The following is a 113,397-nucleotide window of genomic DNA, read 5'->3' as shown; positions in this document are numbered from 1 at the left end:
GCACTGGCTTGTTTCCAGCCCGCCCGAGGATGGTCGGTTTCCCGGGGCTGATTGCCACACCGTGCGCAAGTATTTCAGAATTCTGCATGGATTCAATCGCTTGTACTGTTAGATCACGCATGCCCACAGAACTTCCACCGGAAAGAAGTACCAGATCGTTTTCGGCGATTGCTTTCTCAAGCGTATTTTCAAGTTTTTCCAGCTCATCGCGCACAATGCCGTAATTAACAGCTTTCGCTCCGGCATCATTCACCAGACAGCGCAATGTGTGCGAGTTTACATCGCGGATGGTTCCGACCTTCTGCGGGGAGTCAATTTCAACCAGCTCATCTCCGGTGGAGATGATACCCACGCGCGGTTTGCGATGGATGGCAACTTCCTTGATTCCCAGCGCCGCCAGCAATCCTACATCTTGAAAGCGGACTTTGTGCCCGGCTTGAAATATCAGATCGCCTTTGGCAACATCTTCGCCCTTGAGCATGGTGTGTTCACCCGGAGCGGAAGATTTGCGGATTTCAATGGTTCCGGCTCCCAGTTCCTGAGTATGTTCAACCATGACAACGGCATCGGCTCCGTCAGGCAGGGTGCCTCCGGTGGGGATGGCCGCACATTCTCCGGGCTGGAGTTCAAAACCGGGATTCTCGTCCACCTTAAGGGTGGCGGAGCATTCCAGATAAGCCGGATTTCCTTCGGTTGCGCCGAAAGCATCACGGGCGTTTACCGCATAACCGTCCATGCAGGAGCGGTTGGCCGGGGGCAGGTCTTCCGGTGAGATGATATCTTCGCCAAGCACCAGACCGCAGGCATCGGAAATGGAGACCGTTTCTGTGCCCACCGCTGCAAAAGAATTCAGCAGGGTTTCAAATTCAACCCTGCTGATAATTTTAAAAAATTCGTGATTCATCAATGAATGTCTCCGGCAGGTTCGCTTTAATTCTTAATTGTAATTTCAATGTCTCCGGGAACGTATCCTTTGAGCTGCTTGAGCATGGCGGTAATCCCGGCGGAAAGCATGTCGGCCACAAAGGGGTTGAAACCAAGCTCGGCACCGTTGCAGGTTACGGACATCTGGGTCTTCATGGCCTGACACCCTGAAACTCGAGCTTTTCCGGCAACGATGTCAGCCACGAAATCCATGCAGAATTCGCGTCCGCAGGCCCCGCAGTTGAGTCCCGGCAGGATAAATCCTTTATCCATGACCAAATCAGCCAATTCTTCCAGAAGTTCATCGGAAGGCGGATTTTCCGGAGAACAGGCCGGAATTTGTTTCAGGGCCAGTTCGGGATAAAATTCTTTGTCGTCGTTGTCTTCGCGGACCATGATTACCCGGGGCAGCCAGCCGACCTTGTTGCCGCCTTCCATAACGATTACGTCTGCGTCCATAAGGGGAATCAGATCCTGAACTGTGCGTTCCTGTTTCCAGGATACAAAGGACTCGCTGGGAGAGTATGCAGCCACACAGGATGCGATTTTCTTGTATTCTTCGGTGTCCGCGCCTTCGGCTCCGTCAAAGCCGTGGTGGGAATGCTTGAGAACCCCGACTTTGTAACCTTTCTCTGTGAGCTTCTTGACCAGCGCAAGGCCCATGGTTGTTTTGCCGGTCTTCTTTTTACCGACTATGGCTATCGCTTTCATTATATTATTCTCCGTACTACCCGACAATTTCAGTGCCGATACCGTTTTTGGTGAAAAGTTCGAGCAAAACGCAGTTTTCAACCCGTCCGTCTATGATGTGGGCTTTCTCAACTCCGCTGTGAACGGCTTCAAGGCAGCAGCTCAGTTTCGGGATCATGCCGCCTTTGGCAACACCGGAATCAATGGCCTCGGCAGCTTCTCGGCAAGTCAGTGACGAAATGAGATTCTTATCCGCATCGAGCAGCCCCTGTACATCAGTCAGCAGGTGCAGACGTTTGGCATTCATGGCTGCGGCAACAGCTCCGGCAACAGAGTCGGCGTTGATGTTGTAAGTGGAACCTTCGTCGTCAACGCCTACGGGGGCGATAACCGGGATGAAGCCTTCGCTTTGCAGTGATTCGATGAGAGTGGTGTTGACCTCTGTCACTTCGCCGACCTTGCCGAGGTCGATGATTTCAGGTGCTTTAGTCTCGGATTCGATGACCAGTTCCTTTTGTTCGGCCTTGATAAGCATGCCGTCTTTACCGGAAAGCCCAACAGCTTTGCCGCCGTTCAGGTTGATGAGGTTGACGATCTGTTTGTTGACCTGACCTACGAGGACCATCTCGACAACATCCATGGTTGCTTCATCTGTAACCCGGTATCCGCTCTTGAAATGGCTGTCGATGTTCAGCGCGCTGAGCATTTTTTGAATCTGCGGCCCGCCACCATGCACTACAACCGGGTTGATCCCGATGTATTTCAGCAGGATGATGTTCAGGGCGAATGCTCGCTTCAGGCTTTCGTCGATCATGGCGTTGCCGCCGTATTTGATGACTATTGTTTCACCGTAGAATTCTTTAATGTACGGCAGCGATTCAATCAGAAATTTGGCCCTTGTAATATCATGTTCCATATTCATGTTCGGTTTTCTCCTGAAGCTTATTCTGTGCTTAAGCGGACATAGGCTCCGCGTGGCGTCCGCTATCTATAATTTAAAACTCGGGTGAGGGGAAGGGCGGGATTATTAGCTGCGTGATGGCATCAAAAAAGGCCGCACAGCTTTCAAGCTGCGCGGCCTTCATACTTTCATGAGAAATGGGGTGTGCTATTCGCCGATGGGCAGGATAGTACGGCCATACTGTTCGTTGATGACTTCAGCCATGGCGAGATAGAATGCGGATGCTCCGCAGACGATGCCTTCCCAGCCGGCAATGGTGCCGATGAAGTGGCTGCCGGTGAAATCGCGCACAGCCAACAGGAAGAAAAGCACGGTCAGGGAGAAGAAGATGAACTGCAGCACTTTGTTGCCTTTCAAGGTGCCGATGAACATGAACAGGGTGAAGATACCCCAAAGGAGCAGGTACCAGCCCATGAATGCATGCGGTGTGGGTTCTGCAAGTCCCATCTTGGGCATTACTATCAATGCTACGAGGGTCAGCCAGAACAGGCCGTAGGAAGTGAAGGCAGTGGTTCCGAAGGTGTTACCCTTCTTGAATTCCATCACTCCGGCGATTACCTGCGCGATGCCGCCGTAGAAAAATCCCATGGCAAGGATCATAGAGCTGATGGGGAAAAATCCTGCGTTGTGGATGTTCAGCAGGATGGTGGTCATGCCGAATCCCATCAGGCCCAACGGGGCAGGGTTAGCGAGTTTCGATTCCATTTGTCTCTCCTAAAAATAAGTCTTTCAAAACACACTTAATCCGGCTTTCCGCTGTCGGTGGGGCAGTGGAAAATGTGAGTGGTGGGTGTTTGGTGGAGTGTGGGTGTGCTTTGTGAGTAGTGAACGCTCATTCAGCTAGATTAAAACGTGTTTAATTGCAAGCAATAAATTGCATGCAATGGTCTTAGGGTGCTTTTCCAGTAGACGTGCATGCAAAAGTGAATGTTTAATCAATTTGTTTGAAGGCGCTCCCGATTGAATTCCTTTGTTGTTTAGCGAAAATAGTTTATCGTGTTAGAGCATGGAATAAATATTATACCAGATTGGGCCTAAAAGGGAAGAGGGAATCCGGATGACTGTATCTGCTCTGACTCTTATCACTCTCGGATTGCTGTTTATGGTCGGTTTTATCGCTGACACCATAGGCAGGAATACCCCCGTCCCGCGGGTTTCGATACTCATGGTTGCCGGATTTATGATCGGCCCTTCCGGGTTCGATCTGCTCCCCGAATCCACTCAGAGCTGGATGCCAGTTGTTTCGGATATGGCGTTGGTTATGATCGGATTTTTATTAGGCAGTTCACTGCAATATGCGTCTTTACGGCGTTCGGGTATGCTCGTGCTCTGGATTACCCTTGGAGTAGTGTTTGCTACAGCAGTGATTGTCGGGGGAGGGCTTTGGCTGGCAGGTATACCACTACCGCTGGCATTGATTTACGGAGGAATAGCCCCGGCGACCGCTCCTGCCGCTACTGTGGATGTAGTTCATGAAGTTAATGCCAAGGGACGTTTTACCGAAGTTTTGCTTAAGATTATTGCCCTTGATGATGCTCTCGGTCTGATTGTTTTCAGCCTGATGCTGGCAGCGGCGCAAATGTTGTCCAGCGGTGGAGGTGGGAGCCTTGAGACTTTAGCTCACGGGGGTAAGGATATTGCCTTTGCAATTTTTATCGGGGCCGTTTTAGGGGCACCTATGAGTTACCTTACCGGATACCTGAAGTCCGGTGAGCATACATTGCTTGAAGCGTTGGGCATGGTTTGTATTTGCGGCGGGCTTGCGATGTGGCTGGATGTTTCTTTTCTGCTGGCGGCCATGACCATGGGAATGGTAGTGGTTAACCTTGCTAAGCGTATGGATTGCTCCTTTTATTCAATACGCTCCATTGAGTGGCCTATTGTCGTCCTTTTTTTCTTGTTTGCCGGAATAAATATCGAGATTGAGCATATCTACGTCAACCAGAATCTGATAATATTTTATATTCTGCTGCGGATCAGTAGTAGGTTTGTCGGGGGGATTCTGGGAGCGAAAAAGGGTGGCGAAAATCTGTTTTTCGGTAAGTGGATGAGTATGGCCTTGATGCCTCAGGCCGGTATTGCCCTTGGGATGGCTCTGACAGCTGCACATAGGTTTGAAGAATTCGAAGCCGTGGTTTCGGTTATTGCAGCAACCACAATTTTTTTCGAGATCGCCGGGCCGATTTGTACTCGTTTGGCTTTGAAGAAGGTCGGTGACATCACTCCGGGCGAAAAACGGAAGATAAACCGGGAGGGATGCTCTTTTTAATCCTTTCAGAGGGGAGGGCCTGTGTCTGTTTCAGCTCTAACTTTGATGACCTTAGGATTTTTGTTCATTCTGGGATTGATTGCCGATGTGATAGGCAGAAACACCCCGGTTCCCCGTGTCTCTGCATTGATTGTTTTCGGGATTCTTATAGGACCGGCAGGATTTGATCTTCTTCCTGTATCCATCAAGCATTGGATGCCCATTGTCTCTGATATCGCTCTGGCCTCTATTGGTTTCCTGCTTGGTAATTCTTTTAATATCAGCGAAATACGTAAATCAGGCAAAGCCGTATTATCCATTTCGCTGTTTGTCGCAATGGCCACAGCTACAGGCGTAGCCGGTGGATTATGGCTGTTCGGTTGTTCTCTTCCTGTTGCCCTCATCTATGGCGGAATAGCTCCGGCAACTGACCCGGCCTCAACTGTGGACGTGATCAAAGAATCAAAGGTTGAAGGAGAATTCCCTGATACTCTGCTTAAAATCACAGCTATTGATGATGCTTGGGGGCTTATAGTTTTTAGCCTGATGTTCGCTGCTGCTCAGATTGAGATGCTTGACGGAGGCGGACTGCATACCTTGCTGGGTGGAATTTCGGAAATATTTGTTTCTGTTTTTATCGGTGTAATACTCGGTATCCCAATGAGTTATCTTACTGGCCGGATTCAATCCGGTGAACCCAGTCTTGTCGAGGGGTTGGGTATGGTCTTTATCTGTAGCGGCTTCGCTCTGTGGCTGGATGCTTCGTATCTTCTGTCTGCTATGGTGATGGGAGCTGTTGTGGCAAATGTTGCCCGGCATCATGAACGGCCGTTTTGCGCTGTCGAGGGTGTGGAGTGGCCCCTGCTGGTCGTTTTTTTTATTTTTGCAGGCGTAAGTGTCCAGTTGGAATATTTTCGACAACATTTGTTGTTGATCGTAATTTATATCTTGTTGCGAATTGCAGGCCGTTTTACAGGTGCCTATCTTGGAGGATTGCTTGCTGGGAAGTCTCTATCGTTCAGCGGGTGGATGGGGATGTCATTGATGCCGCAGGCAGGTATTGCCCTTGGGATGGCGCTTACTGCTGCAAACAGGTTTGAGGAGTTTAGGTCTGTTGTTTCGGTGATAGCAATGGCAACAGTCTTTTTTGAAATAGCAGGACCGATTTGTACCCGTTTTGCCTTGAATAGAGTTAAGGAGGGTGCACCGGCGAAAAGCTGAAGATGGATCGCAGTAAGTTTTCTTTTTAAACTTTAAACTCTTATGTTGTTATTGAAGAAGAAAGCAATATTGAGTAAATAGAAGAAAACAGGGTTTTACAGTTTATTAAAAGAGCTTGGAGTATTCATGGATCAGAACAAGAGACGCAGGACCCGCGTAAATGCCGGATTCAGGGTCGTATTGCACAAAGAAGACATTGACGCTTTTGTGGAGTCGCATAATTTAAGCTTGAAGGGAATTCTTTGTGACCCTGTAAAGGGCTTTTCTGTTGGCGATGAATGCGAAATTTCCATTCCGCTCTCTGAAGAAGCGATAATAAGAGTATGTGCTAAAGTGGTCCGTTCAGACGAAGACGGTTTGGCCGCTGATTTTCATCACATGGATGAAGTCAGTTTTACGCACTTGCGCCGTTTGATTCAATTCAATGCAGAAGACGCAGATGCTATTGATAGCGAGCTTACTTCGCCCGCTTTTGATGTTTGATCGCGGGGATGCACAGGGTGGCAGGCTTGAATAGACACATTTCATAGGCCCGGGCCACCTTTTTAGCTTTTGCAGAAGAAAGGCCGCAGTCTACAAGTCTGCAGTATATGTGGAGCGGATTGAAGATATGCTCCATGAAGGCTATAAATCCAACTTTCATTTTTCGAACAGTCCCGGTTTAAATTAATCATTATTTGAGAAAGCCGAAAATGAACAAAAAATTTTTTCCCAGTCAACTATTGCGTTTGTCATAACGCTATTGCACTGTTTCCGCTTCGAATCCCCGTAAAAAAACAGTTGAAATAACAAGTATTGCTGCTGCCACCACTGCTCCGGCATAGAAGACTGCCTGCAAGCTGAACCCCGAATATACCAGACCCATCAGGATCGGGGCTATTGTCTGGCCCGCTCGCAGCAGCATTCCGTTTACGGACATAAATACTGCTCGTTGTTCCATGGGAGCGATTGCCGTGAGCATGGACATAGAGTTAGGCATATTCAGCCCTTGCCCCAGCCCGAACATACAGACCGGCAAAATACACCACAAAGCCGATTCCGCAGCAGGAAGCATGATCATTGCCGCTCCGTATGCAAATGCGGAAAGGGATATCATCAGCGGTTGGGACATGAAATATGCCAGCCTGCCCATTTGCGACGCAGCCAGTGCGGTTATGAATGATGCACTGGAAATTACCAGCCCGATCATGAGTGGTGAAGCATGGAAGCGTGAATTTAGCAGCAGGGGCAGATAAGTGACAATCGGTCCGTAGAGAATGATGAAAGTAAGCAGGGAAATGGCGAAAAGGCTCAAAACCTCTTTGCTGCGCATACCGGCAAATGCAGCTTTCATGTATCGTTTAAAGTTATCACTTGATGAGGGCTCCGGGTTGTCCAGCTTGAAAGCAACCACCCATGCCAAAGGCAGTGCTACGAGTGAAAGCAGGAAAGGAGCTTCCCAGCTGATTTGGGCAAGTATCCCGCCAATGGCCGGGAAGATCGCAGTGCCCATACTCAGGACTCCGGCATTGAGCCCCATAGCTTTAATCCTATCCTTACCGCTGAAAAGATCACCGATGATGGTCAGGTTGATGACTCCGATGGCAGACGCACCAATCCCTTGAATGAACCGGATCAGGAGCAGAGAATGGAAGTCTTTAGTGAAAAAGCAGGCTGTGCCCGCAAGTCCGAATAATATCAGTGAAGGGACGAGTATTTTCTTGCGGCCCAGTCGGTCGGCAAAGATTCCGGCCAAGGGTGCGAATATAATGCCGGGAAGGGTGAAGATGGTAAAGATCAGCCCGATTGTTGATGCAGAGATGCCGAATTCCCGGATCATTTCAGGCAGAGCCGGGATAATGCTGGAAACACCCATGATAGCCATGAGGGTTACAGCGAAAACTATCTGTAAGTTCTTATTTTTATATAAATCTTCCATCAGCGAATAATCCTTTGGAGTGATGTGAACAAAGAAAGCTACTCTCAATCGGGGCACTTAGCAACCGCCGGGGAATGCTCAAAGCTTTTTATTCGCTATAAAAATATGGAATTACGTGTTGTTGTGGGGTAATAATGCCGTATGCCCGTATCAAATCATGAATTCAAATACAGCCCGTTTATGTTCAGGCTTTACCATTTTTTTAAAAATAGCCCTTCTAAATTTACGGTTCTTCTTGGCTTTTTGGTAGGCCAGATATTTATCAGTCCCATTGCCGGTAATTCTTTGTTCCTGCAGCAGGTTCTTTATTTTTATACTTATCTGGTGTTGATATCTGCTGTATCGGCAATTGTTATTAATAGAACTCGACTACTTTGTTATTTTGGGCTCTACGGTGTTTCGCTGGTCAGTTCCATCCTGTTTTTTAAGACCCGTTCAACAGTATGGCTGGCGGGAAGTGAAGCTGCTGATATGCTCATGCTGATGATTGCCATCTGGGGTATCCAAAATTTCATGTGGCGGCAGAAAAGGGTAACCCGTGACTTAATTTCCGGCGCAATCTGCATTTACATGCTGGCTGGATTGGTCTGGTCAGATGCTTACAGCCTGTGTGAGATCTTCCGCAACGGTTCTTTTTCCGGAATTGATCTTGGGGAGAATGTATTCGCCATCCGCGGGGCCTTAACATATTTCAGCTACGTAACCATGCTTACCGTGGGATATGGTGATATCCTGCCAGTTTCATATATGGCCCGCTCCCTGTCTATTTTGCAGGGACTCTTCGGACAAATGTACTTGGCTGTATTTATTGCCGGAATTCTCGGGGCTTTCCTTTCCCAGCAAAACTTGGGTTCTGCCGGGAGAGAACAGCAAGGGCCTGACGAAATAGATCGGCCTTAGGTCCAGCCGCTGAAATCGCTTAACTGTCCTTTCTTTATGTTGCCGAATTGTTCCTTTTGTTCGTTGCCGTAAAGCTCGGTTACCTTTACCGGAGAGTAGAGGGCCTGTTTTGTTACACTGTCTTGGAGGCCCATAATAATTGGAATCTCGAAGAGGGCTTGCTCTATTTTGGGCGGCTTTACAGGCTTATTTTGTCTTGATTTGAGGTGTTCCTGGTAAGCCTGTTCCTCTTCAACTGTGGTGTATGATTTACCGCAAAGTTTCAATGGTCCTAGTTCTGACTTTAATGCTTCAAAATAGGCTTCACCACCTTTAAACAGATATTTGGAAAAATCGTCTCTTTTACTTTTGTTGGCGTCATTCAGTTTGTTCACAGCTTCTTGTGAGAGAGAGCTAAATTCAGAGTTTATTCTTTCGTAGGCCATACTTTTCTTAATTATATCCTCTGCTCTTGAATTTTCATCTCCTCCGAAAATATTGTTCCGGGCATACTGGGCAGTTTTGTGGGTAACACTTTCCGAACTTTCGGAATAGCGGTTACGCCCAGCGTTTTTGAGTTTGCCCTTTGCCTGCTCTGTCCCTGTGTCGATGGTAGAGCTAACCCTCTCCGCAATATCTTTGTCGCTGATGTCGAATTCTGCAGATGCGGCCTTGGCTCGCTCAATGGCTCGTTGCACGTATGGCAGGGCACTTTCAGGCTCTTCTCCTTTTTTGTAGGTGGTGCGGTGCTCGGCAACATACATGTTTTTGAATCTATCACGGACCTTATTCCAGAAGCTGTCTTTGACTGAATTAGCAAGACTTTGAACCCTTTCGATAACTTCGCTTTTGTCACCCGTGAAAAACTTGTCAATTATCTTTCTGGCCCCTGCTGAATCCTGTCCATCGATTGCCGCTGCCAGTTCCTTGATGTGTTTGTCGTACTCAAGGCCTGATTTGCCGGAAAGGAAGTTCTCGTTACCCTCCTCGAATATTTTTTCCAGCCCCTCTTGAAGTTCATTGGATTTGTGATCAACGAGCATGGCAATTTCAAATTCGATATTTTCCCATGCAACCGGGTTGATTACAGTCAGTTCTTCCTTGCCGTTAACCGACTTGGTGGTTGAGGTTTTGGCGGATTCGTTTTCCACTTTGCGTGAAGTGGCTTCTTCCTGCTGGGTGCGGAAGTTAAAAGAACCAACTGAGCTTTGAGCGGTGGAATTGATCTGCATGGTGTCCCTCGGTTAGATCTCTTTGTCGATTGAAGAAAGGAGATCCTCAGTGGTGGATGCTGCATATTTTGCTATGTTAGCGAGATCGTTATGCTGCTGGAGCTGGGAAGCTTCGGATACACTATCCTCAATTGGGCGCAGCAGCGGCTTATCCGCTATGGCTAAGAAGTGATAATTGGGATTGGTGGATGCTAGGTCAGTTTGAACCTGATTCGTTGCCTGCTTTACTGTTCTTGGAGTGCCGGAAAGTTGCAGTTCATAGAATTTTTCTTCGAAAGAGTCGGCGCGACCTCGCATATATTCTGTGAATCTGTCGCCTTTACGGGTGTTTTGATGGGTTAGTCTATCAAGTTGTTCTTCCGTAATATTTTCGTCGCTGCGAAGCTCGTTAATATCTTTGAGTTTGATTTTATCTTCGTCATAATTAGAGTCATCGGTGTTGAATATCTTATCTTTTGCGTACGTAGTTGCTGCGTGGGTGACACTGTATGCACTTTCAGAATACTGGTTCTGTCCTGCATTTTTCAGTTTGCCTTTTGCGTGGGCAACAGCGCCATTACGGGTGGCTTTAACTATATCGCCAAGTTCCTCGGACGAGAATTTTTCGACTTCGTTGCGTGCTTCCTCAACTGCCATCATGGCTAGGTCGAAAGTCCCCAAGTCATCGCGCAGTTCACCATCTACGAACATAGTCCATTTAATGCCGTCATTTTTCAGATATCCAAACGAATCTTCCATAGTCTGCCAGAAGTTGTCCTCTGCAGCCTTGGCAAGGTTCTGTACGCGGTTGAGAATAGTTTCGGTGTCTCCATTATAAAATTTGTCGATCAACTTTTCAGCGGTTTTAAAATCCTGTCCCTGAATGGCCTTGCTCAGCTCTTCAATATGTTTCTGGTATTCAGCGGTATTTCTGCCGGCCAGCAATTGTTCTCCATTATCAAAAATTTTGCCTAATTCGTTATGGAGAAATTTTGAGGATTGATTCATTGCTTTTTCAAGCTGGAATTTGACGTTATTTTGCGACATCCTCAGGCCGTTTTTTTCGAGGTCAGCGGTAATCTCCTCTGGAGTGTTTAATTGCTCACGATCTCTCTTACCGAGCTTAAAAGACCCTGCCTGCATCTGGCTGGATTGGTTGAATCCCTGAATGCGCATGATTATTTACCCTCCTGAGCTGAACCGGATAAATATTCTTCCCATTTGGTCTGCTGGGTCTTATATTTTTCTATCGCATCGGTTTTATATGCATTGTTCTTTTTTGACTGCTCATGCAGGAGCTCATTGCTGATATCATTTTGTAACTGTATTTGGTCTTGTTGCGCTTTGACCAACGGTTGCGTTGGAGCCGTAAGTGATGTTTGCGCTGACTCAGCTGTCTGCTGTCCTAAGGCGCCGTCTTCTGTTATCAGTCCAGATGTTTTATCCGGTGTTTCCTGCTCTTCTTCACCTTTTTTAACCAGCATAGCAGTTCTTTTCAGGCTCACGTATATTGACTGGAAACGTTTAACCCGTTCCTTTGCGTAATCGTGAAACGTGTCTGTCTTACGCGTATTACGGTGTTCAAGTCTGTCTAGTTGTTCCTGACTTAGGTTCTCGCCGGGTTCAAGCGCATAAATGTCGGCTAATTGTTCTTCGTCTTCTTTGATGACGATATCGTTAGTATTAAAAATTTTGTTGCGGGAAAATTCCGCAGCTGAAGCTGTGACACTTACTGCGTCTTCAGAGTATTTGTTACGTCCTGCATGCTCCAGTTTTACTTTGGCATTATCAACTGCTGCTTTGCGGATGGAATCGGTAATGCCTGAAAAATCCTGATCAGAAAAAGGGTCAACCTCTTCTCTTGACAGCCTCAAAGCCAACATGGTCATTTCTTTCATGGTAATTTTTTCATATGCCTTACCATCGTATCTGAAATTATATTGAGCACCTCCATCCGGTAAAGAGCTGATCCCATCTTCCAATGCATTCCAAAATTTTTCTTCAGTTTCTTCGGCCAGCATTTTTATTTTGCCGACAATCTTATCGGTGCTTCCACCGAAGAACTTGTCTATAAGTTTTTCCGCTTTTTTGTAGTCCTGTAGCTGAATTGCTTCGGATAGTTTTTCAATGTGTTTGTCGTATTCTTTACTCGTCCTGCCAGCCAGTGTGGACTCTCCACCTATGAATATTTTGGATAATCCTTCATGCAGAAATTTGCAGGATTCGTTTATGGCCATTTCGATTGTAAAACCAAGGTCTGTTTGCGGAATATTCTTATCGTTTTTTATGCTCTCTTCGAGTTTCTTTTTTTCGTCAGCAATTTTATCCGCATTTTTCCTTTTGAAATCGTCGGCAATTGCTTTGAGGTCGAAAGCGGAAGGTGCTTGTCCGAATGCTGATATGCGCATAATGAGTGCTCCTTTGCCTTAAATCTTACGGCTGAAGGATGAATAGTTGGAAGAATTCGCGTTATTTTGGATTGATTTGTAAACGTTCATGCTGCGCCCGACATAGCCCTCTATGGCTCCGGTAAACAATGTAGAGACATCCTCACGGAATGAACGCCAGTCTTCATTACCCACAAAGTCAGCAGGCTTGTTCATTTCATAGGCTTGTTTATCTTTGCCGGAGAGTTCTTCAACGTGAATGGATGGTCCGTCACGCCTTGTCTTGGATGTCAGTTCTTTGAGTTCATCGACGACAGTTGCACCCATCTTGCTCAGTTGCTGTGAGAATTTGCTGTTAGATGAAATGCCTAATCCGGCACTTCTGCTCAGCTGTTCATTAGAAATTGTCTGGCCGGCAGTAGACTCCTGTATATCGGCAAAAGTCATGTAACGTAGGATGCGCATTGAACCGGTGTTGTTCTTCTGCTCTTCAATGCGCGAGGTCATATTAAGTTCCTGATCAGCCAGCTTGTCGGCAGCTCCATCTACGCCGTAGAGAGTATGCTTGGTGTATAGAGAGACGGCTTGCACCGCATTTTTAGCTTGCGTTTCTGCCGAGTCTTCTGATGCTTCATTGCTGGCTTCACGGATTGTGCGGGCAGCATAATCCACTGCGTCTTCGCGGACTTCGTCAATCAGATCAGAGAAATCCATGTCCTTAAGGGAACCGGTTTTCTGTCTGGCATTTTCAATTGCCCGTTCCACCAGATCATAGCCTGAAATCCCCGTTTCTTCCTGTATTCCACCAGAAAGGGTCAGTCCTTGAGCCTGTCCCATCTGACCGAGGACCTTTCGCATGTCGCCCCAGAATTTGTCCTCAACCTGAGTCAGAGTCTCTTCTATCTTGTTGATGACCAGTTCAGAATCGCCGTTGTAGAATTCTTTAAGAATTTTTTTGGCATTATCGAAATTCTGACCTTCAACGGCGCGGGTCAGTTCATCAAGGCTTTTGTTGTATTCAACGTCAGATTTGCCGGAGAGCAGTTTGGATTTATCTTCTTCAAAAATACGACCGATCTTAAAATCTAGATATGCAGCCGTGTCTTGTACAACTTTCTGGATTGCAGCTTCAGGATCAAAAGGCGTTGACTGGTTAGGTTGGGCTTGTTCCGGGGTACGGTTGGTCGCAGAGGTGCTGAAGTTCTTCTTATCATCAATGGCTTGGTTGAAGTTGTTTAATGCGTCTCTCTTAGCTTGGCGCGCACGCATAGCGTTACTGAATCCCCCAAGATATGAATTGGGGTCGGTGTTGTAAGCATTGCTGCCAAGTGTTGAGCCGATACGCATTTCCAAGCCTCTTGAAATATTTAAAAGTGGGTCTTGTATAAAATGAATAATCGGTTGTTCTTGAGAAAACTTTATATTGGTATGATAAAAATGTAGATAAAAATAATTAATACATTCATGGCACAATTATCGAACAAAAAAATAGGACAGGCGGTTAAGCCTGTCCTAATGGATGAATATAGTAATTAAATGCACTGGCAGCGAAGCCTTAATTAAAGGGGGGAAGCCGCCGGAGGCTTTCTTAAAGAGCAGCGTCTAAGAGAAGATTATCGCGGTGAATTGCTTCAGGGTAGGGGCATTTGCCGAGAATCGATTCAATATCACAGGACTTGCAGCCCATAATTTTGATGATGTCTGTAGAATTATAGCAGGATAATCCAACAGCAAGCGATTTGCCTTCCTTGTTAACCACGCGAACAAGTTCCCCGGCCTTGAATTTACCGTCCACTTCGACAATACCTGCGGGCAGCAGGCTCTTTCCACCGGAAAGCAGTGCCTTTTGCGCTCCGTCGTCAATGACCAGATCGCCTGCAGGGTCGCAATGGTAAGCCAGCCAGTACTTGCGGCGGGAGACAGATTTTTCATCAGGAACAATCCATGTGCCGCGCTCTTCGCCACTAAAGATGCGTTCAATGATCATGCGGTCTTTGCCCGCAAGGATCAGGGTAGGCACACCGAGCTGGGCGGCACGGTTGGCAGCGCGCATCTTGGAGAACATTCCCCCGGACCCAACGGCGGTCTTGCCGTCGCACATGGCATCAAGGTCGAGATCGTGGATGTTTTCGATGCAGGCCAGCGGCTTGGCATCAGGATTTTTGTCCGGATTTTTGTCGAACACACCGTCAGCGGAAGTGAGGTTGATGAAAAGATCAGCTTCAACAACGTTTAAGATCAGGCTGGCGAGGGTGTCGTTATCCCCGAATTCCAGTTCCTGAACTGCAACAGTGTCGTTTTCGTTGATGATGGGGATCACCCGCCATTCAAGGAGCCTTGAAAGGGTGTTGCGGGCATTCAGGAAACGGTCGCGGTGCTTGAGGTCGTCACGGGTAAGCAGGACCTGTGAGGTCACCAGACCGAAACGGCGGAAAGTCTCGTCATACTCATGCATGAGACGGGACTGACCAATGGCCGAGGCAGCCTGGCGTGCAGGCAGGTCATCCAGCTTTGCGCCGGACGGAATGGAGTTTCGTCCGGCAGCAACCGCACCGGACGAGACGAGGACTATGTCGACCCCGCGTTCGTGCAGGGTCGCCAGCTGGTCGGCAAGGCGGCAGATCAGGCCGAGGTTGATTCCTTCAGCCGTGGTCAGCACCGCGCTGCCAATCTTTACAACAATGCGTTTAGCTTCCTTAAGAGTCTGAATCCTGTTGCTCATCCTGGTCATTTTCTTCCTCTTGATTCATTGCCTTGAATCTATCCCACATATCACTGAGGAGTTCTTGAACCCCGTCACTGTGAAGGGCGGATATGAAGTAAATTTTTTCCCCTGCTTCTTCGGCCTTGGCTTTGATTGCTTCAAGGTCTTCTTCGGAAAGAAGGTCGATCTTGTTGATGACTCGCAGCTGGGTTTTCTCGGCCATTTCTTCATCAAAGATGCGCAGTTCTTCATCGAGCATGTTGAACCCTTCAAAGGGATCTTCAAGGCTCAAGTCTTCTGCACTGAGGATATGGACAAGGAATCTGGTACGTTCCACGTGTTTGAGAAAGCGGTGACCGAGTCCAAGTCCTTCGCTGGCACCTTCAATCAGGCCGGGAATATCGGCGATGACCAGCTTATTGCCCATGTCATCATCCACTACACCGAGGTTGGGGACGAGGGTAGTGAATGGGTAGGCTGCGATTTTGGGCTTCGCAGCGGAAATTTTTGAAATAAAGGTGGATTTACCTGCGTTCGGCAGACCGAGCAAACCTACGTCCGCAATGATCTTGAGCTGCAGGCGGATGCGCTTTTCTTCGCCGGGGAATCCTTCTTCAGCCTGACGCGGGGCCTGGTTGGTGGAGGACTTGAAGTGGATATTTCCGCGTCCACCGTCACCGCCTTTGCAGATAATCATTTCGCTGCCTTCCTTGGTAAGGTCGGCGATCAGCTTTTCGCTGCCGTCTTCGGTGTTCACTTCATATACAAGTGTACCGAGCGGAAGATCGACGATCAGGTCATCAGCACCTTTGCCGTATTTGTCTCGACCCTGGCCTTGTTCACCATTTCTGGCTTCGTAAACTCGTTTGAGCCTGAAGTCATAAAGGGTCAGCAGCTTGGAGCTTCCGCGCAGAATTAGATCCCCGCCTTTGCCGCCGTCACCGCCACTGGGACCGCCCTTGGGTATAAATCTTTCCCTGCGGAATGCCACGCATCCGTTGCCGCCTTTGCCGGAACGAACCGTAATTGTTGCTTCATCTATAAATTTCATAGGAGTAATTGATGCGCTGTGCGCTTTTATAGGTGATTTCGCCTCCGGCGGCCAAAGGAAATCATTTCCCTTGGAATCCCTGAGGGTAGGTCATTGGGTGTGATCGCTAAATTAGCGTGGGAGGAGAAGTATATCTCCCGTTATGTGTTTAAAAAAGCCTTAACTTATTTGTTTCTTAAATAATGCAAAAGACTCAAACACGAAAAGGCAGGGGACGCATTTAGTAATGCGACCCCTGCCTGAAAAAAGCTTTCGCCTGATGTCTAGGCTTCTGCAGGTACGATGTGTACTCTGGTTTTTACGCGGTTTTTGCGAATGTACTTTTCGTACTTCACAACACCGTCAACCAGTGCAAACAAGGTCCAGTCTTTGCCGGTGCCAACGTTTTTACCAGCGTGGACTTTGCTACCAACCTGGCGAACAAGAATGTTGCCAGCCAGTACTTCCTGACCACCAAAACGTTTTACACCACGTCTTTGGGCATTACTATCGCGACCGTTCTTCGAGCTACCGCCCGCTTTCTTATGAGCCATTATTAGCCTCCTTAGTAGGTTCTGTCGTCAAGCTTAAGCCTGAATGGCTTCCACTTTGATTCTTGTGTAGTCCTGACGATGACCCTGTTTGGTCTGAGAGTCTTTCCTGCGTCTTTTCTTGAAAACAACGATCTTTTTGTCACGACCGTGTTCTACAACAGTGCAGGAAACCTTCGCACCTTCAACATAAGGAGCGCCGATTTTAACGTCTTCGCCCTGACCGATAAGAAGAATTTTATCCAGATCGACTTTTGTGCCTGCTTCAGCGTCCATTTTCTGGACATTGAGTTCCAGACCTTCTTCAACGCGGAACTGCTTGCCGCCAGTCTCAATTATTGCATACATTTTTAACTTACCTCCGTCACGTAAGAGAGGGGAAGATATTCGTATCTCGGTTGAAAAGTCAAGTAGCTTTTATACTTTTTTTTCAGAATCCGCTATCGACCCCAGAAGTTGTATCACGGGAGGATGGTTGCCCTTACTATTTCGTATTACCGGGCAATTGCGTCCCATGCACTCTTTATTATTTTTCATTTGATCACACAGTATATGCGCATCAGCCCGTAACCGCAAGCCCAGAACCTCTTCGGAGACCTGTGCGGCGGCTTTCAGGGCCAACCAGCAGTCACGCTGGCAACAACGGGCGGCTTCAATATCTGCAATTAATTTAAGGGCTGCGAGGGTCCCTTTCTGGGCAATGGAGCGTTCAGACGCTGTTAACGGGGTTGCTTCCAGTATTGCACTCATGGCCGCGCCTACGCCGATGGCTGCTCCGCAGATTCCCATGAATCCGCAGAAGCCTCCAGCAACTTTTGCGCCGCGTGATATTGCCGTATCTATGACCATGTCGTCAATACCCCCGCCGCAATTTCTGTAAGCGGTTGTAATTACACCGGGAACAAGGGCATGATGCTCAGGTCCGTGCATGGGGACGGCCGGATGACTGCGTGTTTTCTTGAGCAATTCAATCATATCCGTCTCCGTGCTGGATTTTAGCAGATGAGGCAGAACTTCCATTCCGTCTTCGCTGTGGCATTTGTCACAGACAAAGTGTCCGCTCACGCAATGTCCGTTTGCCTCATGCGTTTCCCCGCAGAAAGCGCAGATCATTTCACGGTATGATGTCAGGTATTCCAACTCCGCTCCGCAAACCATGCATCCTTCCATGCTTTTCAAAGAAAACTTTGAGTGGTTGGTGTCTTTTTGGGATTCCGCTTCTGGTTTGTCAAAGGATTCCGGGGTCGGGCAGCAGCATGATCCACCGATAAAAATATTATCTACCGCGCCTTCATTATTTATTATGAATAATTGTTCACCTAGCAGGTTGGCTTCCTGCTCAGGTATTTTCATCACGCTGCCGGGAGTCAGGATGGCTCCGCTGGCTGTGATGGCGGTTTTCAGCGGTCCACGGTAGACGGTCTTGACCATTTCGTCCTTAAGCGGCTTGCGGGCCGAGAATGTCAGGGAAAAGAATTGGTGTCCGCCCACTGTGCGGTAGGGAAAACGTTTGATCATCAGCAGTGATTCAAATCCCGCTTCTTCCAGCAGTCCGCAGAGGTTTTTCTGGGTCTGGGCCCCGGCAATGCATTCACCGTGCAAGGTGTCATCATTGCGGATTTCCGGTCCCGGTTCAGTTTCACAAACCACGTCTGATATGGTCAGCCTGCCTCCGGGTTTGAGCACCCTGAACATCTCTGAAAAAGTACGCCGTTTGTCGGTGGAAAGATTGAGCACACAGTTTGAAAGCAGCAGGTCGGCACTGTTCTCTTCGATGGGAAGAGTTTCAAGGTAGCCCTTGCGGAAATCCATATTGTCGTAGCCCAGTGATTTCGCCACTGCTGCCTGTCCTTTGCGGGCATGAGCCAGCATAGGTTCAAGCATATCGACTCCGGTGACCTTGCCGTTCGGTCCCACCTGCTTGGCAGCGATGAAGCATTCAATTCCTCGTCCGCTGCCGAGGTCTACCACATGTTCACCTTCCGAAATTCCAGCATCCATGACCGGAGAACCGCAGCCGTAACCACGGAAGCGATACTGTTCGGGGATATGAGCCATTAGATCAGGGTCGTAGCAGGCCGGATTGAGGATGTCCTCCTTGGCAGTCTCAGCCGCTTCAGTGTAGAAATCTTTCACTACCGCAAGGCTGTTGTTTCCGGCTACTGCCAGCAGACAGTTCGTATGGGTGAGGGCAACTGCGCCGTGCCCGGAGCAACGGTCCAGCTTGTCACCCATTTTGAGCAGCAGATGCGGGCTGTCATGTTGTTGCGATTCAGCCGCTTTTCGGGATATCAGTTCAAGAGCCAGCTTTTCGTAAAGGACACTATAAGGATCATCACCGATGAAACTTTCTTTGTGCATGTAGCTGTGGTCGGTATCCCCGCCCCCAAGGATCAATTTGAAGGGTGTTTCTAGATTTTTACCACTGCTTTGACGAAGTTCTTCAAGAATGCTGCTTTGTTTCCATGCTTGCTCTAAATTACCATTAATACAGGTTGATAGCTTTTCAATATCAACAGTAGCTGCTGACGGGTAAATCTTCTCGTCCGGTCCAATAGCGAGAGATTCCCACCCGGCTGTGGAACCGTCATGTATGGTTCCGCAGGGAGCAAAAATCATGCTTTTGACTGCTTCTATATTATCTATGGTTACACCGGTTCTTTCTCCTGCTTCCCACGCTTTCAGCAGGTGAGTGTAAATCACATCCGGCTCGACAAATTGTTCGGATTCACCACGGCCACGCACAAAATACCACATGAAGTGAACGTTGGAGGCTCCGGTTTTAGCGGCGAAATCTACAACATCCTTCATTTCCTGCACATTGTCTTTGGTCACGCACATGGACAGGGTAAAAGGAATTACTTCAGCTGAAAGCCATTTCAGTGATTTTTCAAGTGCGGCGAACATTCCATCGCCACGCAATGTGTCGTGGGTTTTACCAATGCCGTCTACACTGATTTGCAAGTGCAGGCGGCTGAAATCATATCTGTGTCTGGAGAAGAAATTTTTTACTGCCAATCCGTTGGTGAGTACGGCTACGTGGCTGGATTCGATTTCCAGCATGCGGGTCAGGATTTCATCAAGTCTTTTATGAACCAACGGTTCGCCTCCGGTGAGAGCGAACATTTTACAACCCAATGCCTCTGCCTGAGCAGTCAGTTTCAGTACCCGCTCTGTAGCAAGCTCTCGTTTGGCCTGCGGGGAAGAGGAGAACAGGCAGTGGGAGCAGGACATGTTGCAGTTGTCGGTGATATGGAACCAGAGTTCACGCAGGGTGTCTGTTTTCAGCAGTTCATATCTTCCGGGGTACACAGTGTCATTGTTGTCGGGCAGACGCATGAGGAAACGTTTGTCGTCAATTGAGAGGTCTTGTAAAAGTTCCGGCGGAGAAAGTTCGGGTCCTTTATTTTTCAGCATACTGCAGAGCAGCGCGTCACCTTTTGGAGTGGGAACAAACCAGTCCGGTGATTCGGGCCTGATATATATAGGAGTTTCGTTGTGAATAATACGGGTCCATTCAGCTATATTAAAGGACAATTCCTATCTCCTTGAAAATATGTATTTGGAAAACTTTGGGTAAAAAATAAATTTTACCTATATCTGAGACTTAGATCAAGGCCCGGGAAAGGGTCATTACTTCTACACGGGCGGCTCCGGCTTCAAGCAGGGTGCGGGCACATTCATCCACGGTGGAACCTGTGGTGTATACATCGTCTATGAGTAAAATTCGTTTGTCAGCTACGATGGAAGAGGAAGCAGTAAATGCTGTGTGTAGATTTGTACGTCGTTCAGCGCCGCTGAGTCTGGTTTGCGGAACTGTTTTCCGTTCCCTGAGCAGGGCTTGGTCGGGAAGGTCTGCTTTGAGGGTGGAGGCGGCATACCGGGCAAGAATCATGGATTGGTTGAAACCGCGTTCTCGCAGTCTTGAAGAGTGCAGGGGAACAGGAATTATCAGGTCCGGGTGGCTGGCTTTAGGTAAATTTGTACATAAAGAAGAAATGAACTGTCCGAAGATTTCGTTGTAGCCGTATTGATTGTTGAATTTCCAATCCAGAAGCATTTCCCGCAGCAATCCTTGGTGCATGCCGTAAAAATAAAGTCTGCTGAAATTGCGGGGGACAGTTTGGCAGCTTATGCAGGGCAGTTTGTCTGCATCAGGGGAATTGTGTTCATTGCCGCAGACCATGCAGATGTTTTCCGGTCTTGCTTCCATTGAGACGAGACATGATCTGCATAATCCTCTATCAACATGGATCAGCAGACAGGCCGGACACCGTCTTTCCGTAAATGCCTTTTTAAAGCTTTTCAGCACGCTAAAGGGTGACAGGTATCGTAGAAGCTGTGCGAACATTGCTTAGTTTGTCGGGAGGAATTCTTTAACTTTGAGGAAGACGTCTTCTTTTATGATCGGCTTGAGCAGGATGCTGTTATAGCCGCATTCTAAGCAGTGGGTGAGTAGGTTAGGATTATCTCCGGTGGTCATGGCGATGACCGGAATTGTAATCCCTTTTTTACGTATTTCGGTAACGACTTCGGGACCGTCCATCTCTGGCATATGAACGTCCATGAAGGCCAAGTCAAAGTTGTGTTCAGTCAGCAATGACAAAGCTTCAAGCCCATCGGTAGCAAAGCTGGGTCTAATGCCGAGCTTGCCAAGATATGTCTTGAGCACCAGCCGGACCGGAGCTGAATCTTCAGCTACCAGTACCCGTAAATCAGGAAAGAAATAATCAGTCATGATTCATAATCCTCTGCCATGCTTCTTTCCCATGCTGAGTGATGAGTGCGCACTTTTCAGCGTCAATGCTTAGATCCTGCGGTTCGTCTATTCCTTTGAATACAACAGCGGGTTGGAGTTCAACCTTGAAGAATCTGAGGAAGAATTTAAGCGTAAGTGCCGCACCCTCAAACAGTTTTTCGCCCTTGGGTCTTCCGGCCAGAAGACATGTATACGCTGGACGTTTATGCAGGCCGTTCATTACCGGGGAGTTCCCGGTTGCGGCTTCAAAGGCCCATTGTCCACGGTCGATGAAGGTCTTCAACCGTGAAGGCAAATGGTAAAAGTATATAGGAGAGGCAAAGAAAGTGAAAGGGGCGGAAATTATTTTCTCGTACAATTCCTGCGCCCCGTCTTTGTCTGCGAAAATACAGCGGTTTTCCGCTGCGGTGCGGCATTTCAGGCAGCCGATGCAATGTTCGAAATCCATATCGCCGAGGGTAATAATTTCCGCATCGCCGCCGGCTGAGCGGATTCCTTTAAGGAAAAGGTCTGCGGCAAGGTCGCTGTTCCCTTTTCTGTGATGGCTGCATTTGAATAATACCGGTAGTTGTTTCATCTTTAATCGTTATTTTTGGCCCGTGGTATTTTGCTGTGGAAGACCGCGCGAACGTGATCTTCTTCTTGATATGTTTCAAGGGTCCATTCGGGCAGGATTTCCAGTTGATGGTAAAGCTGCTCGACAGTTCCTTTATCCACAAGGGCGGTTATTTCATCGGTCCGCGCAAAACGGAGGTACCAACCTACCTCCAGTCCTACGCCTCAGCACTTGTTGCGGACATCAACGATCTTTTTCTCGTTCATCTTGTCCTCCGCTTAGATATGGACCCCGCTGAAATAGGGGTTGTGATTCATTTCGTCGCCAACGCTGGTAGACGGTCCGTGTCCTGCAAAGAGTTCAGTTTCAGCCGGAAGAGTAAAGATCTTCTCTTTAACTGAATTCAGCAGCTGTTCAGTGTCGCCGTATGGAAAATCAGTTCTGCCGATGGAACGGCGGAAAATGAGGTCACCTACGATTGCCGATTTCAGGGCCGGGAAATGGAAGGTCAGGCTGCCCGGAGTGTGTCCGGGAGTGGAGTAAATGTTACACTCCAGTCCGATAAGCTCGGTTTCTCCTTCGCCGATGTGTTCACTTTCAAAGTGCGGAACTTCCGGGAATCCCATCAGGCCGCCGCGTCCAACCTGTGTATCCATGAGCACGAGGTCATCATTGGAAGCGTAGATGGTCTTTCCGGTCGCATCGGCCAATGCGCGGTTGCCGAGGATATGGTCAAAGTGGAGATGGGTATTGAGGATGCGGTCCAGTTCTACTCCGGTCTTTTTCAGATAGGAAAGTACCGGGGTCGGGTCTCCGCCCGGATCAATTACCAGCGCCTTGTTTTCATTAACGATTACAAAACAGTTGGTCTCAAGGGGACCGAGGGGAAAAATCTTGATTTCCATTAAAAATCCTCCAACATATATTCTGAGAGTTCGTTTCGTTTTGAGCTGCCCTGCTGGTCCGGGTGACCGAGGGCGATAACAACCTGCAGTTCATAGCGTTCAGCAGGTAGCTTTAGCACTTCCAGCACCTGACCCTGCTGATTGATAATTTCGCCGAGCCAGACAGTTCCCAGCCCAAGTGAATGGGCGGCCAGCATCATGTTTTGAGTGCATGCTCCGGCACCCTGATGATCTTTCATTTCACTGTACATGGCCTGTTTATCGAGAAATAAGCAGAGCAGGACTTTCGCGGCTTTGACGATGTGACCGTACTTGGTGCATTCCGCAAGCGGTTCGACACGTGAGTCATCGTCATGGATGACCAGAAAACGGTACGGCTGGTTGTTCAGCCCACTGGGTGTCCAGCGGCCGGCTTCCAGAATAGCGGTCAGGTCTTCTTTTGAGACTGGCTCAGCTGTAAATTTTCTGATGGAACGGCGTTCAAAAATAGCTTCAAGTACAGGATTGGTCTTGGTCATGATTACTCCTTTCTTTAGAAGGGTGCGCCTCGGAAGATATTGATTTTGTCGATGGCCCGGTCGAATTCTTTGGGGTTGAGCTCCCGGTTGAGGTCATCATCGAAATCTTTAAAATTGGCTTTCAACTGGATGGCTTCAGCCTCCTGTCCATCGATTTTTCCATCCTTGTTGACGTCAGCTTCGTCAAATGAAGGGATAGGCTGTCTTATTTCATATTTCTCGATGATGGCGCAGCGAATGTGTCTGCCATCTGTATCGTAAGTAACATCAATAAAAGTGCCGGGATCAACATAAAGTTTAGTGCAGGTGTCGCCGGAGTAGAGATCCTTGCCGTTTTTGCCTTCAAGGGCCAGCTTGATTTTGGCTTTGCCGCCTTTCTTGTCAAAGCAGTCTTTGTTGTAGAGTGAGTTGCAAGTGCAGTCGGCAATGGTCTTGGGGTTGATACGTCCGAATTTGTAGTCATTGGACTTGCCCCAGACTCTGATAATGGAATCTGTATGGTTGATGACAGTAAAAATTGTTTCATCAGCTGCAGCGGATGTGACTGTCATTGCCAACAGGGCGGCGGGCAGGACTGCGGTTTTCAAGAAGCCTTTGATGTTCATGGTTTTCTCCCGGATTGTGATGTTGCCTTTATTTAATCGTACACGGGGCGAATTGCAAGGATAGAAAAAGCCCTCCAGGATCAATCCGGGAGGGCTTTCATACTTCTGATAAAGCACCATCTGCGGCGTTGCAGCAAACCTTGGTGTTTAGACCAGCTTGCCGAAGGACAAGATGATGTTCTTACGGTAAGTACGGTTTTTCCAAACGGATTCGGCTCCGTCTTCTTCAATCTCACGGGCAATAATCTTGCGCAGTTCTTCTTTCTGGATATTGCCCAGGTGAAGTTCGCTGATGTCGCCAAGCAGTGCGAGGGGATCGGTATAGTCAGCCGGAAAAGGCTCACTTTCATTGTCCCTGCAGAAGAAGCAGATTGTTCCGGAGTGAAAATTGCCGGTAGCTTTTTTTACGATGTCGGTCATTGGTTTGTCTCCATGTTTGCGTCCTGCTTCCATAAGAATGCCCTGAAGCATTTGACGCCTGATGTTCTGCTAGCAGTAAATATGCCGTGCAAAACTTTCCTCATCCGGGCATTTTAGCGGCATCTGTTTTTTAGGTGGGAGCGCAAGTATCCATAAATCATCCCACCGGATTTCCCGTCTGATCAAAGCTGACTTCAGGGCATCCAGAAACGAAAAAAGGCATCTCCAATCGGAAATGCCTTTAAGAAATTCAATGTCTTAATCCCTCTCATGGGTCCCGTAACGGGAAGGCGTTGGCACCTTGCTGCGAAAGCAGGTTGCCGGATGGTCGACGGGCCGATTTCCCTCGCATCCTCTACATGAGTAAATATTTTTCGATTCAAAGAACGTAGCCACAAGATATTCACGGGATGGTAGTCCGTCAATAACTTTTTTGCTGGAAGGGACAATAATGTTGTTTGCTCTCGGATTTATTTACCTTTTTTATTCAAAGCCAGAATGGCTGATTTACTGGGCATAATGAAAATAAGAGGAATCAGTAGCAGGAATAGGCCGCCGAAAATAAATGAAATATCATTGTAAGCGAGCATTTTTGCCTGTTTAACCACAATCTGGTTTAACAAACCGAGAGTATATTGTGATGCTGCTACGGAGTTTACCCCGAGTTCATGTATGAGCCGTGTAGTTTCGGTAAGGAAGTCTTGCGATACATGCCTCCCGTCACTGACGTTTTCCATTAAAAATGAGGTATGAATCTGAATTTTTCTATCCAGAAGAACTGCTACCAGAGCATAGCCGATGTTTCCTCCGATGCGCCTGCCAAGGGTGTATATGCTCGATGCATCAGTAATATGTGATTTTTCCATTGTGCACAGCGAAACAGCACTGAGCGGGATGAACATGAAAGGCATGCCTATGCCCATGATAAGCAGAGGCCAGACCATATCGCCCATTCCAGCTTGGGTGTTAAGCTGCATGAGGTCATAATATGAGTAGAGGATAATGATTATGCCCGAGAAAACGAGAGCTTTGGGGCCGACCTTTTGGTAAAGCATCCCCGCAACCGGCATAAACAGCATCAAAGTGATGGCCCGGGGGGCGAGAGCCAGTCCGGATTCAAATGCAGGGTAGCCAAGCAGTTGCTGGGTAAACTGCGGCAACACAAATGTTGTTCCGAAAAGAGATATGCCGAAGATCATCCCCATGAGTGAACCTAGTGTAAGGTTCTTGTCTTTAAGGATGCGCAGGTTGACCACAGGGTCTTTACAGCGCAATTCCCAGAATATCATGATCAGAAAAGAAAGGATCGTAGCAATACTCATGATGGTTATGAACTCGGATTCAAACCATTGCTCTTCCTGTCCCCGTTCCAGCACAATCTGCATTCCGGTTAAAAACACCGTCAGCAACCCTATGCCGAGCCAGTCGATGGATTGGATGCCTCTACGCAGATAGGGAGGGTCATGCACAAATTTAGCCGTCAGGAAGAGTGTACCGATGCATACGGGAATATTGATATAAAAAATCCATGGCCAGCCCCACTGGTCTGTAAGTATGCCCCCTAAAATCGGCCCCATTGCCGGGGCCAGAACGACCCCCATTCCATAAATGGACATTGCCATTCCCTGTTCTTCAAGGGGAAAAGTCTCACGCAATATGGCTTGCGAGATGGGAATTAATGCTCCTCCGCCGATTCCTTGGATAATGCGGTAAATGATCATTTCTTCGAAGCTAGTGGCTATGCCGCAGAAAATAGAGCCAAGGGTAAAAAGAAGCATAGAAAGCAGGTAGAAATTTCTGCGTCCCAGCAGCGAACTCCACCATCCGGCCATAGTGACCATGATGATTTCCGCGATGCTGTAACTGGTTGCGACCCAAGTTATTGATGAAACACTGGTTCCGAAACTGCCCATCATATGGGACATGGAAACATTGACCACACTGGTATCCATTACCGCAATAAAAGCGCCGAGCATTACAGTAATAGCGATAGTCCAGCGTTCGGCAGGAGAGGTCTCCTCCGGAGATTTGAAACTGGACAATTTTATTTCCGTCCTTCGGAAGAGGCAACTTGCTGCGGTTCGTCCGTCTTGGAAGATATATCAACACTGGGAATTACCGACATGCCGGGGGCGAGTGTATAGGCTAAGGCGGGATCATCGAAAACGATTTTTACCGGAACGCGTTGGACTACCTTAATGAAGTTTCCGGCAGCATTTTCAGGAGGCAGCAAGGTAAATCTTGATCCTGTTCCGCGCTGAATTGAGTCCACATGTCCGTTGAATTCAATTCCGGGGAATGAATCAATATCAATATCGACATGTTGCCCTTCACGCATATTTTTGATTTGAGTTTCTTTGAAATTTGCAACAATCCAGACTTCAGGGCTGACAATATTAAGCAGTTTTTGTCCGGCCATCACATAGTTACCGGATTCGACTGTTTTCTTAGTGATGTAACCGGAGCAGGGGGCGGTGATGCGGGTGTAGGATAAATTCAACTGAGCCTGTCTAACCTGTGCTTCAGCTTCTTCAAGTTTAGCCCTGCGGATTTCTGTTTGAGCGAAAGCCTGCTGGAGTTTCCCCGCTGCGGCTTCTATTCCGGCTTGAGCTTCCAGTATTTTGGCGTTTTGAGTATAGATGTTTGATTTAGCGGATCTTAAGTTTGCCCGGGCCATTTTTTCCTGCGCTTTCGCATGGTCAAATTCCTGAATGCTTACTGCTCCGGCTTTGGCAATACGGCTAATACGGCTCAGGTCATTTGCATCGCGGAAATGCCCCGCTTCGGCTTCACTAACTTGTGCCCTATATCTTGAAAGCACAGCTGTCTGAGATGAGAACTCAGCCTGCTTTTGTGACAGTTCCTTTTCGGCAGCCACTACCAGAGCTTCTGCTTCCTTTACAGCTGCATTTGCAGAATCTTTACGTGCTTCGGCGATCTCCAGTGCTACCTGATAATTCCTGAGATCTATTTCAGCGAGAAGTTGTCCCTCTTCGACTTTTTGGTTGTCTGAAATAAAGACTTTTGAAACATGTCCGGGAACTCTTGGGCTGATAGAGACAACGTGGGCTTCTATGAAGGCGTCATCTGTTGATTCGTGATTTATTGCGTGTTCATAAAAAGGGTATGCTACCGCAACACCAAGAATCAGTACTAATACGCTGGAGATGATGGTTATTTTAAATTTTTTGGCCGGGATTTTGTTTTTAGTCTGAGTGTCTTGTTTTGGGCTGGACTCTTTGCTCATAATTTTAACCTGATGAAATAGCCTTAACGGTCTGGTTTGAGGGCTTTAAATACGAAATTGCATGCATGTGCGCAGAATTCTTCGTGGTTTAGACCTTCAGGTGGGAATATGGAGATGGAACGAATAAAACTCGGGATGTATTGAGAAGTAAATCTGGGGCAAGAATCTTCAAATTCTCCTGTTTCAACCCCTTCTTCTATGACTTCTTGGATCATTCCCCATAATTCGGTTCTTTTATCCTGCCATTCTCCGCCTTCAGGAAAATGCATAACTCTGCTCAGCAAATGTGCATTGGTAGCTTTCATAAACATGAAAGTGGACATCTCGCGAATGATGGCTTCCATTTTTTCCGTAGGAGAGAGAGTTTCCTGATTAGTATGCTTTCTCAGCGTATCTACCAGAATTGAAAATCCCCTGAAAAGAACTGCAAAGTAGAGGTCGTCTTTATTTTTGAAGTAAAGATAAAGGGTGCCTTTTCCTACCCGTGCGGCATGAGCGACATCACTCAACAGAACCTTATGGAAAGCCTGATTAGCGAACATCTCCGCGGCAGTGTCTAAAATACGTGTTTCTTTTTCGGAATATTCTTTCATGTTTTCGAGCTCACAACTGCTTCCTGAAGATTAGTGTTCTCCTCTTCAGAACTGACCAGTCAGTTTTATGTTTTGTTGATTTAAAGCCACCTGAAAAAAGTGTCAAAGACTGACTCAGAGTTCTGGGTTACTCCTTCCCAGCCATCCTAGCCAACTCAGCCTCAACTTCAATTGTATTCAATTGACGGCAGGTGGTGAAAGTTTCCTTGTTAACTACGCCCTTGTGAATCAGGAAGTGACGTTCAGCTAATGCGGCGAGCTGAGGCCAGTGAGTGATGACTATGAGCTGCTGGCGGTCAGCAAGTTCCTGCATTTTTTCGCCTACGCGGTTCAGGGTATGCCCGCCGATGCCGGAATCTACTTCATCGAAGATCAGGGTCGGCTTTTCAGATTCGCCTTGTAATCCGGTAATTGCCAGCAGAAAACGGGAAAGCTCACCGCCGGATGCGATTTTATCCAGAGGCTGGGGCGCCTGACCGGGGTTGGGAATCCACATCAAGCGTCCGCGCATTTCATTGAGCCCCGGATAAAGTTCATGGGGCTGGAATTCAAATTTGACCTGAACATGCTCTGAAAAACCCAGTCCTTTAAGCTCTGTAACTACGCGGTCGGTAAGTTTCTTCGCGGCAATTTTGCGAGCTGCAGACAGTTTGTCCAAGGCAGTGGAAAGTTTTTCAACCAGTTCCTTTTCATGCTTTTCAATCTGGGCCAGTTCAAGGGAACAGGAATCCAAGAAGTCGAGGTTTTCCTGAATTTCATTTTTCAGGTCCACAATTTCATCAAGAGTGCGGCCTAGTTTTCGCTTGAGCTTGGAGAGCTCATAAAGCCGGGATTCAATGTCGTCGATGTTGTCTTCGGAATCAAAATCAAGGGGTTGTGCACGCAGTTTTCCTGCCAACTCATCCAAGAAATGCTTAAATTCAATGACTGTCTCGCGGTCCTGATCATAGTCCGGGAAAAGGTCGCAAATGCGCTCCATTTCAGAGCCGAGAGCGGAAACACCGCCGGAAACATCAAGCTGTCCGCGCATGATGTCCATGGCGTTGTCGATGCATTTCCCAGCATCTTCCTGCGCCCGCAAAGCGTTTTTCTTTTCTAGCAGCTCATCTTCCTCGCCGGGATAGGGAGATACCTTTTCAATTTCAGTGCGTTGGAATTCGAGAAAATCTTTTTTTTCAAGAAGGGACGCGGAACGTGCTTTCAATTCTTCCTTTTTTGTCAGCAAGGCTCGCAGAGAAGTCAGAATTTCATCCTTCTTTTCCGGGAGCGTGGTGTCAGCAAGGAAAGTATCCAGCATGCGGCATTGGTAAGCAGGCTGGAGCAGCTTCTGCTGGGCATGCTGGCTCGTATGCAGAATCATGGACGATCCCATTTCACGAATGGTGTTCTGGGAGCTGAGTTTGTCGTTTACGTAGACCCTGCTTCGTCCTGTCTCTGCGGAAAGTACCCGACGGACAATGGATTCCGATCCGTCCGGGTGTATGAACAGCGCTTCCACGAATGCTTGTTCCTTACCGGGGCGGACCATATCAGGACGCATTTTTTGTCCGGTCAGGAAGTCGATGGCCCGCAGGATGAAGGATTTACCGGCTCCGGTTTCCCCGGTGAGCACGTTCATGCCCGCAGAGAACTCAATTTCAGCATCTTCGATGAGTGCGAGGTCGCGTATTCTGAGCAGTTCCAGCATTGTTTTTACCGTCTATTGTTTAAGTCTGGGGTCAAGGATATCGCGCAGGGCTTCGCCTAGCAGGTTGTAGCCGAGTACGGTCAGCAGGATAGCCATGCCGGGAAAAATTGAAAGCCACGGAGCTATTTCCAGCACTTCCTTGCCGTCCATGAGCAGGTTACCCCATGAAGGATCAGGAGGCTGCACACCGAGACCGAGGAAGCTGAGCGATGACTCTACAAGGATTGCCCCGGCCACACCAAGGGTCGCAGATACCAGTACCGGGGTAATGGCGTTGGGCAGAATGTGGGTCAGCATGATGCGGATCGGTCCGGCTCCTGCCAAGCGTGAGGCTTGCACGAAATCGCGTTTACGCAGGGAGAGAGTCTCCGCACGCACCAATCTTGCCACCCCCATCCACGAGGTGAATCCGATTACGATCATGATATTGGTCAGTCCCGGTTCGAGGAAGGCGATGACCGCGAGAATCAGGAAAAATGACGGGAAACAGAGCATTACATCCACCCCGCGCATAATGATTTCATCAACGAGTCCACCGAAATATCCGGCAGCAAGGCCCAGTGCCAGCCCGATGGCTGTGGAAATTCCCACCGCAACAAAACCTACCCAAAGTGAAACCCGTCCGCCGTAGAGCATGCGGGCAAAAACATCGCGGCCCAGTGCGTCGGTACCGAATAGGTGTGTTGTACTCGGCCCTTGCAGCAGATGATCAACATTCAGGGCATTTGGATCATATGGGGTCAGCAGGGGAGCGAAAATTGCCGCCAGCGATACTGTTCCCACAAGGAAAAGCCCGAGATACAGCAAGCCGTATCTTTGCAGTTTTGAGGGTGGTGTAAGCGGTTTTTTGTTAGCCATCAGTCCTGCCCCCCTGCACGGATACGCGGGTCGGCAAGTCCGTAGGCCATATCTGCCAGCAGGTTCCCGGCTAAGGTCAGCATGGCGCCGAGTACCAGTGAGCCCATGATCAACGAATAGTCGCGGGCCATTACCGCTCCGTAGAAAAGCTGTCCCAGTCCGGGCAGGGCGAAGATTGATTCAATGATTACGCTGCCGCCGATCAGTCCCGGAATGGACAGGCCGAGGATGGTAATCACCGGCAGCAATCCGTTGCGCAGAGCATGCTTGAAAAGGACTTTGCGCATGGGCAACCCTTTAGCCTTGGCGGTTGTGATGTAATCCTGACGCAGCACTTCCAGCATGGAAGACCTCATGAATCTAGACATCCCGGCGAGACTGCCGAAGGTATAAATAAAAATAGGCAGAGCCAGATGGCGGGCCAGATCGACCATTTTTCCCCACGGTGAAAGCAACTCGTAATCAAGGGAAGTCAGACCGGAGATAGGAAAGATGGGATGGTAGATACCCAGCCAAAGCATAAGCAGGAGTGCCAGCCAGAAGCCCGGCACGGCAAAGCCGATAAAGACCAGTACGGTCATCCCCCTATCAAACCAGCCGTCCTGCCGCCATGCCGAATACATCCCTATGGGGACGGCAATCATAAGCGTAAGGAAGAGCGAAGCCATGTTCATGCCGAAGGTTAGCGGCAACCGTTCCTTGATGCGGTCCCATACCGGACGCCGGTCACCGGACATGGACAGACCGAAATCGAATTTTGCAAGACGGGTCACCCAGTTTATGTATTGTTCGTGGATAGGTTTATCCAGACCGTACAGCTTTTCCAGTTTCTGGCGTGTTTCAACCGTGGCTGTGGGGTTGAGGGTGGTTTCCATATCAGTGGGCGAACCGGGAGCAAGGTGGATAACCCAGAAGCTGATTACCGTAATGCCGATGAAGACAACGGAAACCCAGGCGAATTTTGAAAGAATTTTTAAGGCAATGTCCAGCATGGTACCTCATTTAAAAATAGCAGGTTAGACAGCGTCAATCTGGAGGCAAGATACTTCAAGTCGACGCTGGAGGCAATAGTCTGTGTTTATAAAAAGTAAACTTATGTTGTGTTTTGTTTACAAAGGTCGATGTGAAGGCAAGCTTACCCCAAGCGGGCGGGCAGGGAAATCCATTTATGCTAAAATAATTGAAAAAGAGAGTTGACAGCGGAGGCAGGTTTTTATAAATCCTACATCACCCAACACGAGTGGGGCTGTAGCTCAGTTGGGAGAGCGCTTGAATGGCATTCAAGAGGCCGTGGGTTCAATTCCCTCCAGCTCCACCAGATATTTCAAGGACTTACAATTACAATTGTAAGTCCTTTTTTGTTTTACACCGTTTTTACGGACTGAATATAAGGACTTATGATGAGAATCGTAAGTCCTTTTTGTGATCGATGTTGGAAAGTTGTTGCGATGGCGACTTAAGTGCCTTCAGCAAGAGTTGAACCCGGACCAGCCAATGGCCGAAAAGTTTTTTTAGAAGACCCACAATGCGGACATTTCCAGTCGTTAGGAAGATCTGCGAAAGCTGTTCCGGGAGCGGTGTTGGTTTTCGGTTCACCTTTGTCGGGGTCGTAAATGTAACCGCAGTTGCTTACCTGACATTGGTACATATCTTTGGGATCAGCCATAGTTTCCTCCTGTTGTAGTAGGTTAGATAGCTTTAGAGGGTTTGTTTTTATTAAGCTAACATAAACCACACCCTATGGGTATTCTTTTAAGAAAATATCGCCAGTCCACTTATAGCCATCTTCTTCAAAGTCCTTAAGCTGCTTTGGGTCAGTGATATTATTTTCGATAAGCCATCTGACAAATCGACCTTTAATGTGCTTTCCTTGGTGACCTGCCGGCATCTTCTTTCCTGCTTTTTTCAGGACAAATTCCACCTCAATTCCATTCTCATATTTCACAGCTTTCTTGTGTGCTTGCGGCAGTAAATCAATCACAAATTTATTTTTTAACTGTTCTGAATTGGAGTCCACCCACAACTTGGCAGATTTCAATTTATCAATCTTCAAACGATAATTGGGAATCAAATCAGTAGGTCTGACAAGGCCAAACAACCCAGAAACAATTAGAACTTTCTCATCAAAGTCAGATTTATTTTTCAAAGTTTGATAATCAATGGCATCATAAACAACACCAGTATAGCGCTCAATTGCAGGCATTGTTTTTGAGCTTAAGACTTCTCTATTGGCAGTAATTGCTTTTTCAAGTGCCTTCTCCTTAAGTCCATATAACTTTTTAGGGTCAGCTTTTTTGATCGCTTCAATTAAGTCAGCGGTAATACCTGATACAGCCTTTAAGGGGGCATTGTGTCCGCCTTCAGCTTTGCCTTCGGATGGTGGGATTAGAATGATTGTTTTCATAGATATTGGGATGTCAAGGTTGTTAGGTTATAGCGTTGGCTTCTTCAATAAATTTGCCGAAATCAAAAAAAACCATCATGTTTTCCGAGTCTAATGATTATCTCAGTTAGTTCGTCTGCAAAAGTTTCATCCATCGTTCCATGACCGATCAGCAGTCTATACCACATAGACCCGAATATCAGGTCCACAAGTATATCCAAATCTTGAGTGGAACAAATTTCATTTGCATCAACAGCCTGCCGGAGGATGGATTTAAGTATTTCCTGACGTTTTGCTACGAAATTTTCCCTAAATCTGTCTCTGAATGACTCGTCCTGCTGTGCCAAGGACATTAGGTAACGAAGGTTACTTCCGTCCCCTTCATTAATCGATTTCATGGAGTTTCGGAGAAATTGTCGCAGGGTAATATTTAAAGATTCATAGGGTGGAACATATATTTTTACGTTTGCCTGACTGAGAACCGCTTCAAGCACAATATCTGCCAGTGAAGGCCACCAGCGGTAGATTGTCGGTTTTCCTACCCCGGCTTTTTTGGCAATTGCTTCAATGGTAAGTTTTTTCCCACCATTCTCATTCAGCAACTCGTAGGTTGCGTTCAATACGGCCTGTTGGGCCTTTTCACTTCTGGGGCGTCCGGCTTTGCTCTTGGTCATGTTTTCCGCCTTGTTTTAGCTGATGCTGTCTTGTGCCATGCTTGGAGTGCATTGACAAGTTTATTTTCGTTACGTAACGTAACGAAAATAAGTGGTGCTTAAAATTTAATAAGTAGATGAATAACGGAGCAATTGAATGGATATTAAATCTCTAAAGTTAATATGCTTTTCCCCTACAGGGACAACGGAGCAAGTGGTGCGGGCTGTTGCGCGGGGGATTGGTATTAACGATGTTGAGTTGATCGATGTAACCAAACCGGAAGCAAGGCTGCGTCCGCTGGAATTTTCAGAAGATGAATTGATAGTGGTCGGAGTGCCAGTGTATATGGGCAGGGTTCCGGGGTTGTTGCAGGAATGGTTCGGCAAAATTAAGGCTGACGGCAGTCCTGCGGTCAGTGTGGTTGTGTATGGAAACCGTGTTTATGACGATGCCATGCTTGAGTTAAAGGATCTTCTGCAAGGGCAGGGGGCTGTGCCTATAGCTTGTGCGGCATATATCGGTGAGCATTCTTTCTCAAACTCTGAAATTCCTACAGCACATGGCCGCCCTGATAACAACGACTTGAGCCATGCCGAAATGTTCGGTTCTATGGTTCGGGAAAAACTGGATGCAATTACTGACTTTGCAGAATCCTGCGTGAATGATCTTCCCGGAGAATTTCCTTACCGTGGCAGCACAGAGTTGTGGAATGAGGACTTCATCGTAGTCGATGAAGCCTGCGTTCAGTGCGGATTGTGTGCTGAAATCTGTCCCACAGGTGCTATCGATGCTGAGGACAGTTCGGTCATAGATACAGTTAAATGTATCACCTGCTGTGCCTGCCTCAAAAAGTGTCCGAATCAGGCACGGGCAATGAAAGACGGTCCGGTAAAAGATGCCCGGATTAGGTTGAATAAGCTTTTTTCTGACCCTAAGAAGCCGGAGTTTTATTTGTAAATATATGAAGGTTATACACAGAAAGTGACAGGCGTGATTCTCCTTGGGGGGCACGCCTGTCTTGCGTTCAGCACTGGATTAAGCACGCCTTCTAAGATAGTATGAATTTTACTGACTACGTTTTAAAAATTTCCCTCCAATATTTTCATATTATCCCAAGGTTAAAGCTATGCCGATATATAAATCCATCTGTCCTTACGACTGTCCTACCACCTGCGGCCTTCTCGTTGAGAGCGACGGTACCCGGATTACCAAAGTGAAGGGTGATCCTGATGATCCCATCTGCGGAGGACTGATCTGCCGCAAGATGCAGCGTTATGAAAAATCCATCCATTCGCCAGACAGAATTTTAACACCTCTGAAGCGAACCGGAAAGAAAGGTGAGGGTAGATTTGAACGCATCTCCTGGGATGAGGCTGTGGAAACCATTACCGGAAAATGGAAGCAGTCCTTGGATAAGTACGGCCCGGACTCGATCCTTCCTTTTTACTATTCCGGGGTCATGAGCCTTATCCAGCGAAACTGCGGCGATGCTTTATTCAATAAGATGGGAAGCTGCCAATTGATCAAGACTCTTTGCTCTTCGGCCAAGGGGGCTGGATATCAATCAGTACTGGGCGGTACCGGGGGACTTGATCCTCGCGAGCTGGTCGACAGCGATATGTATATTGTCTGGGGTAGTAACATGAAGGCCACCCGTTTGCAGAGCATGCCTGATCTGGTCAAAGGTCGTAAGCAGGGTAAGCGTGTCGTTCTAATCGAATCTTTTGCCGGGGAAATGGCCCAGTATGCCGATCAGGTAGTGCTGGTAAAACCCGGTACTGATGGGGCTTTGGCTCTCGGTATGATGCACGTGCTGGTCAAGGAAGGTCTGGAAGATGCTGACTTTCTGCAAAATGAATCAGTTGGTTATGCTGAATTCACGAAGACTCTTGATGAGTATACTCCGGAGTGGGCTGAGTCAGTATGCGGTGTTTCGGCGCAGGTGATTGTTGAACTGGCCCGTGAATACGCCGCTGCCACAGCTCCGGCAATCATTCTTGGAAGCGGGAACTCCCGGTACGGAAATGGCGGCATGACTGTACGGTTGATAACCATTCTTTCCGTTTTTACCGGAGCATGGCAGCATTCGGGCGGAGGTCTTTGCGGCTGTAACCCCGGAATGAGGGAGTGTATTGACGCTACCCGTATCACGCGGCCTGATCTGCGTGAACGAGCAGGGCGAAAGGTCAACATCAACCAGCTTGCCATGGCCTTGAAAGGCGAAGAAGGACAGACTCCGATTCGCTGTCTGCATATTTACGGCAGTAATCCGGTCGGTTCGGTTTCCAACCAGCTCGGCATAGAACAGGGACTTACTGATCCTAAGCTTTTTACTGTGGTCCACGAACGGTTTATGACCGATACTGCCCGCTATGCGGATATTATCCTCCCTGCCACATTCTCTGTGGAACAGTCTGACTGCTACAGTGCTTACGGCTATTGTTCCTTTGGAGCGGCGTATAAAATTATCCCTGCCGCCGGGGAGAGTAAGAGCAACTGGGATATATTTTGTCTTCTCGCGAAAGGCATGGGTTATACCGACAGCCATTTTCAGCGCTCTGAAGATGATTTGCTGGCAGAACTTTTTGGTAACCCCATGGCTGGATTGCAGGATATAACTACTGAGCAGCGTGAGGTTTTGAAAACCGGGGGTATGATTTCCCTGCCTTTTGCCGACCATACAAACTGGCAGACTCCTTCTGGAAAAATCGAAATCATTAATAACGCCTTGAAAGATCCTGTTCCTCACTATCAGGAATGCCATGGTGGACCATATCCCTTGCGACTGATTGCGGTGCCCAGTTCCGAAACACTTAATTCCATATTCCTTGAGCGGGACGAGTTGGTGCAAAGTCGCGGATCTATGTTCCTTGAAATCCATCCAGATGATGCCGCGGACCGTAACATTGCGAACGGTGACAGTATTGTGGCCTATAATGATCTGGGAGAGGTTACTTTTACTGCCCGGGTTACTCCTTTGATTGCCAAGGGAGCGGTGGCTGCGGCTGGAATCTTTATGCGCAGGCAATCCGGGAACGGGAATTTGGTAAATACCCTGCATCACGAAAGACTTTCCGACATAGGTGAAGCTACAACTTTGAACGATAATACCGTCGAGGTCCGGATTTAATCCGTGTTTTGAAGTTCTTTTATATTAGGGTTTACCTGATTGAGCCAATATACTATTTTAATATAACCTCAAATCCCCTTTGGACTGGAGGTTCATATGAGGAAAAGTGTTTTGGGCGCAGTAGGGTTACTGCTTTTATTTACCATAGCAATCTATCTATTGTTGCCGTTCAGGGCAGATGAAAAATTATATAGGGTCGGCGTCCTGCAGTTTACCAGAAACAATCTATCCACATTGCAGGGCTTTAAGGACGGCTTGAGAGAACTCGGTTATATTGAAGGTGAAAATATAGAATTTGATTTCGCAGGTCCTGTCTCTTCTAAAAAGGACCTTGGCAGTTACATGCACACGCTGCTTGAAAATGAGCCTGATTTAATTTTTGCTTCTCCTACCCCGGCGGCCATAGTGGCAAAACAAATTACACAGGGAACAAGACTTCCGGTTCTTTTTGCGCCCGTTAATGATCCTGTTGCCGCTGGCATAGTGAAGAATATACGTGCACCGGAAGGCAATATTACCGGAGTTCGACTCTCTGGCAGTGATGGACGCAGGTTGCAGTATTTGAAGGATGTTGTTCCTGCTGTAACCAAAGTCTTTATACCTTATAGCCTTGGGGACAAGAGTGCGGCTGCAAGCGTGAAGATGCTTGAAGAGGCTGCTCCCAAGGTAGGTGTTACTTTGGTTAAGAAGCCTTTTTATCGGGAAACTGACCTCCTTAGTGATATAGAATATGTACCTGCGGATGTGGATGCTGTCCTTTTGCCCAGAGAAGGGCTGGTCATGTCGCGGATTAATGATTTTGTTACCGTTTGCCTTGAACGCAAATTGCCTCTTTCAACCTCGCGTTTCAAGCAGGTGGAAGACGGTGCACTTACCGGGTATGGCTTCAATGGATATGAGATAGGCAAACAGAGTGCACGAATGGCTCACATGATTTTTTCAGGTGCTCCGGTTTCTTCTCTTCCGGTAGAAACATCTGAAGATTACCTGTTTATTAACCTCAAAACCGCTAAAGCCATCGGCGTAAAAATCAGTGATTCCATTTTGCGTCAGGCTAAGAATATCGTCAGATAATCAGGGATATAATGAGATCTCTTTATTCTATTCTCTTCCGTTCATATATGGTGCTTGCGCTTGTCCCGCTTATCCTGCTGGGCATAATGCTGACTGTCTGGATTGCCAGCGGTCAGATTGATGCTTCCTTGCGGCAGGAGAAGGTTATGGCCCGATATGTTGCTAATGATTTGCGACAGTATTTTTCCATGTTGGAAGATAAACTCTTCAGTTTGAATCAGTACAGGGATTTCGGAACCCTTTCGGATCAGGGAATGCGTGATGTCGCGCAGGAGATGATCTCTCGAAGGCCCTTCATATATTCCATAATGATACTTGATGAGACAGGTGGGATTAAGGCAAGAGTTTCCTCAAATATGGTTTATGACGGATCGGAGCCGTTGGATCCTGTTGATTTTCAAATTTATAAGAAGGTAATCGGGACCGGACAGGTCCATTACGGACCTGTGCACGATGATCCTAATTTTAGAGAGTCATTGATGTTGGTGGGTGTACCGCTAAGGGACAGGATGACAGGTCGGTTGGAGATTGTTCTTTTGGCTCAATTCAGGCTGGATATCGTCTGGAAGAATGCTGTGGACCAGAATTATCGGGATGGAGAAAATGTTTTTCTCGTAGCTGAGGATGGAAATGTTTTGGCCCACCCCAACCCTTCGGTTGTTCTTGCCAAAAGAAGCCTGTCTCTAAAGGACGGGGGTAGGATAAGGAAAGATTTTGACGGGAAGTGGGTGATTGGAGCAAGTGCAGACTTAAAACTTGGAGGCCTTACATACAGGGTTGTGGCTGAGCGGGAGGTTAAAACTGCATTGGTTCCTGCAATCCGCTCTGCTGGCGTAGCTCTGCTCGCGACTTTACTTACCGCAGCTTTGGTCTTCGTTGCTACCGTTCGAAATGTTCGAAGGGTTACTCACCCGGTTAAGCTCTTGACTGAGGCCGCACTTAATATCAAGGATGATGGTTTTTATCCCGGAATTTCGGTCAGTGGTTTCAAGGAGATCAAAGAGTTGTCGTTGGCTTTTGATTCAATGACCCGCAATCTGCAACGCATGCTTGAAGAGCTGGAGCACGAAGTGCAGATCAGGAAAGAGTCAGAAGAAGCTCTTTTATGTAGTGAAGAACGTTTCCGGGCCCTGCATAATGCTTCTTTCGGTGGGATAGCCATCCATGAGCAGGGTATGATTTTGGATTGTAATCAGGGCTTGGCTGAAATCTCCGGTTTTGATGTTGATAAGCTTGTGGGGATGGATATTTTGCAATTGATATCTGAGACTTCACGCCATTTTGTTCAGGATAATATTCGCAATGAAGTCGAGGCTTCCTATGAGGCCAAAGCCATGCGTAAATGTGGGGTTGAGTATCCGGTCCGGCTTGAGTCCAGAAATATACCTTACAAGGGCCGTGTGGTTCAGGTTCTTGAATTCAGGGATATGACCAGCCAGAAAAGAGCTGAAGAATTTATTATCCAAAATGAAAAGATGATGTCTCTGGGAGGGCTCGCAGCAGGTATGGCCCATGAGATCAACAACCCGTTGGCCGCTATTGTAGGGTCGTGCCAGAATCTGCGGAACAGGTTGCTCAAGGAAAATCCAATGAATATTAAAATTGCTGAAGAGTGCGGCACTTCATTTGAGAAAATTGTCAGCTACGCACAGGCTCGTGATTGTGACAAGATGGTTGAATCTATTTACGAATCAGGGAAACGGGCTGCTGATATTGTTAAGGATATGCTCAGTTTTAGCCGTCAAAGTGAGAAGGCGCTCGTCAGCAACAAAGTTACGGATTTAATGGACAGGACAATCAAGCTGGTCAGCAATGATTATGATCTAAAAAAGAATTATGATTTCAAAAAGATCGATATAATCAGAGAGTATTCAGATTCCAACGGTAACGTGGTCTGTTACAGCAATCAGATTCAGCAGGTGTTTTTCAATCTACTCAAGAATTCTGCCCACGCTATGGCTGATAAGGAATATATTGATGATGCCCCCCGGTTGATTATTAGGAGCTACATTAGAGACAATATGAGTGTTACTGAGGTGGAAGACAATGGGCCGGGGCTGTCTGAGGAAGCTCGCAAGAGAGTATTTGAGCCGTTTTTCTCCACTAAAGGGCCCGGAAAAGGAACAGGACTTGGATTGTCAGTGTCATATTTTATTGTCGTCAAGCAGCATGGAGGTTCGATGGAAGTCTTCTCGGAGCCGGGGGAGTGGACTCGATTTGTGATCAGTATTCCCGTTAAAGGTCCTGAAAGTGTAAGCGGGGCTGGTATGTCCTGATATTTTTATGTTAAATTTGATAAATAGTGTTGACAGTCGGTGCCGGATTCTATAAACACTTCTTCACCCAACGCAAGTGGGGCTGTAGCTCAGTTGGGAGAGCGCTTGAATGGCATTCAAGAGGCCGTGGGTTCAATTCCCTCCAGCTCCACCAGATATTTCAAGAGGTTATCCAGTTTTGGATAATCTCTTTTTTTGTTTTTATTGACTATATAGTTAAAAAATAAAAAGCTTTACTTCTTGCTGCGAATGGCTGAGTCTAACCAACTCAGCGTGACTGGACGCACGATTACTTCTTGGCCCCCACTTGGGCAACATACGTTCCACGTATGCTTTAGATTTACTCCCCCCGTACCAGATCCTTCCAAATATCACCCGGAATATCCGGGCTCGCCCGCTGTCACGCGTTGTCGTTTGTCTTACTTTTTCCCAAGGCTTTTATAGCCCTTACATATTTTCGTTTGGCCGTCGCATCAACGCCGGTGTCAAACTCTGTGGCTATGTCACTCCCTCTCACAGTCAACGAAGCCAAGCCACGGGCGGAACGTCCGCGTTGGTAGTTTTTTCTGCATCGTAGCAGGATATATAAACTGCCCCTCGTACTGAGGGGTGGTTACCAAGTATTCATTTCTCTCACAACAAAACAGGAGATCGCCATGGCAAAGCCGAATTATTCATTTGCAAAACGCCAGAAAGAGTTGGCTAAGAAGAAAAAAAAGGAAGAAAAGAGGCAGCGCAAGTTGGCGAAAAAGCAAGATGATCAGGAACGAATTGAAGAAGATGTTGTGCTGGAAAATGATTATGAGCAGCAGTCTCTTCGTGATGTACGGTAATAAATTTAGCGTGCTAACTGCGCTATACTGATTAGATCCCCCTACATGTATTCAAGAGGTCTAGGGTTCAATTTTCTCCAGCTACATTATATATTTCAAAGGTTTAGAAGGTTATGCTTCTAAGCCTTTTTTCGTGGAATATGCAAATGAAATTGAAGGAAGGTCATTCTAGGATGGACTTGATGAAGGCGTCCCTCAGAGGGAGGCATGTTCGAAAAGCGGATTGCATCGTGAAGAGTGAGCCTTCTTCTGAACACTTGGAATACGCCTTGTGTCATCGTGTAGGCCATGTGCCTAGTCTGTAGTCCGGCTTTTGTCTTTACTCCGCCAAGGAAGTCGGTAAACGTCATGGCCGCTATTTAGAATTCTTGCGGATAAGACATGTCGCAGTTGATAGCCTTAGTTCTCGGAATAGTAACTTTAAGGCCTGTCAGAAATTGTTGTCTGATCGGTTTATTCTGTGTCCAGATCCTGACTTGCTAATGGTGACGTGCTGTCCTGACCTTGGTTCTTTGCCATAACATCCAATGCAATGTCTTCGTCATGGCAACAAACAAAGCCCCGAGCTTTTTGCGCTGAGGCTTTCCTCGTATATGGAAGGTTCAGTCGTGAAGGTACTAGCTCTAGACATTGGAGGCTGCACTTCGGTCCAGAGCTTCTTGCCAGAAAAAGTCCGGGAAGAAGGGCTGGTTTTGTTTTTCCATTTGCCGGAAAATTTATCCTGTGTTTGGACCCAGATTACGGGAGAACGTCATGTCGTGAAGAATGGTGCCTTCAAGAACAGCATTCAAAAGGATCGTGGGTTCAATCGTCCAGCTTCACTAAAAAATTTTAAAGGATTATAAGATTTTACTTCTGATTTTTTTGGAGATATACATTATAATATACAAATGATATTGGGTTGTTGGAGGGTGGTTTTCTTGAGAGATCGTTCCCAACATGACGGTGCGCTGGCTGGTCGTTCATTGCGCTCATGAAAGGCGATTTAGTTGTTCACTTATTATGAGAAGGGCCAATGACTCTGGAAAGAAGGATAGCAAAAGTATTTCGATTGACGGATGCAAATTGGATGAAACATTCCAATCCATGGAGTGTATGGACAAGATATTCAGTTCTTCCATTGATTGTGATGGCGTTTTGGAGTCGAGTATGGATTGGATGGTGGTGTTTGCTCCCTGGAATAGTGTCCTTGCTATGGATGTTTTTTAATCCAGTTTTTTTTAGTAAACCAAGATCAACCAAAAATTGGGCATCCAAAGCAGTACTTGGGGAAAGAGTTTATCTTAACCGAGATAATGTTGAGATCCCTGATAGCCATAAAACACCATTGTATAGTATTCTGAAATTGATTTCTTTTACTGGTATTGTGTTATCAATATGGGCAATTATCTGTTATTCAATTTGGGGTGTAGTTCTTGGAGGCGCACTGACATATCTTGGTAAGAGTTGGTATTTGGATCGCATGGTCTGGTTGTATGAAGTAATGAAAACAGAGAACAAGGAATATCAAGAATGGGAGTATTGACCTATAGATAGGCCCGCAATCCTCTGGCACCAAATTTGATTTCATGACCAACCTGCTGCCGTTCAAATGGCATTCAAGAGACCTAGGGTTCAATACCTCCAGCTCCACCAGAAATTTCTAGGGCTTACGATCTTCATCGTAAGCCCTTTTTTAGATGGTACTGTTTAAATTACTATTTCTAAAGTGGGTGGTGGCCCATTGCAGATATTGTTGCATATATAACAATAAGGGCAGCAAGGATTGTCAGGATGATTTTAACCATTAATGGCAGTTTTGGTTTTTGAAAGCTGACCGATTCTTGTTTCCTGCCGTGAAGGGCTAAAATTGCTGCTGCGGTCAGAGTTCCACCTAATACGAGACCAATCCATTCCAGCTTGGCAAGTGTAGGTGGCATCGGATTGAGAGAAACCGGAAAGATATGCCCAAGGTCAAGCAAGTATACAGCCATATACGCGGCGCCAAGTATTGCCGAAATGACATACCATTTATCCTGTTTGTACACAAAATAGCATACTGCAAGGCTTCCGAAACCTAGGGAAGTCAGAAAGATGTTGAAGCAGGCGAGCACGATGGGAGAGTATTCCGTAAACTCACGTGTTTCAATGTTCCCTCCGGGAATCATGAGTGATAAGTTGGCTACTGAAGCTGCCAGCAGAATTGTTACAACAAGTCGTATTGATTTCATCATGTTTACTCTTTTTTCAGCAAAGGCATTGTAATGATAAGGTTGTACAGTTTTTGATGGAGATCACGTCGTAGAGTCTTCTCCCCGTCCATACATACAAATGCAACATCTTCTTCTTTCAGTATATCTATTCCGCCTGCTTTACACACCTGCATAAAACTGAAGTGAGTTGCGTCTGCGATCTCTTTATAGTGAGTCGTTTTTGAGAAATTTACTTGCTGTGGCAGCAAGTGGGTTTTGGGAGGAACGTTTTTATCTAAGCTGGCACCAATGATCAATGTTGGTATTGCGATTGCTTTCAATGATTTTTGGGTGAAGGATTCCATGAAACCTGGGGCTATTGCAACGGCGGCAGTAAAGCGTGTATCCTGTAAATCCATTGCAGAGTTTTTGTAAAAGGCCTGGTCCAGTTTGGAAAAAGTCGGCTTGAAGTAGCGACATGCTTTATCGTCATGTGAAGCGCAAAATTCAAGATAACGATGCATATCCAGTCGTGCTCCAGCCAAAGCAAGTGCGCTGTATCCGCCAAGAGAATAACCAACAGCAACTATTCTGGATTGGTCAATATGGCTCTTGAATCGTGACTTAAGTATTTCCCCTAGCATAAAGGTAGCATCTTTGGGTTGATCCCAGACCCTTATTACTGAGGCAGCAGTTGCATTGCCCGAGGTGTAGCCTGGATGATTAGCAGCTACAGCAATGGCACCGTCCTCCGCAAGGCGTGCCGCAAGCCACGAAAGGTTACGCCAGTTACCCGTTGTACCATGTAAAATGATATAAAGCGGATAGTTTCCCTCTTTGATCGTGCCGTTTCTTACGGCGTTGAAACCTTCAAATACAGGATTGTCCGCGAATTTTTCGGTCTTTCCTCTTTCACAGGGGTACCAGATATAGGTGTTAATTGAGCGGTCTCTATTGGAATCAGTGAAAGATTCTTTCACTATACCAACTTCCGCCCAAGCAAACGCTGTATGAATAATGAATATTGCTAACAGTAAGATTGTTTTTTTCATGATTCTTTGTTGTAAATAGTAATTGTTTTTGGGGGGTGGATTTTTTGGGTGTACAGCTGATATTCTTAAATGTAATAGTAATTATTGTCTTTTGGTAAATGAAAAGCAACTAAAAATGGCAAAAGCTTAATAGTGAGAGTGCTCGATGGAACATAAGGGAACATGTCTTTGCGGCAAAGTGTCTTTTGAAGTTGAAGGCGACTTTGAGAATTTTTATCTTTGCCATTGCGAGCGGTGCAGGAAGGATTCAGGGTCGGCTCATGCTGCCAATTTATTTTCTTCTACGGCCGAGTTGAGGTGGCTGTCAGGAGAAGAATATGTCCGGGTGTTTGATCTGGAAGGACACATCAAAAGTTTTTGCACTAATTGCGGTTCAGCTCTGCCAAATATTCAGATGGCTGGAACTCTGCTCGTCGTTCCAGCGGGAAGCCTTGATAGTGATGTTCCGATTAGACCCGATGGACACATCTTTTACGCAAACAAGGCCAATTGGGATGCAGGATTAGAGACTATCACCGTTTTTGACAAGCTTCCTGCAGAGGATAATGAGTGATTAAAGAACAAAGTGTATTTTATTTATAGGTTTAATTAATTTTTCTAGGGTACAATACTTGTCACTTGGACGAAGTCCAAGGGGGAGGGAAGTCACTTCTCCGCAGTTCCTCTCGATATTTTTTTAAGGACTCACGCTGAAAATCGTGAGTCCTTTTTTCGTTTGGGGAAATCGTGAGTAAAACACTTTTTGAAGGCCACTCTGAATCAAAGGGTCACAGGCCCGATTAATCAAATTTCCAGCAGTTGCTTTAAGTCTCAATTACAACGAAATTTTATTGTCATCACACGAAATTACGTTTTATAAACGAAAAATAGTTGCTGAAGTATAGGTTGCAAAAATAAATAAGATATAATTTCAGTGAGTTATGTCCCTTTGCCTCGTAGGCACAGCTCTTGCCTAATGGCTGAATAAAATAATTCTATTCAACGCCTTCGGGGAATCTTCTAGTAATAGCAATAATTGGTTTGTGTTACTCAAAGTGCCTCCTAGAGGTGAAATAGCCATTGAGGAATGCAAAATGGGAAAAGAAGACCACGCACATAAGCATGATCATAGTCACGGGCACCATCATCATAACCATAACGATTTTACGGACTACAAAAATGCAGTCAAAGAATACCGTCAGTCCTTTGCCAGCAAACAGGATGTAATGGAGCAGGCTCCTGATCCGGCTGTACGGGACATGGTTAAATATATGGATGAACAGGGGGTCGAAAATTGTTTTGATCGTTTTGATAAACAGAAGCCTCACTGTACCTTCGGGCTGGCAGGTGTGTGTTGCAAAATATGCTCTCTGGGGCCCTGTAAAATTACCGAACGATCTCCGCGAGGAACCTGCGGGGCTGATGCTGATCTTATTGTTGCCCGTAATCTGGTCAGGTCTGCTGCGGGTGGCGTTGCCGCACATGGTGCTCGTGCTCGGGAAATTATTCTTACTCTGAAAAAAGCCGCAGAGGGTGATGTGAACCTTCCTATTGAAGGTGTGAATAAAGTTAAAGCTGTTGCTGATATGTTCGATCTTGATGTTAAGAACAGTTCGATCGAAGAACTGGCCGGACAAATCGCAGATATTCTTCTGGAAGATTTAAGTCGAGCAGTCCCCGGAACCCATAAGACACTTGATGCTGTAGCCACGTACGAACGAAAACGAGTCTGGGAAGATCTCGATTTACTTCCTATAGGTTCATACCATGAAGTCTTTGAAGCATTGCACCAGACCACAGTGGGTACTCAGGGAGACTGGCGTAAAGCCATGGACCAATTCATGCGTCTCGGCGTAGCATTCTCAATGAACAGTGTTGTCGGTGGTTCTATTGCAAGTGATTGTCTATACGGCGTTCCGCAACGTACAACAGTTAAAGCTAATCTTGGAGCATTGCAGACCCATTCTGTAAATATTGCTGTTCATGGCCATGCTCCTCAGATGGCAATGGAAGTGATAAAGACCGCCCGTAGTGAAAAGTTTATTCAAATGGCAAAAGAAGCGGGAGCAACCGGTATACAATTTTACGGTATCTGTTGTTCAGGGTTGTCGTCCCTGTACAGGCTTGGAGGAGTAATCCCCCTTTCCAATGCTAACGGATCGGAGCTTGTTCTCGCAACAGGAGCTCTTGATCTTTGGCTGGCTGATATTCAGGAAGTCTTTCCGGGTATTATGGATGTGGCTAACTGCTACAAGACTGTAGTTGTAACCACTAACGAATCGAACCGTTTGCCCGGAGCAGAGCATATTGGTTATAAGCGGGACCTTTCAGATCTGGATAAACTTCCTGAACTGGCTGAGCGCATTGTTACCCGTGCAATTGAAAGCTTCAAGAATCGTCGCGATGTAAAGAGGCATATTCCCGGACACGCTATTGAGGCAGAAGTAGGATTTAACCTTGAAACACTCAAGGCCCGTTATGGTTCACTTTCAACAATTGCCTCAGCCCTGATTGAAGGAAAGATTAAGGGAATCATCAACCTCGCCGGATGCACAAACACCAGAATCGTATTTGAGAAGGCCATTGTGGATATCGTCGATATCCTGTTGAAAAACAACGTACTGGTTTTCACCAACGGATGTGCTTCTTTCCCCATGGCTAAACTGGGATATTGCTCCAGTAAAGGACAGGAGAAGTGTGGCGACAAGTTGCTTAAATTCCTTGGCCCCAAGATGCCTCCGGTATGGCATTTTGGCGAATGTATAGACAACGCCCATTCGGTGGCAGTGTTCAGGGAAATCGCAAAATATACCGGACGCCATTTGAAAGATCTGCCCTTTGCTGAAGTGACCCCGGAATGGTCCAATGAAAAAGGTGTTGGGGCAGCCCTCGCCTATCGCATGCTCGGTTTCGACTCCTACCACTGCGTTCATGCCCCTGTGCACGGCTCTCGAAAAGTTGAAGAATTCCTTTATAGCGGCACAAAGGAATTGCTCGGCTCCTGCATGAACGTTGATCCCGATCCTGCAAAAGTAGCCGCAATGATCCTCAGGGATTTTGATGAAGCCAGATCTAATGTCTGCTGGCGGTCATAGTCCAATTTGCAATAACGTTTGCCTGTAGCCTCGATGGCCTACACAGCCGCCCCCGGTCTTTCCGACTATTTATAGCCGGGGGCGGCTGTGCAACCATCCGGCTTCCTGTCATGACTAATTCGTAATGATATCCCTGGGGTAACAGATGCATTTCAGATCAACTTCGGTTCAGTTCAGATTATCCAAACCATGCCGTGAAGAATTTTCAAAAGAATTATACCGTCCGGGAGTTGTCTCGCTGACCCGTATTGTCTGGGGATCTCTTGGTGGGGGATTACTGTTGTGGCTTATAGCTGTTCTCACCCGTAAAACAGGAATCAATGTCCTTTATCCTCCTCTTGCCGCAACATGTTTTATAAATACTACCTGTGTCTTTTTGCGTGTTGCACGTCCAAAGTCCGTAATTGTAGGACATACGGTAGCCTCAATCTGCGGATTGGCCGGGGTCTGGATAGGAAATTATATTGCCCCGGGTTCTGAATTCATAATTCCCTTGAAACTTGGACTTTCCGTCATGCTGGCGGCTGTATTCATGCAGATATTTGATGCCGACCACCCACCTGCAGCCGCTACTGCAGCCATACCGGCAATACTCCCGCTCCCCATGCCGTGGTACTCGTTCCCTCTGCACATGGCATGGGGGGCCACAATAACCGTTATTTTCGCGTTTATCTGGAATAGAATCTGGTTTGAATTTCCTGCCCGGGATAGTGATAACTGCGTCAAAAACGCAGGGCTATACATGGAAAAGATTCAAATTGCAGGGTTAGCAATATGTATAGTCAGTTGTATGATCATGTGTTTTCAATCCATATCTCCCGCCGTCAGGATGTTAGGTCTCAGCGGTATGGCTGCAGGAAATATAATTCTCGGGACACATCATTTCCAAATATTACCCCAAGCCAATTAACAGGAGGGATTTTCATTAGAAATTAATAAAGGGCAGGGCATGGATTACCGGATGTTGATAACCTGAGATATACCTACCAACCTCAAAATAATATCCCCATGTCCTGCCCCATAAGACTATGTGCGCAGCCATTTCTATTGTCAGCCGGAATAATTATGTTTAGAACTTCAGGTATGGCAGACGAAAAAACTTTTCACTTCAGGAATGAGAAAGTGCAATCTCTTTTACTGGAGATGGGGCAACAAAGGTCTACCGGATCTCTTTTCACTCTTATCGTAAATCGGCTGGCCCAATTCCCGAATATTTCCCTCGCGCGAATCTGGCTGATCAAAAATGGTGATATCTGTCCCTCATGCCCTTTACATGATGAGTGTCTGAATCAAAAAGAATGTCTGCACTTAGTTGCCAGCGCAGGACAGTCCGTTTTTGATTCTGCTGTAGATTGGGCTCGTATTGACGGTGATCATCGACGTTTTCCTTTAGGAGCCAGAAAGGTAGGACACATCGCTGCCACAGGTACTCCCGTCATAGTGAAATCAATATCCAAAGACTCAAAGTGGATACTCCATCAGGACTGGGCAAAGCGAGAAGGAATAAATGGATTTGCCGGTCAACCGATGGTTTACCATGGTGAAACCATGGGCGTTCTGGCTGTTTTTACCAAGAGTGAAATCGCTCAACCCGCTCTTGATATATTGAATATTATCTCAAACCATGCTGCGGCAGCACTTGTTAATGCGCGCGCTTTTGAGAAAATAGAAGAACTGAGCCGTCGTCTTGAGTCCGAAAACAGCTATTTACGTGAAGAGCTGTTGAGTTCGACATCTTTCGGCGGGTTTATTGGTCAAAGTGCTCCATTACAGAGAATTATCCAGCAGATAGACCTCGTAGCATCCACAGATGCCAGCGTGTTGATACTGGGAGAATCAGGAACAGGAAAAGAACTGGTTGCCCGCGAACTTCATCAGCGAAGCGCACGCCGAAGCAGGCCCATGATTAAAGTTAATTGCGCTTCCATTCCCAAGGATTTGTTTTCCAGTGAATTTTTTGGTCATGTTAAAGGGGCATTTTCCGGTGCTGTTGAGAACAGGGTCGGTAAATTCGGTGCTGCGCACAAGGGAACGCTGTTTCTTGATGAAATAGGGGAGATCCCCCTTGAACAGCAGGCTCACCTGCTTAGGATTCTGCAGGAAGGAGAGTATGAACGTGTCGGGGAGGAAAAGACTCGTAAGGTTGACGTAAGGATTATTGCCGCAACCAACAAGGATCTTAAAACCGAGGTTGAAAATGGAAGGTTCAGGGAAGATCTCTATTTTCGGCTTAATGTCTTTCCCATTGATGTCCCTCCGCTACGAGAGCGAAAAGAAGATATTGTGCTCTTGGCAAATCATTTCTTAAAGCAATTTCTTTTAGAAATTAAACGCCCTGTATTTCAATTTACGGCTGCACAGCTACAAAAGCTGGCTCAATATTCATGGCCCGGTAATGTTAGAGAGCTTCAAAATATAGTTGAACGTTTTGCGATCACTTCCAGCTCTGACCCAAGGAATCTAGATTTCTTTAACAGTTTAAAGTCAGAGTTACCGTCAGCTGAACAACCCCTAGCCAGCGATTTCAATAAGCAGATACTAACTGAGCAGGAAATGGGTCAGCTACAGAAAGAAAACATAGAAAGAGCCCTCAAACTGTGTCGGGGTAAAATATATGGAACTGATGGTGCCGCAAAATTGTTGGGTTTAAAGCCTACAACTCTTGCCAGCCGTATCAAAAAGCTGAATATTGATTAGTCGTTTCCACCAGAATTTTTTTAAGGACTCACGATTTTCATCGTGAGTCCTTTTTTCGTTTGGATTGTTCTTCGCAACACGGAAGATGAATTTAGTGTAAGAAAGTGAATAAAATTATATAAATTCATTTTCTGCTTCCACTTTGCTAGTATGTCTTTTAAGACATATAGTGATCTCTGAACAAATGCAGAACAATCAAAAACAATGAGGACAGGAAATGAACGCAGAATATAAGAAAGTCAAAAGCATTTATATCGGCTACCACCCTCGTACCCATGACGGCAGTTCTCCTAAATCACGCAATCGAAGCGAGTCTGTCGAGATCATGGATGCCTTCAATAAAAAGCAGGCGGATGACCATCTGAAGGCCGAGGTCGTGGGAATTGCTTTTACAGATCTTTGCGCCGTTGCCGTTATGGAAAAAAACATTGGCAAAGTTTGGCAGTATCTTTAATTTAAGGTATTGAAAAAACAACATAATTACTAATGGTGTCAGATTGAATATGATTGATTGCCTTGTTTGAGAATTTGGTGTCGCGGAGACTTTAGTCCTCCATAGCTATATAGATATTTCAAGGACTTACAATTGATATTGTAAGTCCTTTTTTTGTTGAGTATATAATGGATTCAAAATGATATCGGAGTGATAGAAGGGTAATTTTTACTCGTATTCTATTGTTTATAAATAATAAATGAGGCAAAAAATGTTAGTAAAACCACTTAGTGAAAAGTATCTTGAGGATTTAGTAGATGTCGTTGATGAGTACCGCGAATTCTGTGGTTTTGGAAAAAGAGATGAAGCAACGAAGGCGTTTTTTAAAAGAATTTTGGAAAACAACGATGCAGCAACATTTATAGCTATTAATGATAATGATGAAGTTATGGGTTTTGTAAATTTATATCCTTCTTATTCAACTCTGGCACTGGAAAGGATATGGATTCTGAATGATTTGGGCGTATCCAGTAAATTCAGAAGATTAGGAGTGGCTAATGTCCTTATTGATGAAGCGATCAAGTTTGCCCGCTCAACAAATGCTATAAGAATCGAACTTAAAACTGGCACAAAGAATCTCAATGCACAGAAGTTGTATTCCAAGCTTGGTTTTAAAATAGATAACGGTAATGTTTATTACAGAGTCCCGATTCACTAGTCGAGAGTGTTTTATTTCTCGGATGTTTTGTCTGGGCGAAAACTCAATCTCATATTTCTTGACATGATAGTACGTTGTTTAATATTGCAGCATAACAACGAATACTAAGGGAATATATAGTGCGCCGATCTCATTTTGCTGTAGTTATACAATTGTTTTTGTTTTGTACTGTTTTTGTCTTGGTGTCGTCTAAATCTGCATCGTCAGAAGATGGTGCGTTATCAACGCCTAAACTGTTTTTCCAGAATCAACAGGTTGATCCTTTGGAAAGTTCTCCGGGCGCCTCCCTTTTTCTACCGGATACGACTTCATCCTCCTCTGTAAAATCTAGTGATACCAGCACTGTATCAAAAGAAACTTTCTCAAGACGTTTATTCTTTTCCGCCCCCCCGATAGTTGAACAATATGATTATTATGTCGTGCAGTTCTCAGGGCCTGTGCAATCTGCGTGGAAAGAATCGCTAGCCGATCTGGGGGCGGTGTTTTACGACTATATTCCTCAGTACGCATTTATCATTAAGCTTGTGACTGCAAAGGCTGCTGCCGTAGAGGGGCTTAGTTTTGTTCGTTGGCTCGGCGAATATGAGGCTGATTTGAAGCTGTCGAGCGATATCTACGATATTACTCCCGGTAAGCTTAAAGAGCAGGGCAGTCTGCTGGATGTTAGGGTGGTTGCTTTCCCCGGCGAAGATGTGCGTTCACTGGAACAGGAAATCCGTTCGGCAGGCGGCTCTGTCCTTTCAAGCTCGTCATCTGAGTGGAAAGTTCAGCTCGAAGTCAGGATTTCAATTCAGGAAGTGGGCGGTCTTAAAGACATCAAGGGAGTTAAATGGATTGAGAAAGCACCGGAACATCGCACCGATAATAATATTGCAGTGGGTATAATCGAAGCCCGTTCAGTGCAGGATAAAGTCTGGCCTGTTTCAGGCAGCAAGTTTTTTGGTGATGGGCAGATTGTCGCTGTTTGTGACAGCGGAATTGATACCGGAGATGTTGATACTCTTCATGAGGATTTCAGTGACGGTCAGGGTGGAAGCAGAGTTGTCAGCAATAACGTGTTTTCAGGGGCAAGTATCAAGGACTATAGCGGACACGGAACTCATGTTGCCGGGATTATTGCTGGAAACGGAGTGGAGTCAGGATCTTCTCCTGCTGAGAATAAATTCCCTTCCAGCTGTTATGCTGGTATAGCGCCCAAGGCCCGGCTTTATGTTCAAAGCGTTGGGGCTGATGATGGCAGCTCCCGTTTACCGGGCATACCATCGGATCTCACAAATCTTTTCCAGCCGGCTTTTGATGCAGGAGCCCGTATCCATAGCAACAGCTGGGGTACTTCCGGTGTCGGGGATTATAGCAGTGAGTCTGTCAGTGTCGATGAGTTCATGTGGACTAATAAAGATTTTTTGATTCTTTTTGCCGCGGGTAATGCTGGCTATGACAAAGACCAGGACGGTATCGTTGATCTGTATTGTATCGATACTCCGGCGACAGCAAAGAACTGCCTGTCAGTAGGGGCTTCAGAGTCGTACCGCACTGGAAGCACGGAGGGATTTGCAGCCAGAAGCTGGGGGGAATTCAGGACTTACGCCGATCCTATCGGTTCTGATCCTACTTCTGACAAGCCGTATGGTGTGGCTGCTTTTTCCAGTCGAGGTCCAACCATTGACGGCCGCTACAAGCCGGAGGTTATTGCGCCGGGCACTAATCTCCTTTCCACCCGTTCTTCAGCACAGTACGGTAACGGGTGGGGTGCTTTTAACGATGACTATTATTGGTCAGGCGGGACCAGCATGGCTACCCCTCTGGTCTCTGGTACAGCGGCCGTCTTCCGCGAGTATCTGATTAAGGAAGAAAGTATAGCCGAACCAAGTGCCGCTCTGGTCAAGACCGGCCTTATTCACGGGGCGGTTTCTCTTGTCCCCGGTCAGTATGGGACAGGGACTACGCAGGAAGTTCATGCGGCTCCCGATGATGTTCAGGGCTGGGGACGGGTTAATCTTGAGGCTTCTGTCAACTCTGATGCCCGATACAAGGTTGAGTATCATGACGTAAAAGATTCCGCTCCTGCAGATAATACCTACCTGCGCAATTTTACCTTTGAAGTTGAGAATGACGTAAAACCGTTTAAGGCGACACTTGGGTGGACTGACTATCCCGGATCGTCTGCGGTTGGCGGTGGGCTGGTTAATGATCTGGACTTAAGGGTCAGGCAGCCTGATGGTACATGGGTTTACCCTGATAACGCGGTAGGTCTCAGTCCTTTGACTAAGTACCTGTATGTTACCAGTGTTAGCGGTATGTATAAAGGCAGCGCAATTGGTGTACGGGTTACTCCTCCTTCTTATCCATCTACTCTTGAGTCGGTTATTCTTGCATATTCTAATAGTGGCAGCATAGCTGAAGAGGTTTCCATCGTTGTTTACCGGTATGACGGTGGAGTGGGAGATGAAATTTTCAGAAAGACCTTCGCATACATTCCGTCAGGAGAATATGCCTTACCGGTTGGACTTACCATTGCTGACGGTAGCGTGGTGGTAGCTGTAGAAAAGAGCGGAAGTTCATCAGGCGTTTATTGTCAGATTGGAAATCCTACTACACGCGGTTTGGTTAAGGTCGGCGGTCTTTGGCAGCAGGCATCTATCACGCCCGGTATGGGGGTTACCTTCAGGACAAAGGTTGCTGCAACCAGCTTTGACCGTTTGAATAATACCGTTTCGGTGACAATCAATAAGCCGCAGAAAGGCACATATACGGCGGAAATCTCGGCTTATAATATTCCTGTCGGGCCTCAGCCCTATGCCTTGGCGATGAGCGCAATGGTCGGTGATACTCCGACATCAGGAGAGATTGAACTTAATACAGATCAGCCCGATGCGCCCACTTCTACATTTTTAAGTAAGACCCGTGAGACACGTACAGCTCAAAATGTAAATACCGTATATGGAACAGCATTTGATAATGTTTACAGTGATCAGTCTGCGTTTTGTGTCCAGACTCAAGCAGGCGGGGTTCTCAGCGTTCGATATGCTGCAACCGGGCTGCCTGAAGTTAAGGCAAACGAATTAACTCTCGCAAAGCTTTTTAGTAACGGCACTAATACATATTTCAACTATGCCAATTTTGAGGATTATACAGATGGGAATTGGTGGCTGACAGACGTGTCCGGTAAATATGTTGATCCCGTCCGGGCATTAAACGCCACGGCTCCATATTATATTGTCTCAGTGGTAAAGGATGGCGGGCCTTATGATGAAAACCCGGACCCCGGGGTGATAGATGATCCCCAGATTCTTGGTATAAACAGCGCTGGTGGCAGCGGAACCGGATGTACCGTTGGGGTTAACGATGAATATAGTTTGCTTTTCTTAGTGTTGATTGCCTTTATTTCCGTGTCCTTACGCCTACGCCGCAACAGTGAATAAAATCTAAAGACCCTCGTTTGTTGAGGGTCTTTTTTGTTAGGACTAAGCGATTCTAGAAAAATCTTTTGCTTATATGGTTTGTCATATTTATGTTTTAATATCCTTTGCAGTTGGGTAAAGATGGTTTGAAAGGCAGGTTGAAAAAGGAGAATTATTGTGCCGAAAAGGAACCGCCCGACAATATTTATTGTAGATAGAAATAAACCTGAAATGGATGTCTTCGCGGAAATTCTGCGTAATGATTATGCCTTGCTCATGGCAATGAATGGGGCGCATCTGTTTGAAATAGCGGCAAAAGAACAGCCGGATCTAATCCTTTTGGACGCAGATTTACCTGAAGTCGATTGTCGGGAACTGGGCAGAAGGCTCAAGCTGAGCGAACCGACTCGCAATATTCCTCTTCTTTTGATCACAGGAGAAACTCGTCCTGAGGAAGAATACAGCTATTTTGAGGCCGGTGTTTTTGATTTTATATACCGCCCTTTAAGTCCGCCGATGGTTTTACGGCGTGTTGCTTCCGCATTGATCCAGAAAGAGCAGGGAGACAGGCTGGCAGAGTTGTCAGATAAACTGGGAAGGTATCTTTCCCCTCAGGTTTACGAATCCATCTTTGAAGGCACTCAGGATACTCTCATCGGTGCCAAGCGCAAAAAACTGACTATCTTTTTCTCCGATATCGTAGGTTTCACTTCCACCACTGAGCGTATGGAACCTGAGGATATGACCGCTCTGCTGAATAATTATCTTGACCGGATGGCATCCATCGCACTGAAACATGGGGGGACTATCGATAAATATATAGGTGACGCGGTGCTTATCTTTTTCGGCGATCCTGTGTCCCAAGGCTACAAAGAGGATGCGGTAGCATGTTTGAATATGGCTATTGAGATGCGCGATGCCATCAAGGAAATGCAGCAGGAGTGGTTTGAGCTTGGTATTTCCAGTCCGTTTAAAATCCGAATGGGAATCAACACGGGTTTTTGTACTGTGGGAAACTTCGGCTCCAAGCAGCTTATGGATTACACCATTATAGGCGGTCAGGTTAATGTCGCTGCCCGCTTAGAGCAGAATGCTCCGCCGGATCAGATTTTGATTTCCCATGAAACATGGGCATTAGTGAAAGAAGATTTCCGTTGTTTGGGACGAGAGGCTATTTCTGTCAAAGGTATTCAGCATTCCATCCGTACCTATCAGGTTATAGGTAAAGCCGATGCTATGGATCAGGATTTGGAAGGCTCGCTGGGAGAAATGGTTTGGCCTGCAGATACTATTGCAATTGACAGCAAAGTTTCCGATGCCCTTTTAAAGCTGCGTGACAGCGGTGAATGGTCCTGTTTGATTGTTCTTGATGGGCTCTCTCCGGTGGGCATGATCACTAAAGGGCGTATGGATGAAATAGTGCGCAAGGAAACAGATAAGGCCCTTTTTCTGGACCGTCCGGTATCCGTGGTTATGGATAAGGAACTATTGGTGCTTCCTTCTGAGTCAGGGCTGGAAGAAGTTGCCCGCAGCGCCCTTTCCCGTGAAGGCAGTTATACATTTGATCCAATTGCCGTGACTAACAGGGGGGAATTTGCCGGATTGGTTTCTGTCAGATGTTTGATGCAGCGAATGCTTAGCCCTACCCCGTAATTTTTTTCTTTTCTCTGATGAAATAAACTTTCAGCTAAAAGTATGATGTCTAACCCTGCCATATGAGTATGAATAGGCAATCTTGTTTTTAAAGCTTTATGTTACATGAAGATGGGGCCGTACTTTGGACGGTTTATTTACGAAGAACATATACAGGGAGAGAGTTATGTACGTACTTGCAATTAATGGTAGTCCCCGTAAGGGCGGTAATACTGAAAGCATGCTGCAAAAAGTTTTGGAACCACTTGAAAGTGCAGGGTGGGAAACTGAGTTGTATCAACTTGGTGGCAAAAAGATACGTGGTTGCATGGCCTGTATGAAATGCTGGGAAAATAAGGACAGCAAGTGTGTTGTTGATAACGACAAGCTTAATGAAGTCTATGAGAAAATGGTCCGCGCTGATGCTGTTGTCATTGGTTCTCCCACATATTTTGCTGACGTGTCAGCCGAAATTAAGGCACTGATTGACCGTGCCGGCATGGTTGCCCTTGCAAACGACCGACAGTTCGAAGGAAAAATCGGCGGGGCTGCAGTTGCTGTACGACGTGGCGGTGCGACCCATGTCTTTGACAGTATCAACCATCTCTACCAGATTAACGGTATGGTCATGCCGGGTTCCACCTACTGGAACATGGGGTACGGATTGAATAAGGGTGAAGTACTAAACGATGATGAAGGTATTGCAAATATGGTTCATCTCGGACGTACAATTGATTGGCTGGGCAAAGCTATTGTACCGCATCTAGGATCTTTCCCTAAAGCTGGAGATGAGTACGGAGAGGGTTAATTTTCCAAATTTATAATAGGATAACGTCTTTAAGGTCGGCTGCATTTTTCATCAGCCGGCCTTTTTTCATTGTTTATTGAGAGTAAGTACTTGTTGTATAAAGATTTGTTGTTTGCCATCAGAGTTAGTTAAAAAAAAATTCATTTCCCTTTTAAATAAACTAAAATTTGAGTTATTATGATTTTTCATAGTTATTGTTTTATGCCTTGTTTAGCAGATTCACTCAGTAGCCTTTTTGGGGGATAAAATGAAATTGTCGGCAAAACTAATGCTAGGTTTTGGTTCTGTTCTTGGCTTGCTCCTTATTTTGGCTGTCATCTCATTCTGGGCACTTGAAAATTCCAGTGAAGGTTTTACCCAATATCGGGGATTGGCAACGGACACCAATCTAAGTGGGCGCTTGCAAGCCAATATGCTTATGGTCCGTATGAATGTTAAGGATTTTATCCTTACAGGTAGTGAAGAGGACCTCAAGGAATATGACGATTACTATGCAAAGATGCGCGGGTTCATGGATGAGGCCGTCAGTGAAATCCAGAAGCCGGAAAGAGCTTCTCTTATTACTAAGGCTGATGCGGAAGTACGGGAGTATGGAGAATACTTTGAAAAAATCAAAGAATTCAGGGTGGAGAGCAATCATTATGTAAATGACGTACTGAACGTGAATGGTCCTCTGATGGAGCAGAAGTTAACTCGTATTTTACAAACAGCAGAGCGGGATAATGATATGAGCGCAGCAGTCTTAAGCGGTCATGCCATGCGTAACCTGCTGCTTGCCAGATTATCTGTGCTTAAATTTTTGGACGACAACTCTAAGGCTTCAGTTGATAGGGTAAAAAGTGAGGCGAAAGATCTTAGTAAGTTGTTGGATGATCTGGATCGTAGCCTGCAAAATCCTGAACGTCGCCGTCTCCTGAGTGAAGTCATTAATTTGAAAGAAAAATATATGGGTGCTTTTGCCAGTTTGACTAAGGTTATTTTCACTCGCAATGATATAGTAGAAGGCCATCTTGATAAACTTGGACCTTCTATTGCCAATAATATTGAAGACGTGAAACTTTCTGTCATGGCTGATCAGGAAGTGCTGGGCCCCAAACTCCAAGCTGCGAATAATCAGGCTATTATGATGGCGGTCGGCATCAGCCTTATTGCCCTTGCCATTGGTATTGTCACTGCTGGTTTTATCATTAGAACTGTTAATCGCCAGCTTGGCAGTGATCCGGCTGAGATTGCAAATATTGCCCAGAGCATTGCCGGGGGGGATCTGGATCTCAAATTTGTAGAGCCTGCAATCGGTGTTTATGGAAATATGCGCAACATGGCAGCACAACTCACGCAGGTTGTTTCTGATGTCAGGGCCGGTGCAAGTAATGTAGCTTCCGGCAGTACAGAACTCTCAGCCTCCGCTGAAGGACTTTCACAGGGGGCCACGGAACAGGCTGCATCAATTGAGGAAGTCTCCGCCTCTATTGAGGAAATGGCCAGCAATATCAAACAGAACACCCTGAACGCTCAGACAACCGAAGAGATTGCCCTCAAGTCTGCTTCGGATGCTCAGGAAAGCGGTGGGGCTGTTTCCGAGGCTGTTTCAGCAATGAAGAATATTGCTGAGAAGATTTCCATTATTGAAGAAATTGCCCGACAGACCAACCTGCTTGCACTTAATGCCGCCATTGAAGCTGCGCGTGCCGGGGAGCATGGTAAAGGGTTTGCCGTTGTTGCTGCTGAAGTGCGTAAGCTGGCTGAGAGAAGCGGTAACGCCGCCGGAGAAATCAGCGAACTTTCGACTACTACAGTGACCGTGGCTGAAAAAGCCGGAGATATGCTCGATAATCTTGTCCCAAATATTCAGAAAACAGCAGAATTGGTACAGGAAATAGCATCCGCCAGTACTGAACAGAATTCCGGTGCAGAGCAGATCAGCAAAGCTATTACCCAGCTTGATTCCGTTATCCAGCAGAATGCTTCGGCCTCTGAAGAAATGGCATCCACCAGTGAGGAACTCTCATCTCAGAGTGCTTTGCTGGAAAACACCATGTCTTTCTTCAAGGTCAGCGGTTATGGCAGTTCTAGATATTCACAGCCTAGAGCATTGCCGGTTAGCCACAACCCTGTTGATAAACCGGTAAAAGAGGCTTCGGTCGTCCCCTCCCGTCCGGCTCCTAAGCCTGTAGCAGCGGCCTCGTCTTCTGATATGGGAGGACTAAGTCTGGATATGGAAGCTGATGATAGTGATTTTGAGAAGTTCTAAGGCAGGGTCCAATCAATCATGAATAAAGGTCTCCGGAGTTTTATCCGGAGACCTTTTTAATTTTTCACTATCTTTTCTTTTCGCAGAACATCTGCAAGGGTCGCTTTGAAGTCTGCTTCGCTTATGTCGCGGGTTTCTACTGATGAATATTTCATATCCAGGCGGGATTGGTTACCTATCTGGATGGCAGCAGCTTTTTTGCTGGTTGCTCCGGCAACCCCGGTTCTTTTCAAATGTCTGACCCGTAGGTGACCTTGGTATACCGGGACCTTATTTTTCAGGCAGAGTCGTAAGTCCCGGTCGAGATCGTCAAATTGTGAAGGCGAAAAACGGATGTCGAATCCGCCTGTCGTACCAAGGTCATCCATGCGTATGATGTGGCAGCATCCGGTGACTGAACCGCAGGGCCGCATATAATCAAACTGCCCATAATCCATTGTTTGGAGTTGGATGTCGGTAGTTCGCAGTTGCGGACCGTCTGCTCCTCTTTCATTCTTGATGTGGAGGTCTACGCTTTGAAGCTTACGCGGATTTGGAGCATCCACAACTTTGCAGCCCCAGACACCGGCATCAGGATAATTCTTTATTGCAGCCCCAAGCTTGAGCAACCAGTCCTGTGGTGGCAGGGCGTCATCATCAAGAAAAGCAGCAAAGTCAGCCTCTGCAATTTGAGGATGAAAGAGCAGCCAGTTACGGGCAGCAGGGGCACCGATGTTCACATGCAAGTCAAAACGGATTAAGGGCAGATCATCCCTTGTCTTGGATTCAGCTTCCCATTTGTCTATGACTGCTGGGGTACCGTCAATGCTGCCGTTATCCAGCACGGCTAGAAAAGTGTTTTCATATTTTGCAGCGAATACGGCTTCAAGGGTGGCGTCCAGTTCTTCGGCCTTGTTGTAGCTGTAAATCAGAATCGCTACTTTACCCGGAGGGGGAGAGCTTAAGAGATCGGTTTCGCTTATCAGGTCCGCAGTGCGCAGCAGGGTATTGATCCGCCAAGGGCGTGCTTCTGTATCCTGCTTATAAAGTCTGATTGCATCAGCTCGGTTGCCCATGCGCAGCAGACATTCTCCCAGACGGGGCAGTGCTTCCGGGAATGAGCCTGTGTTGTAGGCATTTTCATAATTAATGGCAGCCTGCGAGTATTCACACTGTGCGAAAGCCAGATTAGCGGAAAGAAAATCGTGCAGCGGTTCCATTGAGCTGAAATCGATATTTTCTAACAATTGTAAGGATGCATTGAGGAACGGCTCCTCATCTGTGGCTTCGTAGAGTTCCTTTGAAATTTTCAACAGGGCAAGTGAAGCGGGAAATTCATCGAGCAATTGGGTCAGCACTTCTGCTGCCTGCTCATATCTTTCCCTGCTGATCAGGTTGCGCAAACGTTTTTCCTGCGCACTGAAGTCGTCTTTGTGGGACTCTTCCACAATGCGGGTCAGCATTTTGCCCATTGGTGAGTTCGGTCCTTCCTGCCCCATAAGGTTTTGCTGCAGCTGTGCGCTTTGCAGATTCAGGGGATCATGGCACCATGCAGAAATCAGGGTTTCAAAGGCCAGCTTGATGAATAATTCACTGTTGGCGGGATCGTTTTTACTGAGTTCTATGCATTTGTAGCCGATGGATGTTAAATGAGTGCGCCCGACGCCCCCGGCCAGAAATTTTTCTGCAAGTTCTCGTGGGAGCCTGTTCCAGAATGTGTCCATGATACTGCCCTTGATGGAATTGTTAATAACTTCTAGAGTATTTCTTTACTAGTTAATCCTTATTCATTGCAAGGAGTTTGCTGTGGCAGACAGACGGTTGGCGCTTGTTATCCTGCATTATGGTGATCCGGCCCTTACTTCAAGGGTCAAAGAGCAGCTCGAGGAGTCCGATCCCAAGTGGGCGGAACATATTTACGTGCTTGATAACCATGCGCCGGAACCTTTTATCGGGGCATGGCGCAGGTTGGACGAAAATTTATATTGGGCGGGAGCACTGGACTACTGCCTTAAAGAATTTCAAAGCAGGGGCTACACCCATCTCTGGTTTTTGAATAATGATATCTGGTTCGGATCAAAGCCTCCGCACATCCTTAAGGCATGGAAACGTCTGGAACAGCTGGATGCCAAGATAGGACCTGTGGGAGTGTATTCTCCGGCCACCCACCGCAGCCCGTATCATCCTCAGATGATAGAAAAACCGGGGATGCAATATTCTACTGTGCCTTATATTGATGGAATTTCTCCGCTATTCAACATTAAATGTCTGAACAAAATCGGCGGGCTTGATTACGAAGGCAATATCTTCGGCTACGGGGTGGATGTCTGGAATTCTCTGGATCTCCACCGAGCTGGTTTTCCGGTAGTGGTCGATCATCAGGTTACAATTCGCCATATTTACCATAGCACTGCCAAGAAAGTGGAAGGCTTTTTAGCCGCAGCAGCCGAGGCCCAGCATAGGTATATGGCTGTTCGGCTTGGGGATAATTATGAAGAGGTGCTCAAGCAGGAACTGGCTTCCTGCCGTGACTTTTGGTCTTTTTAAGTTTTCTCTATAATTGTAGCCGTTATTCATCTGTGTTATTAATGGGACTGGTAATAAGAATTGCCTGCAACCATCAGACGGAGATGATATATTATGATTTTAGTACATTACCCAAGTTGAACCACTTCCCGCAAAGCCAAGGCTTGGCTTGAGGAAAAAGGTATTGATTTCACCATCCGCCATATAGTTAAAGAGACCCCGACCAAAGATGAATTTCTTGCATGGCAGAAGATTGCCGGGGTGGATAAGAAAAAGTTCGTAAATACCAACGGCAAGAAATATAAGGAAATGGGGTTGAAAGAGACCATTGATGCCATGAGCGATGCTGAGCTTTTTGAGCTGATTGCCGCTGACGGCATGTTGGTCAAACGTCCCATTCTTGTGGATGATGATTTTGTTCTCATCGGTTTCAAGATTAAGGAATGGGAAGAACGGTTTTAATAAGTTCCATAAATATGCTGAATTGGCTGCTGAAATTTCAGCAGCCTTTTTTATGACACCTTTCTTTTCCCATTCTTAATATTGTCCCAGTGACTTTTCTTGTTTGCCATGTCATAGTGGCAGTAAATAAATACCTTTAAATTTAATAGGATGACTTCCATGAGTAAGGTAAAGAATATAGCTGTGGTTGCCCATGACAACTGCAAGAAAGAGTTGCTTGATTTTGTTGACTGTAATCACAATATCCTTTCCCGGCACAATCTTGTTGCTACCGGTACCACCGGGGGGCTGGTCGAGAAAATGATCAGGGAAAGGGGAGAGCAGAAGGCAGAAGAAGGGTACGATTTCAAGCCTGTTCACAGGATGAAATCCGGTCCTCTGGGCGGCGACCAACAGCTTGGAGCCATGATTTCCGAAGGTAAGATTGATGTGCTGATCTTTTTCTGGGACCCCATGCAGCCGCAACCACACGATGTTGATGTTAAGGCGCTGCTGCGTTTGGCTGTTCTTTATAATATCCCCACCGCAAGCAACCGTTCATCTGCTGAGTTTTTGATATCATCTCCTTTTTTCGAAGGGGAGTTTCAGCGTAAGGAAACGGATTTTAGTGCTTACACCCAACGAAAATTGTAAACAGTTGTGCGCTGTTCTCATTTGATTTATGACCACCTGAATTTAATGAGATCAAGCGTGAGGTGTTTATGAATAAGACTGAAGTGAAGAAGGTTACCTTCAAAGAATATGATATCCGCTACTATGTGGTCGGCAATGTTGCTTATGTCTGTCCTGACGATCTGGTTCCCATCATGGCTCTTGATTCCAAGAAGATTGATGTGAGCGGTGAAAAAGCCTTGGATAAGGTTGAGGCCGGTCGTAAGATTTTTCCTTACTTCGAATTTTTTGATTGGTTTTCAGAGCAGTTCGATCAGTATGATTACTCAGATGATGTGATCCTGCCTGATCCCATGCCGTGGTAGAAAGGTAATAAGTATACTTTATATCAAGGGATGTCCTGAATAGGACATCCCTTTTTTTGTGCTTGAAACAAGTATCGACTTTTTTGATAAAAGTAGTTTCTACTAATAAGTATTGCTGATATAAAGGCCTTAAAACCAAATTGGAGGAATCAGAATATGAGTAAAGTTCAAGTGGGTTGTTCAAAGCCTGTCGGCAGTAACGCCGAGGAAGCACAGCCTGAAGTTGAAAATGTTGCCTCCGAAACATCTAAAGGAGCAGGAAAAATGATTAAAGCTGGACAGAAAGCCCCTGATTTTAGCGCAATGGCTTATCAGGATGGCGGGTTCAAAGAAGTCAAACTTTCCGATTATGCCGGCAAGTGGGTTGTGCTTTGTTTCTACCCCGGTGATTTTACCTTTGTCTGAGCAACTGAAGTTTCGGCGGTCGCCGAAAAGCATGCTGAATTTGAAGCTCTCGGAGTTCAGGTCCTTTCCATGAGCACAGACAGCGTCTTCGTTCATAAGATGTGGGAATATGATGAACTTTCCAAAATGATCACAGCGGGCAAGGTTCCTTTTCCTATGCTTTCAGATGGCGGTGGTAAGGTCGGTGAAATGTATGGTGTTTATGATGAACATTCCGGTGTTGATATTCGTGGTCGTTTCCTTATCGATCCTGACGGTGTAATTGTCGGGTATGAAGTACTGACTCCGCCTGTCGGTCGTAATGTATCTGAAACCCTGCGTCAGATTCAGGCTTATCAGCATGTACGGGCAACAGGTGCAGCTGAGGTTTGCCCCTCAGGTTGGAAACCGGGTAAGACAGTTCTCAGCCCCGGCCCGGAACTCGTAGGTAAGGTTTGGGAGGCTTGGAAAGTCTCAATGGCCTTTGAAGATTAGGCAGCGAATAGCACCCATCTATACTGCTCCCGGTCGGTTATTGCTGATCGGGAGTTTTTTTTGTGTAAAAATGTAATTATGTCTGGGCTGTCAGCTTTTAAAATCGTTGTGAATTTATTACATAATACAGTAGTAGTTAAACAGCTGACATAAATAGGAGTTGCCGTGCGTATAAGTTTCAACAGGATGGAGTGGGCCGGAGCCGTTGGTGATCTCGGTGCCTTACTGCCATTAGCCTTTGCCATGATTATGGTTAACGGGCTTTCGGCTACCGGGGTGTTGTTATCGGTTGGCCTGTTCTACATCATCGGCGGAATATACTATCGGGTTCCCATTGCGGTGCAGCCGATGAAGGTGGTTTCGGCTTATGCAATTGCCCAGTCACTTAGTCCTACGGTGATTACCGGGGCAGGGTTTATAATTGCAGCTTTAATGTTGTTCCTCGGTGCCAGCGGTTTGGTCAAAAAAGCGGCAAAGATGATTCCGCTGCCTGTTATCCGCGGGGTTCAGGTTTCAACCGGGATATTGCTGCTGTTGAAAGGTGTTTCTCTCGCGGCCGGGACCAGTGCATTACAGGCTGCACAGGGTAAAGTTGAGCCGTTTCTTGCTATTCAATCTTTCGGACCTGTGCCGCTTAGCGTGGCCTTCGGAATTCTTTTCGGGATCATCACTCTGCTCTTAATCAACAGCAAGAGATTTCCCGCCGGACTTGTCGTTGTGGGCTGCGGTGCGATTCTGGGTGGATTGTTGGGGGCATGGCAGGGGTTGGCTGACCTTAGTTTAGGTTTTCATCTGCCGCAATTCATGCCTTTCGGTTTTCCCACAGCGGATGATTTTTCTTTTGCCTTGCTGGCGCTGGTCTTACCCCAGATTCCCATGACTCTGGGGAATGCGGTTATCGCCAACCGTGATTTGAGTCATGAATATTTCGGTACGGAAGGCCGGCGGGTAACTGACCGGGCCTTGTGTATAAGCATGGGTATTGCCAACGGGTTTGCCGCGCTGGTTGGCGGCATGCCGCTTTGCCACGGAGCAGGTGGTCTTGCTGCCCATTATCGCTTCGGTGCGAGGACATGCGGTTCCAACCTTATTATCGGTGCTTTATTTGTACTGCTGGCAATAGGGTTCGGATCGGGGGCAGTAAAGGTTCTGCAACTTATCCCCATGGGTGTGCTTGGGGTATTGCTGGTTTTCGCCGGGGTTCAGCTGGTGCTTGCTATGCGTGATATGACTGCAAGATCAGCTCAGGTCGTAATTGCAGTCATGCTTGGTATCACCCTTCTTTCGAATCTTGCATGGGCCTTTGGCGCCGGGATTCTGCTGAGTATTATTTTTTCAAGGTTTAAGGTGTCACAATAGCTGTGATTGGTTTACACTTAATCATCCCGCAGTCCTCAGGGATGACAATACTGCTAAAACGGAGGTTCTTATGGGTAAATTGATTAAGGAAGAAGGCGAAAAAGGCCGTCTGCATATAGAAACCAAGCTGCTGGGTGAATCTCTTGTCGGTAAGGAGTGCTTGCGTAATACCGAAGCGGATAATTATTTCCACATGCAGCCTGAGGTTAATGTTCTCAAGATTGGTGGGCAGTCCATCATGGACCGCGGAGCGAAAGCTCTGCTGCCTATCCTTGATGAATTGGTGAAGGCCAAGGAAGAGCACAAAATACTGCTCATGACTGGAGGCGGTACCCGTGCCCGTCACGTGTACAATATCGGCGTAGACCTGGGTATGCCTACCGGTGTTCTTTCCAAGCTGGGCGATAAGGTTTCATGGCAGAACGCGGAAATGCTCTCTGTACTGCTGGCTAAACGCGGCGGTGTAAAAATCGGTCATGGTGAGCACCTTGAGCAGCTGAACATGTATTGCCAACTGGGGTACCTGCCCATCACTACAGGTATTCCGCCTTACGGATTCTTCGAGCATCCGGCAGAAGTAGGCTCAATCCCGCCGCACCGTACTGACTCCGGTGCCTTCCTGCTGGCGGAAAATATAGGTGCTAAGTCTGTTATTTATCTGAAGGACGAAAAAGGCCTCTACGAGGACGATCCCAAAAAGGCCAAGGATCGTGAAACCCTCAAGTTCTACGATCGCATCCATGTTGATGAGTTGATTGAAATGGACCTTGATGATCTGATTGTCGAGCGTGCTGTCCTGACCTTCCTCAAGAACGCCAAGACACTTAAGCAGTTCCAGATTATTGATGTGCTGCGTGATCCGGAATGCGTACATGCCGCATTGCGCGGAGAGCACGTCGGAACGATTGTCTATAAAGATTAAATTCTGAACAAATTAAAAACGGGGAACAGTTTCATAGCTGTTCCCCGTTTTTTTAGTCTCTCTTGCCTTCGGTGCCCTTGCCGTCACGTTCCAGATAAACGATCTCAGCTCCGGTGTGCTTGGCAATTTCTTTAAGCTCGCACTTACGGATGCGCTTGACCTTTAAGGTCAGACCTTCACCCTGTACACCTACTACGCGGTAACGGGGTCTCTTGTCGCCATCTGTGGCCTTAACTCTTTCCCTTACGAAAATTTTCATAAAGCCCTCCTCTCGGTTTATTGTGTCTTTATGGATATTCGTCTATACTAGATATATATCCTCTAAGAACATATAGTCAAGAAGAACAGGTTAAAAATGTCGAAAAAAGCAGGTGGGGGTAAGCCCCAAAGGTATGTGCAACCATCGTTGTTGCTGGCTTTAAAGTCAGGATCTTCATATGGTTATGAACTGATTCAAACCATCAGCGGGTATGGTTTTTTGCGCGCAGAAGCGCCCCCCGGAATGATCTATCGTCATCTGCGGCAGATGGATGAAGAAGGTCTGGTGGAATCAAAGTGGGATGCTGAGGGTGACGGTCCGGCTAAGCGCGTGTATGCCATCACCCCGGAAGGCCTTGAGATTCTTGAAGCGTGGATAATACATATGGAACGCCAGCGCGACGCTCTGGACAGTTTCATTACCCGTTATCGGGAAGGTCAGTAGCCGTAAATTACATTGGAGTATTGGGGGGTACGACTGTAGTTCGGTTTTTAGAACCTGTCTGCATGCTGTGCCCTTTCTTGCGCTTGCCGTGCGCCGGTTCCCAGATGCCGTAGTCTATGCGTTTAACCTGTAATACCGGGCGTCCTCCCCAGAGAGAGGGCCTGATCCATGAACCATTGCGGACTTCATCTCCGGGCAATGGCACCAGCGGGTCGCGGTCCGTGGAGATGACATCGATTCCGGCTTCAAGCAGATCCTGAACATGCAGGTCCGTGCCCAGCTCACGCAGCCGTCCGTATTCGATGAATCGACCGCACCATCCGTAAACTGTGAGTCCTACGGCGGCGGTGGCTCCGATGATACCGTCATTAGTTCCGCCCAGTCCGTAGAGCTCAATAGAGCGGGCGGCATGCATGGCGTCCTGCTGAGTTTGTCTGCGTCCGGTAACTTGTTTGGAAAAGTCGATAATTTCGCTGTTTACTTCATCTTCGCGGGCAATGCACAGCCCCGGATCACTGCCGGGAGCACAATATTTGTTCAGGTGCTCTGTGGCCTGCTCGCGCAGGTAATCAAGATTGCTGTCAGGTGAAATTTCAATAATTGCACAGGCCGAGCTGTTGTTGGAGGTGTACGGAATGTTATCCAGCCGGGGCAGCTGGTGGCGGACTACGCCGATTACATGACAATCGTTGTCCAGCCTGTAAACAAATTCACGCACCAGGCGTCCGGTTCCGATGGTGGCATCTTTGTCATCAGTATCATCAAATCCCATATAAATGCGCATTCCGTTCTCCTTTGAATAGAAGCCACACTTCGCACCCATGTCTGCGTAAGTCAATATGGTTTACTGTGCTGTTGAAACGGCACAAAGTTGCTGTTTGGTCCAAGTACGTATTTGTATATCGGGCTAAATGTTTATCGTTGAACTGTCTGATATTTAGCCAGAAAACGGTCGATAATATCTTGGATTTCTCCCGTTTTCAGCATCTTTTTCAGGACCGCATTGAGTTCCGGAACCCTTTGCGCCAAGGGAGATCTTTTTGAGACAGCGAAGTAGACGGCAAGGGGCTTATTGTATACGTAGTCCGCTTTTTCCACCTTATCCTGATAGCCAAGTTTGTAGCGTAGGTAATCACCTACCGTTTCAGTAAGTATCAGTGTGTCTATGCGTCCAACTTCCAGCTTTTTAAAATTGTTTGTCGCATCTTTTCCCATATCTTTTTTCAGGTTATTGTCGTGGTCAAATTTGGGAAAGAATTTTGTGCCGAGGGTTACCCCGATTCTATATTTGTATAGGTCTTCGTAGGATGTAATTATAGTAGATCTGTCTTTCAAGACATAAAAAGCCTTGGAGCTGTATGTCTTATATGGGGGATCAAGAAAGACCATGTATTGTTCACGATCCTCATGTTTAAGCAGTCCGCTCATAAGGTCGGCTGTGCCTTTCATCATCATCCTTTGTGCCCGTTTCCATGGGCGAATGACATAGGTGGCCTCCAGACCCATTTTTTGCAGCAGGGCATTTGTTATATCGACATTGACCCCACTGATATCATTGCTGTTGTTTACTATTCTCCATGGAGGATAATCTGACACAGGAACAATTACTTTTTGCGCTAGGCTTGAAGCTGCAGTTGCGATTAAGAGTAATATAGTCAGTATGAGAGTAAGAAGTTGCTTCATTATTAACTGATACATAATTTGTTTTAGAAAATCCAGCAGGCCCTTCAAAAAAGAGGGAGCTGTAAAATGGTAAAATCTTCTATATTTACATCAATCGCTCGTAAAATAAGTTGGCTCCCATGGGTTAATTATTCTTAGCACCCAGCGTTTGCACTGCCGGACGCTCTGATGTAAATGGATACCCATCAAAATAAGCAAGGAGTCTTTTTATGGATAATATTGTTGCTGAAGCTCTTACAGCTATGCCTGTTGAACGCAAAGACGGAACCTACGCTCTGCGTATTCCTCTGGCTCAGGGGCAGTGTACCCCCGGAATGATGAAAACTGTCCTGGAAACCATGGCTAAGTTCGGTCTTACTTCTGTTCGTGTGACTACCGGCCAGCGCTTGAATCTTGAAGGTATTCCCAAGGATAAAGTGGACGAGGTTATCGCCAGCCTTGGAACCAAGGTTGATAAAGTTCCTCCGACTGTGGGTGTTTGCACCGGTGCGGGCGTATGTAAGTACGGTGTTCAGGATAGCCGCGGCATGGGTAAAAAACTGCTTGAAGTCATCAAGGCAAACGGTCCTTACCCCTTCAAGATTAAAAGCGGTGTGTCCGGCTGTAAAATGGTTTGTGCATTTAGCAATGTGCGTGACATCGGCCTCGTGGGAACCCCCAAAGGGTGGGATGTTCTCTTCGGCGGCGGCGCAGCACGTAATGTCCGCGCAGGCGTAAAAATCGGCACCAAGCTCGGTGACGATGAAGCTCTCGCACTTATCGAAAAGGCTCTTGATTTCTACAAAGAAAACGGCCGCAAGCGCGAACGCATCAGCGGTCTTGTTGACCGTCTCGGTGAAGAAGCTCTGCTTGAAGCCATGAAATAGTTTTATTTAGTTTGATTATTAGAAAGGCGGTCTCCCTTGGGGAGTCCGCCTTTTTTACCTCCTAAGTTGAATGTAAATATACACTGGACCTCCCCGTCTACCCCTGTTATTACCCGCTTTCCACGCACTACTTTCTTATCCTTTTCAAGATAATCAGGCCCCATCATCCAAGGGCCAAACCACACATCATTCATATGGGAAAACATATCATTGAAGAGGCAACCCGTTGCCTGCAGTGCAAGAAACCGCTTTGCAGTAAGGGCTGTCCCCTTGGAACACCTATCAATAAAATGATCGAACTCCTGCTGGACGGTAAAATGCAGGAGGCCGGGGCTATGCTTTTTGAAAACAATCCGCTTTCCGTGGTCTGTTCACTTATCTGCCCCCACGAAAATTTTTGTGAAGGGCATTGCATTCTGGGGCGTAAGAGTTCACCGGTGCAGTGCAGTGACATTGAAAACTATATTTCACGCTATTACCTCGCCCAGTTCCAGCCGCAGAAAAAGGAAAAACGTAAGTCTCGCATTGCCGTTGTCGGCTCCGGTCCGGCCGGGATTACTGTGGCTTTCATCCTTGCCCTGAAAGGCTATGAGGTGACAATTTTTGAATCCGAGGAAAAGATCGGCGGGGTTCTGCAATACGGTATCCCTGAATTCCGTCTGCCTAAGGATATTCTTGAAAAGCTGCGCGAAGTTCTGGTGCAGCTCGGTGTGAAAATCCGTCCTAACATGCTCATTGGTCCGGTCATCAGTATCGAGGACTTGCTGCGCGATGGCTACAAGGCTATTTTCATCGGAACCGGGGTCTGGAACCCGCGTCCGCTGCGGCTCAAGGGCGAAACTCTCGGACATGTGCATTACGCCATCAACTATCTTAAGAATCCTGATGTCTACGAACTGGGTAAGAAAGTTGCGGTGGTCGGTGCCGGTAACGTGGCTATGGATGTGGCCCGTACCGCCTTGCGTAAGGGTGCAGAAGAAGTGACCGTGCTTTACCGCCGTGGTCAGGAAGATATGTCCGCCACCAAGTATGAGTACGATTACGCCAAGCTGGACGGCGTGCACTTCAAGTTCTTCCACTCTCCGCTGGAACTTTCCGAGGAAGGCGTGCTTTGTGTGCGTACCGAAAAGAAAACCGATGAAGACGGTAATGCCAAGCTGGTTACCATTGAGGGTTCTGAAAAGATGGAACAGGCTGATTCCATTTTTATCGCAGTAAGTCAGGCTCCGCGTAATAACCTGACCGGAATAGAAATCGGCAAGACCGGACTGGTCATCACCGATGAAGAAGGCCGTACCACTCGTGACGGAGTCTTCGCTTCCGGGGATGTTGTCACCGGAGCCAGAACTGTAGCCGAAGCCGTACGGTGTTCCAAGAATTCCGCGCAGGCGATTATGGATTACGTGGAAGGTTTGTAGACAGTTTGGAATCCCTATTAGTTAAAATAAAAATATCCCGGAATTGTGCTTAATTCCGGGATGTTTTTTATTTACTGCATCTGGCTGCCACGCATTCCTCCGGGACCGTGCCCTTCGGGAACGCAGAATATTTGATTTCCCCGGCTCATGCATAAGCCGGAAAGCTTGCCGCGCGGAGTCTCTACTGAGCATTCATCTCCATGAGATTTACCTTCGCAGGCAGTGAAAGCTTCTTCGGGAGGACCTTGGCGGTTACCGGGACCACGTCCCTGTCCCATCCCACCTTGCATCATGCCTTGCCCCATTTCATTTTGCATCATTCCTTGTCTCATCCCACCTTGCCTCATGCCTTGACCCATGCCGGAGTTACGTCCTTGATTTCTTCCCATTCCCTGTCTGTTTCCACCCATGGAGCTCATTCCATCAGAGAATGAATTGGGGGAACCGCCTTTCCAAGTTGGAATTTTGGTGTAGGGCGGCTCGTATGGTTGGACCCCGCCGCCAGCCACACAACGTGCGAAATTATAGATGCGAATGTCGTCCCCTTGCGGACCGCGTCCGGTTGGAAATGCATTCGGGGTGCCTGATTTCGGATCACTTCGCTGTGCTCCTGCTCCGTGGACATCCATCCATTTTTTATTGTTATTGCGCGGGGGCGCGAAATAGCCCAAGGCCCGTCCAAAGGCAACGTAGGATGCGTGGGAAGGTTTAGGTCCGTCCATATGGGTGGTTGAGGACCAATAGTAGGATTCATTGTCCGTTACCTTGAAGATGGAATTGATGGCAGCTGAATTGCTGGTCTTGGGGCTGCGTGAGTAATCCACTATGGATTGCAGTTCTTTCACGTTCGGCAACCGCCAGTCGCTGCGTCCGGCATGAGTCAGGTTTTCGCAATAGCTTAGAGCTTCCTCCCAGTTCAGCTTCTTGCTGCTGTCGGTCTGCTGCCAGATCAGTCCGGTAGCTTTGTCTTCAATGGTGCTGTCTTTGCGGTCTATAAAAATATTTTTTCCGTACTCCGGATTGCCGCGGACGTAGCGGATATATTTGCTGCAGTTACCTCGAGGGTTTCTTTTGCCGTATCCTTTGATGCGCCCATCAGCGAAATTGACACCGAATGCAGTGGGGTTGCCGTCCATGGTCTTGCTCACGTAAGTAGTCGAGGACCAGTCCTGACAGTCTATGATGCGTTCCCCTTTTGAGGTGTCACCGTATTTGAAATCAAAATAGTCGGTATTGATGAAGGGAACAGATGTTTTTTCCGATCCCTGCACCCAGCCGTTGAAGTTGATGAGTGAATACAGTTCCTTAATGTTCGGGGCACGCCAGTCCGTATAGCCACCAACCCGGCAGTCATTCGCTCCGTCCATGGCCTGTTGCCATGATACAGCGGGACCGCGTTCTTTGACCCACATCAGCCCGGTTACGAGATCGGAGATTGTACCATCCCCATTATCTTTGTACCGAGGCTGGTTGCCTTTGTATTGCGCATCCTGTCCGGAGAAATGATAACCTTTACTTGGGCATCGGATTTGTTGGGAGTTGTTGAAGCAGGCTTGCTGTCCGCTATCTACTATTGGGTAGTTTTCAGCCCAAACGGATGTTGCGCAGATAAATAAGAATGAAGTTATGACTAGCAGGGAATACCTTTTCATAAGCGCTCCTGTTGTTTTTATTTTTCAGTAAAACATGAACTAATTTTTTCAGCTAGGGGAAAAGAAGGTTTCATTTACAGATCTTAAAAAAAATATATACGCAGATTAGGTTTGTGTTTCTAAAGTTATATAAAAACTTGTCTGCAAGAGTTGCGAGTGCTACAAGTTTATATGCACTAATTTAAGCAATTATTCTGTTTCAGCAGGGTAATAAACAGGGAAAAGTGTAGTTTCGGCATTAAAAAAAGTTCATCAAAACTAATTGCAGGAGAAAACATGTCTAGGAAAATTATTTTTGCTTTATTTAGTCTCATGTTGATCATCGGTTTTGCAGGCACTGCGCTGGCGGAGAGCAATGCTAAAACAGGGTTGCTCACCTGCCATCGAACAAGCCTCGCACCGATGACTATCGGTCCTGTTCAAGTTGCGAAATTTTTCCCCACATCTTTTCAGGATACAATGACGGCAGAAGAAGCAGCCAAATATCAAAGTGGAGGCCGTGAGGTGCAGGATCTGCTGGACGATGCTGGCGCTAAGCAAGGTACGGTTACTTTTAAATATGGCTATGCAAATAACCGGTGGACGGTTGACGGTGATGCAATCATGTACGGTCAGAGTGTCAGGGTAATTTATGAATGTTATTAAGATCTGAAGAGAGCCCGTTTTAGGTGGCTTTCAGGTTGAAGATGTAGTCCCTGCCGTTTGGCAGGGACTTTTTTGTTTATATTTTTAAAGTGATGGAATAAGGGCCCGTTAATAGTATTAAACGGACTCTTCGTTGCTAAGCGTAAATGATTGTCGCGGCGACCATGCACAGCAGGTAGAGGCCGCCGAAGATGGCTCCAAGTGCCCACCAGCGGGCCTGACTGATGAAACCGGATCCATACCAGATTGGTGCTGGGCCGGTGGCATAGGGGGTGATGATACCCATTACACCGAGACTCCCTGCCAGCATGAGCACTACTGTCGGCATCATTTCCGGCGGAAGCAGAGGTTGGGCAATGGCCAGAAACAGAGGCATTAAAGCTGTGGTGTGTGCAGTTGTGCTGGCAAAGAAATAGTGTAGTACGAAGAATAGGATAACCAGCATGATTGCTACTGTTTCCGGCGGCATTCCCTGAAGATTGGCAGAAACAAGGTCGCCGATCCATTTGAGCACTCCGGCCTTTTTTAATCCACTGGCCATAGCTACAAGGGTGGCGAACCAGACCAGCACATTCCATGCGCCTTTGTTGGTGATAACATCCTGCCAGTTAATGACGTCTGTTAATACCATAAGCGAAAGTACAAACATGGCCGCGACTGTGCCGTTTACACCGAGTTCCTTTCCGAAAATCCAGAAGATGAGGGCTGTTATGGCATAGCCGAGCATCATGAGTTCTTTGGTGCTGATCTTACCCATCTTGATAAGTTCTTCAGCGGCCCACGCCGGGGCTTCCGGGGAGTGCTTTTGGGTTGGCGGGTATATAACGTAGGCCAGCCAGGGAGTCAGCAGGAACAGGGGGAGCATGACCGGAATCATTGTTTTAGCCCACTGTCCCCATTGGATGGTGATCCCGGTTCCTTGGCTTATCAAGTCTACGGCCAGAAGGTTGGGTGCAAGAGCAGTCAGGAACATGGAACTGGTCACGCATGTTGCCGCAAAGGCCACCCATGTCAGATAGGAACCGATTTTACGCGGTTCATTGTCAGGGGTGGAGTTAAACATGGGGGGGATGTTGCTGGCGATAGGGTAGATGGTACCGGCACTTCGTGCTGTGTTGGACGGCATGAACGGGGATAGGACCAGATCAGAAAAAGCAATGGCGTAGCCAAGACCGAGGGTGTTTTTGCCCAGATATTTGATCAGAATAAGGCTGATTCGTTTTCCCAGCCCGGTTTTCTTGTAGCCCATGGCAAACATAAAGGCTGAAAAGATAAGCCAGATTACACCGTTGGAAAAGCCGGACAAGGCCCAGTTGCGGCTGGCTTTGGCACTGGGATCAACCAGTCCCAGCATAGCCACCACAGTTACTCCCACAAGGCCGACCAAGGCGGCGGGAACAGGTTCCACAATCAGACCTACTACAACACCGACGAAAATACTAAGAAAGTACCATGCTTCGGGTTGCAGCCCTTCCGGTGTAGGAAATAGAGCCATGACAATTGCAACAATGACAGGGGAAAACTTTTTGAGTTTATCCATGTGACCTCACAGTAATCTAGGGTTCGCAGGAATATGTTTTCAGAAGCCTGTACCGAGCAAAAAATGCAGCCCACGTTAAAAGAGTGGGTAGTTGTGCTTATTAATGGCATAATTTTAGGCATTGGGTCAATAAGACCAAAAAAAATCCCGGCAGACCGATACGGGCTGCCGGGATTATATTGCTGAATTAAGGCTGAATTAGGCGGAACGAAGTTCACTGATCAGATCGGTCAGTTCACTGGACATGACAGCCAGTTCCTGAACTGCTTTTGCCGATTGCTGGATGCCTTCAGTTGTTTCGCGGGTAATGTTGTTGATTTCGCTGATGGCACTGTTGATTTGCTCGGATGCGCTGGACTGTTCTTCGGATGCAGTTGCGATTCCTTCCACCTGACTAGCACTGTATTCAACTGTGCTCACAATGGCTTCAAGGGAAGAGCCGGATTTTGCCGCCAGTTCAGTGGTTTGCTCTACAGCGCTTACCGCATTTTCCACCGCTTGCATGTTGGTCCGCATGGCCAGCTGGATGCTTTCAACGTTGCTGCCTACTTCATGGGTTGCAGTCATGGTTTTTTCAGCAAGTTTGCGAACTTCGTCAGCAACTACCGCGAAGCCTCGTCCGGCTTCGCCTGCGCGGGCCGCTTCAATAGCTGCGTTCAATGCCAGCAGGTTGGTCTGGTCGGCAATGTCGGAAATAACATCCATGACCGTGCCGATTGACTCGGTCTGTTTGACGAGATTTTCCATGTTGGTGCGCAGGTCGCCGGCAATAGTGCTTACTTCGGTTATTGAACGAACAGACTGGGAGACAATCTCTGCTCCTTCCTCTGCCTGTTGCTTGGCTTCCATACTTTTCCCGGATGCACTGGAAGCATTGCGTGCAACTTCCATGATGGTACTGTTCATCTGCTCCATAGCGGTAGCAGTTTCGGTGATCCGTTCGTGTTGTATTTCGGAACCGTTACTAATCTGTTCTACCTGCGCTGCCAGTTCTTCACTGGCGGATGACAGCTGTTCAGAAATAGCCTGAGTGCGTTCGGCAACATCCTGCATTTTGCGCTGGGCTTCGCGGATAGCTGTCTGGTCGAGTATTACTTCAATGGCTCCGACAACTTCGCCGTCCTTTTCAATAGGTACGCCGAAGTAGTCCATATCCAGTTTGCCATCGGGGGTGGTTATTGAGGTTGAACCGTTTTCAGGTTTACGGGAAATGAATGCTTTTGCGCAGCCGCATTTGTCCGTGCCGCAGTCTGTTGTATTTAGTGCTTTGGAACATTTATCTTTTTTAAGATCTTCAAGAGATCTACCCAGCAGCTTTGTGCCGGGTTTGTTCATGAATAAAATGTTCATTTCACGGTCTATGGTCATTACCGGCATCGGTACTGAATCAATGAAAGAGCGCATGACATTCATAGCCAGATTTGTGCGGTTAATGAGCTCTGCAAAACTGCCTTTGAATTCGCTGCTGTCGGCCTGACTGTCAATTCGACCCTCTTCGATTCCGGTGATAGCCGTGTCTATTTCAGTCATTACATTATTCAGGGTGCTGCCGACCTGCGCCATGTCTTTACAGATCATGCCTACTTCATCTTTCTGATTTACAGCTATTTCGGCGTCAAGGTTTCCTTGAGCCAGTTCCTGTACATAAATACGAGCTTTTGACAGCGGTCGAGTGATGCTGCGGGCAATGAAAAATGCCAATATTGCACCAACCAGTAAAGTCAGGCCGGACATGAGTGTCATGTTATCTACTGCAAAAGCTATTGCAGTCTGCATTTTCGGACCGAGATCATCCTGTGTTTCCATTATGGACAGCTTAAGATCTTCGATGTGTTCTGCTGTGATTGGTCCAAGGGTGTCGAGTTTCTGTTTTGCAGCAATTTGTTCTATATTAGCTTCGATGATTTTTTTGGTGTGCAGGACGTATTGTTTATTGTTGTCGGTCAATTCATTAATAAGGCCCAGATCGGCAGGGGAGTAGAGTACGTTCTGAATTTCTCCGATGCTTTTTGCAAACTCGCCGAGAAGATAGATTGCTTTGTCTGCATCGTCTTTATGCTGGCTCTTAAAATTTGCAAGCCTTGCTTCGAACAGGGCCGCCCTGCTTTTCTGTACCATGGCAATCAGGAAGCTGTCCTGGCGCTCGTTGGCATTTTGAAGCAGTGTCTCAAGCCCTTTTACCAGTACTTCCCCGTTTTCATTTGCCTGATTGATAGATGCTTTTTCTTTCTTTTTTGCCGAAAGAAACTGGTTGAATGTCTTCTCATACGTAGCGACTTCATGCTCTATTTCTTTAACCAGTTTTATCCGCTCAGGGGAATTCATCTCGTTTTCAGCTTCTTGGATGAATTTTTGGAGTATGGATATTTTTTCGTAGTATTGTTTCAGTGAGTTATCGGTGCCTGAATGCATATAAGTGATTGCATTCATATCGGTCAGCAGCATGTTGGCCTGTATTCTGCCGGTCAGGTTTGTTTGACGAGCCAATGCCCGGTATTCGGAAAAGCCGTCTGAGCTTTCAGTCAGCTTAAGAACACCTTGTCCTGCAGTAATTGCCAGCAGAACAAGGATAAGCCCGAATCCTGTAGCAATTTTAGTAGTTACTTTCAGATTTTTGAGCATTAGCCCCTCTCCCCTTTGACTGTTTTGTGATTTATCTATTTGAATTGATGGTAATAACTAGGGTAAAGGTGTCTGAATGTCAATTGAGTTTAACTTTTCAGTATATCTTTTGTTGCTGTAAAAGTGTAGTATTATTATCAAGAAAGTTTAAAAAATACCCGGAGCATTGTCCGGGTATTTTTTTGCAGATTTGTTATGTGCTATTGCAGATAGCCCCATCCTACAAGTCGGTCATATGCGTGCTTGGCGTAATCCCCCTGATTATTGACCTTGAGGAAACGATAGTACTCATTCGCCGCCATATCCCGGTTTCCGAGGGCTTCGTAGGAAACGCCTTTATAAAATGTAGTCATGGGGTTTCCGGGGAGTCTCTTTTCGTATGCATCGAAGTTGGAAAGAGCCTGTTTGAATTTGCGGTTCTCAAGGCTGAGCATACCGGTCATATGCAGGGCCTGTGCTTCCTGCGGATATCTATTCTTTGCCTGCTGGGCGTAGTGCAGTCCTTCCCTGGCTTTGCCCTGTGCCAGTTGGCATTTGGACATGAGCAGTAAGCCTGCATAGTCATTTGGAGCTATGCGCAAGGCTTTTGAAAAGTGCTCTTCAGCTTCATTGTAGCTCTTTTTGCGCATGGCTCCTTCGCCTTTTTGCATTTCCTCAATAGCAGGCTTGATTTTGCGTATGGATGCGATGTTGTCCATGTAACGTTCGCGCAGAAGCTTGCCGTGACTGTTGGCATACACGGTATCCCGTTTCTTAACAGCGGTTGCATAGCGTTCAGAACTCATGGGGTGGGAAGCAAACATCTGCTGCACAAATGAAGGTTTGCTCTTGTGCAGCTTTTCCAGTTCTTCCATGAGGCCGACCATTCCTTCCGGGTTGTAACCTGCGTTGTCCATGTATTCCATGCCTAGGCTGTCGGCCTGTCTTTCATCTGAACGTGAGTAGCTCGCAAGGAGCATTCCGGCACCGATTCCGCCCAAGCCTGCTGCCAGCGGCACAAGGTGGCTGTCCTGAGTGGCGGCAACGCCCACTCCGACTGCAACGATGCCCTGTACGGCCATGGTAGAGCTCATGCGAGATGCCGTGTGTCGGGCATTCACATGTCCGATCTCATGTCCCATAAGCGCGGCAAGTTCTGCTTCGTTTTCAAGTGTGACCAGAATACCTCGGGTACAGGCTATACTGCCTCCGGGAAAGGCGTAAGCGTTAACGTAGTTGGCATTAACACACCGGAAAGAATAGGGCATGTTCGGTCTATGGCTGCTGGAGGAAAGGGAAATCCCGACTTCGGTTATGTAGTTGCTGACCCGGCTGTCCTGAACCGCGCCATAGTCCGCGGAGAATTGGTGCGGGGAGTTTTGGCGGTCCATCTGGATTTCCTGCTGCTCCGAAACCAGCATCAACTGCTGTTGTCCTGTCACAGGGTTTACGGCACATCCGCTCAGGATGCCGAGAGTTCCGCCAGCGGCCAGTTTTAAGGCTTGTCTTCTGGAAATTGCTGCTGATTTGATCTTTTTGTCCATGTTTCCTCCGAACTCTTCGTTATCTATAAAGATATATCTGCGTGAGGGCTTTGGCAATAGTTTCTGTTTTGCCTGAATAATGAAAACATTGCCGCGGAGGTATGGAATATAATATCAATGTAAGTAAATTTATGTTTCAAATATCATAGGTAGAATGTTCAGGTAAAAACATGCGGGCAAAAAACACTGATTGAAATTGTAGCTGAGACGTTGACTTGAAGATTGCCGTTAGCCCTGTAATTGGCCAAAGATCTGTACCGGATTTTGGCCGCAACTGCTAATGCATTAGGGAGCTGCAAAGTGAATATACCCCTGAAAGGGGAGTCCGCCGGTGAGACTCCTGTTCTTGAATTTAAGAATGTTTCATTCAACTGGCCGAAAGGCAAAGGTTTGCACAATGTTTCCTTTGCCGTACCTTCTGGGCAGTTTGTTCATATTTCCGGACCTTCAGGTTCTGGAAAATCAACCTTGCTGCGGTTAATTGTCCGTCTGGAAGAAGTCGGTCAGGGGGACATTCTTTTAAAAGGTGAATCCATACAATCCATCTATCCTCCGGAACTGCGGTCCAAGATCGGCTTTGTACAGCAGACTCCTGTTGTGCTGCCGGGGACAGTTCGCGATAACCTGCTGCTACCTTTTACTCTCAATGTCAGAAAGGGTTTTGATGCCCCATTAGATCATGACCTGCGCGAATGGCTGGAACGAGTCGGCCTTGGTGAAATCTCATTAGATAGCGAAGCTTCAGACCTTTCCGTGGGCCAGCGTCAGCGTCTTTGCCTGATACGTTCAGTACTGCCCAAGCCTATGGCAATCTGTTTTGATGAACCAACCAGTGCTCTTGACCGGGAAAGCCGGGAACGTGTTGAGAAGATAGCGGAAGAACTAGCAGCAGAAGGAATTTCTGTGCTCATGGTCAATCATACCAGTTATCACCCCAGCTGTCCTCACATGCATCTGACCGTTTCAGACGGGAAAGTGGAGGTTGTAGCATGAACAGTGGCTTAATCTCCATAACATGGGTGCAGTTATTGATAGCTTTGGGGCTTGTTTCCATTTCCGGGGCTCTTTCCATTTATTACAAACTTAAATTGGAGAAGGATCTGGCTGTCGGCGTATTGCGCTCTTTTGTTCAGCTTTTGACCATGGGCTATCTGCTCAAGATTCTGTTTGGCTTGAATAGTGCGCTGCTTGTTTTGGCCCTCTATCTGGTTATGACCTTCTTCTCAGTTCATATTATTCATGGTCGGGTAAAAGAGAAGAATGTTTCGTATCTCCTGCCTACCGGACTGGCTGTAATGTTCAGTTATTCGCTGGTGACTATTCTGGTCACCAAGGTTGTTATCGGTGCTGAGCCGTGGTGGAACCCGCAGTATTTTATCCCTATCGGTGGTATGATCGCGGGGAATTCCATGAACTCTCTGGCCATATCTCTGGAAAGATTTTTTTCTGAACTCAGGAATCGGCGTGATCAGGTTGAAATGCTGCTCTGCCACGGTGCGGACTACAAGGAGGCTACAGCGGATATCTTTCGTGATGCTTTGCGAGCGGGCATGATCCCGGCCATCAACTCACTTATGGGGGTGGGCTTGGTCTTTCTGCCCGGTATGATGACAGGTCAGATTCTGGCCGGTGCTGATCCTGAAGTGGCTGTCCGTTATCAGATTGTAGTCATGTTTATGCTGGTCGCATCAACAGCCCTTTCTTCAATTATCGTTTTGTTGTTAGTCCGCAAACGTTGTTTTTCATCGGCTATGAACCTGCTCACCGGGGGGGGGAGCAGGGGCTTAGTTTAAATATGGTAATAAGTGTAGCCGCGCGCGATAATTCGCCCTCGCGAGCGACATAAATTACCTTAGTTTCCAGTTTCACTATATGAAACACCTTTTCATTTCTAGAAGAAAATATCCAGCGGTCCGATTTATTCGGGCCGCTGGTCTTTTATCACATATTTCATTTTCAAAGATCAAATTTGCCGTTTAAGGCTCCTTGATTTCATCCCAAGGTTTAGGTCGAATTTTATTTTTTAAATGCTGATACAGCGTTTTCTGATTTTCCCATTCCCTTCATAATATATAGTCACCTCGCGCTTCCAGTTCCATGGCCCGTTTATACAGCCTACGCACATAGCTTGTAGTAATTCCCAATCTCTTAGCGATTGTAGCGTTTTCAAGTCCCTGTTTTTTAAACTTCACAACCATGGCCATCTTCCTATCCCGTCTGGCCTGTCTTGTTTCGTGCGGTATATCGGCCAGATTCGGATAAGCCTCATAGAGCTGGTAAACAGATTCTTCAGGGGTTTTGCGCCCATGTTTGACGGAATTAAGAGCATCCAGCAAAGCATTTTCAAAACCTACTCTCACGGCCTACCTCCAACCCCCACCCCGCTTGATATTCTCAACAGGCAGCAACATTTCCTGCCCATATTCCTTCTTGAGTCTGCGCTGGGTGCGCTTGATGGTGCCGGGGGAGATCATTTCCCGGATATGGTAGCCGACCATGTAGTCAAAGGCCGCCCTTGTGTACCAAAGGTTAAGATACGGGGTGTTGTTCAGGGCTTCCCGGATCAGGCCGTCCCGGCCTTTGGTCGGTTCGCCTGTGTAGAGCTGGTTAATGGATACGCCGATACTGCTCGCCGTGGATACTGCGGGACCTGCGATAGTGCCGAGAAACCCGCCGCCAAAGCGGTTGACCTTGCCCAGCAGGAAATCACCGTAGATTCCGGCCCCGCCGGACTGAAGCAGGGCCGCGCTTGCGGTTCCCATGTTGATCTTGCCGTCCTTATCCACCAGCTCACGGGGAGTGCGTCCCTTGGAAAGGTCCTTGGCGGTCATGGCCAGATAGCCCATTATAAATGAAGTGGCCACGTAGTGACTGATCCCCATGAGGTCCAGCCCGTCTACATCGGCACGCTTCCAGCGTTTACCGGACATGGTACGCTGAATGTAGGCAATGGGAAAACTCTTGAACTGGGTAACGAACCGCGCAGCCTCACCCCAACCTGAACCGGGTCGCGTGCCGCGCACCATGGCAGCGCGTGTCTTCTCATCAGGTTCAATAATGGCGTACATGGTTTCATCAGCGTAGTAGCCCATCAGGTCTGTTTCCAGCTCCCGGCGCATGTCGGTGCGCAGACGTTGCTGAAACGCTTCGCGCTGCTCGTCATCACCACGGAAGTTCTCAAGTCTATGTTCAATAAGCAGATCAATGTCCGCATCGTCCAGATCCCAGACCTTTTCTGGCAGAAGATGGGTGTTGCCGTCTGCTTCCTTGGATGCGGCGTAGCGCAGCACTTCCCACTTTTCCATGCTGATGCCCTGCCAATCCAGTATGCGCCGGGTGGCTTCGGGCAGATCTTCCCAAATCAGGCCGCTAACGTGGCCCAACTCTGTGGAAAGCATATGCACGTAACCGGACTTGTTGGCCTCGGTCCATGCGGTCAGGCCTGACCATTTAAAGAAGCGGTTCAGATGTGAGCTGGTGCTGCCGAGGTGCGAGTCCTGAGCCTCAAACCTTGCGGCCAGATCACCGAGTGTGCCGTCAATCATGGTTCCCAGTGAGCGGTAGATCCTGCGCTGCTCTTCAGAACTCAGTCCCTCAAAGCGCATATCAAAAGCGGTTTTCCATGAATTCAGCAGGCTGTTGCCGTGGTGCCGGGCATTGATGGCCTTGACGAAAACGTCAGCCACAGCGGAAAGAGTAGCCCCGCCCAGCTTGCCCATGCTCATCACCGCACGGGTAACAGATGCGATCTTCGCAGCCGTGGGCCGCACAGCTCCGAAGGTTTCCCCGTTCAGTTCGGCGTACCAGTGGGCCAGCTTGCCGGAAACAACCCGTCCCTGGCTCCAAGCATTGTTCAAACGCTGCTCGGCGTGCGCCTTGATCTGCGGCTCGGTCATCTCCTGGCGCATGTTGCGCAGCTTCTCGAAAGTAAGGTAGCCCCGCGCGGCATCAACATCATTGCGCACCCGCAGCTTTTCAGCCTCAATGAGTGATTCCAGCATTACTTCCGGATTAGGGCCGAATGTATCCATCAAAGCCAGCTTACGGGAAGATATGTCGAGATGCCCCAGAACGTTATCCAGAACATTCCCGCGCCCATAAATCTCATGGTATTGCAGGAAATCGTCAGCACTTTTGAAGTGCAGCACACGGTGTTTGGTCATGGAGCGGGCCAAGTTTGCAGGCCCAACGTGTTCACCCTTGGCTTTCGCGTTGGTCTTAAGGTCTTTGCCGCTGGAGATGGTATCGAATACAGATTCAAGGGCTGTGCGGACATCGTCTTCTTCCATATCAGGGAAGGATCTTTCTGCGTCCAGGTGTTCCATGACGAAATCAACCCAGCCGCTACGGCCCCCAAGTGTCTTGGAGAGCAGCTTGGATTGGTCATGTGACTGCGGAATCCAGCCTTCAAGCTTGCCGATGTTGGCCCCGGCGCGGTTCATGCGCAGCCGTGCATCCTCGCAATACTTGCCCAGCACTTCCGCCACCTGTCCGGCCAGCTTACCCTTGAAGTTCTCCGGTTCCATCATGGCCTTGGCCACATCGTTCTGGAAGTCCTTATCCTTCAGCAGAAGCTTCTGCACCGGTCCGTCCAATGCTTCCAGCTCGGAAAGAATTCCACCTTGCCAACGGCGTTGAATGCCGCGCATCTTGCGGCTTACGCTATTCCTTGCACCACTGAATTTCTTGGAGCTGCCGACCATCATGGCTTCCATGGCATCAAGGAAATGAAAGCCTTCGCTTTCAACCTGAGAGATAAAACTATCCACGTTCTTGCGCTTCAGGATGGTCAGAGCAACCTGCTTACGGTTAAGCGCTGCCGCAATGGCTGCTTCCTCAGACTCCTTGGCAAGCAGGTCAACCAGCTCGTCAGTGGCCCTATTCAGCCCACCTTCCGCTTTCAGCTCCCTTTTTTTCTTGAGCATCTTTTCAACCACGGCCACGGCATCTGTCCGTTCCAGCCCGCCATCAATTACAGCCTGTACACAATCCGCTTTACTCGGCATCCGGCACCCCCAATACACATTCAACTACGCCAAGTCCGGCTTCTTCCATGTCGGCCACTTTGGCTTCGAGATCCTTGGCAGAGTCCAGTTCAAGCAGATCTTCTTCACTGACCCTGCCTTCAGCTATAAGTCTATCCAGTTCAATTTCTTCCTGGGACTTGCCGCTCTTGGCATCAATACCCATGGTTTCAAAGGCATCAGCTTTGTAGTCCGGGACTTCCAGCGGCTTGATGGGTTCAATGGTTTCTGTTTTCAGATTGACTTTATGTGTGTCGGTAGTTATTTCTTTATTAAGGTCAGGCTGTGTCGGACGATCAGGTATCCCGGCATTTGTATCCCCGTTAAGGTCATCCCCCTTCGGGAGACTCTGACCTTCAGAAACTTCTCGCCCCTGCTTAGATGAATGCGAAGTCTTGGCAGGTGTATCCCCAGCAGGTGAAAGACTGCCTTCGGTAGCCATCGACTGGGAGACGCGGGAAGTTTTTCTTTTTGAAAGGGAATAGGAACCTGTCTTGTCTACGAAGGTAGAAACTAAAGTCTGATCAGGATTGCCTTTCCGTTTCTTGGCTACATAAACGACATGCGCCCCGTCTTCACGGGCAACAGTCCAAGTTATATTGTTTTTGTGCTGCACTGCCGGGTCATACTCGCGCACCACATGCGGAAGACTAAGTATGTCTTCCTTTCTAACCTTCAGGTCGGCTTGCTTCCCGCTTTCCTCCCCATGCCTCCAGATGATTTTGACCAGGCCCCAGCCACGGGACTTATATTCACGGGCAAATTTCTTGTGCTTAACCACAAGGTTGCCGTCCTCGTTGAACATTGACGGCCCACGCTCAACCAGAATTTTTTCCAAGTCTTCAGGCTCTAAAGTGGCCAGCACCTCACCCGGATCACCAACGGGATCTGCGAGTACACGGTCATAGCCGCGGCCCAGCTCTTCCACTTCCTTCAGGATGTTTGAGACATCCACAGGGCGGTCATTAATTAGGTCATCAATGGCTTTATCAGCAGCCTCGGCAACCTTCTGCCGGGTCAGCGCATCGGACTGACGGCGCAGCTTGGCCACTCGCATGTCGTGCAGCTTGGCACCGCCGAAGCCGAACAGCCCACCAACGGCAGCACCGAAGAACACATCAGACATATAGTCGGCCAGCCCTACGTCCTTGCCCATCTTGGCCCGGTTGGGCATGACCACGGCATCGGCCAGCGCGGTACTGGCCGCGCCTTCAAACACTGCCGCACCCACACGGGCCATGGTAGAGCCTCCGCGCACAGCTCCGCCAAAGGGAATAAAGTTCACCGGGTCAGGCAATGAACCAACAATCCCGGCACCGAAGCCGAGGACGGACCGCGCACCGCCGCCCCCTCGTTCCATGATGGAAGTACGCTCCTTGCGCTTGTCGTATTCCTCGGCATAGATTCCGGCCCGGACCGGAGTCATAGTTTCTTCCCATTTGATGCCTTCCCGGTAATGCTCGGATTTCTGCCAGTCTGCTTCCGACATATACGGGAGCTGCTTCTGGGTACTGCGGTGCTGCATCCATTCACTGTGCTGGGTTACCGGATCATAAGGGTTTGGACCCCAGAAGGAACTGGAGCTGGCCCCGTATGCGTCACGTTCGGCGTTGGCTATGCGGGTTTCGTCCATGGCCACAGCAAGGGTGGTGTCTTCAAATGCTTCAGTCATGGAAGCACCGAGATAACGGCCCAGCTCCGGGCGGTTTTCCATTACCCGGTTGCGTTCATCCTGCGGAGTGGAAAGAGGAATTTCTACCATAAGTCAATATCCTCCAGCAGGGATGAGGGCTTAACCTGTGAGAACTCAATGCTTAAAGCATTTCCTTCAGCATCTGTAACCAACTTCTGACTGGCCGGATCAAGCAGAACAAAACGGCCATCCATGGTAATCCAGACCCCGTTATTCTCTATGTGCTCAATGTATTCCGCAGCTCCTGCCTTGCCGAGAGTGGCAGATTTGAAAGCCAGCTCCTGGTCAAGGTTGTTCAGCCGATCCTGAAGCTGATCTTCCACAGCATCACTGACCATATTCTTGGGAAAGTACACGGCTATTTGATCTTCGTTCAGTGTTTGGTAGTACTTATCCAGAATGGTTGCGCCGGTTGATGATCCGGTCAGTTTAGCCCCGTTCTTGGTTACATCTTCCAGACCGGAAACCCTGCGCTGCATGGCTTCATTGGCTGGAATCAGCGTTCCAACCCGTTGCATCAACCCCAGAAAATCAGATGAACTGACTGCATTTGTGAGATCTTTACCCTTTAGACTGCCGGGAATATCAGCTGTGCGAGTTGTAGAAGCTGCAACCAGTGTGCGCAGGTCCTCATCCATGGCTGTGGGTAACAGCTCCTGAATAAGGTCAACACCTTCGGGCAGTTCCATTTCGTTGATGACTCTGCCGGAATAGTTGCCCCAGCTCCCCTGAAGCTGACGCAGGAAATCAAGCTTACCTTCAGTGTCCGCGCTGCTGAATTCAGACTTCAGGTTACGCTTGACCTGTTCCGGCAGAACTACGCCTGGGCGGCCTGTAAGTTGCTCTTGCATCTGCAAGGACTTTTCAATAGTCATACGCAGCCGCTCTTCTTCGGTAATGTCCAAGCCGGTTGTCGCAGCTTCAACGTTCCGTCCAGCGCGATCCCAAACGTTCCCGGCGGGGTCTTTTTCAAATGTCTTTAACCGCTTGGTCAGGGCATCACGGGCAATGTTGTACTTCTGAAGCTGTTCAGATGCGCCTTCAATTTCATCAGGACGCAGGCTTTCAACCCGCGCCCACTGCTGGCTGATAGGCACCAGATTACCGGATTCGTCCACCTGTCCTTCCTTAAGGAAGAATGCCATTTCCCTGCGACTCTCCATCTCTGCAACGAGCTTCTGGCCCTGTCGGGCATACTTACCGCCAAGGTTCACGTAGGTTGCCAGAAGATCGGCATAGCCCTCCGGTTCTGAGCCGGTTGCTACAGCATAAGCATTCGCATCAGCCAGTTTCTCCTGAAGGAGTATGGCCCGTTCTTCCAGAGCCTTGGCTGCCTCTCTTTCCTGGACAAGCAGCTCGGCCCGTTCCTGCCTCTCAACCATGCGGATATCAGATTCAATCTTATCCGCAATCTTCAGCTGTTGAGCAGCGGAAAGCAGGGAATTACCTTCCTCATCTACTAGAGATTCCAAAGTCTGCCTGGCTTTGCGTGGGTCCTTCGAGGATTGAGCCGAGAGCATGGAAATCAAAGTCTGATCCTGAGTAGTACGCATGAGCTGGATCGCTTTTTCTTCAGGATAGGAAGCCTGAATATCTTCATTAAACTGGCCCAGCTTGTCGAAAACCAGAGTAGGATCTTCATGATTAGCGGCCGCAAAGTTGAGCAGCGCAGCCCCGGAGTTCTGGAATGAAAGGGCCTTTTCTTCGTTTCTTCTCTTGGAAACAAAGTTCATGGCCAGACCATTGCCACGCGCTTCCATGTTGGCCAGCTTGCTCAGAGCAACTTCTTTAGCGTCAGAGTTCCAGCCAAATTGCTTTTCTATGTCTTTACGTTTCCGCTGGTAATAAGCCTTAGATTCATCGCCAACTTTGAAGCGGCTGGAGTCGGTGCGTTCCTGCCAGGAATTCTGGAACTCCATTTCTTCAGCTTCCATGCCTGTGAAATAATCCCGCAACTGGGTTCGGGCCTGATCTGCTTTGCGATCTTCACCGATATTGAAGATAGTATTGCCCAGCCGTGCCAGAGCTTCACCATCTGCAGCCAACGCATTGGGGTTAACACCGTAACCGGCATTACCCGGTTGAACCCGGCCAAGGTTATATCCGATAAGAGTTCTATCCATACATCTGGCTCCCCATGGACAGCAGCGAGCCACCAGCGCCGAGGAATCCGGCATTGCTTTTCTGCATTCTGGAGGCTGCGGCGGAATTATAATAACCGGCCATTTTGTTGTCGGCTTCGTAGATGATGTTTTTCTTGCGCTGGTTATGGCTGATGATCAGGGAATTCTTGTCCCGTTCATCCATCCAATCAGTTGAAGCCAGAATGGAAAGCGGAGTGCCGACCATTTCAAAACCTGAAGCGGCGTTCTCCGCTATATACTGCGACCGTTCCCGTTTCTGTTTTTCGTCCAGCAATTCCAATTCTTTCTTATGTTCCCGCTCTTCAGCGTCAATATTGCGCAGGGCAGCATCCTGAGTGAGGATTGCATTTTGCTCCTGAAGCTGCGCGTTGTATTCCAAGCCGGAATTTTTGGATTGTTGTGCGGAAATTTGACCCACGGCAGATACAGCTGCACCTACAACTCCGATAATTGCTGCCATATTACACCACCTTTGCGAATGTATAGCGGTCCTTAAAATTGGGCGGGGTCTTGCGGCTGAACCCTTCGCAAAGAAAGCCCATGGTCTCCAGCATCTTGACGCTGACTTTGTTTTCAGTCAGCACCCGCGCCTCCAGCCGTACCAGTTTCAGTTCCTTCAGGGCCTTGCGCATTATCACACGGGTCAAATGCAAACATTGCATGGGATATTCCGGTACAAGGTCGCTGGTCAGTGCCCATGCCTCAGCGCACCGGTATCCCTGATACATAATCCCGCCACAGCCAATGATGACACCGTCTTCCCGGACAACAGTCATGGCATAAGCGGACTTCTCAAGACCTAGTCCCAACTCATATAGATTTACCCCTTCAAGGTCTTTGCGGTCCATGGCCCGAAGCTGGATATCAACGGCATCTGTTGCCTTAAATTCACGTTTATAAGTCTTCATAGTTTTCCTAAGTATTAATTACTTGTGTCGGGACAACCATAAGTACGGTCATGGGCAACGGCTGATCCTGACGAATATGAATTACACTGCCTCGGGTCCAACCGGTGGGGGAAACGAGTTCTTTGTCTCCGGTAAAAAGAGGAACGGCCTGCCCCATAGGCATATTGGGAGCGCGGGAATAGATAACGTCCAGCTCGCCTGGATTCATGCCCATTTTTCCGCCCAGAGTGTTGTAAAATCGGGCCGCAATTTTGAAGAGTAATTTAGGCTTAGTCTGGGACGTTCCCCGGTGGCTGCCGAATTCAAGAGGCATAGGTTCAACAACGGAGCTATAGCCAAGTCCCACATGGATTTTCTGTCCTGCGGAAGTGAGTTCCAGCTTGCCGTCTTCGGCAACTGTTTCGTTAGGAATCACTGCGCCGTCCACAAGGATCTCAACCTCGGCCCCAGCCAAATGCTCTAGGCCGGAAAGTGATTTGGTCTTTTCTTCCAGATCAAAAGTAACCCCGGCATCAAGGAAAAAAGCTTCCACAGCAGTGTCGTCATTGACGCTGTCAAACTCGGCCTCAATGAATTCCACAAACCGCTTTTCAGTTCCGTTGATGTTCCGCAAAACAACTGCCCAAAGCTCGTCACGTCCGGCAGCGTCATTGTGAATGGAAGCAATGGATTCAACCTTGCCCTTGGTTATGATGCGGCTCCAGGCAACCACGTTCTGCTCACGGTAGTAAGTGCAAGCCAGCAAGGTCCCGTCATTACGCAGCCCGTAAATAATGGAATCTGGTGCCTCCAGATAAGCCAGCTCCTTGATTCCATTACGGGTAATGTGTTCCGCAAAGATGGTCATATCGTTGGACGGGTATGAGTCGACCTGAAAATTATAGGCCATCTCCATAAGCCTCCGTCCAGCTCTTTGAATATAAAGGGCCGAATTGGCAGCCAGCACAGGAACAACTGAAGCTGCTCCCACTGTTGATGCCTGCTTGGTTCCAACGTCAGGAGTGCTGAATGTTCCGTTCTTGCCGAACACAGTCCAGGTTCCGCCCTGAGTGCCAACGTAGATCACGTCTTTGGGTAAAAGGAATTCAATGCGGTTGCCCTTGCCGGAGCTGATTTTTCTCTGTCCCGGAGCATCAGCCAGCACTTCCGCATCCGCTGCTGGCATGGTGAAATTCCAATAGTCACTGATTTTAGAGAAGTGGATCATCCCATCCGCAGTGGCCAGAAACAAACGGTCCTGGTAAAAACAGCAACAGGTGGGATGTAGTCCGGCTCCCTGTGGAGCGGAGAAACCGGACAGCGTCCAATTGTCGTGCGCGGTGCGGGTTAATTTCTGGGGCTGATGACCGGGGCAGGTCAGGATCAGAGTATCCAAAGACTGGCAGAAGTTAAGTTGCGCAATGTCTTCAGCAGTAAACGGGGTTGCCCGTTCATAAATCTCACCTTCACTGGTCTTGACCACACCCTGACCAGTGAAAACCCGCATTTTCAACGGCGAAAATTCCAAGACATAGGTCTGGGTTTCCGAGAATTCAAAGGGGATCAGACGTGATTTTTCAGAGTTGCTGACAGCTTCAACCACGAATCGGAAGCCGCTGCGCCGGGTGATCCCGCCATGAGGGTGAACATGGAAGTTCTCAAGGGTTTTGCAGCCGCTGTAATACTTGGCTACATCCACACGTCCAGCCAACCGGGGAGAGATCTCCCCGGAAGTAAAGCTGGCGATGACTGGGGTTGATATGGACAAACTATCCTCCGTATTTTGCTGTCAGCCAGCTTGAGTGCTGGACTATCTTATGGTTGTTTCCAGTTTCCCGTGCGTTGACTCCCCGCGCCTGGGTCAGGGTCCGCTCATATTTGGCCAGCATCGATTCAGCCATGGTTGTTGAGCCGGTAAGCGGATAAGCAAGTTTGCTGGCCAGACACTCGGCCAACGCAGCCCTGAGCAATGAATCATAATTTAACGTGTTCTCGTCCCGGCGTACGTAGAGCAGACACAAGGGAGACGGTTCATTGCAGAGGATATTCGGCCCCACGCGCTGCCAATTATCAATGATGTTCCCGGACCTGTCGGCCACCTGTGAAATCCTGAGCACATCCCCCGGAATCAGGTAAGCATAATCCCAGCCCCATGCAGGCTTTTCAGCCAATGCGCCTATTGTTCTCATATCCTGACAACAGACCCAGTCATGGGAACGCAGCACCTCGTCACGGACATTGTCCCAGTGTTGAAGGCAAAGACGCGCCCCCTGGCTTTCTTCGTTAATTGAATTGATGCGGCTGGCAGCCAGCAGGGTCAAAGCCGAATTGCAAATATCAAGTAAGCTGGACATTCGATTCTCCTAAAAAAAAAACGGGGAAGCCATGCGGCCTCCCCGTTTGTAAGTTGTATATGATTAAGGCCCGCCTGTTACGCGCTGGCCACCACGGTCACAGTGCCGTTTGTGTTCTTGGCCACAAGCAAATCGACTGCCGCAGCTCCTTCTGCGCCGGATGTGGCGATGATGACATCGCCGGTATCAAGGTTGAAGTCATTGACCGCATCGTTGAAGTAACCGCTGGCCTTGACGGTAGTCGCCGTGTCAGTGGTTTTGTAATGAAACTGCTGCTGGCCCGGTACGCCGTCAATGCGTCTCATCATTTTCCATTCGTAAGCCATATTAAGTCCTCCCTTTATGCGAGCGGTGCATCGTCATCGCATTTGATTTCAACCACGCCTTCACCGTCGATCAGAACCGCACCGGCGGAAATGTAACTGTTCACCAGATGGGCCGCCTTAAGAGGAACCCAGTCAATATCGCACTGGACATCACAGGCTTCAGCCAATCCGATAGCGGTCTTGTGGTACAGGAAGCAGCTACGCACACCGTCAACCAGAGGGAGATCCGGCAGCATCACCCAAGTATAGCCGTTCCAACTTTTACCTTCTGCATACTGAAGCCAGGGGAAAAGCTCTTTGGAGTAATCGCTGGATGCGAACTCATTAATGTTCATCAGTTCTTCCCACTGGTTCGGTCCGACAATGGCATATCTGTTGCCGTCCTGCGGAACGCTGTTTCCGTTAAGAATTTTGTTTCCCTGCTGAAGCTTGAGCTTACTGAAACCAGTGGCACCGTCACCGATGACGTTGGTTGTTAGGGCTGCCTGACCGATGATACGCCCGTCAATAACCCCACCGAGAGCTGAAGCGGCAATGACCTGAGAGGTCTTGCGTTCATCGTGCTGAATTTTAAATTCATCCAGTTTGTCCACCAGTTCTGCAGCATACCAGTCCCCCAAAGTGGCTGTTGCCGGAGTGTGATCCGGGTTCATCAGCGGAACATCGCCGTTGCGGGTCTTTTTGCCCGCCGAGCCTTTCCCTTTTTTCTGAAAAGTAACGTCCTTGCCGGTTACGTTAGTCTTGATACGCACTGTATTACGCAGTTTTGAGCCGCCCTGACCCGAATAGACAATGTGTACACCGTCTTCAAATTCAGAAGTAAAGGCTGCACTGACATCGTTCTTGCCCATATTATCCTTCCTGGCTGGTTAAATTTTTGTATCCTTCCCGCACTTTTTTTACGAAGGCTTCATCCCGTTTAGTGGGATCATTGGAGCCAAAGCGCGGGTCCTGTTGCATAGTCCTCAGTTCCTCACGGGTATAAACCCCTGGCTTACCTTTCTTCGGCCCTTTGAACTTACTTTCAGTCACCAGCGGAGCAATCTCGGCGAAAGCGTTCAATACTTCCACCTTGTTTCCGGCAGAACCAAGGGCCTTAAGAAGTTCATCACCGCCGATAGCCTTAGCCGCGCTCAAGGCGGCATCTGCCATTTTAGCGGCATTCTTGCCGTGCTGTTTCTTGAACAGTTCCACCTGTTCCTTGCGGTCAATTTCGACTTCGCTGTCTTCCGCAAGATCACCCAATTCTTCGGCCTTCTTGGCTACCCAGTCGCAAACGCCATTGAACTGTTCTTTGTTCAGGTTCAGTTCCTTGGCTACACCCCTGAATTCATCGCTGATTTCGTCCTGCATCTCAGCCATGCTTTCCGGGTATTCGTATTCAGCACCGTCTTCCGGCACGCCCATGGCCTTGAAGAACTCAGCCATTTCTTCCGGGGTGGCATCTTCGCCGGGGATCATGAACTTGGGTGCATCACCTTCAGGTGCTGCTTCAGGATCTCCGCCGTCTTCACCGGATTCATTGCCGTCTTCATTACCATCTTCTTCGCCATCACCGTTCAGATCCAACTCTTCGGAAGTATCAGAACCGGAATCATCAGCTCCGTCCTGGGACTTGGTGTCCTCGGAATCGTCCGCGTCTCCCAAGCCCTGTTCCAGCAGGGATTTACTCATGGGATTCCTCCGTTTTGGTAGGGGTAAAATTGTTAATGTTCGTCATATGCAGGATATGGTTTACCAATGACCTGCGGCCCTCGTTAAAATTTGTGCGTCCTGGCTCCGGCGAAAAAGAGCTTCTGTAATGGAAGCCTCTGGTCTTAAGATCATCCAGCACTTTCTGTCCGTCATCAGTTTCAAACACCCGCAGGTAACGCCGGTGCTGTTCCATTAATTCTTTTTTTGCATCACTTTGCGTTTCCGCCATTAGGGTCCTCCAGTTGTTGTGCCTGTTGGGCAAAATTCATTAATTGACCCGCTCCAGCCACGGCCTGCTGGGCCTGCATGTCTTCCTCTCTTTTCTTGCGTCGTGCTTCCACTTCGTCAGGATCACGCAGGTAGGAAGGCGGCAGCGCGTTACTGTCGCACTGGTGGCGGACAATCTTGTCCACATCAAAGTTATCCATCATTTCAGCCCGCTCCTGCGGAGTCTGGGCAAATGGTGCCAATGAGTTGATTACCTGCGGCAATCCGCTGCTTTCCTGTGCTCTGCGCAGTCTGGTGATTGCGTTTTCAACACTCAGCACAATGTCATCAATGGTCATTCCTGATGGAAACGGCCCCAGCTCCCCGGATCGGTGCAGGATTCCCAGCACACGCTTCAGCAGCATGACCAAATATTCAGAAGTTAAACGGGTCAGCACCGGCTTAACCAGCCGAAGCTTCTCACCCTGACGAACCCACCATTCATAAGCCGTCCCTGATGTTTCAGGCGATGACATGATTTCGTACATGAAGATGCGCAGAATGCTTTTTTCTCTGCGTTCCAGCATGCGCTCGGTTGCGGCGAGATCCACGCGTATTGGAAGCTGCTTCACATCATCGCCGGTTCCGGTGCGGTAGTAGGAAAGCCCACCCGGCCCGGAACGAATCGGCCCCAGAAAACTATCATCAGGCACCAGCATGGGCGGGTCGGCCATCTTTTCCGCACCCATGAGTCCGGTTTTGCTGATGGCGTTAAGCACCCGTGTGTCCGAAAGCGCGGTCATGCCGGGGCTGCGTCCGAAAACTTCACCCGCCGCCTTTGACCAGCGCGGAACCATGAATGGAAATTCCTGATAGCCGGATTGCTCCAGCACGGTTTTGGAATCCTTTTCCATGTAGACCGAGGCAAAGGGCATGTTTTCAACGCCTATTCCCTTATTGATTCCTTCCCGTGGGAATACGGCATGCAGGATGGCCACTTTTGTTTCCGGCTTTTTTTGGGCCAGTTCCTTGACCTTGTCCGAAGCCTCGTCTTCCCATTCCTGCATAATGGCCCGCGCACTCATCTCGTATTCCCGGAACAGGGTATCCACCCGGCCCTTGGAAGACTCGCTGACCACGCACTGAGGCAGCGGCAGTGTGGAAAACCTCACAAGGGTTTCCGGGTCAGCTTCCACGTACATAGCCCCGGTACCGACGAGGCAGACTTCAAAAAGCAGCTCGTGGTCATGCTGGGCAAAGCCGGTATCATCACCGGTGAAAACGTGCTTCAGCTTTTCTTCAACCCTTTCCAAAAATTCCTTTACCTGCGTGTCATCAGCCTTGCTCTGGTCACGGTGACGGGCCTTGTACCAAGAGTCGGAACCGTCAGTGAGCAAACCGCCAAGGCCGGAAGCCAGCAGGTTCAGCGCGTATTCAGGTGTGGACTCAAAAATCTTTTCATCACCGATCTGGCCCTGCTGGATGGTGCTGCGCTTCATGGGCTGGTAATAGCTGTGCAGCTCATCCCAAAGCCCGGTCCACTTATCACGGTCCTTTTTGGCGTCCGTGTACTGGCTGAGTATGTTTTCAGCTAGATCCATGAATTACCCCAGAGTGGTTTTAAGGCCCTTGGAAGCGACACTGGCCACAGACTCCAGCCCCAGTGCGCCGGTTGCCAGAGTGGACGAACTCTGCCGCTTACGCAGGGTGTTGTTGGCCTTGGCCGCTGCATCGTCCGCCAGCTTCTTTTCTTCCGCTGCGGCTGCGGCTTCATCAGCTTCACGCTGCGCCTGAAGCTCCGCTGTGGTAGGTCCGGCCTGAGTTTCAACTTTGTTATCGCCGTTTAGCTCGGCTAATACGGGGTCATATTTTCCTGTCAGCCCGTAGACCGGGTTGGCGATTTTGGAGATTACTTTAACTACTCCGCCCATTACATGCTCCATAGGTTGCTTTCAGCTCTTGCCTGCTGGCGGTGTCCACCCCCTGCGAGGCCGATAGAGCTGTGAGAGTTGATAGTGTGAGTCTGCCGGGGGCCGCGCCTGCGATCCTCGCGAAAACCAACGGCAAAGTATCTGAACGCATCCACCGCATGAGATGACCAGTCGTGCAGCGGCTTGGCTGCAAAGTCTCCAGCCTTCTCCTTGAACTGGCGGCGGTAATGAAGCAGGGCTTCAATGCCCAGATCACAACGGCCCTGATCAAAGTGGCAGTTGGGAATCATGGTTCGCACAGCGTTGATGCCGTCCTGCACCGGAATGTTAGGAGCCACGTCAAACCGGATTCCTAAAGACCGGGCAACCTCAAGCCGGCTTTTTCCCGTACCCAGTTCGCGCACCCGGATATCGTGAGGCGCAATGTGCCGTCCGTAGCTGTACGGTTTCTCACTGAGCACGTTGGCGTAGTGGTCCAAGCCTTCGCCGCTGGCCTCGTAGTAGTCGATCACAGCGTACTTGCCGCCGGGGTACGCCTGTACGAACCAGATGGATGTGGAATCGCTCATGCCAAGATCCCATGAAGTATGCACAGGTAAGCTGGAATCGTAAGAGACATTGGCGATACGTTTGTCCCGCTCGGCATCTGCCATCAGCCTGCCGAAGAACGCGCCCTTGATTGCCGCCATGAAGCTGCATTCCATCTCCTGTTCGTATTCTTCAGGAGACATGTCCGCCTTCATGGCTTCCAGTTCTTCAGGATCAAGAATCCCAGTCTCGGAGGCACGATAAAGAGCAGCAAACCAGTTCGGATCGTTCTTCGCCCGCTGGTACAATTTCCAAAGGACGTTCTTGCCCTTGGGTGTACCGATGAAATCAGCCCAGCCCTTACGGTCAGCTAATGCAGGACGGACGATTTCAGTCCATGTGTTCCATGGCATCTGTTCGATCTCGTCAAAGATCACGCCGTCAAAATACAAACCGCGCAGGCTGTCTGGGTTGTTGGCTCCAAGAAGCTGAATGACCTTTTGTCGTCCCTTGGAATCTCTGGGAAAACATGCTTTCAGCTCTGCTTCATTGAAGCTGATCCCCGGATAGTTCCACAGGTAATATTTCAGGTACGGCCATGCCACCGCTTTAGCCTGACGGTAGAGCGGTGCAATGTATGAGCTGAAACAGTCCGGCAGTTCGGACTGAATACTGCGCCGGATCAACTTGTTGACGGACATGACCGTCTTGCCGAAACGCCTATGGCAGATCTCGACAGAAAAGCGGTAAGGGCGTTGATCCCTGTAAACCTGACGCTGAAGAATGCGCGGGGAATAAGGGATGACGACTTTCTGAGGCATCTTACTCATCGTCTTCTTCCTCATCAGCCCAGGAGACAACAATGTCTCTAGGTTCATCGTCCTCGTCTGCCTTCTTGGCATCACGGGCCAGCAGCTCAAACTTGGCGCAGTCCATGGCGGCCTTCTGGACACGCTGAACAGACAGCGACAAATCCTTAAGGGATTCCGCATCCAGCTCTTCACCGGCCAGCATTTTGTTCGCTGTTTTAAAAGTCAGAGTGCGAACCATCTCAACAGTTGCGCGGCCCAGATCTGAGTGGCGAACATCACCGAGATCGCCCACAATCTGTTCCGCAACTTCACGGGCAACACGCACTTCACGCGCAGCTCGTTCCGTGGCCATGGCAAAACGGTTAAGAGCTGACCTGCTGATCCTCTCTTCCATTTCCAGCTCTTCAAGCAGCGCGTTGGCTTCCTTCAGAATGTCTTTCTGGGACAAACGATTGTCCCGCAGCGCGTCCACAACAAAGACCCGAACCTCTTCAGGCAGAGTGTGGATGGATGAGAGCCGACCACGGCCAACTTTATTGTCAGCCACTACAGCCTCGGCTCCGGCTTCTTAACGCCGTCATGCTTCTTGCCGTTGGCAACGTCCGAACCGCGCTTGGTCAGGGTGGCAATGTAAAGACCGTTTACGTCCTTGAGTTCCACCAAGCCCTGATCTTCAAGCCAGCGCAGTTCCTTGCGCAGCCTTGAGCTGTCACGGTCAAAGGCATATTCAACGGTCAAATCCAGCAGGATGTCTTCATTGAGCGCGTAGTTCGCTTCTTCCTGCAAATATTGCAGGATGGTAATGCGCAGGTGTGCTAGTAGAGTTTCCGAATATTCCACTATTTTCCTCCATTCAGCAGATGATCTTCATGACGGGTGAGAACTCGCGCCACACGTTCCACAGAATCCGTCACTCCTTTCATTTCAGCGTTTAGCCCTTTGATGTCTCCTCGAAGATCTGCAATAGCAAGAGCCAAATCATTCACGGTTTTTTCGTCCGGCAGGTTGCCCAAAGCAACTTCGTTTATGGCAACTCGTTGCTCCAGTTTCTGCACACTGTCTTTGCTGGCAAACGATTTCCGCATGCTCCAGCAAAACCAAGTGAGAAGGATTTGGGTCAAAGCCACCACGCCGGACAGGTTGAAAAAGTCAAAATTCATCTAAAACGCCTCCCAGATGACTCTGGCAATTACCCCGGACAAAAAGCAGACAAACAGCCATCCACTCCGCTTTACACGGTTCAGAAAACGATTCTTGAAACTACGGTTTTCAAGAATCGCCTGTATTTTCTGACACCGCGCTGATGCATCATTCAGGCTTTTTTGTGCTTCTCTGATTGGATCAGCCATTTTTCTCCCTCCAGGTCTTAGCCACTTTCTCCGCACTGCGTCCGACCACGTAACCGCCCAACCCCAGCTCCATCAGACTCCAGAGCTGCGTGGGCAGCTCAAGCTTCGGAGCGTTGTCCCAGAACAGGGCCAGATACGGGTAAAGCAGGTAGTTATTGGCAACGATGGCAACAATGACCAGCATCAGGATGGGCCGCCAAGAACGCTGCAACCAGTTGCCGGACATCTCAGCCAGCATGATTTTCAAGCGACCTTCCAGTTCGGCAAGCTGACCGGACTGTTGTAATTCCATCAGCTTAAGCTTGGCCTTTTCACGCTCACCGGCATCAGGCCAGATCTTGTCAATGATGGTGCTGCCGAGATCCAGAATTGAACCGATCACGACACACCCCAAATTCCGTAGGCAATCCAAGAACCGGCATCCAACACGAAGACAAGAATTGCGATGATCAGCGGTACAACTCCGCCATACTTGTGAGTCCCTTTGAATCGGGGAGAGAAACGTGCCCAAGCGGCAAGCCCCAGTGCTACGCCCAGAAGCACCCAGTTGATCCACAACCACATATCGCTGGCAATCCAGAGATAGAGGGCCAAAATGTAAAAAGCACAGCCCAGCCCCAGAGGGATGAGAGACTTATCTTTTCCCGCAAATCGGGGATCAACGCAGGGCCATACGACCAGTACTGTTGCCAGAATTACGATTATCCAGTTGATCCAGAGAGACATGCTATTCGCCTCCTTCCTGTTCCTGGGCTGCTTCTTTTGCTTTCTTGGCCTCGGCCTTGGTGGGCATCTTGGGCTTGGGTTCGTCCTCGGCCTTTTTGCCCTTGCTGCCATCAACATCGATGACGGTGATCTGTGCGACAGCTTCTCCGTCACCCATGGCGGTCATGAATTCACCGAAAGCCTTGGCACTTCGGAGCACAGCCCTTTTTCCGTTCATTTCACCGGGTTCCTTTCCGGTCAGCGGGCAACCCTCGGTGTCATCAACTGTGTTGCCTATGTGAACACGGACATAGTCACGCTTCGGAACTTCCTTGATGGTCCACAATTCACGCCCTTTGCTGGGGGAATATTCCAGTGCAAAAACATAGACTCCCGCAGGGATGCAGGAAATATCAGGTTCGTTGTCCCGCCATGGTTCTTCCAGGCACCAGCAGACCGCTTTGCCGTCAACGACAAGGACCCCTATAGTTTCAGTTTCGGATTGTTCGACACGCCTCAATTCAACCTTCTTCATTCTTTCAGCCTCCATATTGTTGTTCGTGTGGCTCTCTCGGCTTTTGCAAAAGGGATTTGTCGGGTTTTAATCGTAAAAACGTGCAACGATCCCATATGAGCAAGAAAAGACGAGACAGCGCATTTTCAGGCTTAAATCTAGCAAGTGTAGTTAGAGAGGACCAAGAAAGGTAGGAATGCTGGGAAACTAAATAAAAACCTCCCCCGGCACGAAACCGGGGGAGGTAGAAAGGAGGTAGTTATGGTTTTGGGACTATTCGTCCACGTTGTTCATTTCAGCCTGTACGCTGGTAGTTGTCACGCGCCATGGCGGGTCATTGTGGCGGATCAGCTTGCCTTCTTCAGCCAGTCTGTATGCCGTGCTGCGGCTGACCCGCAGGCAGTACATCACCTCATCAACTCGCAGGAACGCTTTATTCGCAAGCAGCTCTTCAGGAGTGATGTCGAACTGGTGGATGGATTTCTCTGCATGATTATCGGGAAGGTTCAGCATTACCTGAAAGCCTTCTGTCTTTTTGGGTACACAACGCTTGCTGCAACCGAAGCAGTGCAGGAGCGGCCAGTAGCAAACCCAGAAAGCCTTTTCCGGGTTCTTGCACTCAAGGCGCACATAAACAGAAGGATCAATGATCCCATGGTACACACGGAAACCCTTGCCGTATAAATCTGCAAAGTCCTTGAGGTTGCGCGTTGTCATTTTAGCTTCCTGTTTTTAGTCTTCTTTCAACCCGTTCCTGCCACTTCTTCAACCTTTCAACCAGCCCTGATGCCTGTTTGGGAGTCAGCCAGTTAGGATCAGCGCAGCCTTCCGGCTGCTCGTCGCATACTGTCTGTTTCTGCACCCAGCTCACCGTGGCCTCGCGCGATCCGTCCCTGATCTCGCCCAGCTCGGCCAACTGTCTCCAGAGAACGAAGATTAAGCGAACCTGTGCCTGTGCGGCCTTGGCCTTGGGAGCCTTGCCTTTCTTCGTCTTCGGCTTGGGTTCCCAGCCAAACTGTCTGGAGTACAAGCCGAGAAGGTCACCAAGCTGCTTGACGCTGAGGTCTTTGGAACTTTCCACGCCGTAGCGGGTTCTGAGCAGCGTGTAATAGGCTTCATCATCAATGGGGATCTGGCGGCGGCCTATGGCTGCTTTTTGGATTAGTGCTTTTTTATGATTGGTCATATTTCAGACTCCTATATCATGGCCGCCCATCGTCTGACGGACGGCCTTGCTGTTAATCTACAATCGCTTTCACCACACCGCTGGTCATGATGGATTCCAGAACATGGCGGTAATCTTCCGGTCTGGCATCGCCTTCAACGCAGACTTTCTTCCAAGCATCTTTAGTGCGCTGACTCATCTGGCTAGTGTCAAAGTTCTCCGCTGCACGGGCTGCCGGGATTTCCCTGTGAATGGAAACACCGGGTTGTTCTTCGACTTTATGTCTTATTTCACCCATGGCTTCCCCTTGACTCCTTCAGCCTGTTCCAGCAGGTTGGTTGTTCTCTCGGTCCAGTCTTTCGGCATTGCTTCGCTATGGACGGCAATCTTAAGCTGCTTTGCCATTGACTGGGCCACCTTCGCATTCTTCATGGCCTGAGCTTCACAAGCCATCAGCCTCGAAAGCGGGACCATCTTTTCCGGGCCAGATGCATACTGTTCAAAGCACATGACTTACTCCCCCGAGTCTTCCTGCGCGATCTCATAGAAGAACGTATCTTCTTCCTTGCGGCGCATTCTGACAGTCTTCAATTTTTCATCTGTCCAGCCCTTCATGGCTTCCTTATCAACGCCCTCAGTCAATTTGATACCCTTGGTCAGCTTATGAACTTTGAGGAGTTCAAGAACTTCTGCTATGGTGGTTTTACCAATAGTCAGCAGCTTGGTGGATTTGCGGAAGCCGATGATGCCGAAGGTCATTTTTTTGCTCTTGTTTTTCGGGAACAGTTCATCCTTGTTCAGGCTGGCATAAGTTCCAAGAGCAGCTTCAAGGACCTTGATGCGGGCCTTTTTCGGCTCAACCTTGAGCTTGCAAACAGTTTTAGCGGCGTCGATTGTTTCATTCATGTCGGATTCAAGTTTGCCGATCCCGCGCTCCAGTTCGGCAAGTTCCGCCATAGCCGAATCTACTCCGGGCAGGTCCTCGATCACCATGATTTCCGGCTTCTTTCTGTTCGTGGTCATTTAGTTTTCCATCCTTCTGCCAAGGTCATTGGCAATCTGTTTTGAGTCCATGGGCAGCTTAACCGGGCCGACTTCACGGCGCTGGACAAAGTTTAAAAACACCGGGGGCCGCTCTTCGTACTTGCCCAGAATCTGCACGTTGTTTACTGCGGAGCGGATGCAGACCTTGGCCTTGCGGATTGACTCTTCATCGCCGTTTTCAAGAAAGGCGAGAGCATCAATCAAACTTTCTGTGGATCTCTGCCCAACTGGTCCCATGGGTGAGGGTCTGAAAGCTCCGTTGCCAGTTGATCTTCCTGTGTCGTTCATAATGACTCCTTAGACCTGTTTAATGATTTCGGGGGTGATGCTGGGTGCGCCGATGTTCGCGGCCAAGTTTATGGCTGCGGTAAGCAGGTTGCCCACTGCCAGCGGATAGACCAGAGAGACAGATTCCTTTGACCCGGATCTGGGGGCAGGTCCGGTCAGCCGATCCCGCAAAGCTTCCATGGCCTCGGCCGTGATGATACTGGTGGCATCCTTGCCGATGCGGTCAAAACGGAACTTCACGTATTCGGGCAGGCTGCCGCTCATGTCGGGCAGTTCAATCATTTCGCAACGCTGGACCACTTCACGCACCTGCGGATTGGTTTCACTCAGCTTGTAGCGCAGCTCGGACTGGCCCAGCAGAATGATGGACATGAGCTTGCGGAAGCCGTCTTCCAGCTCCAAGAACCGCTTCAGGTGCTTAATTGTCGGGATAGGCAGCGCGTGGGCTTCCTCAATGATCAGACAATGCGCGTAACCGGCGCGGCTGCTTTCCCTGAGCGCAGTGTGCAACTGACGAAACCTTGCTTCAGGGCTGGATTTCAGCGGCGCGGTGGGATCAATGACTTCCATGATGGCTTCGGCAATGTGCAGGGACTTAAGGCTCTTGCCTTTCTTGTCGTTGTCTTCCATGGCCAGTACGTAAGGCTCAATGATGTGGATGTGCTTGCTTTCATTCCTGACTCGTTCATGCAGATCTTTGCGCAGCGTGGATTTGCCGGACCCGGATTCCCCGACCACTGCGATCAATCCGCCCTGACGGGCAGTGTGGTACATAGCCTCGCGTACATAGCGGATGTCGTTGGACAGAAACACGTCTTCCGGGCTGTTGACCTCGTCAAACGGGTTTCTGACCAGACCGAAATGCCGCTTGGCCTCCGGGAATAATCCCTGCTTTCTAAGAAGCATAACCTTTTCCTCCGTGGGTTCTTCCCCGGTCCCGTCTTCAGGACCGAAGAGGTTCATAAGTTCAAATTCTTCCGCGCCAGCCTTGCGCAGCTCGTCCAGAATGGCCTCTTTAATCTCGTTTTTATCCCTCCCTTTGGGCCATTTACCCCCCTTGATCAGGTGGCACATGGTGGTTGAGGAGTAGCCCAGCTTGCGGCCCATGCCACTCTGGGAAATCTTTTTGGCCTTCATCAGCTCCATTAACTGTTGATATTCGTACATTTGCTACTCCTGTCCGTTCACTACGCGCAGCGGGGCAATAACCTCGGCCTGTCTGGAAAAACGTTCCACAATGCTGTCCAGCTCGTCATGGGGAACGGCATTGCCGTAACGCTGTTCGAGCCATGCATATGCTTCGCCAGTCCACTGATCGCCCAGCTTGTTCTTCAGGATCATGGCGGCCTCTACCAGCTTGTAAGGGGCAACCTCGCGCCTGCTGGCATCAAGCCACAGATCACGACCTCGGCGGGGCATGTATTCGGGAGCGGGTTTGACATCGGCCATGGGATTGACGTTTTCCGGCGGGACGCAATGGTTGGCACCCGGCTTAACGTTGGTGCCGGACATTTCATCAAATTCATTGAGAATCTTCTCAGCCTTGGTTTCAGCGTGGGATTTGTATTCCTCACCGATAATGGCCCCGTTCTCCCAGAATCCGGCCTCGTCCTTCTTCACCGGCTCAACAGTCCAGACCGTTTCGTCACCTGTGAGGGGATCGGCAACGGTCACATCCACTGCCGGGGCGCGGTATGGATTGACCACAACCATGACCTGCATCTGCGGCATGATCCCACCTACCATGCGCAGGTCGTAATCATTGCGGCCATATCCCTTGATGGTGTGGGAAATGGAAAGATCAGCGGCAACTTTGGCTTTTTTGGGCTTGGTGGTGACCAGCTCCCGGCACAGCTCCAATGAAGGAGCAAGGCGCAATTGTTTTTCTGTAATGGTCAGCCACATGGCATTTCGGCTTTTCCCGGTGCGGCTGTGGATGGCGTTGGCATTGTAATGCTGCCGCCATTTGTCCGCCTCGGCTTGCAGCTCTGCAATGGAATTGATTTCCATGAAGCGTAGCCGGGCTTCAAATTGCGTTTCCACGATGCTGTTGGCGCACTCAACCTGCCCCTTGGAACGGGGACTTCCTGCCTGATGTGTTTCCCACCTGATCTGGAGACGGTCCAGCAGGTTGATGAACAAGTGTGCCATGTTCGCGCTGCCCTTATCCATATAGAGGAAGAACGGCAGCCCATGCATGGGATCATGCGGACCGCGCTTGATAACTGCATCCAGAAACACATCCACCAGCCCCTGTGCAGATTCACCTGCGGCCTGCACGTAACGCACATAGATGGTGCCGGAGTAATGATCTGTAATTACGTACCGCCAAACCCGCTCCCGTTCTGCTTTCTTGAGATTGCCGGGTTTGTTTTTGTAGTAATCCTTCTCTTCCATGACCTTCACTTTGCCCTTGGGCAGGTAAAAAAGGACACACAAGGAGGGGTCAACCTGCCAACAATGGTTCGGGTGCAAGCTTCTCATATGAATATGCGGGTTTCCGTTTTTAAGCTGATCAGGATGGCAGCTGTAAGCCCTCATGGTCCGGCTGAGGGTGGAAGCTGATGGCATGATAACTTCGCCTGTTTCAGGATTTACAAAACCTTGGCCGGATTCTGCCAATATGTCGCGCACGGTGCTGATTTGCAGACGTTTCTTACCGACTGCGCTAGCTCCCTTGGTAATCATATATGAAGCTTTCATGGCCGTTTCCTCATCCAAAAAACATTTGCCACGGTCGTTGCGCCTCTTGCGCCCAGACTCCCAGCCTATCTTGGACTTAAGTCTGCGGTAGACTGTCTGTTCCGAGCAGTTAAGCAACTTGGCCGCCTCTTGTACCAGCGGCTTGCGCTTACCATGCCCGACCTCGTCCAGCCTGTTTGCAAGGGTGCGCAATGCGTCTATTTCGCCCAGAGTCACAGTCATGGCCTACCAGCTCCCGTGTGCGTCGTTTGGTTCTTCGGTGTTTCCGGCTTCCAGATCGGCCTGCGCATTTCCGCGCATCCATTCCGGGTAGACCATTTCTGCAAAGTCAACAGGTATGGAGCAGTCCATCAGGAACTGGTTAATGGCTCCGCAGACCTGCCGGGTCTCAAAAACAGCGTGTTCTTTGGTGTGCGCGGAAATATCGCCGTCACCAAGAACTTCGGAGACAACCTGCATGAAGGGCTTGATTGCAGCCAGAATGGCAACGTGTTCTTTGTGCAGCCGTTCCACAGCCTTTTCTTCACGGGCCAGTTTGAGTTCCAGATCAGCATCCGGGGGCAGGCTCTTGAGCTTGAACAGCTCAGTTTCTGCCTTTTCAAGGCGGGTGGATTTGTCCTTGAGCAGCTTGTCACGGGCTTCAAGATCGGCTTTGAGTTCGTTTGATTCCTTCTTGGCTTCTTCACGCTCCTGCACATGCCGTTCAGTCATGTCTTGAAGGATGTCCAAGACTTCTTCTTTGTTCTCAGCAGCAATGGCTTCTTTGACTACTGCCTGTTCTCCTTCAGGCAGAGCATTTAAAGCGCGGTAGTCTTTGTTACGGAAGCCGATTCTTTCAGCACTTTCATAGAGTTCAGGACCGAGGCTATTGAAGTTCTTTGAAAGTTCCTGCATACGGCGATAGGACTTGCCCAATTTTTCTTTGCAAAATTCTTCGATATTCTGAAACGGTCGCAGGTTTCCGTTTTCGTCGCAGAAATGTAGATTTTTATAAGCCTTTGATTTTTTTACTTTTTGAAAAATTTGGATAGTCATAGAATCTGCGACGGTCGCAAAAAATGTTGTTGCTTCAAGTCGTCCGAGGTCCTTGAAAACCTCTTCAACATTGTCAATGGCCTGCGCAACCAGTGCATCTGTATTCTGAGTCTGCTTAAGTTCCATTCCGCGCTCTTCACTGATCTCCGGCACCAGAGGTGCTTCCATGGCTTCGGTAGTGTCTGCCAGATCAACAATGTCAGGATCAGCAGGGGCGTTGATGACTTTATTGGCCTTCGCATACTTCTCGCACAGACCGTCAGTTCTGGTGCATTTGCCGGTTACGCCAGGGATGGTGATTCCCTTGGTAGGATTGTTTTTGCCCTTGTGGTATTCACATGATGTGCATGGGTATTTCATGGGTTACTCCTGAATATTTACTGTTGTGATGGCTGCTTCACCTAGATTGCTGCCGCACTGAATAAGACCGGAAGCGGAAGGCTTGCCTTCCTTAATCCATCCAATAAAAGCTTCGACCTCTTCGCTGTTCTCCAAAACTTCATCAACTACATCCTGCATGATCTGGGTTACTTCGCCGGAAGCTTCCAGCAGAAGGAGCTGCATGGACGCAAAAAGATCTAATGCGACCGCAGGTGTATGCTCTTTATTCAGCTCCATAACGAAGTCGGAGTTGTAAATTTCAGTTCCGTCCTTAAGGGCGATTACCAATTTGAGATCACTCATGATTCACCTCGTTAGTTGTATGCTGCTGCTCCGGCAGCAACTCTCTGGTTAAGCTCCATGATCCGGTTCTGCGCCCGGTCCACTTCGTTGGCGTGTGCCTGTGCGATCTGGAGCATGGTGATGGAAAGGACAAAGCGCCCGGTTTCCAGTTTGGTGACCAGCCCTACATCCTGCAAAACAGCCAGGGCGCGGGTGATGTTGACGGGTGTTTCGTTCAGCCCCTGGGCCAGCTCTGAATTAGACAGCCCATTCAGGGAATGCCCCTTGAGAGCTACAAGGACATTCAGTGTGCGGTGGGCGGCGGTTACTTTAGACATTTCCAACTCCCATTGAACATTTCATTAAAAGAGGCTTCATCGCGGCGTACCAGTTCGATTTCCCTGTCTGAGTGGTCAGGCCAGTTCGGTTTCTTGGCGATCATCTTTTCGATCTCTTCGACCCGATCTAATTCCTTGCAGAACGCATCCAAACGTCTATCTAAATGGTGCTCAAAAACCCTATGGATATATGCGAGCTTGCCTGCGGAAACTTTCACTGCTTTGAGAAATGACACGCAATCATGAACGCTTACGGGATTCGCGTTTGCAGTTCCAAGTACAGCTTGGGAACAATCGTCCTGTTCTTTCTGAATGGACCGAAAAAGCCATTCAAATTCCTTCTGAATGTCGGCCACCATTTCAAAAAGATCGCCCCTGATTCTGCACTCGAATTCGTGGTTCCTGCCGCTCTGACGGCCACCCAACCTCAAAATCATTTTCCGATCTTGTCCCATAATTCCTTCTTCCTCTTAGTTCGCCGTTTATCTTCAGCCGCCATGATCCCAAGCTCGAAGTAGGCAACTTCTTCTGGGCCAAGCAGCTTGCAACCTGTTCCTTCCAGCGCAGCCTTGATCAGGCTGTAGTCTTCCGTTATCTCTGTGAGCGCAGCCACGAAGTGCAGCGGAATCGGACGGTCCTCTTTCCCCGGCGCAGCCCAGTTGTTGAGCTGGTGGATGGAAACCTGATGCCCTGTGAGCCTTGAAAGCTCTTCCGCAACCACGTCACGCGAAAGCCCACACTCTTTCAGCGCATGGCCCAAAGCCTCTTTGACAGCCTCAAACCTGCGCAGTGAGCCACTTTCAAGGCTTTGCGATGGGAGGCTGGACAAAGGCAGGGTTAATTGCACCATGCGGTTGTCTGATTTGCGATTTCTTTTAGACATTGCGGTGGTTGCTGCTGGCTGCTATAGATTAGGCATTGATGGCGGTTGCGAGGTCTTGGACGATCTCACCATCTTTAAGGCCAAGCCTGACTGCGATCTGGTGGGTCATTCCCCTTGTGGGGTTCCGCCTTTCGTTGATCACCTCATAAACAAGATTCGGGGGATAGCCGTTGGCTACGGCCCACCCGGAAATGGAGATGCCTTTTTTGCGGAATTCGTCCTTTACTTCTTTGGAGGTTCTAACCATTCGGTAACTCCTTTTTTTTAGCCGTGTTTGTGTGAACTGGTTTGAATGTGTTGTGTGTTTGTGTGAACTAGTTATGCACCATATTTGGAGCAACGTCAACCCAAATTTGGTGCAGTGGGATAGTTATGGAGTTTGAAAGATTAGGTGAAAGGATTTCATTTGTTCGTGGCAATATAAGTCAGGCAGAATTTGCCAAAGCATTGGGCGTTAGCAGAAACACCCTAATTCGTTACGAAAAAAATGAAACTGAACCGACAGCAGGGTTCATAATAAGCATAGCAACCAATTATGGAACAGATGTTAATTGGCTGTTGTTTGGCGAGTCTGCATCAGAATTGAACATCGGCAGTTCAGAAATGGGTATTTGCGCCAATTGTGAGAAGATGGAAAAACAGCTCTCAGAAGAAAGGGCCGAAAATCATCAACTGGTAAAAGAATTACGAGAGCAGACCAAAGAAATCATAGCGCAGGGAAAAGAAAACCGGACGTTGTCAGCAGAGAACCGAAAGCTGCGTGAAGAGAACGAAGACTATATAATCCAGATAAATATGCTTGAAGACGGGTACATGGATCATGATGATCGAATCATTCATAACTCCGTGCCCGAACCCACCAGACAGCCTAAAAGGGTTGATTTGAGTGGCGCATGCTGTCTCTTGCCCGAAGATGCCCGGAATAAAGATAAGTATGAGGAACGCCAAGAGTGACTATTAGAGAATGGCCCTCTCCCTGATACAGAGTATGTGCAGGATCAGGGTGCCATGTATAGCGATGTGTACAGGGATAAATATGCTGAACCCAGAGACTGGTGGGAAGACATGGCTGAAGAGTATAGCAGGGGTCAGGCATAGAGCGGTGAACTGGAGCCGGGTAGCTGCGGTTGGGAATATAGATTGGGGAATTTTTAGGTAAGAGAATTGGGTTAGAGTTGTATTGATTTGTATATGAGATTTCTAAAAAGGAGCTAGAATGGCCCAGATTCAGAATTTAGACCAGTTGCTTACATTCATGTGGGAAGTGTCCGAAGGCCGCGCAACAGTTGACGATGTGGAACTAATGCAGGGGTGTGCCACTATCCCGATCCGTATGCAGGGTGTGACGTGGGACAAACGGATTGACATCAGAAGTGCTCAATTTGTTTTGGACATGCAACGGGAGCTAAGAGACTTTTGTAAGCAATATCCGCACATTCTGGGTTCAGAGGCTCCATTGATCAAGGTTGCCATTCGTCAAGGTAGTGGTATATTAGATCCTGACTTTCTATCAGTGATCAAGGAGGCCCTTCCAAACATGAACGCCAAGACGGCAGCCGTTCTTATCACCCTCATTATTACTATGGGAGGGTACCAAGCGTGGGACAGATACCAAACCTCGCAGGATAACGCACGCGCTAATGAAGTCTCGGTTGTTGCGATTCAGTCCATGAAGGAAGTGGCCATGAAGCAGGGATTTGACCCTGTAAAATATGAAGCACCGTTCAGAAAATTGGCTTCTTCCTTGAAGGAAGGAGATAAAATTTCGGTAGCCGGTGGGGTTGAATTGCCAGCTACTGAGGCCAAGAAATTTGTAAGACTCAAGCCTGTAAAGACTTTGGAAATCACATCTCCCTGCGATGGTGTCTATCAACTGACAAAGATAGACCTTACCAAGCCCACCCCTGTTCTTGAGCTTTCTCAGGGCGATTTTCATATCAAGGCATTCTTGGAGCACCTGAGCGATGAAGCCAGGCAGGCATTTTTGAAATCTATTGAAGAAAGGATTGAGAGCAAGCAGGTTCCGTTGAATCTCACAATACAGCTCGATGTCAGATACACAGATAAGAAAGTAAAGTCTGGAAGTATTGTTGGTGTTGGCGCAGCACGCGAAGGGTTGACGCACAAAACACTGGCAGATCTTCCATCTAACAAAAAATAGTAACCGGCGATTCTGGAAGAAGGAAAGCTGGTATTTTTTTTAGGGGCCGTCATGGTGATTCAGGCAAGCCCCGGAGAGCACAAAAAAGACCTGGAAAAGAGTCTTTGAACTGTTTCATATAGTGAAACACTATTTCAAAAAACTTTCCCAGGTCTTCCCGTGTCTTCCCGGTTAATCCCGAATTATCTCATCATTCCCCTTAATTTATATCACCAGTCTTCAGCTGGGGAAGGGGAAACTCTTGCAAGAGTTTCCCCTTCCCCAGACCCCATCCCCTTCAGAAACTTTTAGTTGTACTGTCAGTAAAGTTTATTTCGTGATGAGAAACAGAAATCTTCTAATACTTGGTGGGTCAGTTCTTTTTCTCATCATATGTTTTTTTGCGCTGGATCTTATTTTTCCCTTTCCCGAACACAAACTGCATCAGCCTGTTGCCTCGGTTGTGAAAGACCGTGACGGCGACGTTCTGCGAATTTTCCTTCCCCCTGACGGGGCGCGGCGCATGCATGCGGATTTTGATAAGATTTCTCCGGTATTGAAAAAGACCTTGCTTGCTTCAGAAGATCAATGGTTCGAATATCATCCGGGAATTAATCCCATTTCCGTTGTCCGTGCTGCAATCATGAATATTGCCGCAGGACGAGTTGTATCCGGAGCCTCGACCATTCCCATGCAGATCGCACGTATGGCTGAGCCGAAGAAACGGACTTTATGGGCTAAATCCATTGAATCTTTCAGAGCCCTGCAACTCAAATTACATCACTCAAATGAAGAATTGCTGGAAATCTACCTGAACATGCTGCCCTACGGTGGGAATATTGTCGGCGTGGGGGCGGCTTCCCATTTCTATTTCGGACATGGACCGGATACTCTTTCGCTGGGGGAAGCTGCTCTGCTGACCACCATTCCCCGTGGCCCTGTTTATTATGATCCCCTGCGCAATCCACAGCAGGCACGAGAAGGACGCAACCGCGTCATGCATCAACTGGCTGCAAAAGGAGTTTTCCCGGCAGAAGAAATCGCGCGCAACTTGAAATTACCGTTGCCTGATTCCATTAAGCCGGTCCCACTTGAAGCACCTCACTTTTCCCGCATGGCCTTGGAGCAAAATGGACAAGCCAATGAAGTAAAAACAACCCTTGATTCCACTTTGCAGCAGGCCGCACAGGAAATGCTCAAAACCCACGTAGCCCGTCTGCGTAGTGATGACATCGACAATGCTGCCTGCGTAATTATCCATATTCCAAGCCGCGAGATACGTGCGCTGGTCGGTTCGGCGGATTTTTTTGAAAAAGGGTACGGCGGGGCCATCAATCTGACTGACAAAAAACGCTCTCCCGGTTCAACCCTCAAGCCTTTCATCTACGGGCTGGCCTTCGATCAAGGCAAGCTGGTACCGGATTCTTTCGTTTATGACATTCCCGTGGATTACGCCGGATATTCCCCGCAGAACTATGACCGCATTTATCATGGACAGGTCACGGTAAGGCAGGCTCTTGCAAAATCGCTCAATATCCCGGCAGTAAATACTCTCGCCGACACCGGGGTAGCGGAATTTATCGAGCTACTCAAAAAAGGCGGGATCAGCACACTTGATAAATCGCCAATGGAGTACGGACTGCCTCTCGCCTTGGGTGGCTGTGAGATCAAGCTGACTGAGCTGACCAACCTTTATGCTTCACTTGCTGACGGGGGAAAATTCAAACCCTTCACCGTTTCCTTCAGTGAACATACGGTAGAAACACAGATTCTTTCTCCGCAGGCAGCATGGCTTGTTCTTGAAATGCTTTCATCGGTAACCAGACCGGAAATGAATGAAACATGGATGCTGACCCGCGACATGCCTGAGACAGCTTGGAAGACAGGAACTTCTTTCGGACACCGTGACGCTTGGGCTGTGGGTCTTTCTGGTGATTACGCCATCGGCGTATGGGTTGGAAACCCGGACGGCAGGCCGCGCAAAGGGATCTCCGGGGCTGTTCACGGCGGACCGTTGCTTTTTGATCTACTTCGCATGGCTGCTCCGGGCGGGAAACTCCCCGCACCGCCGGATGGTTCAGGTCTCAGCGAAGTGGAGGTATGTGCCCACAGCCGCCAACTTCCCGGACCATTCTGCACCAAGCGCACAACCATTCGCACCCTTGCCGGAAAAACACGCCTGCATCCATGCGAAGAATGCCGCCAGATTTTTGTGGATTCCAAAAGCGGTTACCGAATTTCCGGTGAATGCCTCGGGCGCAAAGGCATCAAAGCAAAAGTCATCCGTACTATCCCAGCCAAACTTGCCAGATGGCGGGCGGAAAACAATTTCGAAGTACCGCACCTGCCACCGCTGGCACCGGACTGCGGGCTGATTCCTTCCGGCATCGCCCCGAAGATAATCTCTCCGGCAGCAAACACACCCTACCTGCTGCGCAAGGACACCCCGCTGAAATTCCAGCAGATCGCCCTCAAAGCCGAAGCCGGACCGGATAGCGGAACATTATATTGGTTCCTTGACGGGCGCTTGATCAGTATGGGCAAGTTCGATGAGAAGCTGTTCACGGAAGTTAGTGTCGGGGAACACAGGGTTTCAGTTAGCGATGAGATCGGGCGTATGGATGCTGTGGAATTTGAGGTGCGCTAGCCCCACCTATCACCCAAAGCCCGCGAAGCAATACAACACCCGGCAGCCATGGCTGACCATTCGATAATTTCCGGCAATGATATAGTACTGTTAAAATCTCCAAGGTGCGGCCCGGTGGTCAAAGGGATGTCTTCCTTATTCTTTTCTATGGAATATGCCTTATCCGGTTCCATGCCGCATTTGATGAGATATTTGCGAAACTCATTATCTTCTAAGATTTCCTGATCCACCACACGCATAAATTCGAACATGTGACGATCAACACCCATTTCATTAATCATATCCTGCACCAGTTCCGGGATGTGCAGGTCGATTTCATTTTGGAAGTCCTTTCCGGTAAACCCATGGTAATACTTGTCGAAACAATACTTAACCGCTTGTCCAAAAAAATCTGCATCAAATAAATGGCGGGCATCAATTGGTTCATCATTGGCATCAAGGCCGCAAAGATCAGGTGCCTGTGCCCGGAACCAACTTCCCAGCACCAGCAGGATCGACATAAAATGTGAACCGATGGCCCAGTAAAAGGAATCACGACCCGGCTTCATCACCTGCAAATGCTCAAAGTCCCGCAGACCGGAACGCCCGAAATTGGGGTAGCGGCAGGAATCCAGCCAGCGGTCCAAGCGTCCGAACCTGCGCCATTCATAAACGCCTTCATCCGTGCGTCTGGTGGCCTGCACCCTATTATGGAAAAGAGGAATGGGTGCATCATGAACTATGCCCCGTCCGGCCAGTTGACCAAGCAAGAAAGAGTTGCGACCCATTATTTCCAGCATCTCTTCTGCTGAACTGCGTTTATCTTCGCGGTCATCATTGGGGTAAACAAAATAATCGCTATGAGCATGGTAGGCCATGGCGTAAAGCTCTTCGTGCAGGTTTTCCGGCGCATCTGCGGGAAGACCTTCCAGCTTGAAAACCACGTGCCCGCCAATGGTGTAAGGCTGAGGACAATCAAAACGGACACCGTCTGTAGCACTCTCATGACACAGCCGTTCCATCCAACGCCCCTCTAAATGTAAACCTTCGGGATTCTCGCCCTTACGTAAAATTTTAATGGCGAAAATACGATTATCACCCTTGGCATCCATAACCGCACTGCGTCCG

115 protein-coding genes, 2 tRNA genes, 1 pseudogene and 1 riboswitch (2 of these 119 only partly in view) are annotated in these 113,397 nt (G+C 48.4%); of the genes and pseudogenes, 39 read left to right on the top strand and 79 right to left on the bottom strand.

The annotated features are described in order from the left end of the window. The 4 genes from ACNI23_RS18510 to satP form a co-directional block, all read right to left on the bottom strand. Positions 1–904, bottom strand: the 5' portion of a protein-coding gene (locus ACNI23_RS18510) for a molybdopterin molybdotransferase MoeA (protein WP_420250749.1). Its footprint begins 338 nt before the window's first position; only the first 904 of its 1,242 coding nucleotides appear in the window; it begins with the start codon at positions 902–904; its stop codon lies beyond the left edge, outside the window. 26 nt (positions 905–930) lie between these two features. Continuing rightward, the gene (locus ACNI23_RS18505) at positions 931–1,635 is read right to left on the bottom strand and encodes a molybdopterin-guanine dinucleotide biosynthesis protein MobB (protein WP_420250748.1); all 705 of its coding nucleotides are present in this window, start codon (positions 1,633–1,635) and stop codon (positions 931–933) included. A gap of 16 nt (positions 1,636–1,651) precedes the next feature. Beyond that, a complete protein-coding gene (argB, locus tag ACNI23_RS18500; RefSeq protein WP_420250747.1) occupies positions 1,652–2,536 on the bottom strand; it encodes an acetylglutamate kinase in 885 nt (294 codons plus the stop codon). A gap of 186 nt (positions 2,537–2,722) precedes the next feature. Then, positions 2,723–3,280, bottom strand: a complete 558-nt coding sequence (satP, locus tag ACNI23_RS18495; RefSeq protein WP_420250746.1) for an acetate uptake transporter — start codon at positions 3,278–3,280, stop codon at positions 2,723–2,725. Between the two features lie 352 nt (positions 3,281–3,632). Here satP and ACNI23_RS18490 point away from each other — a divergent pair, with 352 nt between their 5' ends. The 3 genes from ACNI23_RS18490 to ACNI23_RS18480 all read left to right on the top strand — a co-directional run bounded on the left by ACNI23_RS18490 (position 3,633) and on the right by ACNI23_RS18480 (position 6,527). Beyond that, positions 3,633–4,844, top strand: coding sequence for a cation:proton antiporter (locus tag ACNI23_RS18490; RefSeq protein WP_420250745.1), 1,212 nt, complete (start codon positions 3,633–3,635; stop codon positions 4,842–4,844). Positions 4,845–4,865: 21 nt separating this feature from the next. Further along, the gene (locus ACNI23_RS18485) at positions 4,866–6,044 is read left to right on the top strand and encodes a cation:proton antiporter (protein ID WP_420250744.1); all 1,179 of its coding nucleotides are present in this window, start codon (positions 4,866–4,868) and stop codon (positions 6,042–6,044) included. Between the two features lie 126 nt (positions 6,045–6,170). Beyond that, entirely contained in the window at positions 6,171–6,527 is a 357-nt protein-coding gene (locus tag ACNI23_RS18480; protein WP_420250743.1) for a PilZ domain-containing protein, read from the top strand. A gap of 256 nt (positions 6,528–6,783) precedes the next feature. Here ACNI23_RS18480 and ACNI23_RS18475 read toward each other — a convergent pair whose 3' ends face one another. After that, positions 6,784–7,962 (bottom strand): MFS transporter, encoded by a 1,179-nt coding sequence (locus ACNI23_RS18475; RefSeq protein WP_420250742.1) that lies wholly within the window; start codon positions 7,960–7,962, stop codon positions 6,784–6,786. A 141-nt stretch (positions 7,963–8,103) separates the two neighbouring features. Between ACNI23_RS18475 and ACNI23_RS18470 the strand changes: the two genes are divergently transcribed. Further along, a complete protein-coding gene (locus ACNI23_RS18470) occupies positions 8,104–8,862 on the top strand; it encodes a potassium channel family protein (protein ID WP_420250741.1) in 759 nt (252 codons plus the stop codon). On the opposite strand, the gene ACNI23_RS18465 is transcribed toward ACNI23_RS18470, so the two are convergent. The 10 genes from ACNI23_RS18465 to ACNI23_RS18420 all read right to left on the bottom strand — a co-directional run bounded on the left by ACNI23_RS18465 (position 8,859) and on the right by ACNI23_RS18420 (position 20,910). After that, positions 8,859–10,073 carry a hypothetical protein gene (locus ACNI23_RS18465; RefSeq protein WP_420250740.1) on the bottom strand — a complete coding sequence of 405 codons (1,215 nt, stop codon included), beginning with the start codon at positions 10,071–10,073 and terminating at the stop codon, positions 8,859–8,861. The two genes, ACNI23_RS18470 and ACNI23_RS18465, sit on opposite strands and share 4 nt — an antisense overlap. A gap of 12 nt (positions 10,074–10,085) precedes the next feature. Then, the gene (locus tag ACNI23_RS18460) at positions 10,086–11,228 is read right to left on the bottom strand and encodes a hypothetical protein (RefSeq protein WP_420250739.1); all 1,143 of its coding nucleotides are present in this window, start codon (positions 11,226–11,228) and stop codon (positions 10,086–10,088) included. A gap of 2 nt (positions 11,229–11,230) precedes the next feature. Continuing rightward, complete coding sequence (locus ACNI23_RS18455; RefSeq protein WP_420250738.1) at positions 11,231–12,460, bottom strand: hypothetical protein; 1,230 nt, start codon at positions 12,458–12,460, stop codon at positions 11,231–11,233. Positions 12,461–12,478: 18 nt separating this feature from the next. Then, complete coding sequence (locus ACNI23_RS18450) at positions 12,479–13,786, bottom strand: hypothetical protein (RefSeq protein WP_420250737.1); 1,308 nt, start codon at positions 13,784–13,786, stop codon at positions 12,479–12,481. A 241-nt stretch (positions 13,787–14,027) separates the two neighbouring features. Further along, entirely contained in the window at positions 14,028–15,170 is a 1,143-nt protein-coding gene (gene proB, locus ACNI23_RS18445) for a glutamate 5-kinase (RefSeq protein WP_420250736.1), read from the bottom strand. Beyond that, positions 15,136–16,194, bottom strand: coding sequence for a GTPase ObgE (obgE, locus tag ACNI23_RS18440; protein ID WP_420250735.1), 1,059 nt, complete (start codon positions 16,192–16,194; stop codon positions 15,136–15,138). The genes proB and obgE overlap by 35 nt, the downstream gene beginning before the upstream one ends. A gap of 263 nt (positions 16,195–16,457) precedes the next feature. Beyond that, positions 16,458–16,727: a 50S ribosomal protein L27 gene (gene rpmA, locus ACNI23_RS18435; protein WP_015850738.1), complete on the bottom strand. Its 270-nt coding sequence runs from the start codon at positions 16,725–16,727 to the stop codon at positions 16,458–16,460. A 33-nt stretch (positions 16,728–16,760) separates the two neighbouring features. Continuing rightward, positions 16,761–17,072 (bottom strand): 50S ribosomal protein L21, encoded by a 312-nt coding sequence (gene rplU, locus ACNI23_RS18430; protein WP_015850739.1) that lies wholly within the window; start codon positions 17,070–17,072, stop codon positions 16,761–16,763. Between the two features lie 69 nt (positions 17,073–17,141). Continuing rightward, entirely contained in the window at positions 17,142–20,261 is a 3,120-nt protein-coding gene (locus ACNI23_RS18425; RefSeq protein WP_420250734.1) for a DUF5714 domain-containing protein, read from the bottom strand. Positions 20,262–20,331: 70 nt separating this feature from the next. Beyond that, positions 20,332–20,910: a ComF family protein gene (locus ACNI23_RS18420; RefSeq protein WP_420250733.1), complete on the bottom strand. Its 579-nt coding sequence runs from the start codon at positions 20,908–20,910 to the stop codon at positions 20,332–20,334. Between ACNI23_RS18420 and ACNI23_RS18415 the strand changes: the two genes are divergently transcribed. Further along, entirely contained in the window at positions 20,897–21,082 is a 186-nt protein-coding gene (locus tag ACNI23_RS18415) for a hypothetical protein (protein WP_420250732.1), read from the top strand. The genes ACNI23_RS18420 and ACNI23_RS18415 overlap by 14 nt on opposite strands. Here ACNI23_RS18415 and ACNI23_RS18410 read toward each other — a convergent pair. The 13 genes from ACNI23_RS18410 to ACNI23_RS18350 all read right to left on the bottom strand — a co-directional run bounded on the left by ACNI23_RS18410 (position 21,079) and on the right by ACNI23_RS18350 (position 31,864). Beyond that, complete coding sequence (locus ACNI23_RS18410; protein WP_420250731.1) at positions 21,079–21,462, bottom strand: response regulator; 384 nt, start codon at positions 21,460–21,462, stop codon at positions 21,079–21,081. The genes ACNI23_RS18415 and ACNI23_RS18410 overlap by 4 nt on opposite strands. Then, entirely contained in the window at positions 21,455–22,060 is a 606-nt protein-coding gene (locus ACNI23_RS18405) for a flavodoxin family protein (protein WP_420250730.1), read from the bottom strand. Before ACNI23_RS18405 ends, ACNI23_RS18410 begins: the two co-directional genes overlap by 8 nt. Before the next feature lie 2 nt (positions 22,061–22,062). Beyond that, complete coding sequence (locus ACNI23_RS18400) at positions 22,063–22,200, bottom strand: hypothetical protein (RefSeq protein ID WP_420250729.1); 138 nt, start codon at positions 22,198–22,200, stop codon at positions 22,063–22,065. 117 nt (positions 22,201–22,317) lie between these two features. Next, complete coding sequence (locus tag ACNI23_RS18395) at positions 22,318–22,944, bottom strand: MBL fold metallo-hydrolase (RefSeq protein WP_420250728.1); 627 nt, start codon at positions 22,942–22,944, stop codon at positions 22,318–22,320. After that, positions 22,944–23,462 (bottom strand): nitroreductase family protein, encoded by a 519-nt coding sequence (locus tag ACNI23_RS18390; protein WP_420250727.1) that lies wholly within the window; start codon positions 23,460–23,462, stop codon positions 22,944–22,946. Before ACNI23_RS18390 ends, ACNI23_RS18395 begins: the two co-directional genes overlap by 1 nt. Before the next feature lie 14 nt (positions 23,463–23,476). Next, complete coding sequence (locus ACNI23_RS18385; RefSeq protein WP_420250726.1) at positions 23,477–24,067, bottom strand: hypothetical protein; 591 nt, start codon at positions 24,065–24,067, stop codon at positions 23,477–23,479. 147 nt (positions 24,068–24,214) lie between these two features. After that, positions 24,215–24,487: a hypothetical protein gene (locus ACNI23_RS18380; RefSeq protein WP_420250725.1), complete on the bottom strand. Its 273-nt coding sequence runs from the start codon at positions 24,485–24,487 to the stop codon at positions 24,215–24,217. Between the two features lie 265 nt (positions 24,488–24,752). Next, positions 24,753–24,853: riboswitch (SAM riboswitch) on the bottom strand. A gap of 104 nt (positions 24,854–24,957) precedes the next feature. Then, positions 24,958–26,529, bottom strand: a complete 1,572-nt coding sequence (locus ACNI23_RS18375; RefSeq protein WP_420250724.1) for a DHA2 family efflux MFS transporter permease subunit — start codon at positions 26,527–26,529, stop codon at positions 24,958–24,960. A 2-nt stretch (positions 26,530–26,531) separates the two neighbouring features. Continuing rightward, positions 26,532–27,734 (bottom strand): HlyD family secretion protein, encoded by a 1,203-nt coding sequence (locus tag ACNI23_RS18370; RefSeq protein WP_420250723.1) that lies wholly within the window; start codon positions 27,732–27,734, stop codon positions 26,532–26,534. 23 nt (positions 27,735–27,757) lie between these two features. Next, positions 27,758–28,327, bottom strand: coding sequence for a TetR/AcrR family transcriptional regulator (locus ACNI23_RS18365; protein ID WP_420250722.1), 570 nt, complete (start codon positions 28,325–28,327; stop codon positions 27,758–27,760). Positions 28,328–28,454: 127 nt separating this feature from the next. Next, positions 28,455–30,014 (bottom strand): DNA repair protein RecN, encoded by a 1,560-nt coding sequence (locus ACNI23_RS18360; RefSeq protein WP_420250721.1) that lies wholly within the window; start codon positions 30,012–30,014, stop codon positions 28,455–28,457. A gap of 12 nt (positions 30,015–30,026) precedes the next feature. Beyond that, a complete protein-coding gene (locus ACNI23_RS18355; RefSeq protein WP_420250720.1) occupies positions 30,027–30,872 on the bottom strand; it encodes an ABC transporter permease in 846 nt (281 codons plus the stop codon). Continuing rightward, positions 30,872–31,864, bottom strand: a complete 993-nt coding sequence (locus ACNI23_RS18350; RefSeq protein ID WP_420250719.1) for an ABC transporter permease — start codon at positions 31,862–31,864, stop codon at positions 30,872–30,874. The genes ACNI23_RS18355 and ACNI23_RS18350 overlap by 1 nt, the downstream gene beginning before the upstream one ends. Positions 31,865–32,114: 250 nt before the next feature. Between ACNI23_RS18350 and ACNI23_RS18345 the strand changes: the two genes are divergently transcribed. Then, positions 32,115–32,190, top strand: a tRNA-Ala gene (locus tag ACNI23_RS18345). Between the two features lie 138 nt (positions 32,191–32,328). On the opposite strand, the gene ACNI23_RS18340 is transcribed toward ACNI23_RS18345, so the two are convergent. The 3 genes from ACNI23_RS18340 to ACNI23_RS18330 all read right to left on the bottom strand — a co-directional run bounded on the left by ACNI23_RS18340 (position 32,329) and on the right by ACNI23_RS18330 (position 33,929). Continuing rightward, positions 32,329–32,538, bottom strand: coding sequence for a rubredoxin (locus ACNI23_RS18340; protein WP_420250718.1), 210 nt, complete (start codon positions 32,536–32,538; stop codon positions 32,329–32,331). A 72-nt stretch (positions 32,539–32,610) separates the two neighbouring features. Then, on the bottom strand, positions 32,611–33,276 hold the full coding sequence (locus tag ACNI23_RS18335) for a YaaA family protein (protein ID WP_420250717.1): 666 nt from the start codon (positions 33,274–33,276) through the stop codon (positions 32,611–32,613). A gap of 62 nt (positions 33,277–33,338) precedes the next feature. Then, the gene (locus ACNI23_RS18330) at positions 33,339–33,929 is read right to left on the bottom strand and encodes a TetR/AcrR family transcriptional regulator (protein WP_420250716.1); all 591 of its coding nucleotides are present in this window, start codon (positions 33,927–33,929) and stop codon (positions 33,339–33,341) included. A 136-nt stretch (positions 33,930–34,065) separates the two neighbouring features. Here ACNI23_RS18330 and ACNI23_RS18325 point away from each other — a divergent pair, with 136 nt between their 5' ends. The 6 genes from ACNI23_RS18325 to ACNI23_RS18300 all read left to right on the top strand — a co-directional run bounded on the left by ACNI23_RS18325 (position 34,066) and on the right by ACNI23_RS18300 (position 41,222). Further along, the gene (locus ACNI23_RS18325; RefSeq protein WP_420250715.1) at positions 34,066–34,866 is read left to right on the top strand and encodes an EFR1 family ferrodoxin; all 801 of its coding nucleotides are present in this window, start codon (positions 34,066–34,068) and stop codon (positions 34,864–34,866) included. A 169-nt stretch (positions 34,867–35,035) separates the two neighbouring features. Beyond that, positions 35,036–37,039, top strand: a complete 2,004-nt coding sequence (locus ACNI23_RS18320; protein ID WP_420250714.1) for a molybdopterin-containing oxidoreductase family protein — start codon at positions 35,036–35,038, stop codon at positions 37,037–37,039. Positions 37,040–37,135: 96 nt separating this feature from the next. Further along, positions 37,136–38,113, top strand: a complete 978-nt coding sequence (locus ACNI23_RS18315) for an ABC transporter substrate-binding protein (RefSeq protein WP_420250713.1) — start codon at positions 37,136–37,138, stop codon at positions 38,111–38,113. A gap of 11 nt (positions 38,114–38,124) precedes the next feature. Beyond that, entirely contained in the window at positions 38,125–40,389 is a 2,265-nt protein-coding gene (locus tag ACNI23_RS18310; RefSeq protein WP_420250712.1) for an ATP-binding protein, read from the top strand. Positions 40,390–40,467: 78 nt separating this feature from the next. Further along, positions 40,468–40,543, top strand: a tRNA-Ala gene (locus ACNI23_RS18305). 502 nt (positions 40,544–41,045) lie between these two features. Further along, a complete protein-coding gene (locus ACNI23_RS18300; protein WP_420250711.1) occupies positions 41,046–41,222 on the top strand; it encodes a hypothetical protein in 177 nt (58 codons plus the stop codon). 119 nt (positions 41,223–41,341) lie between these two features. On the opposite strand, the gene ACNI23_RS18295 is transcribed toward ACNI23_RS18300, so the two are convergent. Further along, complete coding sequence (locus ACNI23_RS18295; RefSeq protein WP_420250710.1) at positions 41,342–41,572, bottom strand: DUF2267 domain-containing protein; 231 nt, start codon at positions 41,570–41,572, stop codon at positions 41,342–41,344. A gap of 665 nt (positions 41,573–42,237) precedes the next feature. Between ACNI23_RS18295 and ACNI23_RS18290 the strand changes: the two genes are divergently transcribed. Further along, positions 42,238–42,747 carry a DUF6653 family protein gene (locus tag ACNI23_RS18290; protein WP_420250709.1) on the top strand — a complete coding sequence of 170 codons (510 nt, stop codon included), beginning with the start codon at positions 42,238–42,240 and terminating at the stop codon, positions 42,745–42,747. 178 nt (positions 42,748–42,925) lie between these two features. Here the strand turns inward: ACNI23_RS18290 and ACNI23_RS18285 are convergent, their stop codons facing one another. Together ACNI23_RS18285 and ACNI23_RS18280 are read right to left on the bottom strand one after the other, a co-directional pair. Next, entirely contained in the window at positions 42,926–43,435 is a 510-nt protein-coding gene (locus ACNI23_RS18285; RefSeq protein ID WP_420250708.1) for a DUF8051 family protein, read from the bottom strand. Positions 43,436–43,437: 2 nt separating this feature from the next. Next, a complete protein-coding gene (locus tag ACNI23_RS18280) occupies positions 43,438–44,445 on the bottom strand; it encodes an alpha/beta hydrolase family protein (protein ID WP_420250707.1) in 1,008 nt (335 codons plus the stop codon). A 145-nt stretch (positions 44,446–44,590) separates the two neighbouring features. On the opposite strand from ACNI23_RS18280, the gene ACNI23_RS18275 reads away from it, so the two are divergent. The 10 genes from ACNI23_RS18275 to ACNI23_RS18230 all read left to right on the top strand — a co-directional run bounded on the left by ACNI23_RS18275 (position 44,591) and on the right by ACNI23_RS18230 (position 59,459). Continuing rightward, complete coding sequence (locus ACNI23_RS18275; protein WP_420250706.1) at positions 44,591–44,998, top strand: GFA family protein; 408 nt, start codon at positions 44,591–44,593, stop codon at positions 44,996–44,998. 520 nt (positions 44,999–45,518) lie between these two features. Further along, the gene (locus tag ACNI23_RS18270; RefSeq protein ID WP_420250705.1) at positions 45,519–47,519 is read left to right on the top strand and encodes a hypothetical protein; all 2,001 of its coding nucleotides are present in this window, start codon (positions 45,519–45,521) and stop codon (positions 47,517–47,519) included. Between the two features lie 145 nt (positions 47,520–47,664). Then, a complete protein-coding gene (locus ACNI23_RS18265) occupies positions 47,665–48,429 on the top strand; it encodes an HPP family protein (protein ID WP_420250704.1) in 765 nt (254 codons plus the stop codon). A 155-nt stretch (positions 48,430–48,584) separates the two neighbouring features. Continuing rightward, positions 48,585–50,216, top strand: coding sequence for a sigma-54-dependent Fis family transcriptional regulator (locus tag ACNI23_RS18260; RefSeq protein ID WP_420250703.1), 1,632 nt, complete (start codon positions 48,585–48,587; stop codon positions 50,214–50,216). A gap of 217 nt (positions 50,217–50,433) precedes the next feature. After that, positions 50,434–50,670: a hypothetical protein gene (locus ACNI23_RS18255; protein ID WP_420250702.1), complete on the top strand. Its 237-nt coding sequence runs from the start codon at positions 50,434–50,436 to the stop codon at positions 50,668–50,670. Positions 50,671–50,920: 250 nt separating this feature from the next. Further along, the gene (locus ACNI23_RS18250) at positions 50,921–51,367 is read left to right on the top strand and encodes a GNAT family N-acetyltransferase (protein ID WP_420250700.1); all 447 of its coding nucleotides are present in this window, start codon (positions 50,921–50,923) and stop codon (positions 51,365–51,367) included. A 119-nt stretch (positions 51,368–51,486) separates the two neighbouring features. Next, a complete protein-coding gene (locus tag ACNI23_RS18245; protein ID WP_490722703.1) occupies positions 51,487–54,789 on the top strand; it encodes a S8 family serine peptidase in 3,303 nt (1,100 codons plus the stop codon). Positions 54,790–54,945: 156 nt separating this feature from the next. After that, positions 54,946–56,421 (top strand): adenylate/guanylate cyclase domain-containing protein, encoded by a 1,476-nt coding sequence (locus ACNI23_RS18240; protein ID WP_420250697.1) that lies wholly within the window; start codon positions 54,946–54,948, stop codon positions 56,419–56,421. Positions 56,422–56,587: 166 nt separating this feature from the next. Further along, entirely contained in the window at positions 56,588–57,208 is a 621-nt protein-coding gene (locus ACNI23_RS18235) for a flavodoxin family protein (RefSeq protein ID WP_420250696.1), read from the top strand. Between the two features lie 247 nt (positions 57,209–57,455). Then, positions 57,456–59,459, top strand: coding sequence for a HAMP domain-containing methyl-accepting chemotaxis protein (locus ACNI23_RS18230; RefSeq protein WP_420250695.1), 2,004 nt, complete (start codon positions 57,456–57,458; stop codon positions 59,457–59,459). Positions 59,460–59,515: 56 nt separating this feature from the next. On the opposite strand, the gene ACNI23_RS18225 is transcribed toward ACNI23_RS18230, so the two are convergent. Further along, positions 59,516–61,162, bottom strand: a complete 1,647-nt coding sequence (locus tag ACNI23_RS18225; RefSeq protein WP_420250694.1) for a glycosyltransferase — start codon at positions 61,160–61,162, stop codon at positions 59,516–59,518. An 82-nt stretch (positions 61,163–61,244) separates the two neighbouring features. Here ACNI23_RS18225 and ACNI23_RS18220 point away from each other — a divergent pair, with 82 nt between their 5' ends. The 7 genes and pseudogenes from ACNI23_RS18220 to ACNI23_RS18190 all read left to right on the top strand — a co-directional run bounded on the left by ACNI23_RS18220 (position 61,245) and on the right by ACNI23_RS18190 (position 66,563). Further along, positions 61,245–61,985 (top strand): glycosyltransferase family protein, encoded by a 741-nt coding sequence (locus ACNI23_RS18220; protein ID WP_420250693.1) that lies wholly within the window; start codon positions 61,245–61,247, stop codon positions 61,983–61,985. A gap of 132 nt (positions 61,986–62,117) precedes the next feature. Beyond that, a pseudogene (locus ACNI23_RS18215) lies at positions 62,118–62,426 on the top strand (Spx/MgsR family RNA polymerase-binding regulatory protein); the annotation flags it as partial. A 159-nt stretch (positions 62,427–62,585) separates the two neighbouring features. Continuing rightward, on the top strand, positions 62,586–63,059 hold the full coding sequence (locus tag ACNI23_RS18210; protein WP_420250692.1) for a methylglyoxal synthase: 474 nt from the start codon (positions 62,586–62,588) through the stop codon (positions 63,057–63,059). Positions 63,060–63,127: 68 nt separating this feature from the next. Continuing rightward, the gene (locus ACNI23_RS18205; RefSeq protein ID WP_420250691.1) at positions 63,128–63,403 is read left to right on the top strand and encodes a hypothetical protein; all 276 of its coding nucleotides are present in this window, start codon (positions 63,128–63,130) and stop codon (positions 63,401–63,403) included. Between the two features lie 156 nt (positions 63,404–63,559). Then, positions 63,560–64,282 carry a thioredoxin-dependent peroxiredoxin gene (gene prxU, locus ACNI23_RS18200; RefSeq protein ID WP_420250690.1) on the top strand — a complete coding sequence of 241 codons (723 nt, stop codon included), beginning with the start codon at positions 63,560–63,562 and terminating at the stop codon, positions 64,280–64,282. Positions 64,283–64,447: 165 nt separating this feature from the next. Beyond that, the gene (locus tag ACNI23_RS18195) at positions 64,448–65,641 is read left to right on the top strand and encodes a putative sulfate/molybdate transporter (protein WP_420250689.1); all 1,194 of its coding nucleotides are present in this window, start codon (positions 64,448–64,450) and stop codon (positions 65,639–65,641) included. Positions 65,642–65,711: 70 nt separating this feature from the next. Further along, positions 65,712–66,563 carry an amino acid kinase family protein gene (locus tag ACNI23_RS18190; RefSeq protein WP_420250688.1) on the top strand — a complete coding sequence of 284 codons (852 nt, stop codon included), beginning with the start codon at positions 65,712–65,714 and terminating at the stop codon, positions 66,561–66,563. A 52-nt stretch (positions 66,564–66,615) separates the two neighbouring features. On the opposite strand, the gene ACNI23_RS18185 is transcribed toward ACNI23_RS18190, so the two are convergent. Then, the gene (locus tag ACNI23_RS18185; protein ID WP_420250687.1) at positions 66,616–66,822 is read right to left on the bottom strand and encodes a hypothetical protein; all 207 of its coding nucleotides are present in this window, start codon (positions 66,820–66,822) and stop codon (positions 66,616–66,618) included. 96 nt (positions 66,823–66,918) lie between these two features. Between ACNI23_RS18185 and ACNI23_RS18180 the strand changes: the two genes are divergently transcribed. After that, positions 66,919–67,266, top strand: coding sequence for a helix-turn-helix transcriptional regulator (locus tag ACNI23_RS18180; protein WP_420250686.1), 348 nt, complete (start codon positions 66,919–66,921; stop codon positions 67,264–67,266). 7 nt (positions 67,267–67,273) lie between these two features. On the opposite strand, the gene ACNI23_RS18175 is transcribed toward ACNI23_RS18180, so the two are convergent. Beyond that, the gene (locus ACNI23_RS18175; protein WP_420250685.1) at positions 67,274–68,050 is read right to left on the bottom strand and encodes a hypothetical protein; all 777 of its coding nucleotides are present in this window, start codon (positions 68,048–68,050) and stop codon (positions 67,274–67,276) included. 131 nt (positions 68,051–68,181) lie between these two features. Next, on the bottom strand, positions 68,182–68,949 hold the full coding sequence (locus tag ACNI23_RS18170) for a substrate-binding periplasmic protein (protein ID WP_420250684.1): 768 nt from the start codon (positions 68,947–68,949) through the stop codon (positions 68,182–68,184). 209 nt (positions 68,950–69,158) lie between these two features. Between ACNI23_RS18170 and ACNI23_RS18165 the strand changes: the two genes are divergently transcribed. Next, positions 69,159–69,815 (top strand): ferredoxin-like domain-containing protein, encoded by a 657-nt coding sequence (locus ACNI23_RS18165; RefSeq protein ID WP_420250683.1) that lies wholly within the window; start codon positions 69,159–69,161, stop codon positions 69,813–69,815. Between the two features lie 194 nt (positions 69,816–70,009). Then, complete coding sequence (locus tag ACNI23_RS18160) at positions 70,010–71,233, top strand: NAD(P)-dependent oxidoreductase (RefSeq protein WP_420250682.1); 1,224 nt, start codon at positions 70,010–70,012, stop codon at positions 71,231–71,233. Positions 71,234–71,304: 71 nt separating this feature from the next. Here the strand turns inward: ACNI23_RS18160 and ACNI23_RS18155 are convergent, their stop codons facing one another. Continuing rightward, the gene (locus ACNI23_RS18155) at positions 71,305–72,885 is read right to left on the bottom strand and encodes an Lcl C-terminal domain-containing protein (RefSeq protein ID WP_420250681.1); all 1,581 of its coding nucleotides are present in this window, start codon (positions 72,883–72,885) and stop codon (positions 71,305–71,307) included. Between the two features lie 276 nt (positions 72,886–73,161). On the opposite strand from ACNI23_RS18155, the gene ACNI23_RS18150 reads away from it, so the two are divergent. After that, entirely contained in the window at positions 73,162–73,530 is a 369-nt protein-coding gene (locus ACNI23_RS18150; RefSeq protein WP_420250680.1) for a hypothetical protein, read from the top strand. A 136-nt stretch (positions 73,531–73,666) separates the two neighbouring features. Here ACNI23_RS18150 and ACNI23_RS18145 read toward each other — a convergent pair whose 3' ends face one another. The 3 genes from ACNI23_RS18145 to ACNI23_RS18135 all read right to left on the bottom strand — a co-directional run bounded on the left by ACNI23_RS18145 (position 73,667) and on the right by ACNI23_RS18135 (position 79,215). Next, a complete protein-coding gene (locus tag ACNI23_RS18145) occupies positions 73,667–75,070 on the bottom strand; it encodes an anion permease (RefSeq protein ID WP_420250679.1) in 1,404 nt (467 codons plus the stop codon). 198 nt (positions 75,071–75,268) lie between these two features. After that, positions 75,269–77,692 carry a methyl-accepting chemotaxis protein gene (locus ACNI23_RS18140; protein ID WP_420250678.1) on the bottom strand — a complete coding sequence of 808 codons (2,424 nt, stop codon included), beginning with the start codon at positions 77,690–77,692 and terminating at the stop codon, positions 75,269–75,271. 200 nt (positions 77,693–77,892) lie between these two features. After that, complete coding sequence (locus ACNI23_RS18135; protein WP_420250677.1) at positions 77,893–79,215, bottom strand: M48 family metalloprotease; 1,323 nt, start codon at positions 79,213–79,215, stop codon at positions 77,893–77,895. A gap of 300 nt (positions 79,216–79,515) precedes the next feature. Here ACNI23_RS18135 and ACNI23_RS18130 point away from each other — a divergent pair, with 300 nt between their 5' ends. Next, the gene (locus ACNI23_RS18130) at positions 79,516–80,208 is read left to right on the top strand and encodes an ABC transporter ATP-binding protein (protein WP_420250676.1); all 693 of its coding nucleotides are present in this window, start codon (positions 79,516–79,518) and stop codon (positions 80,206–80,208) included. Next, positions 80,205–81,008 carry an ABC transporter permease gene (locus ACNI23_RS18125; RefSeq protein ID WP_420250675.1) on the top strand — a complete coding sequence of 268 codons (804 nt, stop codon included), beginning with the start codon at positions 80,205–80,207 and terminating at the stop codon, positions 81,006–81,008. Before ACNI23_RS18130 ends, ACNI23_RS18125 begins: the two co-directional genes overlap by 4 nt. A gap of 270 nt (positions 81,009–81,278) precedes the next feature. On the opposite strand, the gene ACNI23_RS18120 is transcribed toward ACNI23_RS18125, so the two are convergent. The 36 genes from ACNI23_RS18120 to ACNI23_RS17945 all read right to left on the bottom strand — a co-directional run bounded on the left by ACNI23_RS18120 (position 81,279) and on the right by ACNI23_RS17945 (position 107,750). Then, positions 81,279–81,575: a helix-turn-helix domain-containing protein gene (locus ACNI23_RS18120; protein WP_320174948.1), complete on the bottom strand. Its 297-nt coding sequence runs from the start codon at positions 81,573–81,575 to the stop codon at positions 81,279–81,281. 3 nt (positions 81,576–81,578) lie between these two features. Further along, positions 81,579–84,221, bottom strand: coding sequence for a hypothetical protein (locus ACNI23_RS18115; RefSeq protein WP_420249169.1), 2,643 nt, complete (start codon positions 84,219–84,221; stop codon positions 81,579–81,581). Then, positions 84,211–86,001: a hypothetical protein gene (locus ACNI23_RS18110; RefSeq protein WP_420249170.1), complete on the bottom strand. Its 1,791-nt coding sequence runs from the start codon at positions 85,999–86,001 to the stop codon at positions 84,211–84,213. Before ACNI23_RS18110 ends, ACNI23_RS18115 begins: the two co-directional genes overlap by 11 nt. Then, complete coding sequence (locus ACNI23_RS18105; protein WP_420249172.1) at positions 85,995–88,055, bottom strand: hypothetical protein; 2,061 nt, start codon at positions 88,053–88,055, stop codon at positions 85,995–85,997. The genes ACNI23_RS18110 and ACNI23_RS18105 overlap by 7 nt, the downstream gene beginning before the upstream one ends. Next, on the bottom strand, positions 88,048–88,536 hold the full coding sequence (locus ACNI23_RS18100) for a hypothetical protein (protein WP_319778294.1): 489 nt from the start codon (positions 88,534–88,536) through the stop codon (positions 88,048–88,050). Before ACNI23_RS18100 ends, ACNI23_RS18105 begins: the two co-directional genes overlap by 8 nt. 1 nt (position 88,537) lies before the next feature. Further along, on the bottom strand, positions 88,538–88,984 hold the full coding sequence (locus ACNI23_RS18095) for a GNAT family N-acetyltransferase (RefSeq protein ID WP_320174944.1): 447 nt from the start codon (positions 88,982–88,984) through the stop codon (positions 88,538–88,540). A 7-nt stretch (positions 88,985–88,991) separates the two neighbouring features. Next, positions 88,992–90,731 (bottom strand): phage tail protein, encoded by a 1,740-nt coding sequence (locus tag ACNI23_RS18090; protein ID WP_420249174.1) that lies wholly within the window; start codon positions 90,729–90,731, stop codon positions 88,992–88,994. Between the two features lies 1 nt (position 90,732). Further along, complete coding sequence (locus ACNI23_RS18085) at positions 90,733–91,317, bottom strand: phage connector family protein (RefSeq protein ID WP_420249175.1); 585 nt, start codon at positions 91,315–91,317, stop codon at positions 90,733–90,735. Between the two features lie 77 nt (positions 91,318–91,394). Beyond that, a complete protein-coding gene (locus ACNI23_RS18080; protein WP_420249177.1) occupies positions 91,395–91,643 on the bottom strand; it encodes a hypothetical protein in 249 nt (82 codons plus the stop codon). 14 nt (positions 91,644–91,657) lie between these two features. Continuing rightward, entirely contained in the window at positions 91,658–92,494 is an 837-nt protein-coding gene (locus tag ACNI23_RS18075) for a phage capsid protein (RefSeq protein WP_420249178.1), read from the bottom strand. A 1-nt stretch (position 92,495) separates the two neighbouring features. Then, positions 92,496–93,317 carry a hypothetical protein gene (locus ACNI23_RS18070; protein ID WP_420249180.1) on the bottom strand — a complete coding sequence of 274 codons (822 nt, stop codon included), beginning with the start codon at positions 93,315–93,317 and terminating at the stop codon, positions 92,496–92,498. Then, a complete protein-coding gene (locus tag ACNI23_RS18065; RefSeq protein WP_319778301.1) occupies positions 93,310–93,567 on the bottom strand; it encodes a Bbp19 family protein in 258 nt (85 codons plus the stop codon). The genes ACNI23_RS18070 and ACNI23_RS18065 overlap by 8 nt, the downstream gene beginning before the upstream one ends. Further along, on the bottom strand, positions 93,548–95,146 hold the full coding sequence (locus ACNI23_RS18060) for a portal protein (protein ID WP_319778302.1): 1,599 nt from the start codon (positions 95,144–95,146) through the stop codon (positions 93,548–93,550). The genes ACNI23_RS18065 and ACNI23_RS18060 overlap by 20 nt, the downstream gene beginning before the upstream one ends. A 3-nt stretch (positions 95,147–95,149) precedes the next feature. After that, positions 95,150–95,476 (bottom strand): hypothetical protein, encoded by a 327-nt coding sequence (locus ACNI23_RS18055; protein ID WP_420249182.1) that lies wholly within the window; start codon positions 95,474–95,476, stop codon positions 95,150–95,152. Continuing rightward, positions 95,476–96,834, bottom strand: coding sequence for a terminase large subunit domain-containing protein (locus tag ACNI23_RS18050; protein WP_420249183.1), 1,359 nt, complete (start codon positions 96,832–96,834; stop codon positions 95,476–95,478). The genes ACNI23_RS18055 and ACNI23_RS18050 overlap by 1 nt, the downstream gene beginning before the upstream one ends. Beyond that, positions 96,827–97,363 carry a phage protein Gp27 family protein gene (locus ACNI23_RS18045; RefSeq protein ID WP_420249185.1) on the bottom strand — a complete coding sequence of 179 codons (537 nt, stop codon included), beginning with the start codon at positions 97,361–97,363 and terminating at the stop codon, positions 96,827–96,829. The genes ACNI23_RS18050 and ACNI23_RS18045 overlap by 8 nt, the downstream gene beginning before the upstream one ends. Continuing rightward, positions 97,363–97,656 carry a VpaChn25_0724 family phage protein gene (locus ACNI23_RS18040; protein ID WP_420249187.1) on the bottom strand — a complete coding sequence of 98 codons (294 nt, stop codon included), beginning with the start codon at positions 97,654–97,656 and terminating at the stop codon, positions 97,363–97,365. The genes ACNI23_RS18045 and ACNI23_RS18040 overlap by 1 nt, the downstream gene beginning before the upstream one ends. Beyond that, on the bottom strand, positions 97,656–97,976 hold the full coding sequence (locus ACNI23_RS18035; RefSeq protein WP_420249189.1) for a DUF2730 family protein: 321 nt from the start codon (positions 97,974–97,976) through the stop codon (positions 97,656–97,658). Before ACNI23_RS18035 ends, ACNI23_RS18040 begins: the two co-directional genes overlap by 1 nt. Next, on the bottom strand, positions 97,977–98,165 hold the full coding sequence (locus ACNI23_RS18030; RefSeq protein ID WP_420249190.1) for a hypothetical protein: 189 nt from the start codon (positions 98,163–98,165) through the stop codon (positions 97,977–97,979). Then, positions 98,158–98,547: a holin family protein gene (locus ACNI23_RS18025; RefSeq protein ID WP_420249191.1), complete on the bottom strand. Its 390-nt coding sequence runs from the start codon at positions 98,545–98,547 to the stop codon at positions 98,158–98,160. The genes ACNI23_RS18030 and ACNI23_RS18025 overlap by 8 nt, the downstream gene beginning before the upstream one ends. Beyond that, a complete protein-coding gene (locus tag ACNI23_RS18020) occupies positions 98,544–98,891 on the bottom strand; it encodes a hypothetical protein (RefSeq protein WP_420249193.1) in 348 nt (115 codons plus the stop codon). The genes ACNI23_RS18025 and ACNI23_RS18020 overlap by 4 nt, the downstream gene beginning before the upstream one ends. A gap of 1 nt (position 98,892) precedes the next feature. Continuing rightward, complete coding sequence (locus tag ACNI23_RS18015; RefSeq protein WP_420249194.1) at positions 98,893–99,405, bottom strand: DUF5675 family protein; 513 nt, start codon at positions 99,403–99,405, stop codon at positions 98,893–98,895. A 252-nt stretch (positions 99,406–99,657) separates the two neighbouring features. Further along, entirely contained in the window at positions 99,658–100,101 is a 444-nt protein-coding gene (locus ACNI23_RS18010) for a helix-turn-helix transcriptional regulator (protein ID WP_319778312.1), read from the bottom strand. Between the two features lies 1 nt (position 100,102). Further along, positions 100,103–100,570 carry a phage protein GemA/Gp16 family protein gene (locus ACNI23_RS18005; protein ID WP_420249195.1) on the bottom strand — a complete coding sequence of 156 codons (468 nt, stop codon included), beginning with the start codon at positions 100,568–100,570 and terminating at the stop codon, positions 100,103–100,105. Positions 100,571–100,622: 52 nt separating this feature from the next. Further along, a complete protein-coding gene (locus ACNI23_RS18000) occupies positions 100,623–100,847 on the bottom strand; it encodes a hypothetical protein (RefSeq protein WP_420249197.1) in 225 nt (74 codons plus the stop codon). Further along, on the bottom strand, positions 100,835–101,059 hold the full coding sequence (locus ACNI23_RS17995; RefSeq protein WP_420249200.1) for a hypothetical protein: 225 nt from the start codon (positions 101,057–101,059) through the stop codon (positions 100,835–100,837). Before ACNI23_RS17995 ends, ACNI23_RS18000 begins: the two co-directional genes overlap by 13 nt. Before the next feature lie 3 nt (positions 101,060–101,062). Further along, positions 101,063–101,572 carry a host-nuclease inhibitor Gam family protein gene (locus ACNI23_RS17990; protein WP_420249201.1) on the bottom strand — a complete coding sequence of 170 codons (510 nt, stop codon included), beginning with the start codon at positions 101,570–101,572 and terminating at the stop codon, positions 101,063–101,065. Next, positions 101,573–101,881 (bottom strand): hypothetical protein, encoded by a 309-nt coding sequence (locus tag ACNI23_RS17985; RefSeq protein ID WP_420249202.1) that lies wholly within the window; start codon positions 101,879–101,881, stop codon positions 101,573–101,575. Positions 101,882–101,890: 9 nt separating this feature from the next. Beyond that, complete coding sequence (locus tag ACNI23_RS17980) at positions 101,891–103,048, bottom strand: AAA family ATPase (protein WP_420249203.1); 1,158 nt, start codon at positions 103,046–103,048, stop codon at positions 101,891–101,893. Between the two features lie 3 nt (positions 103,049–103,051). Further along, entirely contained in the window at positions 103,052–104,806 is a 1,755-nt protein-coding gene (locus ACNI23_RS17975) for a TnsB C-terminal domain-containing protein (protein ID WP_420249204.1), read from the bottom strand. A gap of 3 nt (positions 104,807–104,809) precedes the next feature. Beyond that, a complete protein-coding gene (locus ACNI23_RS17970) occupies positions 104,810–105,979 on the bottom strand; it encodes a hypothetical protein (protein WP_320174919.1) in 1,170 nt (389 codons plus the stop codon). 3 nt (positions 105,980–105,982) lie between these two features. After that, complete coding sequence (locus ACNI23_RS17965; protein ID WP_420249205.1) at positions 105,983–106,303, bottom strand: hypothetical protein; 321 nt, start codon at positions 106,301–106,303, stop codon at positions 105,983–105,985. A gap of 11 nt (positions 106,304–106,314) precedes the next feature. After that, positions 106,315–106,620, bottom strand: a complete 306-nt coding sequence (locus ACNI23_RS17960) for an IclR family transcriptional regulator (protein ID WP_319778323.1) — start codon at positions 106,618–106,620, stop codon at positions 106,315–106,317. Then, the gene (locus ACNI23_RS17955; protein WP_319778325.1) at positions 106,608–107,075 is read right to left on the bottom strand and encodes a hypothetical protein; all 468 of its coding nucleotides are present in this window, start codon (positions 107,073–107,075) and stop codon (positions 106,608–106,610) included. The genes ACNI23_RS17960 and ACNI23_RS17955 overlap by 13 nt, the downstream gene beginning before the upstream one ends. Beyond that, a complete protein-coding gene (locus ACNI23_RS17950; RefSeq protein WP_319778326.1) occupies positions 107,054–107,503 on the bottom strand; it encodes a hypothetical protein in 450 nt (149 codons plus the stop codon). The genes ACNI23_RS17955 and ACNI23_RS17950 overlap by 22 nt, the downstream gene beginning before the upstream one ends. Positions 107,504–107,531: 28 nt before the next feature. Continuing rightward, the gene (locus ACNI23_RS17945) at positions 107,532–107,750 is read right to left on the bottom strand and encodes a DNA-binding protein (RefSeq protein ID WP_420249207.1); all 219 of its coding nucleotides are present in this window, start codon (positions 107,748–107,750) and stop codon (positions 107,532–107,534) included. 125 nt (positions 107,751–107,875) lie between these two features. Between ACNI23_RS17945 and ACNI23_RS17940 the strand changes: the two genes are divergently transcribed. From ACNI23_RS17940 to pbpC, 3 genes are all read left to right on the top strand, one after another. Further along, complete coding sequence (locus ACNI23_RS17940; RefSeq protein WP_420249208.1) at positions 107,876–108,457, top strand: helix-turn-helix domain-containing protein; 582 nt, start codon at positions 107,876–107,878, stop codon at positions 108,455–108,457. A gap of 262 nt (positions 108,458–108,719) precedes the next feature. Beyond that, positions 108,720–109,664 carry a single stranded DNA-binding domain-containing protein gene (locus tag ACNI23_RS17935; protein WP_420249210.1) on the top strand — a complete coding sequence of 315 codons (945 nt, stop codon included), beginning with the start codon at positions 108,720–108,722 and terminating at the stop codon, positions 109,662–109,664. 319 nt (positions 109,665–109,983) lie between these two features. Beyond that, entirely contained in the window at positions 109,984–112,290 is a 2,307-nt protein-coding gene (gene pbpC, locus ACNI23_RS17930; protein ID WP_420250674.1) for a penicillin-binding protein 1C, read from the top strand. Here the strand turns inward: pbpC and ACNI23_RS17925 are convergent. Further along, a protein-coding gene (locus ACNI23_RS17925; RefSeq protein ID WP_420250673.1) for a SidJ-related pseudokinase crosses the window boundary here: on the bottom strand, positions 112,287–113,397 show its 3' portion. The gene runs 461 nt beyond the window's last position; the window shows 1,111 of its 1,572 coding nt (coding positions 462–1,572); its start codon lies beyond the right edge, outside the window; its stop codon occupies positions 112,287–112,289. The genes pbpC and ACNI23_RS17925 overlap by 4 nt on opposite strands.

Source organism: Maridesulfovibrio pacificus (SeqCode), assembly GCF_048612815.1.
GTDB lineage: Bacteria > Desulfobacterota > Desulfovibrionia > Desulfovibrionales > Desulfovibrionaceae > Maridesulfovibrio > Maridesulfovibrio pacificus.
The sequence above is the reverse complement of the archived record's forward strand: the minus strand, read 5'-3'. Positions and strand labels throughout refer to the sequence as shown.

What these genes read in the sequence shown, in the direction of transcription:
- ACNI23_RS18505 (WP_420250748.1), bottom strand. Translation starts at nt 1,635, where the DNA reads ATGAAAGCGATAGCCATAGTCGGTAAAAAGAAGACCGGCAAAACAACC.
- argB (WP_420250747.1), bottom strand. Translation starts at nt 2,536, where the DNA reads ATGAATATGGAACATGATATTACAAGGGCCAAATTTCTGATTGAATCG.
- satP (WP_420250746.1), bottom strand. Translation starts at nt 3,280, where the DNA reads ATGGAATCGAAACTCGCTAACCCTGCCCCGTTGGGCCTGATGGGATTC.
- ACNI23_RS18490 (WP_420250745.1), top strand. Translation starts at nt 3,633, where the DNA reads ATGACTGTATCTGCTCTGACTCTTATCACTCTCGGATTGCTGTTTATG.
- ACNI23_RS18480 (WP_420250743.1), top strand. Translation starts at nt 6,171, where the DNA reads ATGGATCAGAACAAGAGACGCAGGACCCGCGTAAATGCCGGATTCAGG.
- ACNI23_RS18475 (WP_420250742.1), bottom strand. Translation starts at nt 7,962, where the DNA reads ATGGAAGATTTATATAAAAATAAGAACTTACAGATAGTTTTCGCTGTA.
- ACNI23_RS18470 (WP_420250741.1), top strand. Translation starts at nt 8,104, where the DNA reads ATGCCCGTATCAAATCATGAATTCAAATACAGCCCGTTTATGTTCAGG.
- ACNI23_RS18465 (WP_420250740.1), bottom strand. Translation starts at nt 10,073, where the DNA reads ATGCAGATCAATTCCACCGCTCAAAGCTCAGTTGGTTCTTTTAACTTC.
- ACNI23_RS18460 (WP_420250739.1), bottom strand. Translation starts at nt 11,228, where the DNA reads ATGCGCATTCAGGGATTCAACCAATCCAGCCAGATGCAGGCAGGGTCT.
- ACNI23_RS18455 (WP_420250738.1), bottom strand. Translation starts at nt 12,460, where the DNA reads ATGCGCATATCAGCATTCGGACAAGCACCTTCCGCTTTCGACCTCAAA.
- ACNI23_RS18450 (WP_420250737.1), bottom strand. Translation starts at nt 13,786, where the DNA reads ATGCGTATCGGCTCAACACTTGGCAGCAATGCTTACAACACCGACCCC.
- proB (WP_420250736.1), bottom strand. Translation starts at nt 15,170, where the DNA reads ATGACCAGGATGAGCAACAGGATTCAGACTCTTAAGGAAGCTAAACGC.
- obgE (WP_420250735.1), bottom strand. Translation starts at nt 16,194, where the DNA reads ATGAAATTTATAGATGAAGCAACAATTACGGTTCGTTCCGGCAAAGGC.
- rpmA (WP_015850738.1), bottom strand. Translation starts at nt 16,727, where the DNA reads ATGGCTCATAAGAAAGCGGGCGGTAGCTCGAAGAACGGTCGCGATAGT.
- rplU (WP_015850739.1), bottom strand. Translation starts at nt 17,072, where the DNA reads ATGTATGCAATAATTGAGACTGGCGGCAAGCAGTTCCGCGTTGAAGAA.
- ACNI23_RS18420 (WP_420250733.1), bottom strand. Translation starts at nt 20,910, where the DNA reads ATGGTCTGCGGCAATGAACACAATTCCCCTGATGCAGACAAACTGCCC.
- ACNI23_RS18410 (WP_420250731.1), bottom strand. Translation starts at nt 21,462, where the DNA reads ATGACTGATTATTTCTTTCCTGATTTACGGGTACTGGTAGCTGAAGAT.
- ACNI23_RS18405 (WP_420250730.1), bottom strand. Translation starts at nt 22,060, where the DNA reads ATGAAACAACTACCGGTATTATTCAAATGCAGCCATCACAGAAAAGGG.
- ACNI23_RS18395 (WP_420250728.1), bottom strand. Translation starts at nt 22,944, where the DNA reads ATGGAAATCAAGATTTTTCCCCTCGGTCCCCTTGAGACCAACTGTTTT.
- ACNI23_RS18390 (WP_420250727.1), bottom strand. Translation starts at nt 23,462, where the DNA reads ATGACCAAGACCAATCCTGTACTTGAAGCTATTTTTGAACGCCGTTCC.
- ACNI23_RS18385 (WP_420250726.1), bottom strand. Translation starts at nt 24,067, where the DNA reads ATGAACATCAAAGGCTTCTTGAAAACCGCAGTCCTGCCCGCCGCCCTG.
- ACNI23_RS18380 (WP_420250725.1), bottom strand. Translation starts at nt 24,487, where the DNA reads ATGACCGACATCGTAAAAAAAGCTACCGGCAATTTTCACTCCGGAACA.
- ACNI23_RS18370 (WP_420250723.1), bottom strand. Translation starts at nt 27,734, where the DNA reads ATGAGCAAAGAGTCCAGCCCAAAACAAGACACTCAGACTAAAAACAAA.
- ACNI23_RS18365 (WP_420250722.1), bottom strand. Translation starts at nt 28,327, where the DNA reads ATGAAAGAATATTCCGAAAAAGAAACACGTATTTTAGACACTGCCGCG.
- ACNI23_RS18360 (WP_420250721.1), bottom strand. Translation starts at nt 30,014, where the DNA reads ATGCTGGAACTGCTCAGAATACGCGACCTCGCACTCATCGAAGATGCT.
- ACNI23_RS18355 (WP_420250720.1), bottom strand. Translation starts at nt 30,872, where the DNA reads ATGGCTAACAAAAAACCGCTTACACCACCCTCAAAACTGCAAAGATAC.
- ACNI23_RS18350 (WP_420250719.1), bottom strand. Translation starts at nt 31,864, where the DNA reads ATGCTGGACATTGCCTTAAAAATTCTTTCAAAATTCGCCTGGGTTTCC.
- ACNI23_RS18340 (WP_420250718.1), bottom strand. Translation starts at nt 32,538, where the DNA reads ATGGCTGATCCCAAAGATATGTACCAATGTCAGGTAAGCAACTGCGGT.
- ACNI23_RS18335 (WP_420250717.1), bottom strand. Translation starts at nt 33,276, where the DNA reads ATGAAAACAATCATTCTAATCCCACCATCCGAAGGCAAAGCTGAAGGC.
- ACNI23_RS18330 (WP_420250716.1), bottom strand. Translation starts at nt 33,929, where the DNA reads ATGACCAAGAGCAAAGCCGGACGCCCCAGAAGTGAAAAGGCCCAACAG.
- ACNI23_RS18325 (WP_420250715.1), top strand. Translation starts at nt 34,066, where the DNA reads ATGGATATTAAATCTCTAAAGTTAATATGCTTTTCCCCTACAGGGACA.
- ACNI23_RS18320 (WP_420250714.1), top strand. Translation starts at nt 35,036, where the DNA reads ATGCCGATATATAAATCCATCTGTCCTTACGACTGTCCTACCACCTGC.
- ACNI23_RS18315 (WP_420250713.1), top strand. Translation starts at nt 37,136, where the DNA reads ATGAGGAAAAGTGTTTTGGGCGCAGTAGGGTTACTGCTTTTATTTACC.
- ACNI23_RS18310 (WP_420250712.1), top strand. Translation starts at nt 38,125, where the DNA reads ATGAGATCTCTTTATTCTATTCTCTTCCGTTCATATATGGTGCTTGCG.
- ACNI23_RS18300 (WP_420250711.1), top strand. Translation starts at nt 41,046, where the DNA reads ATGGCAAAGCCGAATTATTCATTTGCAAAACGCCAGAAAGAGTTGGCT.
- ACNI23_RS18295 (WP_420250710.1), bottom strand. Translation starts at nt 41,572, where the DNA reads ATGACGTTTACCGACTTCCTTGGCGGAGTAAAGACAAAAGCCGGACTA.
- ACNI23_RS18290 (WP_420250709.1), top strand. Translation starts at nt 42,238, where the DNA reads ATGACTCTGGAAAGAAGGATAGCAAAAGTATTTCGATTGACGGATGCA.
- ACNI23_RS18285 (WP_420250708.1), bottom strand. Translation starts at nt 43,435, where the DNA reads ATGATGAAATCAATACGACTTGTTGTAACAATTCTGCTGGCAGCTTCA.
- ACNI23_RS18280 (WP_420250707.1), bottom strand. Translation starts at nt 44,445, where the DNA reads ATGAAAAAAACAATCTTACTGTTAGCAATATTCATTATTCATACAGCG.
- ACNI23_RS18275 (WP_420250706.1), top strand. Translation starts at nt 44,591, where the DNA reads ATGGAACATAAGGGAACATGTCTTTGCGGCAAAGTGTCTTTTGAAGTT.
- ACNI23_RS18270 (WP_420250705.1), top strand. Translation starts at nt 45,519, where the DNA reads ATGGGAAAAGAAGACCACGCACATAAGCATGATCATAGTCACGGGCAC.
- ACNI23_RS18265 (WP_420250704.1), top strand. Translation starts at nt 47,665, where the DNA reads ATGCATTTCAGATCAACTTCGGTTCAGTTCAGATTATCCAAACCATGC.
- ACNI23_RS18260 (WP_420250703.1), top strand. Translation starts at nt 48,585, where the DNA reads ATGTTTAGAACTTCAGGTATGGCAGACGAAAAAACTTTTCACTTCAGG.
- ACNI23_RS18255 (WP_420250702.1), top strand. Translation starts at nt 50,434, where the DNA reads ATGAACGCAGAATATAAGAAAGTCAAAAGCATTTATATCGGCTACCAC.
- ACNI23_RS18250 (WP_420250700.1), top strand. Translation starts at nt 50,921, where the DNA reads ATGTTAGTAAAACCACTTAGTGAAAAGTATCTTGAGGATTTAGTAGAT.
- ACNI23_RS18235 (WP_420250696.1), top strand. Translation starts at nt 56,588, where the DNA reads ATGTACGTACTTGCAATTAATGGTAGTCCCCGTAAGGGCGGTAATACT.
- ACNI23_RS18230 (WP_420250695.1), top strand. Translation starts at nt 57,456, where the DNA reads ATGAAATTGTCGGCAAAACTAATGCTAGGTTTTGGTTCTGTTCTTGGC.
- ACNI23_RS18225 (WP_420250694.1), bottom strand. Translation starts at nt 61,162, where the DNA reads ATGGACACATTCTGGAACAGGCTCCCACGAGAACTTGCAGAAAAATTT.
- ACNI23_RS18210 (WP_420250692.1), top strand. Translation starts at nt 62,586, where the DNA reads ATGAGTAAGGTAAAGAATATAGCTGTGGTTGCCCATGACAACTGCAAG.
- ACNI23_RS18205 (WP_420250691.1), top strand. Translation starts at nt 63,128, where the DNA reads ATGAATAAGACTGAAGTGAAGAAGGTTACCTTCAAAGAATATGATATC.
- ACNI23_RS18190 (WP_420250688.1), top strand. Translation starts at nt 65,712, where the DNA reads ATGGGTAAATTGATTAAGGAAGAAGGCGAAAAAGGCCGTCTGCATATA.
- ACNI23_RS18185 (WP_420250687.1), bottom strand. Translation starts at nt 66,822, where the DNA reads ATGAAAATTTTCGTAAGGGAAAGAGTTAAGGCCACAGATGGCGACAAG.
- ACNI23_RS18180 (WP_420250686.1), top strand. Translation starts at nt 66,919, where the DNA reads ATGTCGAAAAAAGCAGGTGGGGGTAAGCCCCAAAGGTATGTGCAACCA.
- ACNI23_RS18175 (WP_420250685.1), bottom strand. Translation starts at nt 68,050, where the DNA reads ATGCGCATTTATATGGGATTTGATGATACTGATGACAAAGATGCCACC.
- ACNI23_RS18170 (WP_420250684.1), bottom strand. Translation starts at nt 68,949, where the DNA reads ATGAAGCAACTTCTTACTCTCATACTGACTATATTACTCTTAATCGCA.
- ACNI23_RS18165 (WP_420250683.1), top strand. Translation starts at nt 69,159, where the DNA reads ATGGATAATATTGTTGCTGAAGCTCTTACAGCTATGCCTGTTGAACGC.
- ACNI23_RS18160 (WP_420250682.1), top strand. Translation starts at nt 70,010, where the DNA reads ATGGGAAAACATATCATTGAAGAGGCAACCCGTTGCCTGCAGTGCAAG.
- ACNI23_RS18155 (WP_420250681.1), bottom strand. Translation starts at nt 72,885, where the DNA reads ATGAAAAGGTATTCCCTGCTAGTCATAACTTCATTCTTATTTATCTGC.
- ACNI23_RS18150 (WP_420250680.1), top strand. Translation starts at nt 73,162, where the DNA reads ATGTCTAGGAAAATTATTTTTGCTTTATTTAGTCTCATGTTGATCATC.
- ACNI23_RS18145 (WP_420250679.1), bottom strand. Translation starts at nt 75,070, where the DNA reads ATGGATAAACTCAAAAAGTTTTCCCCTGTCATTGTTGCAATTGTCATG.
- ACNI23_RS18140 (WP_420250678.1), bottom strand. Translation starts at nt 77,692, where the DNA reads ATGCTCAAAAATCTGAAAGTAACTACTAAAATTGCTACAGGATTCGGG.
- ACNI23_RS18135 (WP_420250677.1), bottom strand. Translation starts at nt 79,215, where the DNA reads ATGGACAAAAAGATCAAATCAGCAGCAATTTCCAGAAGACAAGCCTTA.
- ACNI23_RS18125 (WP_420250675.1), top strand. Translation starts at nt 80,205, where the DNA reads ATGAACAGTGGCTTAATCTCCATAACATGGGTGCAGTTATTGATAGCT.
- ACNI23_RS18115 (WP_420249169.1), bottom strand. Translation starts at nt 84,221, where the DNA reads ATGCCGAGTAAAGCGGATTGTGTACAGGCTGTAATTGATGGCGGGCTG.
- ACNI23_RS18110 (WP_420249170.1), bottom strand. Translation starts at nt 86,001, where the DNA reads ATGGTAGAAATTCCTCTTTCCACTCCGCAGGATGAACGCAACCGGGTA.
- ACNI23_RS18105 (WP_420249172.1), bottom strand. Translation starts at nt 88,055, where the DNA reads ATGGATAGAACTCTTATCGGATATAACCTTGGCCGGGTTCAACCGGGT.
- ACNI23_RS18100 (WP_319778294.1), bottom strand. Translation starts at nt 88,536, where the DNA reads ATGGCAGCAATTATCGGAGTTGTAGGTGCAGCTGTATCTGCCGTGGGT.
- ACNI23_RS18095 (WP_320174944.1), bottom strand. Translation starts at nt 88,984, where the DNA reads ATGAAGACTTATAAACGTGAATTTAAGGCAACAGATGCCGTTGATATC.
- ACNI23_RS18085 (WP_420249175.1), bottom strand. Translation starts at nt 91,317, where the DNA reads ATGTCCAGCTTACTTGATATTTGCAATTCGGCTTTGACCCTGCTGGCT.
- ACNI23_RS18080 (WP_420249177.1), bottom strand. Translation starts at nt 91,643, where the DNA reads ATGGCTTACGAATGGAAAATGATGAGACGCATTGACGGCGTACCGGGC.
- ACNI23_RS18075 (WP_420249178.1), bottom strand. Translation starts at nt 92,494, where the DNA reads ATGGGCAAGAACGATGTCAGTGCAGCCTTTACTTCTGAATTTGAAGAC.
- ACNI23_RS18070 (WP_420249180.1), bottom strand. Translation starts at nt 93,317, where the DNA reads ATGAGTAAATCCCTGCTGGAACAGGGCTTGGGAGACGCGGACGATTCC.
- ACNI23_RS18065 (WP_319778301.1), bottom strand. Translation starts at nt 93,567, where the DNA reads ATGGCGGAAACGCAAAGTGATGCAAAAAAAGAATTAATGGAACAGCAC.
- ACNI23_RS18060 (WP_319778302.1), bottom strand. Translation starts at nt 95,146, where the DNA reads ATGGATCTAGCTGAAAACATACTCAGCCAGTACACGGACGCCAAAAAG.
- ACNI23_RS18055 (WP_420249182.1), bottom strand. Translation starts at nt 95,476, where the DNA reads ATGGGCGGAGTAGTTAAAGTAATCTCCAAAATCGCCAACCCGGTCTAC.
- ACNI23_RS18050 (WP_420249183.1), bottom strand. Translation starts at nt 96,834, where the DNA reads ATGAGTAAGATGCCTCAGAAAGTCGTCATCCCTTATTCCCCGCGCATT.
- ACNI23_RS18035 (WP_420249189.1), bottom strand. Translation starts at nt 97,976, where the DNA reads ATGAATTTTGACTTTTTCAACCTGTCCGGCGTGGTGGCTTTGACCCAA.
- ACNI23_RS18030 (WP_420249190.1), bottom strand. Translation starts at nt 98,165, where the DNA reads ATGGCTGATCCAATCAGAGAAGCACAAAAAAGCCTGAATGATGCATCA.
- ACNI23_RS18020 (WP_420249193.1), bottom strand. Translation starts at nt 98,891, where the DNA reads ATGTCTCTCTGGATCAACTGGATAATCGTAATTCTGGCAACAGTACTG.
- ACNI23_RS18015 (WP_420249194.1), bottom strand. Translation starts at nt 99,405, where the DNA reads ATGAAGAAGGTTGAATTGAGGCGTGTCGAACAATCCGAAACTGAAACT.
- ACNI23_RS18010 (WP_319778312.1), bottom strand. Translation starts at nt 100,101, where the DNA reads ATGACAACGCGCAACCTCAAGGACTTTGCAGATTTATACGGCAAGGGT.
- ACNI23_RS18005 (WP_420249195.1), bottom strand. Translation starts at nt 100,570, where the DNA reads ATGACCAATCATAAAAAAGCACTAATCCAAAAAGCAGCCATAGGCCGC.
- ACNI23_RS18000 (WP_420249197.1), bottom strand. Translation starts at nt 100,847, where the DNA reads ATGGGTGAAATAAGACATAAAGTCGAAGAACAACCCGGTGTTTCCATT.
- ACNI23_RS17995 (WP_420249200.1), bottom strand. Translation starts at nt 101,059, where the DNA reads ATGTGCTTTGAACAGTATGCATCTGGCCCGGAAAAGATGGTCCCGCTT.
- ACNI23_RS17990 (WP_420249201.1), bottom strand. Translation starts at nt 101,572, where the DNA reads ATGACCACGAACAGAAAGAAGCCGGAAATCATGGTGATCGAGGACCTG.
- ACNI23_RS17985 (WP_420249202.1), bottom strand. Translation starts at nt 101,881, where the DNA reads ATGAACGACACAGGAAGATCAACTGGCAACGGAGCTTTCAGACCCTCA.
- ACNI23_RS17980 (WP_420249203.1), bottom strand. Translation starts at nt 103,048, where the DNA reads ATGTACGAATATCAACAGTTAATGGAGCTGATGAAGGCCAAAAAGATT.
- ACNI23_RS17975 (WP_420249204.1), bottom strand. Translation starts at nt 104,806, where the DNA reads ATGACTGTGACTCTGGGCGAAATAGACGCATTGCGCACCCTTGCAAAC.
- ACNI23_RS17970 (WP_320174919.1), bottom strand. Translation starts at nt 105,979, where the DNA reads ATGAAATACCCATGCACATCATGTGAATACCACAAGGGCAAAAACAAT.
- ACNI23_RS17965 (WP_420249205.1), bottom strand. Translation starts at nt 106,303, where the DNA reads ATGAGTGATCTCAAATTGGTAATCGCCCTTAAGGACGGAACTGAAATT.
- ACNI23_RS17960 (WP_319778323.1), bottom strand. Translation starts at nt 106,620, where the DNA reads ATGTCTAAAGTAACCGCCGCCCACCGCACACTGAATGTCCTTGTAGCT.
- ACNI23_RS17955 (WP_319778325.1), bottom strand. Translation starts at nt 107,075, where the DNA reads ATGGGACAAGATCGGAAAATGATTTTGAGGTTGGGTGGCCGTCAGAGC.
- ACNI23_RS17950 (WP_319778326.1), bottom strand. Translation starts at nt 107,503, where the DNA reads ATGTCTAAAAGAAATCGCAAATCAGACAACCGCATGGTGCAATTAACC.
- ACNI23_RS17945 (WP_420249207.1), bottom strand. Translation starts at nt 107,750, where the DNA reads ATGGTTAGAACCTCCAAAGAAGTAAAGGACGAATTCCGCAAAAAAGGC.
- ACNI23_RS17940 (WP_420249208.1), top strand. Translation starts at nt 107,876, where the DNA reads ATGGAGTTTGAAAGATTAGGTGAAAGGATTTCATTTGTTCGTGGCAAT.
- ACNI23_RS17935 (WP_420249210.1), top strand. Translation starts at nt 108,720, where the DNA reads ATGGCCCAGATTCAGAATTTAGACCAGTTGCTTACATTCATGTGGGAA.
- pbpC (WP_420250674.1), top strand. Translation starts at nt 109,984, where the DNA reads ATGAGAAACAGAAATCTTCTAATACTTGGTGGGTCAGTTCTTTTTCTC.